The sequence below is a fragment of the Kitasatospora sp. NPDC094028 genome (assembly GCF_049543595.1).
Classification (GTDB): Bacteria; Actinomycetota; Actinomycetes; order Streptomycetales; family Streptomycetaceae; genus Kitasatospora.
Map to the genome: position 1 here is coordinate 1 of NZ_JBMVFA010000031.1, position 109,870 is coordinate 109,870.

Consider the following 109,870-nt stretch of genomic DNA (forward strand, 5'->3'; position numbering starts at 1 on the left):
GAGAGCTACACGGCTGGCCTGCACCTTCGCGGATCGATCATGTGGTTGAAACGCCTGACGTCAACCACATGATCCGAACCTTCAACAGCTCCTAGCTGAGTATCTGGCTCTGGTGCATGACGTCGGGAAAGGCTCCTGCTCCTGGCAGCACGGTCTGCAGGCCGCCGAGGCCGGCGGCCGAAGAGTCGGTGTTCCTCACAAGGAGGCCGGCGCATGGCTGGCCGCGTCGCACGCCGGGCGCCCGTTCGCCGCCATCGTGCAGGGCCACCACGGCGGCCTTCCCGGATACCAAAAACTGCAGACGCTCATCGACTCCGTGAAAGCCGGAAGTCATCAGGACAAAATACTGATCGACGAGGCCATCACCCGTGTCTCCGCAGTCGTTCCGGAGATCACTCCCACCGGCCGGGTGCCGCTGCCGCAATGGCTCACGGGCCCGCCGACTCCGGACGGCACGCTCACACGGGACCTCCTGCTGCGGATGCTGTTCAGCTGCGTGGTGGACGCCGACTTCCTCGACACCAGCGCCCACTTCGCCGACTCACCTGTATCCCTCCGCAAGGAATGCGATATGGCCGCTCTGGCCGGCGTGTTCGAGGAACGCCGCCGACAAGCCCTCTCGGCGCGCCCACCGTCGCCGGTCGACGCCATCCGCAGCCGCATCTACGAGCAGACGCTGGCGTCCGCGGCCAACGAGCCCGGCATGTACGTGCTCCACGTGCCGACCGGCGGCGGGAAGACCCTCGCCTCGGCCGGGTTCGCGCTGCACAACGCGGCCACGCACGGCCTGCGCCGAGTCGTGGTCGCCGTGCCCTACGTGAGCATCACCCAGCAGAACGCCCAGATCTACCGGGAGCTGCTCGACCCGGACGACACCAGCCTTCCCCCGACCGTTCTGGAGCACCACAGCTCCGTGAACCTGGACGACGAGAACGCCCGCCGGCAACGTACGGCCGCCGAGAACTGGGACGCCCCGTTCGTCGTGACCACCACCGTCCAGCTCTTCGAGTCGCTCTTCTCCCACAAGCCCGCCGCCATGCGCAAGCTCCACCGCCTGGCGAAGTCGGTCATCGTCCTCGACGAGGTCCAGGCCCTGCCGGACCACCTCCTGGTGCCAATCCTCAGCGGCCTGCGCGGGCTGGTCGAACGCTTCGGCGTCACCGTCGTCCTCGTCTCCGCAACCCAGCCCGACTTCTGGTCCCTGGCCCAGCTCCACGGCCTGCCCCGCCGCCGGATCATCGACGACCCCGCCGGCCTCTTCACCGAGCTGCGGCGCGTCACCTACGACTGGCGCAGCGGCCCCCACGTCACCTGGGAGTCGATGGCCGAGGAGATCGCCTGCCACAGCGGCCACCAGACGCTGACGGTGGTGAACACCACCAAAGACGCCGCGCACCTGCACCGCCTTCTGGAAAACCAGGCGCCAGGGCCGGTGCTCCACCTGTCCATACGGATGACGGCCGACCACCGCCGTACGACGATCGAGCAGATCCGGGGCATGCTCGACGCCGGCGCCGACGTCCACGTGGTATCGACACAGCTCATCGAGGCAGGCGTCGACCTAGACTTCCCCCGGGTCTTCCGGGCCTGGGCCCCTGCGGAATCCCTCCAGCAGGCCGCCGGACGCTGCAACCGCGACGGCCGCCTACCCGAGGGCACCGTAGTCGTCTTCCAGATCCACGACGCGGGCCAGCCCCGCGACACCATGTACGAAGCTGCGCTCAAGGCCACCGCCGCGCACGTCGGCCCGGACCTCGCGCAACCCGACGACCTCGACGCCCTCCGCCGCTACTACCAGCTCCGGTACAGCCTCCACGGCAGCAGCCCAGCCGCCATGGGCGGCGGGATCGACAACCTGCGGGCACAGATGGAGTTCCCCGCAGTCGACGACGCCTTCCGGATGATCGACGACGAGCTCAACCGTCCTGTCGTCGTCATCCGGCACGAGGCCGACAGAGACGCCGTCGAGGCCGACATCGCTGCACTGCGCTCACCCTACCCCTGCGGTCCCGAGCCGCTACGCCGCCTGCAACCACACACCGCCGCACTCCCCCGCCACGAGGCCAAGGCCGCACTCGACGCCGGGCTCGCCGAACCGGTAATCGGTGACCTCCTCCTCTGGCAAGGCGCCTACCACCTCACTCGCGGACTGGACCCGTCCGAGAAGGAGGACCGCGCAGCATTCGTCCTGTAGCCCGAGACCTGAGGGAGTCGCTGCGAGTGCTTGACGTGCCAAGCCCGCGGCTTCGGCTGTGGCCCAGGCTGCGTCGACGGCCCCTCGTATCTGTGATCTAGCCTGAAACGATGCATCTGAGCCTCGCGTACCAGACCGCCGAATCGCTACTCTCAGGCATCCCCGCACGCTGGGCACATTCCCGCCGGGTCCTCGACCAGGCCCGGCTTCTCCCCCCGGCGCTCGGGGCAGACGGCGAGGTGGTCGCTGTCGCCGCGATCCTGCACGATGTCGGCTACGCCCCCACCGCGATCGACACCGGCCAGCACATGATCGACGGCGCACGCTACCTGAGCCGCCTCGGCGTCGACGCGACGGTCTGCTCGCTCGTCGCCTACCACTCCTCGTCGGAATGGGAGGCGGCCGAACTGGGATTGTCGGCCGAGCTTGCGGCCTTCCGCCGGCCGCCGTCGGAGTTACTGGACGCGATCACCTACTGCGATCTCACCAGCGGTCCCGGCGGTGCCATGGTCGACGCCGTCTCCAGGCTCGACGAGGTCCTCCGGCGATATGGCACGGACCACGTCGTCCATCGTGCCGTGTCAGCGGCCCGGCCGACCTTGCTGGCCATGGTCGACCGCGTGGCGAAGCGGCTCGCCGAGTCCGACCGCTCCTGATCAGCCAAGGAAGGGGGCAGCCTCGTTCCGGAAGCCATGGCCGAGGCGGAGCCTGGTCGTCGGAGCGATGTCCAGTTCAGACAGCTCCTCCCGCGGAACCCACCGGACCTCGAAGGACTCGGAGCTGGCGCTCAGTTCGCCACCGACCGGCTCCGGGACCTGATCACCGAGCACCGCATCGACACCGTCCTGTTCGCCGACGCGCTCTGGGGGCTCGGTCGACTGCGCGGCGACATCCCCGGCCACGTCCGCCGCGCGCTCGCCGCCCACGTCAGGCCGAACACCCTCGATGCCGGACCGGCGCTCGCCCGCGCCACCCGCGTCGTGGTGCCCTCCTCCGTCGTCCGCGACGAACTGGCAGGCTGGGGCCCGCGCAACCTCCGCGTCGTCCCCAACGCGCTCCTGGCCGACGCCTCGGCAACCCCTCCCACGCCGGACCGGCGGGAGGAGCTACGCCGCGGCGGCCCGGTCCGAGTCCTCGCGCGGCTCGGGCCGGAGAAGGGCGTGCTCGACCTGCTGCAGGCCTCCTCCGGCTGGGACCGGCCGGTCGAAGTCGCGCTCGCCGAGGCCGGGTTCGAGGCCAGTGCGGGCTCGCAGTCCGAACTCCTCGACGCCTGCCGCACTGCAGCGGCCCGTGCCCCGGGCGTGCATCTGCGCGGGGCGCTGGCCTGGGACGAAGTGCTGCCCTGGCTCGCCGGAGCCGCCGTGGTGATCGTCCCGAGCCGGAAGGAGACCTTCGGCCTGGTGGCGCTGGAGGCGATGAGCGTCAGCACCCCGGTCGTCGCCTACCGCGTCGGGAACCTGCCCGCCCTGATCAGCCCGAGGGGCGACGGCGATCATCTCCTCATCGGCCACCACGAGGGCCCGGCCGCGCTCCACAAGGCGGCACAGACCCTTCTGGAAGATGACATACTGTACGCCGCGACTACACAGACCGTGTATCGGAGGGCGGCCGAGTTCGAGCCCCGCCGAATCGCTGACTTCTTTCTGGAGGCGGTGTCGTGATGCCCGAAACCCCCGCAGCCCCTGCGCCGTTGCTGCTCGTCGACGGGTTCAACCTTCTGTGGGCCGGCACCTTCGGCTTCCCCGCCCCGATCCACTCCCGCGACAAGACCCGCGAGCTGACCGGCCTGTTCGCCTTCTTCGCCCTGCTGCGCGCCACGGTCCGCGACGACCTCGACGTCGCACCGCCCGAGGTCCTGGTCGTCTTCGACGGCGAGCACGGCACCGCCGAGCGCGTGGCCGCCGACCAGGACTACAAGGCGAACCGGGAGGCGACACCGGAAGCGTTCAAACCCCTTCAGTTCCTCGCCCCCGTCAAGGACGGCCTGGACGCGCACGGCATCCGATGGGTCGAGGTCGACAACGCCGAAGCCGACGACGTCATCGCCACCCTCGCCACCCGGGCCGCGGCATCCCGACCGGTCCTGATCATGTCCCGCGACATGGACTTCTACCAGCTCCTCGACGACCGCGTGCGCATCATCAACCGCTCCCGCAAGTCCTCCCAGCGGATCATCACCACCGACGAGGTCCTCACCCGCTACGGCGTCACCCCCACCCAGTGGCCGGCCTTCCGCGCCCTGACCGGCGACAGGTCCGACAACATCCCCGGCGTCAGGGGCATCGGCCCGAAAGTCGCCGCCACCCTGCTGCACGACCGCCTGCGGCTACGCGACCTGCCCGACTCCGGACGGCTGACCGGCGCCAAGGGCACTGCCATCACCACCGCCTGGGCCGACGTGCTGCACTGGGAGGCGATGATCACCGTTCGTCGCGACCTCGACGTTCCCGTCGTCCTCGACGGCGCGCCGAGCCCCCAGCTGCCGAAGCCCGCCGACGTCGTCGAGAAGCTGGGCCTGTGGTGACCGGTGCCGTGCCGGGCTCGGTCCTGGCCGTCTTCGCGCACCCCGACGACGCCGAGCTGTGGACCGGCGCCACCCTCGCCCTCCACGCCAGGTGCGCCACCGTCACCATCGCCATCTCTCACCGCGACGACCTCCGCGACGCCGAGGCCCGCGAGGGCGCCGCGGCCCTCGGCGCCCGCCTGCACCAAGTCCCCCGGCTCGACCACGCCACCGTGCAGCAACTGCTGCTGGAGACACAGCCGGACATCGTCATCACCCACCCGCTCAGCGACGGCCATCCCGAGCACCGGGCCATCGCCGCCACCGTGCTCTCGGCCGTCCCCGAGCCCCGGATCGCCACCGGCCGTCCGAGCCGCTTCTACACCTGCGACACGTACAACTCCCTCACCCTCGACGGCCCGGTCCGCGCCGACGTGATCGTGGACGCCACCACGACCTTCGACACCAAGATGACCGCGCTGCGCCGGCACACGAGCCAGCCGATCGAACAGCACTTCGGCCCCATGGCCGAAACCCTCGGCAGGCTCTGGGGAGCGCGCATCGGCACCCGGTACGCGGAGGCGTTCACCGCCGTCCCGATCCTCGGCTGCCTGCCCGGCGCCACCCACCTCTGACACCCCGCAATTCGCGGCCCACCCACCGTCAACCCCCTCGACACTCCAGGAACCGAACTTGCCTGTCCACCTCTTCACCCTCACTGTGTATCGGGAGGCGCCTCGCGTGGGACTTTCGCCGTACCGGTTCGGCAGCGGGCGGAACGCACAGCCTCAGTTCAAGGTGTCGGAGGTGCGTGCGTGGGTGAGGCAGCAGCGGTTGTCTGGCAAGTTAGCCCACGACGGTAGTGAGGGGGCTCGTTGACGAGGCGGACGGTGACGGTCGACCCCGGGTCGACCCGGATGGTGGGGGGCGACGAACGAGCCCGTGTAGGAGGCCCCGTAGACCGCGCGTCCGGAGACGTCGAGCCGGCTCCGGGCGGCGCCCAGGGTGACGGTGACGCTTTCACCGTCCGCGGCGGTCGCGTCCACGGTGGCCGGGTCGTCGAAGGGCAGGCCCGCCCGCATGCCCTTCTCCTGCTCGGCGGTCGAGGGCGGCCGCGTGGTGTCGGCGGTCGCCTCGGCGCCGACGGCCGCCGAGAGGAGGACCGCCACCCCGGTCAGCGCGTGGACGGTCCGTCCGGTGCGCCGCGCCCGCCGCCGGTGGCCGCTGCCAGCGGCGGCGGGCCCGCTCACGCACGCCCGGCGGCGCGCTGGGTGCGGCGGGCGAGGGAGTCGACGACGACTGCGGCGAGCAGCACCGCGCCGGTGATCATGAACTGGATGGCGTTGCTCAGGCCTTCGATGTTCATCCCGGACTGGATCGAGCCGATCACCAGCGCGCCGAGCAGCGCCGACCAGGTCTTGCCGCGTCCGCCGAACAGGCTGGTGCCGCCGATGACGGCGGCGGCGATGGAGTTCATCAGCAGGTTGCCGCCGCCGGAGGTCTGGCTGGCGGACTGGATCTGCGCGGCGAGGAAGAGGCCGCCGACGGCGGCCATGGTGGAGCAGATGCTGAAGACGCTGATCCTGATCCAGGCCACGTCGATGCCGGCTCGGCGGGCACCTTCGATGTTGCCGCCGAGCGCGAACACCTTGCGGCCGTAGGTGGTTCGGCGCAGCACGAAGTCCAGGACCACGATGAAGATCAGGAAGATCAGCAGCGCCAGCGGCAGTCCCTTGTACTGGTTGAGGGTGTAGGCGGCGAGGAAGGCGATGACGGCCAGGACGACGGTGCGCACCACGATGTCGGTCATCGGCCGGTAGGGCACGCCGGCCGCCCGGCGCCGGGCGGCGTCGAGGAGCGAGGCGGTCAGGAACAGGGCGATGCCGACGACGGCCGCGCCGTAGGCGGCGATCTGCTGGCCGTAGATGGTGGTGTAGAGCCTGGAGACGATGTCCTTGCCGGAGAGGTTGACGGTGCCGGTGGCGCCGAGGACCTGCAGCATCAGGCCGTTCCAGCCGAGGTTGCCGGCGAGGGTGACGACGAAGGCGGGGACGCCGACCTTGGCGAAGAACACGCCGTGGATCACGCCGACGACGGCGCCGCTCGCGATGGCGACGAGGAGCGCGACCCACTGGTTGACGCCGTTGTTGACGTTCAGGACGGCGAACACGGCGGCGCACAGGCCGCTGACGTAGGCGACCGACAGGTCGATCTCGCCGAGCAGCAGCACGAACACGACGCCGAGCGCGATCATGCCGGTGCCGACGATCTGCTGGGAGAGGTTGGACAGGTTCTGGGCGGACAGGAAGCTGCTGTTGAGGCTGCCGAAGACGACCCAGATGATGATCAGGGCCACCACCACCGGCAGTGAGCCGAGTTCGCCGCTGCTGAGGCGGCGGCGGAACTCGCCCAGGTAGCCCTTGATGCCCTCCTGCTGGACGATCAGTCGGGGGTCGACCGCGGGGGTGGCCTCGGGGGCCACCGGGACGGGGGCGTTGACGCCGCCGGTGGGCATGGAGTCCTCGGGCAGCGGGACGCGCTCGTGCTCGGGTTCGCCGCCGGGGGTGTTCCCCGGGATGTGGTCGCTCACTGGGAACCCTCCTGGCCCCTGGCCCTGCGGCGGGTCACGGCGTTGTCCGTGGCGCCGGTGATGGCCGAGATGATCTCTTCCTGGTTGGTGTGGCGCTTGTCGAAGACCCCGTTGTTGCGGCCGAGGCGCAGCACCGCGACGGTGTCGGCGACGGCCATCACGTCCGCCATGTTGTGGCTGATCAGGATCACGCCGTGGTCCTGTTCGCGCAGCCGCTCGACCAGGTCGAGGACCTGGGCGGTCTGTTCGACGCCGAGGGCGGCGGTCGGTTCGTCGAGCATGACGACCTTGGGCGAGCCGATCAGCGCGCGGGCGATGGCGACGACCTGGCGCTGGCCGCCGGAGAGCGAGGCGACCGGGATGCGCACGCTGGGGATGCGGATGGAGAGGGTGTCCAGCAGGCCGCGGGAGCGCTTCTCCATGGCGACTTCGTCGAGGACGCCGAGGCGGCGGATCTCGCGGCCGAGGAAGAGGTTCCCGACCACGTCGAGGTTGTCGCAGAGCGCGAGGTCCTGGTAGACGGTGGCGATGCCCAACTGCTGGGCGTCCTGGGGGCGGTGGATGGTGACCGGCCTGCCCTCCCATTCGATGACGCCGTCGTCGGGCTGGTGCACTCCGGCGATCGCCTTGACCAGGGTGGACTTTCCGGCACCGTTGTCGCCGACCAGGGCGACCACCTCGCCGGCGTGCACCTCCAGTTCGATGTCGGTGAGCGCCTGGACGGCGCCGAACCGTTTGGAGACCCCGCGCAGGGCCAGTACGGTCTCACCTGCCACAGTGACCAACTCCCTTGCCCCGCCTCCGTCGTGGAGGCGGGGGTGTTCGGCTTCGGAGCTTGTGTCCGCTACTGGAGGCCGGCGGCCTTGCAGGCGGCGGCGTAGTCCGCGGTGCAGATCTGCGCGACGGTGTAGAAACCGTCGGCGACCACGGTGTCCTTGACCTTGTCCTTGGTGACGACGATCGGGGTGAGCAGGTTGGCGGGCACCGTGTTGCCGCTGCCGTTGGTCACCGTGGTCGGCACGAGGGCGGGGTCCAGCGGCTTGCCGGAGGCGAGGCCGACGGCGATCTGGGCGGCCGCCTCGGTCTCGGGCTTGAGCGGCTTGTAGACGGTCATGGTCTGGGTGCCCGCGACGATCCGCTGGATGCCGTCGAGTTGGGCGTCCTGGCCGGTGAGCGGGACGCTGAGGCCGGCCGCCTTGAGGGCGGTCGCGACGCCGGCGGCCATGCCGTCGTTGGCCGAGTAGGCGCCGACCACGTTGGGCGCGCCGATCGCGGTGATCGCGGCGGCGGCTTCCTGGTTGGCCGTGTTCGGGTCCCACTGCGGGGTGTCGAACTCCTTGCCGATCTTCAGCTTGCCGTCGATCGCGCTGTGCGCGCCGGCCTTGAAGTCGGCCGCGTTGGGGTCGGTGGGCGAGCCGTTGATCATGAAGATCTCTCCCGCGCCGGCCTTGTCCCCGACCGCCGCCACCAGGGCCTCGCCCTGCAGCTGGCCGACCTTGTGGTTGTCGAAGGACACGTAGGCGTCCACCGGGCCCTGGGCGAGCCGGTCGTAGGCGAGCACCTTGACGCCGGCGTCGTGGGCCTTCTGGACGGAGGACTGGATCGCCTTGGAGTCGACCGCGTCCAGGATCAGCACCTTGTCGCCCTTGGTGAGCGCGGTGTCGACCTGGGTCTGCTGCAGCGTCGCGTCCTGGTTGGCGTTGTAGTAGTCGATCTGGGCCTGCGGCGCCAGTTCCTTGATCTTCTTCTCGATCAGCGGGCGGTCGAACTGCTCGTAGCGGGTGGTCTTGGTCTCCGGCAGCAGCAGGCCGATCCGGACGGCGCCCACCGCGGCGCCGCCGCTCGCACCGCCGCTCGCGCTCGCACCGCCCGAGGAGCCGCCGCCGGAGGACTGCTTGGCGCTGCCGCAGGACGCGGCGCCCAGGCCGAGGGAAACGACGGCGGTGACCGCGAGGACGCGGCGGAGCCCGATGGTCATGAGAATGCCTCTCCGGTTGAATCCGCCCCCTCGCCTCCGAGTCTGGGAAGCTTCGGCCGCCGCGACGATCCCGGTGCGCCGAACGGGTTGCGGATCCGCCCCGGTGTCACTCGGCAGGAGGGCGGGTCGGGTCGGCGGGGCGGGGTGTCGCTGTCGGGGGTGGGTGGGGGGATGGCCGACCATCGGAAACGTTCGTGACCGACCGGTCCGGAGCCGGTCGGGTTGGCGGGACGGCGGCCGGAGGGAGAGGTGGATGGGCAGGGTGCGGTGGACCGGGGGGTCGCTGCGGGTGTTCCTCGTGGTGGTGCTGGTGGCGGTGGCGCCCCGCCGCCGAGCGACGACGGCCGCGCCGACACCGTCGGCGGGCCGCGCACCGGCCAGTGCGAGAACCTCTGACCCGGACGGCCGGGGGCGGGCACCGACGGGTGCCCGCCCCCAGCGCCTACGCGTCCAGCGCCTACCCGTTCAGCGGGACGGTGGCGATGGTGTCCCAGTCGATCTGCCAGCCCGGCAGGTCCGCGCCGGCCACCGGGACGCGCCGCCAGTACACCTCGTTGAGGATGATCCGGCGGACGGTGAACGGAGCGTGGCCCGGCCGGACCCGGTGGACGGTCTGCGCGAGTTCGTCGGTGTCGGTTTCGGCGGCGGCGTAGGCGGCGGTGGTGTGGAGGACGCCGAGCGGGTACGCGGTGGAGTCCGGGCCGAGGACCTGGTGGACGGCCGTGCGGACGCGCCGCTGCAGGGCGGCGAGTTCGTGGTCCGGGTGGAGGTCGAGCCGGACGCCGGTGCGGTAGGCGATCGGCGAGCCGGCCTGCAGCCGGACGGGCCCGGTCCCGGCGACCACCGCGCGCAGCCGGTCGGCGAGTTCGCGGCGCTCGGCCTCGCCGACCGCGTCGGCCGGGCCGGAGGTGACCATGTCGAGGGTGATGTGCGCGCGGTCGTCGGGTACCGGCACCACGGGGAAGCCGGCCAGCGCCTCGCGCAGGCCGGCGAGCAGCGCGGACAGCGCCGATCCGGCGGGCAGGTCGGGCAGCGCGTACACCTGGAGGACGCGCAGGCCGTCCGGCCAGGGCGTGCGGCCGAAGGTGGGGTGGAAGGGCTTCACGTCGTCTCCTCGCGATCGGGGGTCCCGGCGGCCTGGAGCCGGAGCCGGGCGAGGCCCCGTTCGGAACCCGCCAGCCCCCAGGCCGAGGCCCCGGCCACCAGCGCGAAGAACGCGATGCCGACCCACATGAACTGGTAGGCGCTGTCCGTCCTTTCCAGGTCCCCGGGGTGCGCCGGGTCGACCCGGAGGGTCACCGGGACGGAGCCCCCGTACTGGCCCTTGCTGAGGTACTCCCGGCCGTTCACGACGTAGGAGTAGTAGCAGTTCTGCCCGTGCTCGCCGGCGGATTCGCACCTCGCCGTCAGGGCCGGGACCTTGAGCGTCGCGGTGCCGTCGAGGTCCCGGCCGTGGAACCAGCCGCTGAGGCACAGGGCGAAGAGCGCGCTCCCGATCCACAGCAGGACGGCCAGCAGGTGGGCGACGTCCGTCGACGCACGCGACTTCCGGTCGGTCTCGGGGATTTGGCGGACCCGCCGCCGCCACAGGGCGACTCCGGCGGCCACGCCGACGCCCGTGATCAGCCAGCCCGCTTTCCACTGGGCCGAGCACCACGGCCCCGAGGCGGTGGTGAGGGCTCCTGCCAGCACCACGCCCACTGCGGCCAGGGACGAGCGGCGCAGGAAGGGCCGGTCGACGGACGCCCGGGTCGGATTCTGAATGGTCGTCACCCCGCCAGCATTCAGCGGCGAGCGCCCCGCCGCCAGGAATTCGCCATGATGGCGGGGAAATCCTCCGTCGTCGGCGGACGCACCCGCCTTTCCTGCCGCCCCGGAGCGGGGTGACCGGCCGCCCCCGCTCCGGGGCGGGAGCGGGGGCGGCCGGGCCGGCTCACGCCCCGGGCGCGGGTGCCGGCGCGTAGCCGGCCGGGCGGGCGGTGAAGGTGCCGCGGCCCTGGGTGCGGCTGCGCAGGCGGCTCGCGTAGCCGAACAGTTCGGCCAGCGGGACCGCCGCCGTGACCCGGCCGGGGCCGGTCTCGCGGATCTGGCCGCGGCGGGCCGAGAGGTCGCCGAGCACCGCGCCGAGGGCGTCCTCGGGCACGGTCACCGTCACCTCCGCGACCGGCTCCAGGAGGTGGAGGCGGCTCGCGCGCAGCGCCGCGCGCAGGCCCTGCCGGGCGGCGGTGCGGAAGGCGAGGTCGGAGGAGTCCTTGGGGTGGGTGCTGCCGTCGGTGAGCGTCACCCGCACTCCGGTGACGGGGTGGCCGCCGAGCGGGCCCTCGGCGAGGGCCTCGCGGCAGCCCGCCTCGACGGCCTGGACGTACTCGCGCGGGACGCGGCCGCCGATGACGGTGGAGCCGAACACGAAGTCCTCCGTTTCCTCAGCCGGTTGGACGTCGAGGACCAGGTGGGCGAACTGGCCCGCGCCGCCGTCCTGTTTGACGTGCCGGTGGACGAAGCCGGTCACGCCCTCGACCAGGCGTTCGCGGTGGGCGACCTGCGGGCGGCCGGTCACCGCGTCGACGCCGTGCTCGCGGCGGATCTTCTCCACCGCGACCTCCAGGTGCAGTTCCCCCAGCCCCGACAGCGTCCGCTGCCCGGTCTCGGCGTCCGTGCGCACCCTCAGCGACGGGTCCTCCTCGGCCAGGCGGGCCAGCGCCTGGGCGAGCTTGTCGGTGTCGGCCGTGCGCCGGGCCTCGATGGCGACGGTGACGACCGGCTCGGCGCTGACCGGCGCCTCCAGCAGGATCGGCGCGCCGGGCGCGCACAGGGTGGCGCCGACGCGGGCCCCCTTGAGGCCGATGACGGCGACGATGTCCCCGGCCACGGCGTGGTCGGTCTCGCGGTGGGCGTCGGCCTGCACGCGCAGGATCCGGGCGACGCGTTCCGGGCGCCCGGTGGCGGTGTCCAGCACGGTGTCCCCCTTCTCCAGTCGGCCGGCGTAGACGCGCAGGTAGGTCAGTCGTCCGGTCGCGCCGACGTGCACCTTGAACGCCAGTGCCGTGAACGGCTGCCGGGGATCGGCGGCCCGCTGCTGCGGCGTCTCGTCGGCCGTTCCCGTGACGCCGGCGACCGGGGGGACGTCCAGCGGGGAGGGCAGGTAGGCGACGGCGGCGTCCAGCAGCGGTTCGATGCCGCGGTTGCGGTAGGCCGCCCCGCACAGCACCACGACCGCCTCGCCGGTGCGGGTCAGGTCCCGCAGGGCGGTGGCGAGGGTGGCGGCGCTCAGCGTGCCGTCTGCGCAGAACTCCTCGAGCGCGCCGGGGTGGAGCGAGGCGACAGTCTCCGCCAGGGCGCGCCGGCGGGCGGCGGCCTCGGCGGCCAGGTGGTCGGGGACGGGGCCTTCGCGCATGTCCTCGTCCACCCAGGTGAGCGCGCGCAGGTGCAGCAGGTCGACGACGCCGGTGAACGCGTCCTCGGCGCCGATCGGCAGTTGCACGGCCAGCGGGTGCGGGTGCAGGCGCTCGCGGATGGAGGCCAGCGCGGTGTCGAGGTCGGCGCCGGCGCGGTCCAGCTTGTTCACGAAGGCGATCCTGGGCACGCCGTGCCGCTCGGCCTGCCGCCACACCGATTCGCTCTGCGGCTCGACACCGGCGACGGCGTCGAACACCGCGACGGCGCCGTCCAGGACGCGCAGCGAACGCTCAACCTCGTCGGCGAAGTCCACGTGGCCGGGGGTGTCGATGAGGTTGATCCGGTGCCCGGCCCAGTCGCAGCTGACGGCCGCGGCGAAGATCGTGATGCCCCGGTCGCGCTCCTGCGGGTGGCAGTCGGTGACGGTGGTGCCCTCGTGCACCTCGCCGCGCTTGTGGGTGGCGCCGGTGAGGTAGAGGATCCGCTCGGTGACGGTGGTCTTGCCGGCGTCGACGTGGGCGAGGATGCCGAGGTTGCGGACGGCGGCGATCGTGCTGGTGGTGCTGGTGACGGTGGTGTCGGTACGCATGGCCCGGGTGCCTTTCGGATGAACCGCGGAAGGAGGGGCGCGCGATCGGTGAGCTGACGGCGCGTCGGGTCGGTGTCGCCGACCGGACGGGCCGTGGCCGTACGGGCCACGGGGGCTCAGGAGGCCGTCGGGCTCCAGCGGTGCCGGCCGCGCAGCGGGCACCGCGCGGCCGGGGACACCAGGATCACCTCGAACCGGGACGCGGGGGAGAGTGCGGCGGTGCGCTGCGCGGCCACGGCCACTCCCCCCTCTCTGCTTCCGGTGTCGCTCGGGCGCGCCGCGGGGCCCGGACGAGACCGGGCGGCGGCGCGTGTTCGTGGGAGAGCTTAGGGAGGATGTGCCGCGTGCCGCACCGGGTTATTGCGCGCCCCCGTCGAGCGGCCGACCACCGGTTGACAGGACTCTCGACGACGACGCTACGTTGGGTAGCAGGCCTCTCACGTTTCGTGACTCCCGCGCCTGCCCTCCCACCCACCGCGAGGAACCCCAGCATGACCACGACCCCCACCCGTCCCGGCGCCGTGCCGTCGATCGAGCAGTTGCCCCGGCCGAAGCTGCGCACGAACACCGACATCCAGGGCAACATCCTGGCCGCGTTCAACAAGGACTTCACGGACTTCCGCTACCTGCACTTCCCGGACGCCGAGAAGGGCCGTGGCTGGCTCTCCGCGATCCTCAACACCGTGGCGACGACCGGCGAGACCGAGGACTTCAACGAGCAGTTCTCGCTGGCCCGCCGGGCCTTCGGCCGCGACCCCGTCGCGGCGGTCGTCCGCTGCGGGGTCTCGCTCACCTTCGAGGGCCTGCTGACCGTCGCCACCAAGCCCGACCAGGTCACGAAGGACCTCGCCGCCTTCACGTCGTTCCGCGCCGGCTCGGCCGCCCGGGCCAAGGACCTCGGGGACACCGCCGAGAGCGACCCCCGGCACTGGCTGTTCGGCGCCGGGACGGGCGACAAGGTCGTGCACGCCGTCCTCATCGTCGCCGCGGACACCGAGGAACTGCTGAAGGAGAAGCTCAAGAACCTCGACACGGTCGAGCAGACGCACCGGATCACCCGGGTCCACGTGGACCACGGCCGCACCCTGACCGGCGCGTTGAAGGGGCACGAGCACTTCGGCTACAAGGACGGCATCTCCCAGCCCGGCGTCAAGGACTTCCACCGGGAGGACCCGGAGAACAAGGGCTTCCGCGACAACCGCGCCGGGAGCGAGCTGATCGAGCCCGGCGAGTTCGTCTTCGGCCACCGGAGCGAGACGGGCGACCGGACGGCGCCCGAGTGGATGAAGAACGGCTCGCTCCAGGTGGTGCGCCGGCTGCGCCAGGACGTCGCGGGCTGGAACGCGGCCGTGGTGGACGGCGTCAAGCAGTTCACCGGGACGATGGACGCCGACCGGCTCGGCGCCTGCCTGGTCGGCCGCGAGAAGAACGGCACGCCGCTCGCCCCGCCGGTCAGCGCGGTGACCGGCCTCGGGGGCGACCGCAACGACTTCGACTACGAGAACGACCCGATCGGGCAGCACACCCCCTGGGTCGCCCACATCCGCCGCACCCACCCGCGCGCCTTCGCCGGTGTCGGCGACCACAAGCCGAAGAGCCACCGCGTGATGCGCCGGGGCATCCCGTACGGCCCCGCGTTCCCGGGCGGCACGGACGACGGCAAGGACCGCGGGCTGATGTTCGTCTGCTACGGCACCTCGCTGGAGGAGCAGTTCGAGCTGGTCCAACGGCACTGGTCCAACGACCCCGAGTTCACCCCCGGCGTCGACTCCCCCACGCCGGAGCCGCACAACGGCTTCGACAAGGTCACCGGCCTGGCCGGCCGGGCCTCGATCGCGCTGGCGGACGGCACGCACGGCACCGTCGACATGAAGCGCTTCGTCCGCACGACGGGCTCGCTCTACGCCTTCACCCCCTCGATCAGCACACTGCGCCTGCTCGCCGAGGGCAAGGACCTGCCCAACAAGCCGGTCGGCTCCTGACCGCCCATCGCCCCGGAGGAGACACCATGGAGAACCCCGTCATCGAGGGCACGGCCCAGGACCGCGCCCGCCGGCAGACCTGCCGGCAGCTGGCGCGCGAACTGCTGCTGATCGGCCCGGACGACAAGGACCTGAAGCTGCGCTACCTCGACGTCCTGATCAAGGACGGCATCCCCCAGGCGGAGACGAGCAAGGACGTGCTGATCGTCGGCGCGGGCATCGCCGGCCTCGTCGCCGGGAAGCTGCTGAAGGACGCCGGGCACAACGTCACCATCCTGGAGGCCAACGCCAGCCGGGTGGGCGGGCGGATCAAGACCTTCCGCGCCGCGGACGGCGAGACGGGCGGGCCGTTCCACGACCCGAAGCAGTACGCGGAGGCCGGCGCGATGCGGCTGCCCAGCTTCCACCCGCTGACCCTGGCCCTGGTCGACAGCCTCGGCCTGAACCGGCAGCTGTTCTTCAACGTCGACGTCGATCCGGACACCGGCAACCAGAACGCGCCCGTCCCGCCGGTGGTCTACGAGTCCTTCGAGCCCGGCAAGGTGTGGACGTACGGCGCGGACAGCCCGGACTTCCGCGAACCGGCCAAGCGCTTCAACTCCTGGATCCGCACCAACCGGGTCCAGGCCCGCCGCAGCGAGTACGCCGCCGACCCGAGCTGCGTCAACGAGGGCTTCCACCTCACCGGCGACGAGGTGCGGATCACCGCCGCCGACATGGTCAACCAGGCGCTGGAGCCGGTCCGCGACTACTACTCGGTGGTCGTGGACGGCAAGCGCGAGTACAAGCCGTTCGACGAGTGGCTGGACGGCTGGGCCCGGGTGATCCACGACTTCGACGGCTACTCGATGGGCCGCTTCCTGCGCGAGTACGCGGGCTTCAGCGACGAGGCCATCGAGGCGATCGGCACGATCGAGAACATGAGCTCCCGGCTGCACCTGTCGTTCTTCCACACCTTCCTGGGCCGCAGCGACATCAACCCGAACGCCACCTACTGGGAGATCGAGGGCGGCAGTTGGAACCTGCCCCACGCGCTCGCCGAGGAGCTCCGGGACGAGCTGCGGATGGGCGAGCGGATGATCCGGTTGGAGTACTGGGACACCCGCCGGGACGGCGGCGGCGCCCGGCACGTCGGCCCGAACGGCAAGCAGGTCGCCGTCATGACCGTCCCCGAGGACGACCCGAACGCCGAACCCGAGGTCTGGAAGGGCGACTTCGCGATCGTCACCGTCCCGTTCTCCGCCCTGCGGTTCGTCCAGGTCACTCCCCCGTTCTCGTACAAGAAGCGCCGGGCGATCATCGAGACCCACTACGACCAGGCCACCAAGGTGCTGCTGGAGTTCTCCCGCCGCTGGTGGGAGTTCACCGAGGCGGACTGGAAGAGCGAACTCGACTCCATCGCCCCCGGCCTGTACGAGTACTACCAGCGGGCCGGCGAGGAGGACGCCGAGGCGGCCAGGGCCGTCGCCCACAACGGCCACCGGCCCCCGCGCAACCTGCCGGACATGCTGCTCGGCGCGCACGCGAGCGTGGACGAGCGCCGGATCAGCCCGGGCCAGCGGGAGGTCTACGAGCACACCCCGCTGCTGCGGGCGAGCGTGCGCCCCGCCACCAACTGCTTCGGCGGCGGCTCGACCACCGACAACCCGAACCGCTTCATGTACTACCCCTCGCACCCGGTGCCCGGCGGCGAGGACGGCGGCGTGGTGCTGGCCAGCTACAGCTGGTCCGACGACGCGGTGCGCTGGGACTCGATGGCGGACGACGAGCGGTACGTCTACGCGCTGCGCAACCTCCAGTCGGTGCACGGCCGGCGGATCGAGGTGTTCTACACCGGCTACGGGGCGACCCAGAGCTGGCTGCGCGACCCGTACGCCTTCGGTGAGGCGGCGGTGTACACCCCGCACCAGATGACCAGCTTCCACCTCGACGTGGTCAAGCCGGAGGGCCCGGTGCACTTCGCCGGCGAGCACGTCTCGCTCAAGCACGCCTGGATCGAGGGCGCGGTGGAGACCGCCGTCCGGGCGGCGATCGCCGTGCACGAGGCACCCCCGCCGCCGCCCCCGGTGCAGCCGGAGATCCGGCCCGAGGTGCAGGCCCGCCGCGAGAGCCGACAGGAGGCGATGAGCCGATGAGTGGCGACGAATGGACGGTGGCCCGCTACCTGGCCACCAGGCTGGAGCAGTTGGGGATCCGGTACCTGTTCGGGGTGCCGGGCGACTTCCTCGGCCCGTTCCTGACGATCATGCAGGAGACCACCTCGGTGCGCTGGATCGGCACCCCGACCGAGATGGGCGGCGGCTACGCGGCCGACGCGTACGCCCGGGTCCGGGCCGCCGACACGGACCCGGCCACGGGCGAGCCGGGCGTCGGCGCCGTCGCGGTGACCTACGGGGTGGGCGCGTTCAGCCTGCTCAACGCCATCGGCGGCGCGTACGTCGAGGACGTGCCGCTGATCGCGATCAACGCGGCGCCCTCGTACGAGCAGTGGCTCAACCAGCAGGCCGTCGGCCTGCTCACGTCGCACATGAGCCCGCGCCGGGAGAGCAACATCGCCGTCTACCGGCAGGTCACGGTGGACGCGCAGATGCTCTCCAACCCGGGCCTCGCGCCCTCCCAGATCGACAGCGCGATCACCGCCTGCCTGACCGAGCGCAAGCCCGTCTACCTGGAGGTGATGGAGGACCTCTGGCACGCGCCGTGCGCGCCTCCGCAGGGCGAACTCCGGGCGCACGGGCGGACGTTCACCAGGCGCAACGAGGAGATGCTGGCCAAGGCGGTCACGGCGGCGGTGGAGCTGATCGACAGGTTCGGCACCCCGATCGTCTGGGCCGGCGAGGAGCTGGTCCGCCACCGGCTGGAGGACGAACTGCTGGACTTCGTGGAGAGCACCGAGATGCAGTTCTGCACCACGGTCGGCGCGAAGTCCGTGGTCTCCGAACGGCATCCGCGGTTCGCCGGCGTCTACAACGGCAAGGCGAGCCTGCCGGAGATCCGGAAGACCTTCCAGAACGCCGGGTGCCGGATCGGCCTCGGGACCTGGTCCACCTCCAAGAACCTCGGCGGTGAGCAGTCCATCGGCGACGACTGGATCGTGGCCGCCCGGGACGGCGTCAGCGTCGGCGCCAGGTACTTCCCCGAGGTGCAACTCGGCCGGTTCGTCCGGGCGTTGCGCGACGCGCTGCGGGGCCGGACCTTCCCGGCCGACCACTTCACGCTGGCGCGCGCGGCGGGCCTGGACGTCCCGGCCACCACCGCCGACTTCCTGGAGTCGCTGACCGCCACCGAGTTCCCGGAGGAGCTGACGTACGACAGCTTCTTCGAGCACATGAACCACTTCCTGCAGTACCAGGCCACCGGCGGGGACCCGCAGGCCCCCTCGCCGTTCACGGTGGTCTCGGACGCGGCGTTCGCGCTGCTCGGCTCGATGAACCTGCGGATCACCGAGCGGGCCGGCTTCCTGGCGCAGAACAGCTGGCTGTCCATCGGCTACTCGGTCGGCGCGGCCACCGGTGTGGCGCTGGGCCGGCAGCAACCGGCGAAGCGGCCCATGGTGTTCGTCGGGGACGGCTCGTTCCAGGAGATCTGTCAGGAGCTGTCCACCCAGGTGCGCCACCACCTGCGGCCGGTGGTGTTCGTCCTGGACAACGAGGGCTTCTACGGCATCGAGCAGATGCTGGTCAGCCCCTGCTACTACAAGGAGAAGCCGTCCAACGGCGCCGACTTCTACAACGTGCTGCACCCGTGGCGGTACGAGAAGCTGGCCGAGGTGTTCGGCACCGACAAGGACCGGATGCACGGGCGCGAGGTCTCCACCCACTCCGACCTCGCCGCGCTCCTGGCGGAGATCGCCGACCCGGGCAACGACCTCAACCACGCGCCGATCCTGGCCCGGGTCCGGCTCAGCCGGCACGACTACCCGCGGGCGCTGCAGTACAAGATCGACGAGAAGTGCCCGTAGCCCCCTGACGCGCACGCGTCCACGCCTCCGCGCCTCCACGCCTCCACGCGTCCACGCGGACGGGCTGTCCCCGGACTCCCCGGGGGCGGCCCGTCGAGCCGGTGTCAGGCCGGTGCCGGACCCTGGCCACCCCCGGCCCGGGTACCGGCCAGGGTCCGGCACGGGCTCGACGGGCCCGCGCTCCCGGGATCGTGGTCGGTGGACGCCGACCGGCTTCCGTTGCGGCGAAGGAGCTGACGAGGGTGGAGCCTGGTGGCGAGGGCGGGCCGGTCACGACGGGGAATCCGTCGTCGCCGCCACTGCACGGACGGGCCCGTGAACAGGCGGAGCTCGCGGAGTTCGTGAAGTCCGCCACGGGCCGGGCTCTCGTCCTGCGGGGGGAGACGGGGGTCGGCAAGAGCGCGTTGCTGAGCCACGCCGCGACGCTGGCGGAGCGGGAGGGCCACCTCGTCCTCCGGGCCGCCGGCGTCGAGGCGGAGTCCGAGCTGCCCTATGCCGGGCTGCACCAGTTCGTCCACCCGCTGCTCGCCGACGTCGCGCGGCTGGACGACCGGACCCGGGCGGTGTTCGACGCCGTGTTCGGCGCAGTGCGGGGCGATCCGCCGTCGGTCATGACGCTCGGCATCGCCGTGCTGGGCCTGCTGTCGCTCTCCGCCGCGCAGCGGCCGCTGCTGCTGGTCCTCGACGACGCGCAGTGGCTGGACGACTCCAGCGCCGACGTCTGCGGCTTCGTGGGCCGGCGCCTGGCCGGCGGCCCGGCGAAGATGCTGGTCGCGGTCCGCACCGACCTCGCGTCCCGCTTCGACACCGCCGCACTGCCCGAACTGCCGGTCACCGCCCTCGCCGCCGAGGACGCGGCCCGCCTGCTGGACCACCGGTACCCGGAGCTGGGCCGGCGGGTCCGTCGTATCGTCCTGGAGCAGGCCCGGGGCAACCCGCTGGCCCTGGTGGAGCTGCCCGCCCACCTCGCCGACCGGCCGGACGGCCTCCCGGCCGAGGACCTGATCGGCCCGCACGGCATGCCGCTGCCCCGGCGGCTGCAACGGCTGTTCGGCGCCCGCATCGCGGCTCTCGACGAGCGGGTGCGGACCGAACTGCTGATGGGCGCGCTCGACGGCGCCGGCACCCCGAGCGGCACCGACGCCGTCCCCGGCACCCGCTACGGCATGCGCGACGCCGACCCGGCGGTGGCCGCCGGGCTGCTGGACGTCGACGTGGTCACCGGAGACGTCGTCTTCCGCCACCCGCTCGTACGCTCCGCCGTCGTGCAGATGGCCACTCCCAACCAGCGCCGCGCCGCGCACCTGGCACTGGCGCAGGTCCACCGGGAGAACCTCGAACGCCGGGCCACGCACCTGGCGGCGGCCACGGTCGATCCGGACGAGGACGTCGCCGACGTCCTGGAGGCGGCGGCCGGGTCGGCGACCCGGCGCGGCGGCGCCCTGGCGGCCGTGGCCTGGCTGACCCGGGCCGCCGAACTCAGCGAGCACCACGCCGGCCGGTCCCGGCGACTGACCGACGCCGCCTTCGTCGCCGCGCACGCCGCCCGCCTCGGCCAGGCGCACCGACTGGTCCAGGCGGGCCTCGCGCCCGGCTCGACGGAGTCGCCGGCCACGGTGCTGGCGACCGCCTACCGGGCGCTCTACCAGGACGGGGACGTCCGCTCCACCCACCACCAGGTCGCGGCCGCGATCGAGAAGCTGAGGGAGAGCGGGGCGGCCGCGGCGCCGGCGGCCGGCGGAGGCGCCGCGTCGACTGTCGGCGGAGCCACTGCATCACCTGTCGGCGGAGCCGGACGAAGCGAGCTCCTCACCCGGCTGGTGATCCTCCTCCTGGCGATCAGTCAGTTCAGCGGGGACGCCGCGGTCTGGGAGCGCACCCGCGAACTCCTCGCCTCCCTGGGCGGCCTGGTCACCGACGACGCGCGCCTCTACAGCGACACGTGGAGCGATGTGACCCGGCACGGCGCGGGCTGGGCCGGGCCGGTGCGACAGGCCGCCGCGAACCTGTCGGCCCTGGAGCCCTGGGCCGTCACCCGGTTGGGCGCGGCCGCGTACCACCTCGACGTCCTGAGCCACTACCGCCCCCACCTGCGGCGCGTCGTGGACCGCGAGCTGGAGACCGGGGCCGTGGCCACCGGCATGGTCATGCTGCACCAGATCACGCTCGACCAGATGGCGGTCGGCGAATGGGCCGAGGCCGAGGAGACCGGACAGCACGGCCTGGAGCTGGCGGCCGAGCACGGCCACCACCTGTTCGCCGCCCAGAGCCGCGCGTACCTGGCCCAGCTGGCGGCGCTGCGCGGACAGGTCGGGCGGGCACGGGACCTCCAGGCCGAGGTGGACGCCTGGGCCCGCCCGCGCGGACTCGGGTTCCTGACCCAGCTCGCCGACTCCGCCGGCGCGACCGCCGCGCTGGGCTCCGGCGACTACGAGACCGCGTACCTCTACGCCATCGGCATCACGCAGCCGGGCACGTTCCGGCCCTATGCGTACCAGGCCTCGCGCACTCTGCTCGATCTCGTCGAGGCCGCCCGGCACACCGGACGCGTCGAGCAGGCCCGGGCGCACGCCCTCGCCGCCCGCGACGCCGGTCTGCCGGACCTGTCGCCCCGCCTGGGGCTGATCACGTACGGCGCGCTGGCGATGACCGCCGAGGCCGAGCGGGAGGCCGTCGAGATGTTCACCCGGGCCGAGTCCCACCCGGACGCCGCCCGCTTCCCGTTCGAGCTGGCCAGGATCCGGCTGGCGCACGGCACCCGGGTGCGCCACGTCCGGGGCCCGGCGGCGGCACGGCCGTACCTGGCCCCGGCGGCCGAGGCGTTCGAGCGGCTGGGCGCGGCCGGCTGGACCGAACGCGCCCGGGCCGAACTGCGCGCCACCGGGGCCCCGGCCCGCGTCTCGGCGCCCAATCCGGCGCCGCTGACCTGGCAGGAGCGCCGCATCGCCGAGCTGGCCGCCGGCGGCCTGACGAACAAGGAGATCGGCGAGCGGATGCACCTGTCGCCACGCACCGTCAGTTCACACCTGTACCGCGTCTTCCCCAAGCTGGGCATCACGGCCCGGGCGGCGCTGCGCGACGCGCTGGGCCGCACCGACGCACTGGGCCGGACCGACACGGTGCGGGTCTGATGCGGTGCGGGTCCGACGCGGTGCGGGTCTGATGCGGCGCGGGCCCGACGCTGCGCGGGCCCGGTGCTGCGCGGGCCCGGTGCCCGCGCTCAGCCCCGTGCGGCCACGGCCTCGACGCCGTTGGCGGCCAGCCAGGCGAGGACGTGGTCGGCGACCGGGCGCCAGCCGCTGTCGAACACGAGGGAGTGCCCTCGATCGGCGAACTGCTTCAGATCGGTCACGGCGGAGGAGTCGCCGTAGAGCTTGTAGACCGAGCGGGTCATGGCGTCCGGGACCATCCGGTCCTCCTGGCCGGACACGAGCAGGAGCGGTCCGCGCGCCGCGTTGGCCGTGTCCACGACGGTGTCGGCCGGCCCGGCGGCGGTGCGGTCGCGTCCGAGGTCCGCGAGCAGCCGGAGCGGGGCCGGGACGGCGTACCGGTCGAAGAGCCTCGCGGCCTCCTCCTCGCCGACCGCGTTGGCGACGGCGTGTCGGAACCGGGTGCGCGGCAGCGGCTCGAAGCCCGGGTGCCGGGTCGCGCCGGCCGGCGGCAGCGACCACGGCCGACACCGGCCCTCGTCCGACTGCACACCGCCGGCCGGCACCGGCGCGAGGGCGACGGCGGCGCGGCCGAGGCCGGCTCCCAGGAGGTGCTGGGCGATGAGGCCTCCGGCCGAATGCCCGATGAGGACCGGCGGGTGGTCGAAGGTGCGCACGATCCCCTCGTAGTGGGCGGCGAGCGCGGCGAGCCCGAGGTCGCGCAGCGGGCCGGGGCTGCGGCGGGCCCGGTCGGCGCTGGGAGCTTCACCGGGCCAGCCCGGGACGCACACCGAGTAACCGTGCGCGGTGAACCGCTGGGCCCAGCCCTGCCAGGAGGATCTGTGGAACCACGCACCGTGGATGAGGACGACGGGGGTTTGCTGCACGGTCAGGCCTTCCGGTTGCACGCACGACGGTCCGCCGGCGGCGCGGCGCTCCTTCGAGGATCACCGAGCGCTCGGACGGCGGAAACCGTCGGATGACTGCATGCGGCGGCCCGGCAGGCCCTCCGTGCGCCCGCGTGCGTCTCCGTACGTCCTCGTGCGTCTCGGCGTCATGTGACTGATGCGCGGGCCCGGTGGCCGAAGAACAGTGGAGGCGCCAAGGAGTCTTCAGGAGGGACCGGACATGATCGACAGGCGTACCTTCACCAGGGCGGTCGGGCTCGGCCTGGGCGCGACGGCCGTGTCGGCCGGCGCGGCATCGACCGCGCCCGCCTTCGCGGCCGGCCCCGACCGGGCCGACCGGCCGGCCCGCCCGGCACCGGTGATCCCGACCGTCGCCCCGGGCACGCACACCGGATTCACCGAGCTGAAGCAGGTCCGGGCCGGTCTGCTCGACATCGGCTACGCCGAGGCCGGGCCGAAGCACGGGCCCGTGGTCGTCTGCCTGCACGGCTGGCCCTACGACATCCACAGCTTCGTCGACGTGGCGCCGCTGCTGGCGGACGCCGGCTACCGGGTGATCGTGCCGTACCTGCGGGGCCACGGCAGCACCGCCTTCCTGTCGCCGACGACCGTCCGCAACGCGCAGCAGTCGGCGATCGCCCTCGACATCATCGCCCTGATGGATGCCCTGCGGATCCACCGGGCGGTGCTGGCCGGGTTCGACTGGGGCTCGCGGACCGCCGGCATCGTCGCGGCGCTGTGGCCGGAGCGGGTCAAGGCCCTGGTGGCGGTGAGCGGTTACCTGATCACCGACGTCGCCGCGCAGCGGAACCCGCTGCCGCCGAAGGCCGAGCACACCTGGTGGTACCAGTACTACTTCGCCACCGACCGCGGCCGCGCCGCGATGGAGGACGAGCGGAAGCGGCGCGACCTGTGCCGGCTGGTGTGGGACGAGGTCTCCCCCACCTGGCACTTCGACGACGCCACCTTCGAGCGCACGGCCGCGGCGTTCGAGAATCCCGACTACGCCGCCATCGTGATCCACAACTACCGCTGGCGCCTGGGCCTGGCGGACGGCGAGCGCCACTACGACCGCTACGAGAAGCTGCTCGCGGCCCGGCCCGTCGTCACCGTGCCGACCATCGCCCTGGACCCGGCCCTCGACCCGTTCCTGGCCGCCACCGACGGCGCGGGGTACCGGAGGTTCTTCACCGGCCCGTACCGGCACCGGGTGCTCGACGGCATCGGCCACGACGCGCCGCAGGAGGCGCCGACGGCGTTCGCCCAGGCCGTGGTGGACGCCGACCGGCTGTGAGCACCGCCGCTCGCGGCGGCAGTCGCGCCCGTACGGCCGTGGCCGTCCCACCGGCCCGCCGGGCGACCGCGGTCACCGCTCGGACAGGGCGCCGTCGATCTCGCGCCGGGAGGAGATCCCCAGCTTGGCGAAGACCTTGCGCAGGTGCCACTCGACCGTGCGAGGGCTGAGGAACAGCTGCGCGCCGATCTCCGCGTTCGGGTGCCCGCCGGCCGCGAGGCGGGCGATCCGCGCCTCCTGCGGGGTCAGGACCGGCGCGCCGGGGGTCCGTTTGCGGACGGTCTCGCCGGTGGCGAGCAGCTCGCGCCGGGCCCGTTCGGCGAACGCCTCCATGCCCGTTTCCGCGGCCGCCTCGTACGCGGCCCGCAGCTCGGTGCGGGCCTCCGTACGCCGGTTCCGGCGGCGCAGCCACTCCCCGTACAGCAGCCGGGCCCGGACCTCGAACACGGCGAGCCCGCCGCGGCCGAAGTGGTCGGCGGCCGCGCGGTAGTGGTCCTCGGCCCGCTCGGGTGCTCCGGTCAGGGCCTCGGCGACCGCGTGCGCGCCCAGTGCCCAGGGGGTACCGGCCCGGCTCCAGTCGGCGAGCCGCTCGCGGGCCCCGACCGCCGCGGCCGGTTGGCCGGCCCGGGTCGCGGCCTCGACCAGTTCGCCGCACGTCCACAGGTGCACGACGAGGTCCTGGTGCTCGACGCCCCGCAGCGCGGCTTCCATGGCGAGCGGGTAGTTGCCCAGGCCGTTGTGGAGCACCGCCCGGGCGCAGGCCGCCATCGCGGTGAGCCGGCCCAGGCCGCGCTGCGCGCCGTCCCGTTCCATCGCCTCGATCAGGTCCAGGGCCGGCCGTTCCCGCCCCCGGTAGGCGTGGATCAGGGCGGTCGAGGCCATGCTCGTCGCCACGCCGGCGGCCACCTCGATCGCCGCGGCCTCGGCCAGCAGGCCCTCGGCCTCGGCGAAACGCCCCGCGTAGCCCAGCGAGGCCGCCCGGTAGGGCAGCGCCGTCGAGAGGATCGACAGCGTGCCCGTCGTCCGGGCGGACCGGACCGCCCGGTCGGTGACGTCCAGCCAGGCCCGGAGATCGCCCAGCTCCACGGCGGCGTTCGCGGCCGGCCACAGGACGGCCGGGTCGGCTCCGTCCGCGAGGGAGCGCAGCGCCCGCGCCAGCAGGGGGAACGCGGCGACCGGCCCGTCCAGGGTCCAGGCGACCAGGGCCCGGAGGAAGACGCCCGCCGTCTCGTCGCCGGGCGGCAGGTCGCGAGCGGCCTCGGCGACCCTCCGCAGTCCGTCTTCGTCGTACCGGCCGGCCCAGATGGCCGCGCCGAACGCCGCGAGGCAGGTCTCCCGGGCGGCGGCCGGGTCGAGGTCCCTGAACCGGCCGGCCGCTTCGAGCAGCGGCCGCACCGCGCCGAACCCCGGGTCGGTCATCGACGACGCCTTGGCCCGCAGCCGGCCGGCGTGGGCCTGCTGCAGCCGGTCCAGCGGACCGAGTTCGGCGGCGGCGAGCAGGTCGGGCACCCGGGCCGGCACGCCCGCGGCGACGTGGGCCGCGGCGGCCGCCAGCGCGCGCCGCGCCCGCTCCTTCGGGTCGGGGGTGAGCGCCGCGGCCCGTTCCAGGAAGGAGGCGGCGGCCGCCCGGCCACCGCGCGCCAGGGCGCGGTCGGCGGAGCCCTCCAGTGCGGCGGCGACCTGCTCGTCCGGCCCGACCGCGGCGTGGGCCCGGTGCCAGGCCCGGCGGTCGGGGTCGCGCTCGTCGTCGGTGGCCCCGGCCAGGGCGCGGTGCGCCGCCCGCAGTGCGGTGACGTCCGCGCCGCGCCACACCGCCGAACGCACCAGCGGGTGCCGGAACCGCACCGTGGCGCCCAGCGTGATCAGGTCCGCGGCCTCGGCCGGTGCCGCGGCCTCCGGACCGATGCCCAGCTCGCGCAGGGCGTGCCACAGCAGCGGTCCGTCGCCGATCGGTTCGACCGCCGCGACCAGCAGCAGGGCGCGGGTGTCGGCCGGCAGCGCGTCGACGCGCCGGCGGAAGCCGTCCTCGACCCGGGTCGCCAGCGGGCCGGCGCCGGGCCCACCGAAGCCGAAGGCCAACTCCGCCGGGGACAGGCCCCGGGGCAGCTCCAGCAGGGCGAGCGGATTCCCGCCGGTCTCGGCCACGATCCGGTCCCGTACCCGCGGGTCGACCGGCCCCGGCAGCACGCCGTCCAGCAGGGCCCGGGCGTCGGCATCGGCCAGCCCGCGCAGACGCAGGTCCGGCAGACCGGAGAAGCCCCCGTCCTCCGGCGTCCCGTCGGTGATCCGCTCGGCGAACACCAACGCCACCGACTCCGCGTCCAGCCGGCGACCGACGAACGCCAGGATCCGATGGGACATCAGGTCCAGCCACTGCGCGTCGTCGACCAGGCACAGCAGCGGGGACCGGGCGGCCGCCTCGGCGAACAGGCCGAGGACCGCGATCCCGACCAGCAGCATCTCGGGCGGGTTCCCCGTGCTCAGGCCGAACGCGACCCGCAGCGCGCCCTGCTGCACCTCCGGCAGCCGGTCGAGGTGCGACAACAGCGGGGCGCACAACCGCTGCAGGGCCGAGTACGCGAAGTCCGACTCGGCTTCGACCCCGGCCGCGCGGACGACCTGCCACGGCCCCGTCTGCCCGGACAGCCGGTCGAGCAGCGCCGACTTGCCGACCCCCGCCTCGCCCCGCAGCACCAGCACCCGGCTCCGCCCGTCGTGCACCTCGCGCAGCAGGCGCTCCAACACCGCCAACTCCCGGTCCCGCCCGAGCAGCCGGCGTTTCGAGTGCTGCGACATGGCACCTCCGGCACGAGTTCCTCCCGGAGGAGCTACTCCCCCATCCTACGAACTCGCATGATCGCCTTCGAACGGGTCGTCAGAAGACCGCAGGATCGACGACCCGGCCGACGTCCTCGTCGCCGAGGAGGGCCCCGGCGTCCTCGCCCGGCTCGTCCGCGGCGCTCGCCGCTACGTCAGCGGCGAAGAAGGACTTCACCGGCCCCGGAGCGTCCGTCGCGCCCGTGGCGGGCCCTCCTTCTCCCGCGTCCGCTGTGTGTCGCCGTGCGGTGTGTCGGATTGTGACCGGTCACAAAGCGCCCCGGGAATCTTTGTGGCCCGGCCCGGGGACAGCTTGTCGGGCCGCGGTCATGATGTTCTCCGGGACGCCGCCTACTGGCTGGTAACACGCCTCCCGCGACGGACTGCCAGGTATTCACGAACCTTGGGGGGATCCTTGCGCACGTGCACGTCCAGGCTGCTCGCCGCCGCCGTCACCGCCGCCCTGGCCGCCACCGCGACGGCCGTCACGGCCGGCCCGGCCGCGGCGGCCGGGCGCTCCACGGCGGGCCCCGCCGCCGCCGCGAGCGACCCGTTCTACTCCTACGACGGCGGCACGCCGCTGGCCTCGCTCGCACCGGGCACCGTGCTCAAGACCCGGACCCTGCCGTACCACGTGGTGGGTCTGCCCACCCCGGTGACGGCGATCCAACTGCTCTACCGCACCACCGACGTGCAGGGCCGCCCGGCCGCCAACGTCACCACCGTGGTGCGCAGCCTGACCGGGGACAGCGGCAGGGCCGTCTCCTACCAGTCCTTCTACGACTCGCTCGACCCGGCGGACAGCCCCTCCCGGGCGGTGGCCGGAGACGTCAGCCTCGGCGGGGTGATCCCGAACGCCGAGGCGCTCTTCCTGGTGCCGCTGCTCGCCCAGGGCTACAGCGTGGTGATCCCGGACACCGAGGGCCAGAACGCCGACTTCGCGGCCGGGCCGGAGTACGGGGCCACCACGCTGGACTCGATCCGGGCCGCGACCGCCTCCCCGACGACCGGCCTGGACTCCGGCACCCGCTTCGGGCTGATGGGCTACTCCGGCGGCGCCGTCGCCACCGCCTGGGCAGCCGCGCTCGCGCCGAGCTACGCGCCGGAGGTGAACGCCGCACTGGTCGGCTACACCGAGGGCGGGCTGCTGGTGGACCCGGCGCACAACCTCAGGTACGTGGACGGCTCGCTGGTGTGGAGCGGGATCACCCCGATGGCGCTGATCGGCGTCTCGCGCTCCTTCGGCATCGACCTCACGCCCTACCTGAACGACTACGGCCGCTCGGTCTACCAGCAGCTGGAGCACGCCTCGATCGTCGACGTCCTGGGCCACTACCCCGGACTGACCTGGAAGGCGATGGCCAAGCCCCCGTACGCCGACCCCGACTCGGTGGCGGACTTCGTCACGGCGGTCAACCGGAACAACCTCGGCTCGGCCCCGACCCCGACCGTGCCCGGCCAGATCGCCCAGGGCGGCGGCGGCATCCTGGAGGGCACCTTCAGCAACCCGGCCGGCATCGGCACGGGCGACGGCGTGATGGTCGCCGGAGACGTGCGGGCGCTCGCCCGGCAGTACTGCGCGACCGGCGCCGGCCCGGTCGCGTTCCACCAGTACGACGCCCTCAGCCACTTCGGCGTCCCCGTCGTCTGGGCCCCGCAGGCCCTCGCCTGGCTGAACGATCGCTTCGCCGGCCGCCCCGCCCCCTCCGACTGCGGCCACATCCCGGCCGGCAACTCCCTCGCCCCGGAACAGCCCACGCCGGCCCGCTGACCCGCGCCTGGCCCGACCCCGCCGGCAGACCCGGCGGGGCGGGAGCGCCGCCGCCGAGCACCGCCGCCGACCACTGCCACCGACCTCCGTCGCCGACTCAGCGTCATCTGACTGATGCGCGCGGGATGCACCGCACGTGACAGTGAGGACCGATGGGTCTCACGACAGAGCACAGGGGGCTTGACATGACTCGCACGTGGTTGATCACCGGCGCGTCCCGGGGCTTCGGGCGGCGCCTGACCGAAGCGGTCCTGGAGCGGGGAGACCGGGCCTTGGCGACGGCTCGGCGGCCGGAGCAACTGGCGGACCTGGTCTCCCGCCACGGGGCGCGGGTGCGCACCGCGGCCCTGGACGTGACCGACGCGGTCGCGGCCCGGGCCGCGGTGGACGGCGCGGTCGCGGCCTTCGGGCGGCTGGACGTGGTGGTGAACAACGCCGGGTACGCCAACAGCGGCCCGATCGAGGAGATGGCGGACGAGGACTTCCGCGAGCAGTTCGAGGCGAACTTCTTCGGCGTGGTCAACGTCACCCGGGCCGCGTTGCCGGTGCTGCGGGAGCAGCGGTCGGGGGTGTTCGTGCAGTTCTCGTCCCTGGGCGGCCGGGTCGGAGGCACCCCGGGCATGGGGGCCTACCAGAGCGCGAAGTTCGCCGTCGAGGGCTTCTCCGAGGTGCTGGCCGCCGAGGTCGCGCCGTTCGGGGTGAAGGTGGTCATCGTCGAGCCCGGGGCCTTCCGGACGGACTGGCAGGGATCGTCCATGGAGCTGCACCCGGTGGGGCCCGACTACGAGGAGACCGTCGGCGCCATGAACCGGTACCGGCGGGATCACAACGGCACGCAGCCCGGCGACCCGGCCCGCGCCGCCCGGGTGATCATCGACGTCATCGGCCAGGACGACCCGCCGCGCCGGCTGCTGCTCGGCGCCCAGGCCGTGACCGCCGCCCTGGCCGCCGGTGCGGCGCGCGCGGAGGAGACCCGGACGTGGGCCGGGGCGAGCGCCGCCGCCGACTTCCCGGCGGGGCGGTGAGCGGACGTGCACAGCAGCCGACTCTTCGACGGTGTCGCACACCCCCGGCAGCACACCTCACCCGCCGCCGGCCGCTCGGGCTCACCGCTGCGCGACTACGTCCTGCACGGCCTTCCCACCGCCCTCGGCGACATCTCGGCAGGGTGCCTGACGTATCGTCAACTCGCCGATTACCAGGAGCAGATGCTCCGGAACCTCACTCCACAGTGCCTCGCCGAGGACGACGAGCGGACCGCGCGCCTCCTCCAGCTCGACCTGCTCTTCCTGCTCAGCGGCTACGCGCCCGCGGGCCCGCAGGCCGCACCCCACGCCCTGACCGAGCTGATCTCCGCCCGGTGCGGCAGGTTCCCCGCGCTGGATCCCCATCTGAGCTACGAACTCCTGATCGACGCCAACTGCGAGGAGTACCTGCGCGGCGGGGACATCCGGGTGTTCTCCGCGGGCCGGGACGCCGCTCTCGAACGGGACTTCTACCTCGGCCACCACCTCTCCGAACCGTGGGCCAAGTCGGCCGCCTACGGCCTGCGTTCACTGGTCCTGCCGGCGGCCGCCGCCCGACCGGCCGAGGTCCTGGACGACGTCGTCGAGCACCTCACGGAGTTCACCCGGTACATGGCCAGGTACCGCAGGCTGTCGCAGCAGGCGTTCAACCGGTTCCGCCCGTACCACATGGGCCATCCCGGCGGCGCGCGCGGCGCGAGCGGTGCGTTCATGCCCAGTGTCCACCTCCTCGAACTGGCCCTGCTGCCGCCGTCGAACGGGTACGGCATCTTCCTGGACCAGTCGATGTCCTACTTCCCCTCGTGGTCCCGGCCCGTCATCGCGCGGTGGCGCGGCGACTCGGTCCGCGGGGCGAACGTGTTCCAGCGGCTGCGGGACGGACGGCTGGTGCTCGACCGCGCGGGCCGCGACCGGCTGGTCAGGGTGATCGACAAGTTCGTCGACTTCCGGATGGCACACCTGGGCGTCACCCGGCACGCGCTCCCCGAGGCGTTCCGGGAGCGGACCGGGCTGACCCGTCGCGGCATCCGCGAGCAGGGCGGCGAACACGACATCCTGGACGGCCGGGACCCCGGAACGTCGGGGTTCAGCATCCGGCACGTGCTCACCAACGCGGTGTACCGGCTCCTCGCGCTGCGCGCCGATCTGACCCACCCCGGCTCCGCTCCGGCCGACCAGTAGGCAGGCGAACGATGTCAGCATTCCGTGTCGCGGTCGTCGACGCGTTCGGCACGTCCTCCGGGTTCACCGGCGCCTTCGGCGCGGTGGGCGGCGAGGTGATCCAGGTCCTGAGCACGCCGGCCCCGCCGGTCGGCGTCGATCCGGTGGACGCCCGGGCCTTCAGCCATGTGCTGCTCCACGACGGCGAGTTGGACGTCCTGGCGGCACGGCTCGCCGCGCTGGGGCCGGTCGCGGTGCTGGCCGGCCGCGAGACCGGGGTGGAGCTCGCCGACGCCCTCTCCGAGCGGCTGGGCCTGGCCTCCAACGGCACGGCCCTGAGCAGCGCGCGGCGCGACAAGTACGTGCAGATCGAAGCCGTCAAGGCCCGGGGCGTCCCCGGCATGCGGCAGCTGCGGACCGGCGACGAAGCCGAACTGCTGGCCTGGCACGGCATGGTGGGCGGGACCGTGGTCGTCAAACCGCTGCGCGGCTACTGGGGTGCCGGCGTGTCGTTCTGCGACCGGCCGCAGGACTCGGTGGCCGCGCTGCGCGGGCTGCGCAGCCGCCGTACGGTGCTGGGCGAGCCGATCACCGAAGTCGTCGCCCAGGAGTACCTGGTGGGCGCCGAGTACATCGTGAACACGGTCAGTTGCGCGGGCGTGCACCAGCTGACCGACGCCTGGCGCACCGAGCGGATCGAGGCCAACGGGGTGCGGGACCTGGTGACCGCGCAGGTGCTGCTGCGCTCCGACGAACAGCCGGTCGGCGAACTCTTCGACTACGGCCGCCGGGTGCTGGACGCCCTCGGCATCCGGTACGGCGCGGCGCACCTGGAGATCAAGCTGACCCCGGACGGCCCACGGCTGGTCGAGGTGGGCGCCCGCGTGTCGGGGCTGCCCCCCTACACGACCGAGGTCCTGGGCGAGGGCCAGCTGGAGTGGACCGTCGACGCCTACGTCCGGCCCGAGCGGTTCCACGCCCGGGCGGGCCGGCCCTACCGGCGGCGGCACGCGTTCGCCTGGGCGGCGCTGGTCGCCCCGGCTTCGGGCCGGCTGCGGCGCTACCGCGCACTGGACCGGCTCGACCGGCTGGCGAGCTTCCGCTCCCTCACCGTGCTGGTGCGGCCCGGCGACGCGATCACCGCGACGACCTACGATCGCGAGTACCCGGCCACCCTGACGCTCGGCCACCCGGTGGACGCCGTCCTGCAGCGCGACCTCAACACGCTGCGCTACCTGGACGGCCCCGGGATGTACGAGATCACCCCGGCGGCCGACTGACGGGCTCGCCGGGCGCATCCGTGGATCCGTGCGGGCGGAAAGCGCGAGGGCCGGTCCGGGGGGCCCCCCCCCCCCGGGGGGGGGGGGGGGGCCCCGCCGGGCGGGGGGGGGGGGGCGGCGGGGGGCCCCCCCCCGGGGGGGGGGCGGGGGGGCCGGGGGGGGGCGCGGGGGGGGCGCCGGGGGGGGGGGCGGCCCCCCCCCCCCCCCCGGGGGGGGCCCCCCGCACCGGCCCTCGGCGCGCGGGGCGGCCGATCGGCGCGTGACCGTCAGCGGGCCGCGGTCTTGCGGGTGCGGCGGGAGACGGAGTCCAGGACGACGGCGGCCAGCAGCACGGCGCCGGTGATCATGTACTGGATGGCCTGGCTGACGTGGACCAGGTCGAGGCCGGTGGTGATGCTCTGGATCACCAGGATGCCGAGCAGCGCGGACCAGGTCTTGCCGCGTCCGCCGAACAGGCTGGTGCCGCCGATGACGGCCGCGGCGATGGAGTTCATCAGGACGTTGCCGCCGCCGAGGATCTTGTCGGCGGAGCCCTGCTGGGAGGCGTAGAAGAGACCGCCGAGGGCGGCCATCCCGGCGGAGATCATGAAGACCGAGATCCGGACCCAGGCGACGTTGATGCCCGCGCGCCGGGCCGCTTCCACGCCGCCGCCGACCGCGAAGATCTGCCGGCCGTAGCCGGTGCGGCGCAGCACGAAGTCGGTGACGACGACGACGGTCAGGAAGATCAGCAGGGGCAGCGGCAGGCCGCTGTCCTGGTTGAGCATGTAGGCGGCGGCCAGCGCGATGGCGGCGAGGACGCCGGTGCGCAGCGCGATCTCGCCGATCGGCCGGGCGGTGAGGCCGGCGGCGGTGCGGCGGCGGGCGTCGAGGAGCTGCCCGGCGGCGTAGAGCGCGGTGCCGAGGACGGCGAGGCCCCAGGCGTAGGCGATGTCGCCGTCGCCGAGGAAGTAGGAGCCCAGGTTGGCCAGGACGCCGTCGTGGACGACGTTGACGGTGCCCTTGTCGCCGAGGACGTACTGCTGCAGGCCGCTCCAGGCGAGCAGGCCGGCGAGGGTGACGACGAAGGCGGGGACGCCGATCTTGGCGAAGAAGAAGCCGTGCAGGGCGCCGATGGCGACGGCGGCGGCGAGGGCGATGAGGCAGGAGAGCCACTCGTTGTAGCCGGCGCGCGCGGACAGGTTGGCGGCGATGGCGGCGGAGGCGCCGGCGAGGGAGCCGAGGGAGAGGTCGATCTCGCCGAGGAGGAGCACGAAGACGACGCCGACGGCGATCAGGCCGGGGGCGGCGATCCACTGGGTGATGTGGGTGAGGTTGTCGGCCTTGAGGAAGTCGCCGGTGATGCCCTGGAAGATGCCGCCGATCAGGATCAGGCCGAGGACGACGGGCACCGAGCCGAGGTCGCCGTTCTTCAACTTCCGCTTGAACTCGGCGAGGTAGCCGGAGAGGCCGGACTCGCGGACGAGCAGGCGGGGGTCGACCGCGGCGGCGGCCGGGGCCGGGGCGGAGCTCTCGGTCGTCTGTTCGGTGGTCTGTTCGGTGGTCACTTCGCGTCCTCCGCGAGTCGGGCCTGGCGCCGGGTGACGGCGTTCTCGGTGGCGCCGGTGATGGCGGAGATGATCTCCTCGTGCGAGGTGCTCGCCACCTCGAAGACGCCGTTGTTGCGGCCCAGGCGCAGGACGGCGACGGTGTCGGCGACGGCCTTGACGTCGGCCATGTTGTGGCTGATCAGGATGACGCCGAGGCCGCGGTCGCGCAGCCGCTCGACGAGGTCCAGGACCTGGGCGGTCTGCTCGACGCCGAGGGCGGCGGTGGGCTCGTCCAGGATGACGATCTTGGGGTCGCCGACCAGGGCGCGGGCGATGGCGACCACCTGGCGCTGGCCGCCGGAGAGGGCGGCGATGGGTATCCGCACGCTCGGGATGCGAATGGAGAGGGTGTCGAGCAGTGCGCGGGCGCGCTTCTCCATGCCGACCTCGTCGAGCATGCCGAACTTCCTCAACTCGCGGCCGAGGAACAGGTTGCCGACCACGTCGAGGTTGTCGCAGAGCGCCAGGTCCTGGTAGACGGTGGCGACGCCGAGGGCCTGGGCGTCGTGCGGGCGGCCGATCGAGACCGCCGTGCCCTCCCACTCGATCGTGCCCTCGTCGACGGGGTGGACGCCGGCGATGGTCTTCACCAGCGTGGACTTTCCGGCGCCGTTGTCGCCCACCAGGGCCACCACCTCGCCGGCGTGGACCTCCAGGTGGACGTCGGTCAGCGCCTGGACGGCACCGAAGCGCTTGGAGACCCCGCGCAACGCCAGTACGGGTGCGCCTGTCACGTGAACCATCTCCTTCTTCCCGCGCGCGCCGTGATGGTGGGGTGGCGGCCGGGCTGGCCCGCGCGCCGTGCGGGGCGGGCGGGTGTGCGTGCGTAAGGGGCGTCGGGGCGGGGCTGGGCCCGCCGCTCGGTACGGGCGGTGCTCCCCCTCGGGGAGGTGGGGGGCACCGCCCGGCGGGACTACTTCAGGCCGGCGGTCGCGCAGGCGGCGGCGTAGTCGGCGGTGCAGATGTCGGAGGCCTTGTAGAGGCCGTCTGCGACGACGGTGTCCTTGATGTTCGCCTTGGTGACGATCTTGGGGTCGAGCAGCTTGGCCGGGATGCCCTTGTCGGTGGCGCTGTCGGCGGTGGAGGAGGCGACCGTCTTGACGTCCTTGCCCTGCAGCAGGTCGACCGCCAGCTCGGCGGCGCTGTCGGCGAGCGGCTTGTACGCCTTGTAGATCGTGTAGGCCTGGTCGCCGTTCACGATGCGCTGGACCGCGTCCAGGCCGGCGTCCTGGCCGCCGACCGGGACGGTGATGCCGGCGCCCTTGAGCTGGGTGATGATGGCGCCGGCCATGCCGTCGTTGGCGGAGTAGACGGCCTGGAAGCCGTCCTTGCCGAGCTGGGTGATCGCGGCGCCGATCTTCTGCCCGGCCACGGTGGGCTTCCACTCGCCGGACTGCTCGTAGACGACCTTCTTGACCTTGCCGTCGAGGACCTTGTGCGCGCCCGCCTTGAACTGGCCGGCGTTCGGGTCGGCCTCGTCACCGTTGATCATGACGATGTTCGCGTCCGCGGCCTTGCCGCCCAGGGCGTCCAGCAGGGCCTGGCCCTGGAGCTCGCCGACCTTCTCGTTGTCGAACGACACGTAGGCGGCGACCGGTCCGGTGGCCAGGCGGTCGTACGCGACGACCTTGACGCCCTTGGCGGCCGCCTCCTTGACCCAGGACTCGGTGGAGGTGGCGTCGAAGGCGTCCAGCACGATCACCTTCACGCCCTGGGCGATCAGGGTGTCGAACTGCTGCTTCTGCTTGGCGGCGCTGCCCTCGGCGTTGTTGTAGAGCACCTTGCAGTCCGCGCACAGCTCCTTGACCTTGCCCTCGATGAACGGGCGGTCGAAGGACTCGTAGCGCGCCGAGGACGCGTTCTCGGGCAGCAGCAGGCCGATGGACTTGGTGTCGCCGGAGGCGGCGGCATCCTTCTTGTCGCCGCCGGCCTTGCCGCACGCGGCCATGGACAGGGCCATCGTGACGGCGGCGGTGGCGATGACGGCGCGACGCATCGTTGCGTTCATGTGGGGGTGCCTCCCTGACGGCGCCGCAACGCTGCGGCGGGGTGGAGGGAGTCAATCCGGATCTGCCGGACGTAGTCAAGAAGTAAATCCAATGAGCGGCGAAGTTGGACTCATTCGTTATCTTCCTGAAGGCAACCGCCCGGACGATCATCGTCAGTCGCCAGGGGTGCGTACGACTCCGGGCGGAAACCCCTGGTAACGTCCTCGGGCGCGGGTTTCGGCCCGGTCGGACGGACCGGGCGGGCCGGGCACGGCCCTGCCATGCCCGGAGCCACTGCGTTCACTAGGTGTCGATGGCCAAGACGCTTGCGCCGTACCCCAGTTGCCGCCGGTCCGACTGGGAGACCCGCTCGGCCAGGCCGGCGCGGAGGGCCGAGGATAGGGTGGAAGGAGCCGCCGCGGAGGCTTGCAGGGATCCGACCGGGCGGAGGTGGATCATGGCGGACCACACGCGCTACATCAAGGCGCTCGCTCCAGGTGGCGGACAGCTGCTCGTCGAAGCGATCGACCTGGACGGCAAGGCGGGAACGGGGCCGGGCGGAGTCCGCACCGGCGACCAGCTGGTCGTGGGCGGGCTCCCGGATTTCGGTCCGGTCATGCAGACGGTGACGAGCCTGGCCCAGTCCTTCCAGCACGCACTGGAGCAGGCGAAGCCGAAGAAGGCCTCGGTCGAGTTCGGGGTCAAGGTGGCGGTCAAGAGCGGGGCGATGACCGCGCTGTTCGTCAACGCGGCCGGTGAGGCCGCAGTCAAGATCACCCTGGAGTGGGGCGGCTGACCGTCCGGAGAGCCAGTCGTGGGCGAGTACCGGACCCAGTACGACGTTCACCGCGAAGCCCTTTTGGCCGCCACGGTGCGGATCGTGACGAACCGCCCCGGCGGGAACCTCTACGGCACGGGATTCTTCGTCACCCGGGACTGGGTCCTGACGGCCGCGCACGTCGTCCTGGATACCGTCGCGCCCGCCGTGGTGTACCGGGGCAGGGAGTGGCCCACCGAGGTACTCGTACGGCTCCCGGCCGACGCCACGGAGACGTACGCTCTCCCCGACGTGGCGCTGCTCCGCGTGGGGACGGCCGAGGAGCCGATCCCGGACCACGACTGCATCGGCCTGACCGAGCTGCCGCTGACGGAAGGCGACGAGCTGTTCGCACTCGGCTGGCCGCTCGTCGACCACCGGCCGATGTTGGAGAGCATGAGGCTGGAGTACGCCGGTTTTCGCGAACCGGTCAACAGCCCACGGCTCCTCGTGACGAGGGGCAGCCAGGTCCAGCAGGGCGCGAGCGGAGCCGCGGCGATCCACCTCGACAAGGGGGGCGTGGTGGGCATCGTCAAGCTCAGCCGGGGCGTCGACTGGGACGCAGGCGCGGTCGTGGTGCCGACCGGGGTGATCCTCTCCGCGTTCCCGGCCTCGTTCGGGCTCCTGGAGAAGAACCGGGAGGCCTCGGCGTCGGTGAACAGCCGCGAGGCACTGGAGAAACGGCTCGGACTCGTCCTCGCCCGGATCGAGGACACCCTCAGCGACATGCCACCATCGTCCCGCAAGAGTCTGCTCCGCACGTTGGAAGGCGGATACGGAACGACGATCAGCGCCGAGGACCTGGCGGTGAAGCTCCTCGGACTCCCCCTGGAGCGGCTCCGGGACCTGCTCAAACAGCTGGTGCTGAGAACGAAGGACGCGGCCCCGGCGAAGCGGCTCCATCACGACGCGGCCTGCTGCGCCTGGGTGGGGGACCAGCCGTGGGTCACGCCGGACGGCGCGGCCAGACTCGCCGATGTGCACAAGTCCGCCGAACCGTGGATCGTCCACCTGCCCTGCACCAAGGAACGGACCTGGGAGATGTACGTCCTCCGCGCATCGTCCGAGCGTGACTGGGGCGTCGTGAAACTCGCCGGACTCGACGCCGGGAACGATCCGGGGACCACGTTGCCGGAGCAACTGTTCCACGCCGTCCGGGCGGAGCTGCTCCAGAACCTGTGCTTCATCGACACCAGCGACAAGGAGGCCGTCCGCAAGACGTGGCGGAAACGGCGCGACGAGGCCCTGGCCGAGGCCAGGGGCCTCCTCCTGATCCTCCCGGCAGGTACGGCCGAACTGGACGCGGACCTCCTGCGCGGACTGCGACACGAGTTCCCCGGCTGCACGTTCGCGATCTTCGCGCCAAGCCTGACGCCCGCGCTCGGAAAGCTCAGGGAGCTCGCGATCCTGCCCACCGCGCTGTCGTCCGAGCGCGAGAAACTCGCCGCGCGGCTCTACAAGGAGACGGTGTACCAACTCGAGAATGTGGCGGCACGACCATGACCGGACAGCTGAACTACCGGCGCGTCTTCGACCCCCCGATGCGACCCGCCGCGCCCACCCCCGGCGAGCCGGTCGGCGAACGGGTCGGCGACCGGACCATGGACCGGATCTACGTCTACGACGACGAGATCGTGCTCGCCGTGAACATCGCGCTGGCGACCGGCCGCCCCCTGCTGGTCCGGGGCAACCCGGGTACCGGGAAGACCTCGCTGGCCCCGAACGCGGCCCGGCAGCTGCGACGCCGCTTCTACCGCAAGACCATCTCCTCCCGCACCCAGGCGCGCGACCTGCTGTGGACCATCGATGAAGTCGCCAGGCTCAGCGACGCCACCGGGGGTGGGCAGGCCCGTCCCCGCCCGGAGTACGTGGTGCCGGGAGTCCTCTGGTGGACCTTCGACCCGGACTCGGCCCGCCGCCGCGGGCTCGACGCTGCGGAGTCGACGACGCTGCCGGACCCCAACGAGGGCACGCCGCACGCCGCCGAGGCCGTCGTCCTGCTGGACGAGATCGACAAGGCCGACCCCGACGTGCCCAACGACCTCCTGGAACCCCTCGGCTCCTACTGCTTCCGACGCGAGGACGGGCCGCTCGTCGCTGCCCCGGTGGCGCCGCTCGTCGTGATCACCACCAATGACGAACGCGAGCTGCCCAAAGCATTCCTGCGGCGCTGTGTCGCGCTGGAGCTGCAGCCGCCCGATCCCGATCGGCTACGGGACATCGCCCGCGCGCACTTCCCAGACCAGACCGACAAGCTCTTCGCCGACATCCTGCTGTCCTTCCCCCCGGCGGCCGATGCCACGGACGGCCCGAAGCAGACCGGAGTGAAGGTCCGGGTGAGCATCGCGGAGTACCTCGACGCCATCGCGGCCTCGGTCAACCTCGGGATCCGCCCGGGACACGACCTCTGGAAGGCCGTCCTCCGTGCCACCGTCCACAAGCCGACCGAGCTGGATCAGCCATGACCTTCCAGCCGCCGCACACCCGCGCCGCGATCCACCGACGACACGGGACCGACCGCCGCCCGCCGAACGCGCTCGGCGACCTGGTCCGGGTCGCCGCCGAGCTGCGCCCCGAGACACCGGAGGTCCTATCCCTGGCCGCCGCCATGCTCGGCATCGGCTCCGGCACCCCCGTCCCCCACGCCGCGCGACCAACGCCGACACCGACACCGACCGCACCACCGTCTCCGGCACGAGCCGCCGAAACGCCCCCGCCCGCGCGCGGACGAGGCCCCGGGGAGGACCCCGCCGTACGGCCAGCCGGCGACGATCCCCGACCACCACGCCCGGTGACCGCCGAGCCGCTGCCCGCCGTGCTCCTGCCGCCACGGTCGGCCCCAGCGTCGGTGACCGCGCTGCTGGACGCGGAACGGCCACCAGCGACGGGACCTCCGACTCCGTACGGGTTGGGAGCCGAACTGTTCCGCGCCGACCACCAGCGGGCGATCATCGCGGAGCTCGCCGCCGTCGAACGCCCGGGCACCGAGGTCGACGTCGCCCGCCTGCTCGACCTACTGACCACCCGCCGGCCGATCCGGGACGTCCCCCTGGCGACGACCAGGACCACCCGCGCGGGTCTGCACCTCCTCCTCGACACCGGGCCGTCGATGCGCCCGTTCCTGCGGGACCTGCGCCTGCTCGTGGACCGCGCACGGACGGTCGTCGGGCAGGACGGGGTAACCACGCTGCGCTTCTCCGGCGCGCCGAGCAGCGTGCGGTCGCTGACGCACGGGGGCCCGGCACACACCTATTGCCCCCCGCGGTCCCCGCGCGCCGTCCTGGTCGCGACGGACCTGGGGGTCGCCGCGGCGGCCACGGGCACGGCCTCGGGCTCGCGCCGTGCGTGGTCCGCCTTCGCGCGGACGCTGCACGAGGTGGGCTGTCCGCTGATCCTGCTGGTGCCCTATCCGCCCGACCGCCGACCGGCCTGGAGCGAGCGCCGGTTCGCCTCGGTCACCTGGGACCGGGCCACGGACGTCGGCCGGGCTCGCCGCGCCGCCGACCACGCGGCCGACCTCCTCCGGAGCCCCTGGTGAGCGCGGACCAGCGGATCACTGACCTGCGCGGACTCAACCCCGCGGCGGCCGACCTGGCGCTCGCCTGCGCACTGGCCGTGCGGGTGGAGCCCCCGCTGCTGCGCGGCCTGCGCCTCCTGCTCCCGGGCGCTGGCGCCGCCGCGGAGGCCGACCTGTACTTCAGCGATCTGGTGACCGCCCGGGACGTCACCGCGATCACGCTGGACCCGTCCGTGGCCCGTGTGCTGCGTGCCGAGCTCGCGACACCGGAGCGCGCGAGGCTGCTCGACGAGGCGTGGCAGCTCGTACAAGCCGCGCACCGTGACGCGCACTGGTCGGTCCGGCTCGAAGAGCAGGTGAACTACCTCGATGCCGCCCGCCCGCCCGATGCACAGCGGACGATCGAGGACCTGCTGCTCGCCGGCCTGGCCGAGCTGGCCCAGCTGCCGAACCGGAAGGGCGTGGCCCGCTGGCTGCTGGGCGCGATCGCCCGCTTCCCGGCCGAGGTCGCCGGGGCGGCGGTGACCCGCGCCGCCCACGTCGCCGCCGGGGCGCTGCTAGACGGCCGCGCCGACCGGGTCGGCGAACTGCTGACGCCGGAGGAGGGGGAGGCGTGGCTGCCGTGGCTGCTCGACGCCCTGCCGACCACCACCCTGCACGTCCGACTGCTCGACGGAGCGGTCGTCCTGGGCGCGACCGATCCGGCCGCGCTGCCCCTGAGCGGAGTCCCGCAAACGGACCCCCTGGTGGTCGAGGTGCGCTGGCAGGACGGCGAGCGGGCGAGGAGCGTCCGGGTCGGCGTCGCCCCCGATGAACCCGTCCGGGTCGAGACCGGGACGGACCTGGTGACGCTGGTGTTCCTGTCCGGGCTGGCGTACCAGCTCACCCCGAGCGACCGGACGGCGCGCGTCGACGCCTCGTGGCACGCGGCCGTCAAGGCCGGGCTGCGGCCCTGCCTGGGCCGGGAGGAGGAGCTGGCGGGGCTGCGTCTGATGCTCACGGAACCGCGCTTCGACCGGTCGTGGATCGCCGTGTGGGGACCGCGTGGCAGCGGCAAGTCCGTGCTACTGGTCGCGGTCGCGGACGAGCTGCGCAGGCAGGGGATCGCCGTGATCGAGCACTTCTACGGCTCGGGCCCGCCCGAACGCGATGACCTCGCGATGTTCATCCGCTCGTTCAACTCCCAACTACGAGCGGAGTACTCGGACTTCATCCCGATGGCAATCAAGGGGCCCGAGGAGTCCGGTTTCACCGGCCTGGCCTTCACCATGATGCAGAAGGGCGTGTTCGAGGCCCGTCCGCTGGTGATCGTGATCGACGGTCTGGTGGCTGACGGGGACGGCCCGGACCGCTTTCCGCCATACGACCTCATGCCCGGCAGTTTCGACACCGGCGTCCGCTACCTGGTGGGAGTGCGGACCGCAAGCCGGTCGCTCGCCCCTCCGCGCCCGGATCAGGACGTCGAGGAGGTCCACTTCCGGCCCCTCACCGAGCGGAGCGACCGGTGGGTCTGCCGTGCCGTGCTCGCGCGCGAACGCGACACCGTGGACGGCGCATTCACCTTCCCACCCGACGACGACACGCTCGTCGACCTGGTGGATGCGCTGCCGGGACTGCTCGATCGGCTGATCAGCTGGTTGCGCCGTCAGCCCGCGAGCACGGTGGACATCGACGACATCCCGCCTTCACTGACGACCCAGTGGGAATCCGAACTCCTGACCCTGGATTTCGAGTTGGGCTATGCCCCACGGTCCATGCTGCTGCAGCTCACGGCGGCAGACGGTCTCAACACCTGGGCCGACTGCGAGCAGGCTTCCTCCCTGGTGGCTGGGGAACGGGACTGGCCGCGATTCAAGGAGACGTGCACTCGACACCGCCTGGTCGAGCCCTCGGAGTTCCACGACGTGGTCCGCCTCGCCGACGCCTCAGTCGGAGAACGTCTGCGGGAACTCGACCCCGGGGGCAGCGGGTTGCGGGGCGCCCACCTGGCTCTCAGCAGCGGTGCCGGTCTCGGGCCCCCGCTGTCCGTGGAACGCGCCTCCCGAACGCTCCGGGCGGCCGCCATCCACCACGCACTGCAGGAAGCCGAGCACGTCTCCAACGCCTCCCTGCTCTGCCTCAACCTGAGGTACCTGCGGGCCCGGTACGCCGACGATCCCGCCGGTCTCGTGGCCGACATCGCCAGAGTCACCGAGCGGCCCAGCGATCCCGCCACGGCGGCCGTGGCACACGTCCGCCAAGCCGTCCACGCCCTGGCCGCCGCACATGTCCCGCCGGACGCCTTCGCGGCGCAGCTGTACGACCGGATACACGCTGTCCCGCCGCCGCATCCGGGTCTGCTCGACGAGGTCGTCAAGGAGCCCTTGGCGCGTCCGCCGCTCGCCGTTTCTCGCGTCCTACGCGAGGACGAGCTGCGGCGCGGGTCCGGCACGATCCGTTTCGACGAGGAGCCGTACCTGGCCTGCGCGCTGATTTCGTCCGGATCACTCGTCCTGTCGGGACGGCGGACCGTGCGGGTCCCCGACCTCGGACTGACGACTCCCATTCCCGGCACGCCAATGCGCGGGGCCGTGACGGGCCCGGTCGATCACCTCGTCACCTGGTCCGATCACGAGGTCGTCGCCGTCAGCCTGACTCCTCCCTCGATGCCGAGCCCCGTGCTCGGGCCGCCCATGGTGCAGGTCGACTTCGCCGCGGCCGTCCCGTCCGGCGCGGTCCTCGCCTCCGCGGACGGCACCGTCCAGCACCTCTCCTCCGTCCGGCCGAACCTCAGCCGCCTGCTGCTCGGGCACGGCGCCCGCATCACCGCCGCCGCGGAGCACGGGGCCCTGCTCACCGCCAGTGCGGACGGCACCGTCCGACTCTGGGACGCCGAGCACGACCGGGCTCGGGTGTTCACGGACGGCCGCGGTGCCGTCCGTTGCCTGGAACTGACGCTCACCGGAACCGGGTTCGTCACGGGCGGGGACGACGGATGGGTACGGTGGTGGGACCCGGGCGCCTCGGGGACCGCACCCGTCGCCCGGCGGGCCGGCCACGAAGGGCCGATCCTGGCGCTGAAGGTGCTGAAGGAAGGCCGGGTGGTCACGGCCTCGGCCGATGGCACGCTGCGGATCTGGAGTCCGAGTGCCGTCGAACCGCTGGTCCTCACCGGGCACGAGGACGCCGTGACGGGCTGCGCCGAGACGTCGGCGGGCATCCTCTCGTGGAGCGCGGACGGCACCGTCCGGCGCTGGTCGCTGCTGGGAGGTCCGGCCTTGGAGGTCGCGCGCGGTTTCCCGGGCGGGATCCGATCGGTCGCCGTGGTCGGCGAGGTCTACGCGGTGCTCTGCGGCGACCACTCGGTCGAACGCCGGGTCCTGCGGTCCGGGCCGGAGACGCCCCGCGAAGCACTGGGTGCCTTGGCCGTCCTGGGGGACAGCGCCATCGTGAGCGTGGGCCCGGGCATGGTGACGGTCAGTCGGGACGGCAACGTCGAACCGTACGAGGCGCTTCCCTTCGTCCCGACCGTGGTGTCGGTCGCTCCTGACAGCCGGCAGGCCACCGCCCTGGACGTCGCCGGGCGTGTTCAGCCTCTCGGGCTCTGGAACGCGCCGGGCTCCGAGTCCGCATCCGCAGTGGGGGCCGGCACGGCCCTGCCGGGCATGGAACAGCTCGCCTCCCTCCCGGGAGATGTACTCGCCCTATCCTCGGGCCAGAACGTATGGCTGGCCGGCGCATCCGTCATCACCACCGAGGTTCCGGCTCCCGTCACCTCACTCGCACCCGTGGGCATCGATCTGGCCGCGGGGACGGCCACCGGCAACGTCCATCTGCTCGATCGGGGCACCGGGATCGCCTTCCGCGTCCTCACGAGCGGCCCGGAACCGGTCGAGGCCGTGACCGCGGTCGGTCGCGACCAGGTCGCGACCGGCGGGCCGGACGGCACGGTCCGGCTCCTGCCGCTCGCCGCGGCAGGTTCGACCGAGCAGTTGCTCGGCCATGCAGGCGCCGTCACCGCACTCGTGGGCGTCGGCGAGCGGCTGGTCTCCGGGGGTGCGGACGGCCGCCTGCTGCTCTGGCAACCCGGCATCGCCAAGCCACTGCACACCGTCGAGCTGTACGGCGCCGTCACCGCGCTCGCGGCCGGCGACGGCTGGCTGGCCGCCCGTGACGCCACCGGGAGCCTGTGGCTGCTCGAACTCCAGGAGCCGGGGACGCTGGAGGCCACCTCGGTCGCCGCTCTCCTCCCCTCCTCCCCCGACGATCGGGCACCCGATGGCCTGGTCATCGCGGAGTTCCGGTTCCTCGCCGATACCGACGTCGAACTGTCCGCGGCGACCGCCCGGGCCGGGAACATCGACCTCCCGATCGACCTGTGGTTCGCCCCCACCGTCGATGGAACCCCGCAGCCCGCTGTTCGGGACATCAACGGCGTGCTGCGACTGCCGCTCTGGCTGCGCGCCGGCGAGTCGATCACGCTCTGGGCGGTATCCGCGTCCGCGCCACCCGGCCCGGCCGTGCTCGACTGCCTGATCTCCTCACCTCGGCTCAGCGGTGGACGCGGCTCCCTGACCTACCCGTTGCTGACTTCACGGCCAGATCTCACCGATCCGGACCTTTCCGTCCGGGAAGGTCGTAACGGTGTCGCCGAAGCGTGAGGGCCTCGATGTCCTGATGACGGTCTCGCGTTTCCTTCCGCCGCTGCCGTACTGCGCCACCTGCCCGCACCGGGTCGGCCTTGCGGTCGGCCCGGGTGGCGGGAGTCTTCTGGTCGACTCCACGCGGGTTCGGCGGTTGCGAGTCCGGGTCTCCGGCCGCTCCGGCGCCCGTGGTGCCCGCCGCCGCGCGGGCGGGGAGTCAGCTTGTACGGCGCGTACGTACGTTCGGTGGGCGTGCAGTGCGTCCATGACCTGGGCGGCGGGGATCGTGGAGGTGGTGCGGAAGACGGCGATCTCCCCGAGGTGGGCCAGGGTGTCCGTGAGGGCGGGCGCCCTCGGCGGTACGGTAGACGACCGGATCGCCGCCGAGCACCGGGAGTTGGAGGAAGGTACGGTCGTAGCGGAAGTGGACGGTGCCGCCCCCAGCCGGGACGGGCCTCGGTTCGTCGGGCTCCTCAGGCGGCGGGTGCCTTGAGGACGCGCAGGAGCCGGGTGACCTCCGTGGCCATCGCGGTGCGGCCCGGGCCGAGGTAGCGGCGGGTGTCGACGAGCGACGGGTCGTCGTCGAGGGTGCGCCGCACGGCGCCGGTGAAGACCCGGTTGAGGTGGGTGGCGATGTTCACCTTCGTCATGCCGTGGTCGACCGCGCGGGTGAGGTGCTCGTCGGCGACGCCGGAGGAGCCGTGCAGGACCAGCGGTGCCGGGACGGCCGCGCGCAGTTCGGCGATCAGGGCGAAGTCCGGGACGGCGTCGCGGGTGGCCATGGCGTGGGAGGTGCCGACCGCGACGGCGAGGGCGTCGACGCCGGTGGCGGCGACGAAGGCGGCCGCCTCGCCGGGGTCGGTGCGGGCGCCCGGTGCGTGGACGCCGTCCTTGCCGCCGACCTCGCCGAGTTCGGCCTCCACCCACACACCGGCCGTGTGGCACCGGGCGACGACCTCGGCGGTGGCGCGGACGTTCTCCTCGTACGGCAGCACGGAGGCGTCGAACATCACGGAGGAGAAGCCGAGTCGGACGGCCTCGGCGACGAGGTCGGCGGAGGTGGCGTGGTCGAGGTGGACGGCGACCGGCACGGCGGCGGCGCGGGCGGTGGCGAGCACGGCGGCGGCGATCGGGGCGAGCGCGCCGTGGTAGCGGACGGCGTTCTCGCTCAGCTGCAGCACCACCGGGGCGGCGGCGGCCTCGGCGCCCGCCACGATGGCCTGGGCGTGTTCGAGCTGGACGACGTTGAAGGCGCCCACGCCGCGTGTGGCCTTCGCCGCGGGGGTGACGATGGCGCCGGTTCCGGCCAGGGGCATCAGGAACTCCTCGGAGGGTGGAGGGGTCGGACGTCCACCAACGGCCGCAGGCGCCGGCGGACGTCGGGGTCGAAGTCGCCGGCCAGCGGCGCGGCGACGGCGGCGGCGGACAGGGCCACCGCCTCGGCCAGCCGCTCCGGCCAGGGGGCGGCGTCGACCAGGCCGAGGGTGAGGGCGGCGACGGCGGCATCGCCCGCCCCGGTGGGGTTCCCGGCCAGCTGCTCGGGCGGCCGGGCCTGCCAACTCCCGTGCGCGGTAAAGGCGATGAGTCCGTCCGGGCCGAGCGAGGCGACCACCGCCCCGGCTCCGCCGGAGAGCAGCGCGGCTGCGGCGGCGGCCGGGTCCGCCAGGCCGGTGGCGGCGGCGAGTTCATCGACGTTCGGTTTGACCAGGTCGGGGCCGGCGGCCAGCGCGGCCCGCAGGGCGGCGCCGTCCGCGTCGACCACCGCCGGGACGCGGTGGTCGTGGGCCAGCCGGACCAGTCGGGCGTAGGCGTCCTCGGGGACGCCCGGCGGCAGGCTGCCCGAGAGCACGACGGCCGCGGCCCCGGGCAGCAGCCGGCGGAGCCGGTCTAGCAGCCGGTCCCAGTCCTCGGCCGGGACGGCCGGGCCCGGTTCGAGCAGGATGGTGGCGTCCCCGGCGCTCTCGTCCACCACCGCCACCGTGCGGCGGGTCTCCCCCGCGATCGGCAGCAGGCTCTCGGGCAGGCCGGCCTCGGCGAGTTCGCGCCGCAGCGCCGCCCCCGCCGTTCCTCCCGCGAAGCCGGTGACCACGCTCGCGCGGCCGAGGGCGTGCAGCACCCGGGCGACGTTGACGCCCTTGCCGCCGGCCCGTTCGGCCTTCGCCCGCACCCGGTTGCTGCCGTGCGGGCGCAGCCGGTCGACCCGGTAGGTGACGTCGAGGGCGGTGTTGAGGGTGACGGTGAGGATCATCGGGCGTCCGCCTGTCGGAGCCGGTCGCGGGCGAGCAGGGCGGCGCCCTGGCAGCCGGCCCGGTGGCCGAGCGCGGCGGGGAGGATCGGCGGCAGGGTCTGGAAGCTGAGCCGCCGGGCGACCGCCGCGCGCAGGGGTGCGAGGTAGGCGTCGCCGGCGCGGGCGAGGCCGCCGCCGATGACGATGCGCTCGGGGTCGAGCAGGGTGATCGCGCTGGTCAGGGCGTCGGCGAGCGCCTGGATCGCCTCGGTCCAGACGGTGGCGGCGGCCCCGTCCCCGGCGGCGGCGCGCTCGCCGACGTCCTCGGCGGTGGCGCCGCGCTCCCCGGTGGCGGCGGCGTAGCGGCGGGCGATGGCGGCGGCGGAGGCGACGGTCTCCAGGCAGCCCCGGCCGCCGCAGGGGCAGGCGTCGCCGCCGGGCCGGACGACCAGGTGGCCGAGTTCGCCGGCCCGGGCGTGGCTGCCCGGCACGGCCTGCCCGTCGGACATGACGGCGGCGGCGATGCCGGTGCCGACCGGGACGAAGAGGAAGTCCCGGCTGCCGCGCCCGGCGCCGAGGCGGGCTTCGGCCAGGCCGCCGGCCCGGACGTCGTGGCCGAGCGCCACCGGCAGGCCCAGGTCGGCGGCGAGCCGGTCCCGGACCGGCAGCCGGTGCCAGCCGAGGTTGGCGGCGAGGACGGCCGTCCCGGACGGCTCGTCGACGATGCCGGGCACCGCGATGCCCACGGCGGCCGGGCGGTGCCGGTCGGCGAGTTCGCGGGCCGCCGCCAGCACCGTCCCCAGGACGGCGTCCGGGCCGCGCTCGGCGCCGGTGGGCCAGCTGTCGGCGCACCGCAGGACGCCGTCCTCGTCGGCGGCGCCGCCCTTGATGCGGGTGCCGCCGACGTCGAGGGCGATGACGGTCGTCACGGCTGGTTCAGCACGATGGAGCGGGTGAGGTTGAGCGGCTGGTCGGGGTCGAGGCCGCCGGCCCTGGCCAGGTCGACGGCCAGGCGCTGGGCACGCACCAGGTCGGCCAGCGGGTCGAGGGCGGTCACCGAGGTGGCGGCGCCGATGGCGCGGACCTGCTCCAGCAGCCCGGCCGGCGGCTCGCCGAAGAACCACACCAGGCGGCCGGGGGCGGCGATGCTGATCGGGCCGTGCCGGTACTCCATCGCCGGGTAGGACTCCGTCCAGGCGCGGGCGGCTTCGCGGAGCTTGAGCGCCGCCTCGTTGGCCAGGCCGGCCGTCCAGCCGGTGCCGACGAAGGTGAACTGGCCCGCGGTGACGGCGCCTTCGGGCAGCGGCTCGGCCAGGGCCCGCTCGGCCTGCTCGGGCAGGTCGGCCGGGGCGAGGCCGAGGTGGCCGCGCAGCAGGGTGAGCGCGGTGGTGGCGAACCGGGTCTGCACCACGGACTTCTCGTCCGCGAACTCCAGGTCGACGACGGTGGTCGCGGCGGTGCGGACCGGGGTGTCGAGGTCGCCGGTGAGCGCGGTGCTCGGGAGGTGCCGGGCCCGGGCGAGGGCGGCGAGCACTTCGGTCGTGGTGCCGGAGCGGCTGATGGCGAGCAGCCGGTCGTAGCGGCGGGCGGCCGGGAACTCGGAGGCGGCGAACGCGTCGGTCTCGCCCAGGCCCGCGGACTCGCGCAGCGCGGCGTAGGCCTGCGCGATGTAGAGGGACGTGCCGCAGCCGATGACGGCCACCCGCTCGCCGGTCCCCGGCAGTCCGGCGGACTGGAGGTCCAGGGCCCGGCGCCAGCACTCCGGCTGGCTGGCGATCTCCTGCTCGACGTGGCTCATGACGACTCCCCCTCCTGCGCATTTCTGCGCAATGCCTGCTTGGTTTTGAGCAGTAGCGCCTATTTCTTACTACGCGCACTCAGCTGTGAGCAATGCCGCCCGCAGCGCGGGACCGCTCCGGCGCCGCCCCGGGCCCGCCGTCAGCGCCGGTCGAGGAGCAGCCGGCCGCGGTGCGGCAGATCCCGGTCGACCCCGAGGGCGCGGCCGCAGGCGGTGGCGGCCACGGGCTCGGGCTCGGACTCGTGCTCAACTCGGACTCGTGCTCGGGCTTGGGCTCGGCCTCGTACTCGGACTCGGACTCGGACTCGGACTCGGACTCGGACTCGGACTCGGCCAGCGCTCCCCGCTCCGGCCGCCCCGCGCGATTTGGTCGAACCGATCCTTGTCGGGCGAGAATGCGTGCGCCGCGATTCGAGTCGAAGGGAAGCAGATGAGCACGATCCCGGTGGAGATCGACACCCCGGACATCCTGGTCGATCCGGACGTCCTCGCCCGCAACATCGAGCGCATGGCCGACGCGCTCCGGGCCAAGGGCCTCGGGCTGCGCCCGCACGCCAAGACCCACAAGATGCCGGAGATCGCCGCGCGGCAGCTCGCCGCGGGGGCCGTCGGGCTGACGGTGGCGACCATCGGGGAGGCCGAGGTCTTCGCCGAGCACGGCGCCACCGACCTCTTCATCGCCTACCCGCTCTGGATCGGGCCCCGGCAGGCGGAGCGCCTGCGCGTGCTCGGCGGCAAGGCGCGGATCGCGATCGGCACGGACTCCGCCGAAGCCGCCGAGGCGGCGGGCCGTCACCTCGGGGCCGCGGCCGGCGACATCGAGGTCCTGGTGGAGATCGACAGCGGCCACCACCGCAGCGGCGTCGGCCCGGAGCAGGCCGTGACGGTGGCCCGGGCGGCGGCCGGGGCCGGGCTGCGCGTCGCCGGGGTGTTCACCTTCCCAGGCCACGGCTACGCCCCGGGCATGCCCGCGAAGGCGGCCGACCAGGAGCAGCAGGCCCTCGGACGGGCCGCCGAACTGCTCGCCGCCGCGGGCTTCGAGGTCACCCGGGTGAGCGGCGGCTCCACCCCGACCGCGGAGCTGACCGGGACCTCGGCGGTCACCGAGGCGCGGCCGGGCGTCTACGTGTTCGGCGACGCCCAGCAGCTCGAACTCGGGCGGTGCACCCTGGCGGACATCGCCCTGACGGTCGCGGCGACCGTCGTCAGCCGGCACGAGGGGGACGACACCACGCCCCGGCGGCTCGTCCTGGACGCGGGCAGCAAGGTCCTCGGCGGCGACCGTCCCGCGTGGACGTCGGGCTTCGGCCGGCTCATGGACCACCCCGAGGCCCGCATCACGGCACTGTCCGAGCACCACGCCACCGTGGTCTGGCCCGCCGGCACCGAGCTTCCCGCCCTCGGCGAGCGGCTGCGCGTGATCCCCAACCACGTCTGCGTGGCGGTCAACCTCGTCGACGACGTCGCCGTGGTCCGCGGCGGCGAGCTGGTGGACCGCTGGCGGGTGGCCGCCCGCGGCCGGAACGCCTGACCGGGGCACCCCGGGACCCCTCCCCGCGGCCGCCGACCGGCCGGTGCACCGAGGCGGGCGACCTGCTCCGTTCCAGCCGATCACCATGATGCGAACATTGAAAGTTGCTAATATTGGCAACTGCGAGAGGGGAATCAGGGCGCGCTTGTCACCGCACCGGTGTGCGCGGTTTCGCTCGCTCCGTTCGTGGTGCCGGACGCCTCAAGGCGTCCGGCAGCAAGAGGGCGGGGCCGGGGCACGCCGGTCGGGCGTCCTGAACCTCCCAGCCACCGGTGGTCGTCGGGGTCTCGCTCCGGCTCACCGCCGCCCCGGGCGTGCTGCGAAGGGGCGGCGGTGAGCATCCACGGAGCATCGGAGCAGGTCGACGGCCTCGGACCAGCCCGGCTCGGGCATGATCATCACACGGCCGGGATTGCTAGAGTCGCCCGTGTGATGTCCTACCCGGGCCCGCCCCCGAGGAAGAACGTGAGCCCGGTGAGCGCCGACACCCCACGACAGCCGCCGGTCGTCGCCGTGCCGCTGTACCAGCACAAGGCCGAGTTCTTCAAGACGCTCGGCCACCCCGTCCGCATCCGGGTCCTGGAACTGCTCAGCGAGCGCGAACACGCCGTCGCGGAGCTGCTCGTCGAGGTCGGCGTCGAGCCCGCCCACCTGTCCCAGCAGCTCGCGATCCTCCGCCGCGCCGGGCTGGTCCTCTCCCGCCGGGAGGGCGCCACCGTCCTCTACCAGCTCACCACCCCCGAGGTCGCCGACCTCCTGGCCGTCGCCCGCTCCCTCCTCGGCACCCTCCTCACCGACCGGGCCGAACTCCTCGACGAGCTCCGCACCGACACCGGCCCCCACTGACGGCCACCGGGATTCCCCGCGGGGAAACCACCGCCCCGACCGCCCCCGACCGGCCTCGCCGCCGAGCGGCGCGCCCGGCTACGCTGGACGGCGCCGACGAGGGAGCGCGAGGCGGGGGGCCGATGAACCAGCGCGACGGAACGGACACGGAACGGCAGTTGACGCGGGCTCGCCTGGACGTCGAGCTCTTCGCGGAGCGGCTGCGGCTGGACGACGACGCGCCGCGGGCGACCAGGCTGCGCTACCAGCTGGAGCTCGCGGAGGGCCTGGACCGGCTGAGCGAACTCCTCAGCGGCTCCGCGAACATGCCGGCCCGGCTGGACGAGTTGGAGGCGGTGCTCGCCGAGCGCGTCCGGCTCGGGCGGCTGGTCCTCGTGGACCAGGACTGCCGGCCCTGGCTCGCGCAGGCGCTGGTCGAGCAGGCCAGGTGCATCGGCCTGCGCCAACGCCGCACGGAGGCGGTGGCACCTGCCCGCGAGGGCGTCGCACTCTTCCGGGCGCTGACCGCCGAGGAGCCGGACGAGTACCGCCGGCTGCTCGCCGCCGCACTGGAGAACCTCGCCAACCAGCTCTCCCCGCAGGCCACCCGCGCCGAGGCGGTCGGGACCGTCCGGGAGGCGGTGGAACTGCGCCGGGTCGAGGCCCGGGTGCGGCCCGGGCCGCGGAGCGAGAACGGACTCGCCTCCGCGCTGGCGGATCTCGGCATGCTGCTCGGGGAGACCGGCGCGTTCGCCGCCGCCGTCGACGTCCTGCGCGAGTCGGTGGGCCGCTACCGGGCGCTCGACGGGGCCCGGCAGGCGGACGACGAGGGGTACTGGGCCGCGCTGTCGACCTTCGCGCAGGTACTGCGGCACACCGGCGCGGGCGAGGGGGCCGAGGCGCGGGAGTGCCGGGCCCTGATGGCGGCGGTCCACCGCCGCGTCGCGGTCGAGAGCCCCGAAGGGCTGGCCGCCGTCAACGCCCTGCTCGGCGACCACGGTTTCGCGATGGCGGAGACCGGCCTTCGCGACCTGCCCGCGCCCCGCCCCGAGGACGCGCCGCCGGCCCCCTGGGCGCGGATCGAGGAACTGGCCGCCCTCGCAAGCGAACAGAGCGCCCGCGGGGACCACGCCGGGGCGCTCGCCACCCGCCGCGATGCGGTGGCCCACTGCCGGAGCCTGCGCCAGGACGACCCCCGGGCCGTCCTCGGGCTCGCCGCCACGCTCCACGACCTGGGCCTCCTCCTCGGGACGATCGGCCGCCCGGCAGAGGCGATCGCGCCCCTGACGGAGGCGATCGGCCTGCACCGCCGCCTGCTGCGGTCGTACCCCGGGCCGATCCGCCCGCTGCTCGCGGGATCCCTCGACGCCCTCGGCTCCCGCCTCGCCTCCTGCGGGCGCCACCGCGAGGCGCTCGCCGCGACGACGGAGGCCGTCGAGCTGATGCGCCTCGCCGTCGACGCGCCCTCGGACGCACCGCTCCCCGGCGGCGGCCCGGCGCCGGGGAGCGGGGCCGATCCCGCCACCCGGACCCGCGAACTGGCCAGGATCCTGAACCGGTTGAGCATCCGCTACGCCGATCTGGAGCGCCACCAGGACGCCCGCACCGCGTCCCGGGCGGCGGTGTCCCGCTACCGGAGCGCCCCGCCGCCGGAGGACGAACTCTCCGGGCTGGTCCACGCCCTCGCCAACCTGGCACTGCGCGAGGCCCGCCTGGAGCACACCGATCCCGTCCCGGCACTGGTCGACGAAGTCCTGACCCTCCTCGGCGGCCCGCTGCGCTCCGCCCCCGGCGCCCGCCTCGACGGACTCGCGGACTCCCTGAACTGGCTCGCCTGGTACCTCCGCACCCACCACCACCGCCGCCGGGCCCGCGCCACCTCCCGCGCCGCAGCCGCCCTACGCCGCCGGCGCTGAGCCGCCCGGGTCCGGAGCCTGCCGTCGCATCCGCGCGCTCTGCCGGCCGCCCGACGCGGACCGTGAAGCTGTCACCGGTCGGCCTGTCGGCCGATCGGGTCGTTCCCGGGCCGGATTCGTGTGCGATCCGGTGGGTGGCGGGCCGTCAGGGCCGTGTCCGCCCTACCGTCGCGTGGTGCCGGGCCCGGGACGGCTCGTCGGGCCCGCGCGTCCCACAGAGAGGTGGAAGCCATGTCATCGGTCCACAACGGCGGAACCGCGCCCTCGGGACGTCTCCGACGGCTGCGCCGCCGAGCGCTCGCCGCGCTGGCGGTCACCGTGCTCGGCACCGCCGGCGCGGTCCTGCCGGTGGCGGCGGCGCACGCGGCGCACGCGCAGCGGCTGCTCTACATCGCGAACCTGCGCGGGAACTCGGTCTCGGCCTACGACCCGTCGACCGACACGGTGGTCGCGACCATCCCGGTCGGCCGCAACCCCGAGGGAGTGGCCGTCTCGCCGGACGGCACGCAGGCGTACGTCACCAACGACAGCGACAACTCGGTGTCGGTGATCGACACCGCCACCAACACGGTCACGGCGACCTTCCCGGTCGGCCGGCTCCCGGGCCCGGTCGCGTTCTCCACGGACGGCGCCCACGCGTACGTCGGACGCTTCGTCAGCCCGGGCGTCGGCGGCGTCGACGTCATCGACACCGCCACCCGGACGGTCACCACGACCGTCACGGTCGGCAACCAGCCGTTCGGCATCGCGATGACCCCGAACGGCCGGAGCGCCTACGTGGCCAACTTCGTCGGCAGCTCGGTGTCGGTGATCGACACCGCCAGCAACACCGTCACCGCCACCATCAGCAGCGGCACCGCCCGGACCCCCGCCGCCGTGGCGATCACCCCGGACGGCACCCACGCCTACACGGCCAACTTCAACAGCAACAACGTCTCCGTCATCGACACGGCGACCAACACGATCACCTCGACCATCCCGGTCGGCTCCGGTCCCGGCGGCGTGACGATCACCCCGGACGGCACCCACGCCTACGTGGCGAACGAGAACGCCGACAACCTGTCGGTCATCGACACCGCGACCAACACCGTCACCGGCACCGTCCCGGTCGGCCGCATCCCGGTCGCCGTGCTCGCCGACCAGGCCGGCGGGGCCGCCTACGTCACCAACGGCGGCGCGAACACCATCTCGGTGGTCGGCACCGGCACCAACACCGTCACCGCCACCACCCCGGTCGGCAACACCCCGTTCGCCCTGGGCATGGCCACCGTCGCGCCGGTCGTCACCGGCGTCAGCCCCACCCACGGCCCGGCGGCCGGCGGCGGCACCGTCACCATCACCGGCTCGCACCTGGCCGGCACCAGCGCGGTCATGTTCGGCGGCACTCCCGCCACCGGCGTCACCGTGGTGAACGACCTCACCGTCACGGCGACCGTCCCGGCGCACGCCGCCGGCACCGTCGACGTCGCGGTCACCACCCCGGCCGGGACGAGCGCCACCGGGACCGCCGACCAGTACACCTACGACGCGCCCGCGCCCACCGTCACCGGGCTCAGCCCCGCGCAGGGCCCGCTGGCCGGCGGAACCACGGTGACCATCACCGGCACCGACTTCACCGGCGCCACCGCCGTCGACTTCGGCTCCACCCCGGCCACGTCCTTCACGGTCGACAGCAACACCCGGATCACCGCCACCGCCCCGGCGGCCTCCGGCGTCGGCCCGGTCGACGTCACGGTGACCACCCCGGCCGGGACGAGCACGACCGGCGCCGCCGACCGCTACAGCTACGTCTATCCGTTCAGCGGCTTCCAGTCCCCGGTCGCCAACCCGCCCACGGTCAACCAGGAGCACGCCGGACGGACCGTCCCGATGAAGTTCTCCCTCGGCGGTGTCCAGGGCCTCGGCATCATCGCCCCCGGCTACCCGACCGCCCAGAAGGTCGACTGCACCACCGGCGCGCCGATCGGCAGCCCGACCCCCGCCGGCACCCCGGGCGGCAGCGCCCTGCAGTACGACCCGTCCACCGGCACCTACACCTACCCCTGGAAGACCGAGCGCGCCTACGCCGGCACCTGCCAGGCGTTCACCCTGGGCCTGAACGACGGCACCACCCACACCGCCCTCTTCCAGTTCAGCTGACCCGAGCGCTCGACCCACCCGCTCGACCCGGATGCCCGGCCCCCCGGCCGGGCATCCGCACGCGTGGTTCGAGGCACCGGCGCGGAGCTGCCCCGCTCGCCGCCGCCCACCGACAACGGAGGCCCGTGAACGAGCCCTTCGCCCTCGCCGTTCGTTCCCGTACCCACGGCCCGGGAGGGCCCGGGACGGACGCACCGCCGTCGTTCGTCCTGGACGGCGTGACCGTCCGCCGAGCCGGGCGACTGCTGCTGGACGGCCTCTCGGCACGGATCCCGGCGGCCACGGCCACGGCGCTGGTCGGGCCATCGGGGGCGGGGAAGTCGACGCTGTTGCGGTTGCTGAACCGGCTGGCGGAGCCGACGTCGGGCGTCGTCCGCTTCCGGGGCAGACCACTGCCGGAGCTCGACGTGCTGGAGCTGCGCCGCCGGGTCGGGCTGGTCGGCCAGCATCCGGTCCTGCTCACCGACCGGGTCGTCGACGACCTGCGGGTGGGCCGGCCGGACCTCGCGGAGGACCGGGCCGCCGGATTGCTGGAACGGGTCGGCCTGCCGGCCGGGACACTGGCCCGGGCCACCGCCGAGCTGTCCGGTGGCGAGGCCCAACGGGTGTGCCTGGCCCGGGCGTTGGCCGTCGGCCCGGAGGCGCTGCTGCTGGACGAGCCGACCTCGGCCCTGGACGCGGCGAGTGCGCGGGCGGTGGAGCGGACGATCGAGGACCTGGTCGCGGACGGACTCACGGTGGTGCTGGTCAGCCACGACGCGCCGCAGGCGCGCCGGGTCGCCGACCACGCCCTGGTGCTGCGCGGCGGACGCCTGGTCGCCTCGGGGCCGGCGGACCGCATCGACTACCTCCGGGAGGGGGCGTGAAGACGGCCGTGCCGACCTGGGCGGGGGTCGCCGCCTCCGGCGTCCTGGTGCTGCCGGCGATCGCGGTGGCGTGGCGCGGGCGGCTGGACCTCGCCCGGGACATCGCCGTCGCCGCCGCCCGGGCCGGCGTCCAACTCGCCGCTGTCGGCGCGGTTCTGCTCTTCGCCGTCCAGCACGCGGGCCTGGCCGGAGCCGTCTGCTGGCTCGCGCTCATGGTGATCGCGGCCGGGCGCGTCTGCGCGGGGCGCGCCGCGGGGATGCCGCGCGCGCTGCCGATCGCCACCGCGGCTGCCGCGGTCGGTTCCGCCTCGACCCTCGGGGTGCTGGTCGCCCTCGGAGTCGTCGCCCCGCAGGCCCGGGTGGTGATCCCGGTCGGAGGCATGGTGGTCTCCGGTGCGATGCAGGCCACCACCCTCGTCCTGGTGCGCCTTCGCGACGAGGCCCGCACCGCGCGCCCCGCCATCGAGGCCCGCCTCGCCCTGGGCCTCGGCTCCGTCGACGCCTTCGCGCCCCATCTGCGCGCGACCCTGCGCACCGCCCTGATCCCCGCCGTCGACTCCACCAGGACCGTCGGGCTGATCAGCCTGCCCGGTGCGATGACCGGCCTGATCCTGGCGGGCGTCGACCCGCTCACCGCGATCCGCTACCAGATCGTCGTGATGTACATGATGCTCTCCGCCGCCACCCTGGCCGCCCTCACGGCCGCCCACCTGGCCCAGCGCGCCTTGTTCGAGGACGTCCACCGGCTACGGCCGCTCGGCACCGGGTCCGGCACCGGGACCGCGACCGGACGCTGACCACCCGTTCGTCCCCGCCCGGGCCGTCCGCCGCCCGCCGCCCGCCGCGCCCGGGGCGGGGGCCGGGGCCGGGTCTCACCCGCGTTCCGGCCCGTCGACGGTGAGGGGCACGGACGGTTCGCCGTCCACACCGACCGGCACCTCTCCGGCGATCATCACCCGGTGCATGATCCGCGGGAAGCCGAGGTGCGCGGTGTCGCGGGGGGCCATGTGGACGGTCGCCCGGTTGTCCCAGAAGGCCACGCTGCCCGGCTCCCAACGGAACCGGACGGTGTACTCGGGCCGGACGGCCTGCTCCATCAGCATGTCCAGCACCGCCCGGCTCTCCGGGCGGGAGAGGCCGAGGATCTGCTCCACGTAGAAGCCGTTGACGAACAGGACACGTTCGCCGGTCTCCGGAAGGACGCGTACCAGGGGGTGCGCCGTGGCCGTCTGGTGGCCGAGCAGGTGCTCGACGTACGCGTCGTGGCCGGGCCGCGGCTGGTAGCCGACGCCGAGCCGGTGCTCGGCCCGCAGCCCGTCCACGAAGTCCCGCACGGGCGCGGACAGTCCCGCGTAGGCCTGCGCGAGGTTGGCCCAGGTGGTGTCACCGCCGTGGGGCGGCACGGTCTCGGCCCGCAGGATGGTCGCGGCCGGCGGGTCGAGGTGGTTGCTCCAGTCCGAGTGCCAGGGGTGCAGCAGGGACTCGTTACGACGGTGCAGCCACTCGGCCCGGTCCATGCCGTACCGCCCGGACAGTTCCAGCCGGTCGGCCGTCGTCTCGATCTCGGGGACGTCCCGCGGGGACGCGCTGCCGCGTCGCGGCCAGCGGACCGGGCGGCCGAAGCTCCGGGCGAGTGCCACGTGCCGGGCATGGTCCAGTCGCTGCCCCCGGAAGAAGACGACCTTCCAGCGGAGCAGTGCCGCCCTGATCGCCGCGATCACGGCGTCGTCGAGGTCCTCGGCCAGGTCGATGCCGGTGATCTCCGCTCCGATGTGTCCGGCGACCGGGTTCACCTCGATCCCGGCAGCACGATCAGCTTGTTCCCCCACCGCGGCCTCACCGTCCTCGTCCGTTGGTCCCGGGCCTGCCCGCGCCGCCCCGGCAGGCAAGGTTCCCGGCCCGGGGCCCCTCGAACCCCCTGCCAATCGGGCCGGACGCGGAACGGGCGTCCGCTACGGGCGACTTCGGGCGGTGACCAGGGGGTTGGGCACCGGCACGAACCGGGGCGCGGTGCCGTCCGCACCGACCCAGCGGGACAGCAGGTTGGCCTTGCCCGGCACCGCGGCCGCGGCCAGGAGCTCGGTGGTCTCCGGAAGGCCGAGTTCCTTGTCGCAACCCTCGAACGCCTGTCGCGCGGCCGGCCACAGCGCACCCGCCGCCCGGGGGAAGCGGTGCGCGAGCGTGTCGGCGACCTCGCCGAGGTTGTTGACGACCAGGCAGTACGCCAGGCGCCGCCAGGCGGCCTCGCGCGGCGTCCCGGGGACAATCTTGGCCCCCTCGGCGTCCCGGAAGACCGCCTGGACGGGATGACCCTCCGCGTCCACGGCGAGCACGGTGTTCTGCAGATGGCACTCGACCGCGACGCCGTGCCGCGCGTACGCCTCCAGTACCGGCGGGACGACCTGGCGCAGGTAGGCCTCCCACCAGCGCAGCGGGTCGGCGACGCGGTCGAGCGGATTGCCGTCGAAGGCCTCGGTGAGCGCGGCGGCCAGTACGGCGGTGGCCCCCGGCACCAGGTGCTGCTCCAGGCCGTCGCGGACCAGGACCGGGAGGATCTCCTCCAGACCGCGGACCGTCCGGTAGCCCGGCTCGCCGAGCCAGGCCGCCGGGCCGTCCATCGCCGCGAAGGCGGCCGCCACCGGCGGGTCCGTCCGGCGCCCGTCGCGCAGTTCGTGCCACCGCATCCGCCGGATGTCGTTGGTGATCTGCACGTCCAGGCTGAACTTCAGGAACAGGTCGGCCGATCCGGGCCGCTCGGGGCTCCCGGGCACGTGCACGGTGCGGACCGAGGACGTCGCCCGGGCCCGCCAGGGGGTGCTGCCGAGCCGGATCAGCCGCCCCTCGGCGAAGGCCGCGCGGACGGCCGGCCTGCGGCGGGTGAGGGCGACCTGCCAGGGGTGGGCGGGCAGCAGGCGGTAGCCGGGCGGCGCCTGTCCCAGGGCGTCGAGGGCGCGGGTGTCGCCCTCCTCGCTCACCGCGTCCGCGCGCACGCCGAGCAGGAGGAGCGGGAAGCGCGCGTACGCCTCCGGGGCGTAGCGCAGCCAGGCGGCGGGCGGGCCACCGCCGCTGCGGGCCTTGGGGGCCGGATGGCACGGATGCCCCGTGACGAGCGCCTGCTCGGAGCGCAGCCACAGGTCGTCGGGCGGGACGGCGCGGGCGCGGGCTGCGAGGATCGCCGCCACGGCGGCGCGACTGGCCGTCGCCTCGGCGACCAGGGCGGGGTTGGAGCGCCCGGTGACGGCACGCATCTCCTGCGCGGCCAGCTCGACCAGGCCGGCGTGGTGCAGGGGGCGCCAGGCCGTACCCGTCCACAGCGCCGGCGCGGAGCGCCGCCGGCCGTCCCGCACCCGGATCAGACGGCCGCTGGCCCTCAGCCGGTGCACGGTGTGGCCGGGGGACGAGGTCTGCGCCTGCTCGACGGCCTCACGCAGGAGGCAGTTGAGCAGTGGAGTGACGGACAGTGCGTCGGCTGCCCGGGCGAAGCGGTCCATCGGCCACCCATATCATCCACCGGCCCTCATGATGGTCGGAACGGCCGTCCCGCCGGTGAGGGGAGAGCGCATGACCGACGGTGCCGCTGAACGGAGGCTGGCGACCGAGCTGGGCGGGATCCGTCCGGATCTGGTCGACGCCTACCTCGGCGCGCTTCCCGGGGCGCGGGCCGCGGTGCTGGCCCGGCTGTGGCGGGGGCTCGTCCACGAGCCCCTGCCGTGGATCGACGGACGCGTCGCCACGGCGGAGGGGGTCGGCCTGCTGCTGGCGGACGGGCGGGTGCTGCACGGCCCGCGGTCGGACCCGTGGGCCACCGGGACGGCGGTCGCCCGGCTGGAACTGGACGGCCGCCCGTTCGAGCACCCGGCCCGGCTGCTGGAGGCGCTGGCCGTGCCCGGCGGCCGGCGCTTCGCCGAGGAGCTCGACCACAGCGTCGCGTCGATGGCGCTCTCCCGTGCCGCTCCCCGCGCCGCCGGCCCGCCCGGGGCGCCGTGGGAGTGGGAGCAGCGGTCACCGGACGGGCACCCCTACCACCCCACCTGCCGGTCCCGTCCGGGCTTCTCGGCCGCCGAGCAGCTGGCGTACGCGCCGGAGCACCGGCCGGTGGTGGGCCTGCGGCTCGCGGCCGTGGCCGACGCCACGGTGCGCGGCCGGTGGCCGGAGGACCTGCGCGAGGGCCGGTCCACCCTGGTCCCGGTGCACCCCTGGCAGGCCGAGCACGCCCTGACCGGACGGCTCCTGCGGCCCGGCCCGCGGGCGCATCCGCTGCTGTCCCTGCGCACGCTCGACCTCGGCGCGAACCTCGGCGGGGACCTCCACGTCAAGACCGCGCTGAACGTCCGGCTCACCTCCGCGGTGCGCGACATCTCGGCCTACTCGGTGGAACACGCGCTGGCCACCTCCGAGATCGTCGAACGGGCCGCGGAACACCTCGGCGGCCGACTGCACGTCGCCCGGACCCTGGCCGCGGCGGGGGACGGCACGCCGGAGCTGGCCGCGATGCTGCGGGAGTCGCCGTACGTGTACGCGGGGCCGGGAGAACAGGTCGTGCCGGTGGCGCAGCTGCCCGCCTGCTTCGCGCCGCTGGCGGCCGACGAACGCCGGGACCGGATCGCCGAGTTCGCGCTGCTGGCCGTCGGGGTCTGCCTGGATCTGCTCGACCTGGGCGTGGCCCTGGAAGCACACGGGCAGAACCTGCTCGCCGTCCTCGACCGGCGGGGCCGGGCCCGACGCCTGGTCTACCGCGACCTCGCCGACATCCGGCTCAGCCCTGCCCGCCTGGCGCGCCACGGCCTCCGACCGGCGATGACCGGCCGGCTCCTGGACGACGATCCCGCCCGCCTGCGCCGCAAGGTCCTCGGCTGCCTGCTCACCGGAGCGCTGGGCCCGCTGGCCGGCGACGCGCAGGCCCTCGGCGCGATCCTGGCGGGCGTCGCCCGGGGCCTTCCGGCAGGCCCCGACCTGCACGCCCTCGTGGCGGACCCGCTGCCGGTCAAGGCACTCACCTCGATGCGGCTCGCTCCGGCGGGCGAGCACTGGGCGCGGCTGCCCAACCCGGCCCTGCTGCTCCGCTGAGATCCGCGCGGTGCGAGCCGCGGTCCTTCACCGCGCGGCCCCTCGTTCCGGTGCGGCTTGCGGGTAGCGGTGGAGGAAGGTCTCGATGAGGAAGCGGGCGAGGTCGGTGAGCCGCTGCGGGGGGTAGGCGACGGGGTCGCGCAGGAGGAGTCGGCCGCCGTCTTCGAGGGTGGTGAGCAGAACGTGGGCGAGGAGGTCGACGTCGACGGTCTCGGTGCCGGGCCGGTCCCGGAGGAACCGGCGGGCGGTCTCGGCGATGCGGGTGCGGAGGTCGGCCTCGGTGGCTTCCTTGTACTTGCGCACCGGTGCCGGCGAGGTGTCGACGGGCAGCAGGATGGCGCGCCAGCGGGCGGGGTGGGCGAGGACGGCGTCGAAGAAGCCGCGGGCGACGGCGGTGAAGGTGTCGGCGGGGTCGGCGCCGGTCAGGTCGGCGGGGACGACCTCGGCGAGCTGGGCGAGGGCGCGTCGGCCCTCGCGTTCGAGCAGGTCGCGGAGGATGTGGTCGGAGTCGGTGAACTGGCCGTAGACCACCGGGCGGGTGACACCGGCGAGCCGGGCGACGGCGTCGACCGACACCGCGGCCACACCGTCTGCGTTGATGATCTCCAGTGCGGTGTCGAGCAGTTGCTCACGGCGCTCCCCGGGCGGCAGCCGCGGAGCGTAGGGCCGCTTGGGGGTGCTCTGCGCTCTGGCCATGTGCCGGATCGTACCTTGCAAAGCTACACGGCTGAAGCTACGGTCCTGAAGCTACAGGACCGTAGCAATTCGGCGGGGACGGGGTCCGCGGCAGATCACCGCGCCCCGACGACCCTCCGCAGCACCCGACGGTCCCACCCTCAGCGCAGAAGCCCGGAGCCCGAAGCACATGTCCGACACGAGCACCACCACCTTCCCGCAGGACGTCCTGAACGCCTGGGACGCCGCGGGGATCGACCTGTCGACCCTCTTCTCCGCCGGCCCGCTCTGCGACCGCATGGGCATCCGCGTCCTGGAGGCCTCCGGCGACCGGGTCGTCGGCACGATGCCCGTCGAGGGCAACACCCAGCCGTACGGCCTCCTGCACGGCGGCGCCTCCGCCGTCCTCGCCGAGAGCCTCGGCTCGACGGCGGCGGCGCTGCACGGCGGCCCGACCAAGTACCCGGTCGGAGTCGACCTGAACTGCACCCACCACCGCAGCGTCCGCACCGGCCTGGTGACCGGGGTCGCCACCGCCGTCCACCTCGGCCGCACCACGGCGACCTACGAGATCGTCATCACCGACGCCACCGGCCGGCGGGTTTGCACCGCCCGCCTCACCTGCCTTCTGCGGTCCATGAGCTGACCGGACGCCCGAGCCCCGCCCCGGCCGTCACCCGGCGGCAGCGACGCCGGCCCGGAGCAGCGCCTTGGTGGAGCCGGACGTGGCGATGACGCAGCCGTTGTCGGCCGTTCAGCGCCGGAGCGCCCGGACACCGAGGTCGTAGCCCATCGCCCCGAGGGCGAGCACGACGAGCGGCCACACCAGCCGGGAGTCCGGCGGCACCGTGCCGTGCAGCAGCGCGCCGCCGACCGTGCCCGTGCCGAGCACGGCGGTGCACGTCGTGGCGGCGGGCACCCGGACCAGCAGCCCGCGCTCCGGCTCCACGGGAGCCGTTCGGCGGCTCACCGGGCCACCGCCGCCGCGGCCAGGGCGCGCTCGGTGGACCGGCCGCCGAGGCGCTTGAGCTTGCGCCGCACCCGCTCCCCGAAGGCCGCCGGGGACGGGTGGTCGGCCGCGGCGGCGGCCCGGGTCCAGTTCGCCCCCGGGTCCGCGGCCCACGCCGCCGCGACCTCGGCCTCCGCCGGCTCCAGGCCGCGCAGGACCCCGAGGAGTCGGCTGTCCGCGAGCTCCGACCACAGGGCCTCGGCCTCCGGGGAGCGGTGGTCGACCAGCAGGTCCGCGACGACTCGGTCGACGCCGACCGGCTCGCTGAGCAAGGCCGTCCGCCGCCCTCGGACCTTGCGTTCCCACAGCGGCTGCAGGCGCCGGTGCTCGACGTCGGCGTGACGCTTCAGCAGGCCGGTGATGTGGTCGTCCGTGGCCCGGCCGGAACCGAGTGCCTGGACCCAGTCCCCGAGCAGGGCCATCTCCACGGCCTCGCGCCACCGCTCCGGCCGGGACAGGCCCAGCCAGACCCGGCTGAACCCGTCCACGCCCTCCGCATCCCCCAGGATGGCCGCGTTCCGGGCCGCGAGCGCCGCCAGGAGCGCCACGCGCCCGGGCCCGAAGGCCGGATCGGCGGCGGCGCCGAGCACCTCCGCGATGCGCAGCAGGACGAACCCGACCACTTCGTCCCCCGGCACCCGGCTTCCCAGCTCCGCGGACCGCCGAAGGAGGCCCTTCACCAGGAACGTCCCGAAGACGAGGGGATCACCCAGGTCGACTTCCCTGGAGCCGACCGTGATGCTCATCCTCCCCCGGAGCCGCCGCCCTGCGCTGCCGAACCGGCTGCGGCAGCGCAGCGCCCGCCCCGGCAGCCACCAGCCGCCGGTCGTCTCGCCGAGGCCCCCCGGCCGCCGCGCGGTTCCCTCGGCGTCGGGCAGCGCGATCCCAGCGAACGTCATCAGGGTCTCTCCTCACTCCGTGCAGTCAAAGCGTCTTCACCTACCGGCCCGGGAGGGGCCGGTGTCGGCAAAGAATCCTGGACGCCCCGGAGTGATCTGCATCACACGCGGTTCGACGCGCGGCGGCGGCGACTGATCGTCGGGGGCCACGGCCGGCCCTGCCGACTCCCGACCATTCCGTCGTCCCGAGGTCAGGAAGGCGGGTTGGGGCGGGTGAGGCCGTGGTCGTAGGCGAAGATCACGGCTTGGACGCGGTCGCGGGCGCCGACCTTGGCCATGACGCGGCCGACGTGGGTCTTGACGGTCGACTCCGCCAGGACCAGGCGCTCGGCGATCTCGCTGTTGGTCCACCCCTGGGCGATGGCGACCAGGATCTGCCGCTCGCGGTCGGTCAGGGCGTTCAGGCGGGGGTCGTCGGTGGCCGCCGCGCCGGGTGGGCGGGCGGGCAGGTGGTGGGCGTAGGCGTCGAGGAGGCGGCGGGTGACGGCGGGGGCGACGACGGCGTCGCCGCCGGCGACCGCGTGGATCCCGGCGAGCAGTTCCTCCGGGCGGGCGTCCTTGAGCAGGAAGCCGCTGGCGCCGGCCCGCAGCGCGGCGTGGGTGTACTCGTCGAGGTCGAAGGTGGTGAGCACCAGGATGCGCGAGCGTCCGCCGGAGGCGACGATCTGCCGGGTGGCCTCGATGCCGTCCATGCCGGGCATGCGGATGTCCATGAGGACGACGTCGGGTCGCAGGTCGGCGGTCAGGCGGACGGCCTCGGAGCCGTGGGCCGCCTCCCCGACGACCTCGGTGTCGGGCTGGCTCTCCAGCAGCATCCGGAAGCCGTAGCGCTGCAGTGGCTGGTCGTCCACGATGAGGACGGTGGTCACGTCAAGCCGCCTGTCGGGTCGGGGGTGAGGTCGCGCAGGGTCTCGGGGGTGAGGTGGAGTACGGCCTCCACGGTCCAGCCCGCACCGGGGGCCGGGCCCGCGGTGACGGTGCCGCCGTACAGGGCCGCGCGTTCGCGCATGCCGGCCAGGCCGTGCCCTTCGCCGGTGGGCAGGTCCGGCCGGGGGCCGCCGCCGGGCGGGCCGCTGTCCCGGACGCGTACCCGCAGTCGGGCGGTGTCGGCGGTCAGGCTGACGTGGGCCCGGGTGTCGGGGCCAGCGTGCTTGAGGGCGTTGGTGAGGGCCTCCTGCACGATGCGGTAGGCCATCAGCTGGACGCCGCGGTCCAGTTGCTCCAGGTCACCACCGACGGTGTACGCCACCTGCGGGCCGGCGGCGCGGATGCGGGCGCACAGCCCGTCGAGGTCGGCGACGCCCGGCTGGGGGTTGAACTCGGCGGCCTGGTCGGTCCGGTCGCGCAGCACGCCGAGCATCCGGCGCAGCTCGCCCAGTGCCTGCCGGCTGGTCTCGCCGATCAGCTGGAGCGCCTCGCGGCCCCGCTCCGGGGAGGCCTGGGCGGCGTAGGCGCCGCCGTCCGCCAGGGTGACGATGACGGACAGGTTGTGGCCGATGATGTCGTGCATCTCCCGCGCGACGCGGGCCCGCTCGGTGGCGGTGGCCAGCCGGCTGCGCTGGTCCCGCTCGACTTCCAGGCGGGCCGCCCGTTCGCGCAGCCCGGCGAGCTGGGCGCGGCGGACGCGCACGGCGATGCCCAGGGCGGCGGCCGCCGTCTGGGCGCTGACCAGGAAGAACAGCGCGTCCCCGAGGGCCATCCCGCTGGAGACCCGGACGGCGACCAGGGCCATGGCGCCGGCCGTGACCGCGCAGGACCAGGCCAGGTGCCGCAGCCGGCCGTGCAGGGCGAGGCTGTACAGGGCCACCAGCAGGGCGACGTCGGCGCGCAGGGCGACGCCGAGCGACCACTGGAGCACGAACACGGCCATGATCACCGCGAACGCGGCGGTCGGCCGCCTGCGGCGCCACAGCAGGGGCAGCATCAGGCCCGCCTGCAGGGCCAGCGTCGCCGCGAGCGGCAGGTGGGTGAAGGCGATCCGGTGTTCGTGCGGGCCTTCGGCGCGCCCCGGGACGAGGTCGGGGACGCAGAACAGCAGGACGCCGAGCGCGACGACGGAGACGTCCAGGACCCAGGGGTGGTCGTGGTCGGCCTGCCGCACGCGCTGGCCGGTCCGGACCAGGCGCGCGAGCAGCGGATGGCCCGCCCACTGGTCCGAGCCGGCGTCGGCGGCGGCGTACGTGCCGAAGCCCGGGCCGGGCGGGACGGCCGGGCCCGGGACGGTCGCATCGGTGGCATCGCGGTCGCGCACGGGTGGCACCTCCCTGGTGGCCGGGGTCGTGGTGCGGCGCCGGTCGGTACCGGCGCCGCACTGGAAGTGTCTCAGGCGTCGGTGCGCACCAGCCGCACCGCGGCACCGCCGAGGGCGAGCACCGTCCAGCCGAGGAAGACGACCAGCCCGGTCGTCGGCGACAGGGTGGCCGTGTCGTGGTGGAGGGCGAACATCGCCTCGCCGGCGTGGCTGGGCAGGTACGGGCTGATGTGGCTCTGCCAGGAGCTGGGGAGCAGCGAGGTCAGGCCGGGGATCAGCATCAGCGAGGCCACCAGGACGGCGATGCCGCCGGCCACCGAGCGCAGCAGCGCGCCGAGGGCCACGCCGATCACGCCGACGAGCCCGAGGTAGAGCCCGGCGCCCAGCAGGCCGCGGACGGCCCCGGTATCGGACAGCGTCATGGCGGCGCGGGTGCCGGAGAGGATGCCGCTGTCGGCCAGGAAGGTGGCGAACACACCGGCGGTGCCGAGGACCAGCGCGATCACGCCGAACACCGCGCCCTTGGACCACAGCACGGGCAGGCGGCGCGGCACGGCGGCCAGGGTGGAGCGGATCATGCCGGTCGAGTACTCGCCGGCGGCGACCAGCACGCCGAGGACGCCGAGCGCCAGCTGGGCGAAGTTGGTGCCGAACAGCGACAGGCTCAGGGCGGTGGAGTCGGCGAAGTCCCGGTCCATCGGGCGGCCCGAGGTGATCCTCGACTTGAACTGGAACGCGGCGATCAGGCCGAACGCGACCAGGAACAGCAGGGCCAGGCCGAGGGTGATCCAGGTGGAGCGCAGGGTCCACAGCTTCGACCACTCCGAGCGCAGCACGCGCACCGCCGTCACCTTGTAGGCGGGGCGCGCGGGCCGCGGGTCGGCGGGCGTGGACGTGGGGCTCGGTGCGAGGGTACTCATGCGGCCACCTCGCTACGCTCGGCAGGCGCTTCGCACAATGCGCACCTTTCGATGATTCGCTCGCTTCGCTCGCTCATGCCGCGCTCCTCGGGGTCTCGGTGCCGATGGTCGAGCCGTGGTACTCCACGGCGTCCCTGGTCAGGTCCATGAACGCCTCCTCCAGGGAGACCGTCCGCGGGGTGAGCTCGTACACGGCGATGCCGTGCTCGGCGGCGGTGATGCCGATCTCGCGGGCCGTGCGGCCGGTGACCAGGAGCTCCTCCGAGCCGGCCCGGCCGGTGATCTCCACCCCGGCTCCGGCCAGCGCCGTGCGCAGCCGGGCCGGGTCGGCGCTGGCCACCTTGACGGCGTCGCCGCCGGCCTGGCGGACCAGGTCCTGCACGGTGGTGTCGGCCAGCAGCCGGCCCCGGCCGACGATGATCAGGTGGTCGGCGACGAGGGCGACCTCGCTCATCAGGTGCGAGGAGACGAAGACGGTGCGGCCCTCGGCGGCGAGCCCGGTGAGGAGGTTGCGGATCCACAGGACACCCTCCGGGTCGAGCCCGTTCACCGGCTCGTCCAGCATCACCGTGGCCGGGTCGCCGAGCAGGGCCGAGGCGATGCCGAGCCGCTGGCCCATGCCCAGGGAGAACGCCCCGGCGCGCTTGCGGGCCACCGACTGCAGCCCGGTCAGCTCGATGGCCTCGTCGACCCGGCTGCGGGGGATGCCGTGGGTGTGGGCCTGGGCCATCAGGTGGTTGAACGCCGACCGGCCGGGGTGGATCGACTTGGCCTCCAGCAGCGCGCCGACCTCCTGGAGGGGCGCCGCGTGCTCCGCGTAGCGGCGGCCGTTGACGCGCACCGACCCGCTGGTGGGCGCGTCCAGCCCGACGATCATCCGCATAGTGGTCGACTTGCCGGCCCCGTTGGGGCCCAGGAAGCCGGTCACCGCGCCGGGCCGGACCGTGAAGTCCAGTCGGTCCACGGCGGTCTTCTCCCCGTACCGCTTCGTCAGCTGTTGCGCCTCGATCATCGCTCACCCCTACGCTCCGGGGCCGGGCCGACCCGGCCGCCCTCGGGTTCCACGCTAGGGGCGGCGGCGGCCCGGACCGCGGCACCACGGTCCGATCATCGGGACGCCCGTAGTACCGCGGTACCACGGCGGAACCCCACTGCGGCACCGGGTGCGGCCGCCCGGCGACGTGAACGGACGAACGGCGGTTCCGGCCATCCGGCGTGGATGGCGGGAACCGCCGTTCAGGTCCTGGCCCGGTGGTCCGGCGGGCCTGCCGGGCGGGCGCTCAGGTGGTCGAGCGGGCTTTCGAGCGGGCGGTGCGGTCAGCGCTCACGGCGGCACCTGCGGGCGATGAGCAGGGTCCCGCCGCCTGCCGCCACCAGGGTCGCGGCTGCGGCCGGTCCGCCGCACTCGGAGCGGTGGAACGGAGGACGTCCAGCGCCTCCTCGGCGGGGCTTCCGGGCGGGGCCGTGTAGACCACCAGCAGGTGGTGCGGGGCGCCGGGGGCCTGGAAGGTCTCGTACTCCAGCGTCAGCTCTCCGACCGCGGGGTGGCCGAAACGCTTGAGCCCGAAGGTCTTCTCGTGCACGTGGTGGCCGGCCCACAGGGTGCGGAAAATCGCGCTGCCGAGGGAGAGTTCGCCGATCAGGCGGACGAGTCCAGCCCGGGCCGGTCCCCGGGCCGGTCCGCGTTCCGGTCGGCCCGGCCCTGCTGGGTGCCCAGGCCCTGGCGGACCGAGTCCAGGATCGTCAGGCCCTGGCTGACCAGGCCCGCGGCGATCTCGCCCAGGCCGTCGGTGCCGTTGAGCACGTTGACGTTGGCGCCCGCGAGGCCGCCCGCCGCCTCCTTGACGATCTGCGGCAGCTGGTCGATCAGCATCCGGTCCAGCGCGACCCGGTCGTGCGAGGCCGCCGCCTCGGCCTGGATCTTCATCCGCTCCGCCTCGGCCAGCGCGACGACCCGGATCCGCTCGGCCTCCGCCTCGGCCGGCTTCACGATCTCGGCCACCAGCTGCTGCTGGCGCAGTTCGGCCGCGCGCTGGGCCAGTTCGGTCTGCGCCGCCAGCACCTCCTGCTGCGCGTGTGCCTGTGCCAGGGGGCCGGCCTGGGCGGCCTGCGCCTGGGCCTGGTCCACCTCGGCGTTGTACTGCGCCTTCACCACCGCCGTCTGCCGGGCGTACTCGGCCTGTTGCCGGGCGGACTCCTGCTCGGCCTCCGCCGCGGCCTGGGCGGCCTGCGCCTGGGCGATCTGGGCCTGGCGCTGGATGGCGGCCCGGTGCGGGGCCGACATCGCGGCGATGTAGCCGGTGTCCCCGTCGTCGATCGACTGGATCTGCAGCGAGTCCACGCTCAGTCCGATCTTCGCCATCTCGGCCTTCGAGGTGTCCAGCACCTCGGTGGCGAGCTTCTGCCGTTCGGTGACGATCTCCTCGACCGTCATCGAGCCGATGATGGCGCGCAGGTGCCCGGCGAAGATCCGGCCGGTCAGCACGGACATCTGCTCCTGGTCGGACAGAAAGCGCTGGCCCGCGTTGACGATGCTCTCGGTGTCGTTGCCGACCTTGAAGGCGATCACCGCCCGTACCGTCAGCGCGATCCCCTGCCTGGTCACGCAGGTCTCGGCGACCTCCGCCTCGCACATCGCCAGGGTCAGGAAGCGGACCTTGCGGAAGACCGGAAGCACGAACGTGCCGTGCCCGGTCACCACCCGGAACGGCGCTCCGGACAGCCCCCGCTTCCCACCCGAGATCAGCATCGCCTGGTCGGGGGCGGGAACCCGATAACCGAACATCCTGGTCGTCTCCTCAGCGCACGCCGTCCGGCCGGTCGGCCAACGGGTCGTCGGTCGGGTCGGCCCATTCGATGACGTCGACCTGGCGCGCACCACGCGATTCGACCACCAGGACGGAGGTCCCCTGCGGCAGGGGCTCGTCCGACCAGGCGAGGAAGGCCTCCGAACCGCCCCTGACCCGCACCAGGACCTCACCGGGGCCGGCGGTTCCCCGGGTGCCGATCAGCAGCACCCCCGGGCAGCCGATCACGGCCTCGTCGGACACCATCGACGGCCCCTCTCCCGTTGAACGTCGCGCGGCCGTCCCGGCACCGGCTCGTGCCGGCGGCGCACGGGCGCGCAACCGGCTCACCGTACCGGAGCACCGCCGGTTCCAGAGTGTCACGCGCCACTCGCACTGTCGAAGGAATGGACGCGAATGCCTTCGAGGAATGCCGTGGGCGGTCGTCGGCCCGGCGGGGGGCGCCGGGGAAGGTCCGCGGCGCCCGCGCCGGGCGGGCGTCAGCCGGCGACGGCGACGGTGGTGGTCCGGCCCGGGGCGACGGTGACGGTGGCGTAGGTGTAGGTGAGGCCGTCGACCGTCGTGGTGCGGGCGCTCCGGGCGGTGCCGTCGACGGTGACGGTCGGGTGGCTGCCGGGGAAGCGGGCCTGCCAGGTGCGGGGCGCGGTACCGGTGTTGGTGAGGGTGCTGCTGGTCCGGCCGTCGTGGCGCAGGGTCACGGTGCCGGTGCCGATCGGGATGTCCGTGAGCTGGACCCAGCCGATGTCGGAGGGGAGTTGGGAGGTGGTGGTCAGGGAGCCGGTGGCGGCGTCGGGTTCGACGCCGAGCAGGCCCTGGACGGTCTGGGCGAGCAGGGTGAAGGGGAGTTCGGGGTAGTCGCCGTTGAGCATCCGGCCGCTGGCGTGGGGCTGGTCGACGCCCTGGTGGATGTGCCGCATCCACTTCCAGGCGGTGTCACCGTCGTGGCCGGCGAAGAAGGCGTCGGGCAGGTAGCTGAGGCCCTCGGCGTTGGCGGAGGCCTGCGGGCCCGAGTCCTGGGCGTCGATGAACGCCAGGTAGGAGTCGAGGCGCGGGCCCGGGTCGAGGAGCCGCTTCGCGGGCATCAGCACGCTGGTCTCGTAGCCCCAGCCGCCGACCGGGCGGCCCTGGGTGTCGTAGCCGTGGACGAGGTCGCCGGGGTGCGCCGGGTCGTCGGGGTGCGCGGGGTCGTCGGGGTGCGCGGGGTCGACGCTCCAGGTGGTGTTGACGTAGTGCTTCAGGGTGGTGGCGGCCTGCCGGTAGCCGTCGGCGCCGGTGGTGTCGCCGCGGGCGTCGGCCAGGGTCGCGGCGGCCAGGTAGGCCTGGTACTGGGCGGCGAGGGCGTCGCCGGCCTCGGCGTAGGTGCTGGCGGCGTTCTCGGCGTAACTGGCGGTGCCGGCGAAGATGTTGTCGCTGGTCGCCTGCGGGATCGGGATGCCGTGGTCGTCGATCGGCCCGGGGTGGCGGTCGATGAGGGTGCTCAGGGTGCCGCGGACGTAGTCGGTCAGCACGGGGTCGTCGGCGTAGTCGCGGTCGCCGGTCCAGCGGTAGGCCTCGCCGGCCTTCTCCACCAGTTCGAAGGGGGCGGGCAGTTCCCGGACGAAGCTGGTCGGGCTGTGGTAGTCGATGCTGCCGTAGGTCGTCGCGTCGAAGTTGAGGGCCCAGACCGGGAATCGGCCGTTGGCCTCGGTGGCGGAGCCGGCGAAGCCGCGCAGCATGGTCTTGTTCTGGGCGTCGAGGCCGAGCAGGTGGGCGCCGACCAGCTGGTGGGCGAAGTCGCGGATGTAGAAGTCGGAGCGGAACGGGTAGCCGGCCCAGTAGGTGGTGTCGTAGGTGCCGGTGTGGGTGCCGCCGCGGTTGTTCTCGTCCATGTTCAGCACGCCGGTGGTGCCGGCCTGCTGGACCCAGCTGTTGGCCTTGGTCTTGGCCCAGTCGAAGAGGCCGACCAGTTCGGCGTTGGAGGAGCTGATCCGCGGGTCGTTCGGGGCGGAGGGGGCCACCGCGGCGTCGTCCACGTTGACCCAGCCCGAGGGTGCGGAGCCGATGGTCAGGGTGACCTGGTCGCCCGCCGCGACCTTGACCCGGGGAAGGGTGTACTTGGCGTAGGTGCCCTGCTCGGGCAGGGTCAGTGACCGCACCACGGTGCCGTTGACGCCGACCGAGAGGGTGCCTCCGGCCGCGCCGGTCGCGATCCAGGCCGACAGGTCGTACGAGCCCGCGCTCAGGGCGGTGACCTGCTGGCTCACCCGGTAGCCGGGGCCGGCGTCGAGGTAGGCGAGGCGGCTGCCGGAGTGCGGGTTGTTGGTGGCCGTGCCGGTGTGCTCGGTGAACGTCCAGCCCTGGGGGCCGTCCTCGAAGCCGGGGTTGGCGAGGACCAGCGGCTCGGTGCGGGTCAGCGTCCAGCGCTGGCCCGGCGAGGAGTCGCAGCGGCGGGCCCGCACGGGCGCGCCGCCGGACGTGTCGTCCGCGCCGCCGGGTGCGGTGAGGCACTGGCCGTTGTCGAGCACGGCGAGGCGGTAACCGCCGCCGGCCGCCCGGGAGACGGTGAACCGCGCGGCGGCGGGGGCGGCGCCGCAGTCCTCGGTGACGGCCGCCCGCTCCCGCTGGTGCCCGGAGCCGGGGACGGTCAGGCAGCGCCGGGTCGCGGAGTTGATCAGGAGGTAGGCGGCCGGCTCGGTGGTGTTGACCCGCAGCAGGCGCCAGCGCTGGCTCAACAGCCCCTGGCAGGCCGCCCGGACGGCGGGCGTGCCGGGGGCGGACTGCGCGAACCTCGTCCCCAGGCAGCCGCCGTCCGCCGCGGATCCGAGGACGAAGGCACCGCCGTTCACGGGGGCGTCGCTCACCACGGCGCCGTCCGCCGCCCGGGCCGGGCCGGCGACGGACACCTGGGCGGTGAGGACGGTCAGGGCCGCGAGGACGGCGAGGGCTGACGGCAGGGCACGGATGGGGGGCACGGGGACTCCTTGGCGGTCCGGTGCGGCGGGGACGTGGCGGCAGGGGTCACCGGGTTTTTGAACGAGGGTTTGAACGTTCAAAGTCGCGGCCGGACGGTGCGGGCGCGAACCTCGACCCCGGGGTCTTGACCCATGTGACCGGTGACATGTGTCATTTCACATGCCGCACCGCATGCCCGTCAACGGCGCCTGCGGCAGCGGCCGTTGCCTCCCCCGTCTCCCGACAGAGAGTCAGGACCGACCCGTGCCCACAGCACGCTCACGCCCCGGCGGAACCCTCCGGAAGCTCCTGCTCGGCGCCCTCGCGCTCGGCCTCGCCGCGGCCGGAACCGCCGGCAGCACCGGAACCGCCTCCGCCCAGGACCGGCCGGACACCACCGCCCAGCCGCCCGCCTCGTCGACGGCCCCGAAGGACCCGCACCCCGCGGCCGAAGGCTGGCGGCAGATCGACGGCACCTGGGTGCAGGTCGGTGCCGTCCGGCCGCACGTGATGCCCAACGCCGACACCTTCGCCCAGCGGCAGGCGGCCAGGGCCCGCGACGCCGCCGTATCGCCCCGCAACAACTACGACCTGCAGATGACCTACCGCGGCGGCCAGGACTCCATCGGCGTCACCACCGGCCAGCCCAAGGTGTACCTGATCTACTGGGGCAGCCAGTGGGGCACCCCGGGCACCGACCCGGCCACCGGCGACGTCACGCTGTCCGGCGACCCGGACGGCGCCGCGCCCTACCAGCAGGACTTCTTCAAGGGCCTGGGCAGCAGCACCGACACCTGGTCGAAGGTGATGACCCAGTACTGCGAGGGCATCACCCCCGGCTCCTCGTCCTGCCCGCCCGAGGCCAACCACGTCGCCATGCCGGCGGCCGGCCAGACCCTCGCCGGCGTCTGGGTGGACAATGCCAAGCCCGCGCCGAAGGCCGCCACCGAGCCGGAGATCGCGGCCGAAGTCGCCGCCGCGGCACAGCACTTCGGCAACACGGACCCGAACCGGAACCGGGACGTGCAGTACATCGTCAACACCGGCCAGGGCCTGGACTCCGACAAGTGGAAGGAACTCGGCTACTGCGCCTGGCACACCTTCATGCGCAGCTCGTCCGGCACCCTCGCCTACACCCTGATGCCGTACCTGACCGACGTGCCCGCCTGCGGCACCAACTGGATCCACCCCGGCGCGCGCGGCCGCCTGGACGGCTACGGCATCATCGGCGGCCACGAGTACGCCGAGACCATCACCGACCAGACCCCCTCCGGCGCCTGGACGGACGCCACCGGCCAGGAGAACGGCGACAAGTGCTCCTGGATCCCGGTCGGTTCCAACGGCGGGATGTTCGACCTGAAGCTCGACACGGGCACGTTCCCGGTGCAGACCACCTGGTCCAACTACGACCACCTGTGCACCGGTGACGACCCGGTCTTCGGGAACCCGCCGCTGCTCGTCACCCGGCCGTGCGAGCAGACCGTCGAGAGCGGAAAGCCCGTCGACATCCCCGTGCTCGCCTCCGACCGGGCCGGGCGCCCGGTCACGTACGGCGCCAAGGGCCTGCCCGCCGGCCTGCGGATCGACCCGGCGACCGGCCGCATCACCGGCACCACGCACGCGACCGGCTGGAGGACGATCACCGTGACCGGCCGCGACGACCGGGGCGACAGCCAGAGCCAGACCTTCCGGGCCGGTTTCTTCCACGGCCCGCAGGTCGGCTGCACGCCGATCGAGCAGCTCAACGACCCCGGCTTCGAGAACCACACCGCCGACCACGGCGTCTGGAACCCGTCCGGGTACAACGTCGTCACCCCGTCCACCGCGCACCAGCCGCACAGCGGCTCGACGTACGCCTGGCTCGGCCAGAACACCGCGACCGACGACTCGATCACCCAGTGGGTGGAGACCACCCCCGGGTACACCACGGAGCACTTCTCCTTCTGGCTGGACGTCACCGGCAGCGCCCCGGGGGCCTCCCCGCCCGGCGGGCCGGCGGCGGACACGCTCGCACTGGAGCTGTACGACCAGTGGAGCGGCAACTACCTGGCCACCGTGAAGACGTGGAGCAACCGGGACGCGACGAACGGCTACCGGCTGCAGTCCTTCGACCTGACGCCGTACGTGGCGGCCGAGTTCGGCTCGACGGTGGGCATCAAGCTGGTCGCGCACTCGACGACCGGGAAGACCGCCTTCCTGGTCGACGACGCGTCGGTGAAGCTGACCTGACCTGACCTGACCTGACCTGACCGGCCAGGGCCGGCCCTGGCCGGCCTGCGCCTGCGGGCCCCGTCCGTGCGGACGGGGCCCGCAGGCACGTACGGACTTCCGTCCGGGGCCGCTCACCCGGCGTGTACACGCGCCGTCTACGCGGTGTGTATCCGGCTGCCGGAGCGTGTCCGGGAGGTCGGGACCAGCCCGGCCCCCCGGAAGGAGAACCGGTACGACATGACACGAGCACACCGCCTCGGCTCCACCGCCCTGCTGGCGGCCGGCGCCCTCCTCCTCGCGGCCGGCACGGCGTTCGCCGCGCCCGCCCTCGACGAGCACACCACCGGCGCCCGCATCACGACGCAGGGGGCTCCCGCCCCCGCCGCACCGCTGCACCTCCCGCCGCCCCGCCTGGCCTCCGGGGACCAGGAGGTCCCGCTCCAGCCGCCGGCGCCGCTGAGCTCGGACCTGAAGCCGAACTCCAAGGCGGGCCCGGCCCCGAAGGCCGTCCAACCACGGGCCGGCAACCCGGTGACCGACATCATCTCGTCCCTCATCGACATCTTCGAGAAGCTCATCGACATCATCCAGAAGGCGCTGGAGAAGCCGGACCGGGGATCCTTCGTGCAGGCGGTCGTCAACGACACCGCGGCACGCACCGGCGGCCACTACAACATCATGCTGGTCGCCGACGACGCCCGCTTCGACGCCTCCTTCGCGCACACCGTCTGGGACGGCCACATCAGGTACAAGGACGGCCAGCTCTTCCGCCTCTTCATCTTCGACTCGGGACACTTCACCCTGCACAGCGACGGCGGGTGGAGCAACTGGGGCTTCTACGGCCGCTTCAGCAGCAACTCGGGCGAAGTCACGTTCTACAAGTCCCCCGGCGACAGCATGAGGAGCGCCGCCAACGACGCCAAGTGCGTCGACGACCAGCAGGGCGGCCTGGGCAACGGCAACCCCATCCAGATCTACGACTGCAACACCACCGACCCGCAGTGGTGGTACCGCGACGGGCAGGCGCTCAAGGTCAGCATCAGCGGCGTCACCAAGTGCCTCGACGCGGGCGGCGGCGGCTGGACCGACAAGGTCCAGCTCTGGGACTGCAACGGCACCCCGCCGCAGCAGTGGTCCTACGACAACGGCGCGCTGCGCAACGCCAAGTGGCAGTACTGCCTCGACATCCCCAACAGCGACCTGGGCAACGGCAACCGGCTGCAGATGTACCCCTGCAACGGCACCGGCACGCAGCACTTCACCCTCCCCTGACGAGGGCCCGCACCGGCCCGGCCGCACCGGTCGGGCCCACCACCACCGACCTCGAACCTAGGTGCACCCCCATGAAGAAAACCCTCCTGGGCTCGGCCCTGCTGCTCGCCGCGGGAACCGTCCTCGCCCTCGGACCCGCCGCGGCCGCGCAGTCACCGGACCGGGCGCCGCTGCCCGCGATCGCCGCCGCGAGCGACCAGGGCGGCATCCCGCTCGCCGCACCCACCGCTCACCCGTCCAAGTCCCCGTCCCCGTCCGCCCCCGCGCACGCGGCGCCGCGCGCGCAGCTCGCCTCGTCCGGCGTCCAGATCACCAAGGACGACATCTCGGTGGGCGGCGCCATCCAGTCCCTGTTCGACCAGTACCCGTCCTACGTCTTTCCGCCGGACGAACTCGTCAAGGGCTTCGTGGCACACGGCGCCGACCTGACCGGCGGTCACTACAACCTGCTCCTGGTCCGCTCCGACGCCCAGTTCTCCATGGACTTCAGCACGGTCCGGGCCTCCGCGATCCTCACCTACAGCAGCGGCATCCGCTACAACCTCTGGATCTTCGACCAGGGCACGTTCACGCTGCGCAGCGACGGCGGATGGACGAACTGGGGCTTCTACGGCCGCTTCAACAGCTCGGGAGGCAACGTCAACTTCTACCGCCTGCCCGGCGGGCCGGTCGTCGGCAAGGACGGCAAGTGCCTGGACGTCCGCGGGTCCGGCACGGGCAACGGGACGCCCGTCCAGATCTACCACTGCAACAACACCAACGCCCAGTGGTGGAACCGGGACGGGCTCGCCGTGAAGGCCCTCGGCAAGTGCCTCGACGCCAACGGCGCCTCGACCGGCGCCCTGGTGTGGCTGTGGGACTGCAACGGCAGCGCCCCGCAGCAGTGGTACTACGAGAACGGTCAGCTGCGGAACGCGCAGTGGTCGTACTGCCTGGACATCCCGAACGGTGACACCACCGACCAGCGGCAGCTGCAGATGTACGCGTGCAACGGCGGCGACACGCAGCGCTTCAGCGTCCCCGGCGACTGAGCACCGCCGCGACACCGCCCGACGAGCCGCCGGCCGTACCCCCTCGGGTACGGCCGGCGGTGCGCGTCCGGGGCCGGGTGGCGGCGGCGCGCCGTCGCCGCGTACCCGCCGTACGCCGAATGGGCCGGCGGGGACGTCAGCGCGTGGCGGCACCCGCCTGGGCGAGCTCCCCGGACACCGGCCGGCCCGGGTCCCCGGCCGGGGCGGCGGCCCGCAGCGCCGCCTCGACCCTGCGGTCGGTGGTCATGGTCGCCGTGACGGCGGTCATGGTGAGCAGGAGGCCGGCCGCGGTGTAGAGCGGGGTCCGGACGTCGTGGGTGTCGGCCAGCCAGCCGCCGAGGAAGGCGCCGAACGGGGCGGCGCACATGGCGAGCATGCGGGAGGTGGAGGCGACCCGGCCGATCAGGTGGGCGGGGACGATCGCCTGCCGGAGGGAGGGGCCGATCACCATCGTGGCGCCCATGCCCACTCCGCACACGGCGAGCGCGAGGCCGGCGACGTACGGGTTCGGGGCGGCGGCCAGGCCCAGGATGGCGAGCCCCTCGACGGCGGCCGTGCAGGTGAGTGCGGTGCCGGTGCCGAGCCGCCGGCCGAGGAAGGAGGCGACGCCCGCGCCGAGCAGGCCGCCGGTGGCCTCCACCGTGAGGAGCAGGCCGAAGCCGAAGGTGCCGACGCCGAGCCGGTCGTGCGCGAAGAGGGCGAGCACCGTCTCCACGGCGAGGAAGGCGACGTTCCCGACCGCCGGGCGCAGCGCGAGCCCGAGCAGCAGCCGGTCCCGGAAGACGTACGAGGCGCCGGCCCGGGCCTGCCGCAGCAGCGACTCGCGGGCCTGCGGCACGGGCCGGGGCGCGGCGGGGAGCGAGCGGACGAGCAGGGCGGAGACCGCGAAGGACACCGCGTCGGCGATCAGCGGGAGCGACCGCCCGAGCGCGAGCAGGGCGCTGCCCGCGGGCGGCCCCGCGAAGCCGGACGCGGCGGTCTTGGTGCCGCGCAGGCGGGAGTTGGCGCGCTCCAGGAGCGCGGGGTCGCGGCCGAGCAGGTCCGGCAGGTAGGCCGTGGCGGCCGTGTCGCAGAAGAGTCCGCCGAGGCCGAGCAGGAAGGCGACGGCCGCGAGCAGTGGGATGCTCAGGGCGTCGAGCGCGGCCGCCGCGGCCGGTACGGCGAGCAGCAGCGCCCGCGCCGCGTCCGTGATCCACATCGTGCGGCGCCGGTCCCAGCGGTCCACCAGCGCGCCGCCGAGCACCCCGAAGAGCAGCCACGGCAGCGTGCCGGCGGCCGTGACGACGGCGAGCGCCATCGGATCCCGCGTCAGGGTCAGGGCGAGCAGCGGCAGGGCGGCGTGCGACACGCCGTCACCGAGCGAGGAGATCGTCTGCGCGGTCCACAGCCGTCCGAATCCGGCCGGCAGGGTGCGGGGGTCGGTGGTCATTCGGCGTCTCCCTCGGCCCGCTCGCCCTGGGCCGGGTGGAAGAGGGCGAAGACGAGCGACGCGTCCGGCAGCGCCGGGTCGGACAGCTCCCGGTACTCGTCCGCGAGGGCGTGCAGCCGCGCGGCCAGCTCCGCGAACTGCTCGTCGGTGAGCCGCAGATGGGCCATCCGCACGTGCCGCTCGCTCGCCACCGGCGCGGCTTCCAGGTCGGCCACCGCGTGCCGCATCAGCACGTCCGGCCCGCCCTCCCCCGGGTCGGGCAGCTCGATCGACCGCGCGGCCATCGCGTAGTACCGCTCGTTGACGCCGCGCACCTTCCGGATCCGCACCACCTTCACCAGGCCGGCCCGTTCGAGCAGTCGCACGTGGTAGCTGGAGCTCCCCTTCGCGAGGCCGACGCGCTCGGCGATCTGGGTGATCGTCGCGGGCTCGAAGCGGAGCACCGCCATGATCCGGTGGCGGGTGAGGTTGGAGACGGCGCGCAGTTGCTCGTCAGTGGTGACCCGGAACGTCTCGGGAAGATCATCGGTCGGCATGCCCTCAATGGTCAACACTTCTTGACCATTGCGCAAGGGGTTTCCGCCCGACCGCCCGGGCCGCCCTCGGACCGCCCGCGGACCGCTTGACCGGATCGTTCCGCATCCGGGCCCGATGGTGCCTACGCCCGGGCCGGTGCCAGGGGCCATGATCGAGGCATGAAGAACGCACTCCTCGTCATCGACGTCCAGGAATCCTTCCGGCAGCGCGAGAACTGGGCCGCCGTCTCCAACCCCGCGATCGTCGACCGGGTGAACGAACTCGTCGAGCACGCCCGGGGCCGCGGCGACCTCGTCGTCTGGGTCCTGCACTCCGAGCCCGGCACCGGCACGCTCTTCGACCCGGCCCGCGGCTTCGTCCACCTGATCGACGGCCTGGTGCCGGCCGAGGGCGAGCCCGTCGTGACCAAGACCTCGCACAACGCGTTCACCACCACCAACCTCCAGCAGCTGCTCACCCAGCAGGGCGTCGGCGGCGTCGTGGTCAGCGGCATCCGCACCGAGCAGTGCTGCGAGACCACCACCCGGGTCGCCAGCGACCTCGGCTACGAGGTCACCTTCGTCACCGACGCCACCGCCACCCACCCGATCGAGCACCGGGACGCCCCCGCCGGGCGCAGCCTCGCGGAGGTCCTCGCCGATCCGCGCACCCTCTCCACCGACGACATCATCGCCCGCACCGAGTACGCTCTGGCCGGCCGCTTCGCCACCGTCACCACCGTGAAGGAGCTGACCGGATCGTGACCCGTGTCGTCTTCCTGCTCGTCCCGCACGTGCACCTGCTGGACCTCGCCGGGCCCGCCCAGGTGTTCTCCACCGCGGCCGACCACGGCCTCGGCTACGAGAGCGCGTACGTGGCCGAGCAGGAGGACGTCCCCACCGCGCAGGGCGTCACCCTGCGCGCCGCCACCGCATGGCCGCGCCTCGCGCCCGGCGACCTCGTCGTGGTGCCCGGCTGGCGGGCGCCGCACCTGCGGTCGACCGGGGCGCTGGCCGCGGCCACGCTGGACCAGCTCGCCGCGCACCACGCCGCCGGCGGCACGGTCGCGAGCGTGTGCGCCGGCGCCGACGCGCTCGGCCGCGCCGGGCTGCTGGACGGCCGGCGCTGCACCACCCACCACGACCTCCAGGACGAACTCACCCACCGCTACCCGCGGGCGAGCGTCGTGCGCGACGTGCTCTACGTCGTCGACGACCGGGTCGTCACCTCGGCGGGCATCGCCAGCGGGATCGACCTCGCGCTGCACCTCGTCGCCGTCCGGCACGGCCCGGCGGCGGCCGCCCGGATCGCCCGCGAGATGGTCGTCTACGCCCGCCGCAACGGCGACGAGCGGCAGACCAGCGCGATGCTCCGGCACCGCGGACACCTCGTCGACGCCGTCCACCGCGTCCAGGACCTCATCGACGCCCACTACGCCACCCGGCTCGGCCTCGCCGACCTCGCGGCCTCCTCCGGCGTCAGCGAACGCACCCTCACCCGCCACTTCACCGAGGCCACCGGGCTCACCCCGCTGCGCTACCAGCAGGAACTGCGGGTCGAACGCGCCGAGCACCTCATCGCCCACGGCGCGACCACCGAGACGGCCGCCCGCGCGGTCGGCTTCCAGGACGCCCGCATGCTGCGCCGCCTCCGCGCCCGTACGGCGAGCGAGGGCGGGCGCGGGGCGGGGAGTGGGACGGGAGCCGGCGCCAGCGCCTAAAGGGCGCCCGGCTCCCGGTCCTTTTGTTCGGATCGGCACTGTCCGGCGCGTCGGCCACCGGGAATACTGGGCCCGTCACAGCGCAGGTGATCAACTCCCGGAGCCGGCACGGGGGGTGACGTCCCAGCGCGCGAACTCCGCCACCAGCAAGGGGAAAACACGTGGTCACCATCGGCAAGCTCACCCCGTCCGACCGCGAGGAGTGGGAGGTCCTCTTCCGCGCCTACATCGAGTTCTACGAGCGCGAGCTGCCGGACCACATGTACGAGCGCGCCTGGACGGCCTTCCAGGACGACACCCGGATGCACGCCTTCGGCGCCAAGGTGGACGGCCGGCTGGTCGGGATCGCCCACTTCCTCGTCCACGCCAGCACCTCGGCGCCGGACGCGTGCTACCTGCAGGACCTGTTCACCGCGCCGGACACCCGCGGCCAGGGCGTGGGCCGCGCGCTGATCGGGGCCATCGCCGACTGGGCGCGCGACCGGGAGTGCTCCCGCCTGTACTGGCTCACCCACGAGACCAACGCGACGGCGCGACGGCTCTACGACAAGGTGGCCACGAACCACGGGTTCATCAACTACCGGATCGACCTGCCGTAGCCGCCCGGCTGGGTCCTCCGCCTTCCGGGTCCTCCGCCCTTCCTCACAGCCTTCCGCAACCGATCGGTTGAATACCGCGCCAGAGCGGCGTAGCGTTGTCGACAACCGATCGGCTGAGGAAGCGCAGGTGCACGGTGGCCGTCGACCAGTTGTCCCGGGCGTTCGTCGCCCTGGCCGATCCGACCCGACGCGACATCGTCGCCCGCCTCGCGGTCCGCGACGCGACCGTGGGCGAGCTGGCGGAGTCGTACGCGATCTCGATGCAGGCCGTCTCCAAGCACCTCAAGGTACTGGAGGAAGCCGGCCTGGTCAGCCGCAGCCGGGATGCGCAGCGGCGGCCGTGCCACCTCGAACCGCAGGTGCTCGACGTGATGACGGACTGGATCGAGCGCTACCGCCGGCAGGCGGAGCAGCGCTTCGGCCGCCTGGACGCCGTCCTCGCGGCCATGGACGCACCCGGGCTCGACCGGCCCTCGCCCGAAGGGGCCGAGGCCGAGCGGAACGAAGAAGGAGAATCGCCATGACCTCCACCACCGGCCACGAGACCCGCATCGAGGCGGACCCGGCACTGCCGACCATCCGGATCGTCCGCGAGTTCGACGCCCCGCCCGCCCGGGTCTTCCGGGCCTGGATCGAGCCGGACCTGGTCGCCCGGTGGCTCGGCCCCGAGGACCTCGATCTGAAGATCGACACCTGGGACGGCCGCACCGGCGGCCACTACCGCTACACCATGCACCGCGACGGCCGGGAGGTCGCCGCCTTCTACGGCTCGTTCCACGAGGTACGGCCGAGCACCCGGCTCGTCCAGACCTTCACCTTCGAGGGCGTGCCGGACGGCGTCTCCCTGGACACCGCCCGGTTCGAGCCCGTCGGCGAGGGCCGCACCCGCGTCACGGTGCTCTCGGTGGTCGACAGCCTGGTGGCGCGCGACGCGATCCTGGCCAGCGGCATGGAGACGGGCGTCACCGAGGGCTACCGGAAGCTGGACGCCCTCCTCGCCTCGGCCTGACGCCCGCCCGGTCCCCGCCTCGGGCGGCCCGGCCCCGCCCCGGGAGCGGGGCCGGGCCGCCCGAGGGTCGGCGAAGCCGGCCGGCGGATCAGCCGTGGAACACCTGCAGTTCGCGGACGGCGTCGTTGAAACCGTCCCCCAGCCAGCCGATCGGCAGGTCCACGGTCTTCACCGCCCCGAGCGTCGTCATGGCCGGGGTGGCCCGTCCTGGGCTCGGGCCCGTGGACGCTCGGCGTGGGCCCGGGTGGTCAGGTGCGGAGCCCGGCCTGCTCGACGAGGGCGGCGAGGTACTCCCGGGCCGGGCGCGGCCGGGCGAGCGGGGCGGCCTGCCCGGCCCAGAGGTTGAGGTAGTCGGGGAGCCCGCGCTCGACGGCCGCGCGGCGGATGGGCGCGGTGAGCGTGCCCTGGACGGGGTACGGCGCGAACCGGTTCTCCTGGCCGGCCATGTCCCGCACGAACCGGTTGGCGATGGTCCGGGCCTGGCGGCCGGAGAAGGCGCTGGTCAGCACCGTCACCCGGGCGTCCGGGCCCCTCAGGGCCTGCTTGTGGGCGGGGCTCGCGCCGGATTCGTCGGTGGCGAGGAAGCCGGTGCCGATCTGGACGGCGTCCGCGCCGAGCGCGAGTGCGGCGGCGATCCCCCGGCCGTCGACGATCCCGCCCGCGGCGACCACCGGCGCCGAGACGGCGTCGACGACCTGCGGGACCAGGGAGAACGTCCCGACCAGCGACTCCTCCACCGGCCGCAGGAACGCCCCGCGGTGGCCCCCGGCGTCCGACCCGGACGCGACGATCGCGTCGACGCCCGCCTCGTCGAGCGCGACCGCCTCGTCGACGGTCGTCGCCGTCCCGAGGGTGACGATGCCGCGGCGCCGGGCCTCGGCGAGCACGCTCGCGGGCGGGATGCCCATGACGAAGCTGAACACCGGCGGCCGGGCCTGCAGCAGCGCCTCCACCTGCTGCTCGAAGTCCTGGCCGAACGTCTTGGGGAACTCCGGATCGGGCAGCCCGAGCCGGTCGAGGCACGGGCGCAGCGGCCCGAGGTGGGCGGTGAACTCCGCCTCGGTCAGCGTGAGTTCACGCTCGCCCGGCTGCGGGACCCAGAGGTTGACCGCGAACGGGCGGGCCGTCCGGGCCTTGATGTCCGCGACGGTGGCCGCGATCTCCGCGGGGCCGAGGACGTGGGCGCCGTACGAGCCCAGCCCGCCGCCCTCCGACACGGCCGCGGCCAGGTCGACGGTGGAGTAGCCGCCCCCGAACGGGCCCTGCACGACGGGATGGTCGATTCCCAGGAGCTCGGTGATGCGAGTACGGGCCGACGACGTGCGATCGACGGACATGCCCCCTCCTTCGTCCAGGCTCCCGCGACGGCGGGCACGCCACCCGGGGCCACCCCCGATCACACCACCATCTCCCGTGCCGGGTCTACGTGTTGGCCCTCACAGCGCCCCGCCGTACGCCCCGCCGGACGCTCCGCCCGCCCGGCCGCCGTCGCGGAGTGCTCGGGCTACTTCGCGTCGGCGGCGATCACGGTCCACGCGTCGGTGGACGTGTCGTCCAGCCGGAGGTCGAACGCGAAGGTGATCGGCCTGCGCTCGCGCGCGTCGCCGCGGAGCACCTGCTCGGTGCGCCGGTCGACCTCGTAGTAGACGCCCTCCGCGTCGACCGCGACACGGAAGACGATCGGCTCGCGCGAGACCAGCGAGCGCACCGTGACCGACCTGACGACGGCGTCACGCATGACGGTCCGATCGGCCGTGCGCACGGACGTGAAGTCCAGGCTGCCGTCGTTCATGACCCACTCTTCGAGGAACCGCTCGACGGCCACCTCCAGGACCGCCTTGTCGAACCGGCCGTCGAGCACGCTCAGATCGCCGGCGGCGGTGTCGGCGTCCGTGCTCCACGAGATGTTGGTGAGCGACAGGATGTCGCCCGCCCCCTTGACCGCGGTCTTCCCGGCCACTTCGAGCACCGCCTCGCGGGCGACCTCCTTCTGGTCCCAGCCGTCCGTCTCGATGGCGTTGGTCAGGTGGTGCGCCCCCTCGGCCGCCTGCTCCACCGAGGACACGATCCACTCTCCGGCCCGGTTCTTGCGCAGCGTCCAGTACTCGACCGGGCGGGTCGAGTCGTCCTTGCGCACGGCGTCCGGGCCGGAGCCGCGGCGTACGTAGTCCCTGAGCGTCGCGGTGACCCGGAAGGTGACGGTGTCGTTCGCCTCGCCCGCGCGGTTGGCGACGTCGACCAGCTCGACCTCCGGGCCGGAGACGATCTCCACGACGTTGACCTCGCCGCGGGACTCGTAGTCGCGCAGCTGGTCGGCCCACTTGCCGTAGAGCACCGGGGAGAGGATCTGCTCCAACGTGGCGTGGTCGTGCCTGGTCCAGGCGTCCTGGGCGGTCCTGTACAGCTCGACGGCCCGGCGCTCCAGCGCGGCGCGGTCGAAGGTCGCGTCGGTGTCGGCGATGGCGTCGACCCGGGCCGCGACGTGGGCGGCGCGCTCGCGCGCCTGCGCGTCCGCGCGGTGCGCCGTACGGTCGGACACCGTGTTCAGACCGGCTGCCTGCGCCGTCTTCCGGTGCCGGTGCACGAGCCACAGGACCAGGAGGAGGACGGCCACGATCACCAGCAGGGTGAGGAACCCGCCGCCGCCGGCTCCGAAGCCGAAACCGTAGCCGAAGCCGCCGCCGGTCGACCCGTGGATGCCGCCGCCGTGGCTGCCTCCGCCGCCCCCGTGACCGCCCCCGCCGCCGCTGAACCCGTGGCTGCCACCCCCGCCGCGGGCATAGGCGACCGTCGGGCCGCTCAGCGCGACGACTCCAGCGACCACAGTTGTCCAGCGACGGGCGCGCACCGGGCTCCCCCTTCAGGAATCAGAGCTGTTCCTTACGAGTCTACGAGCCGGGCCGCCGGTCGCCCCAGGGCGGGGACGCCATGGCTGGATTCTCGGGTGACCGGTGGATCCCTGGTCGACGGCAGGGCCACGCCCGGGGCGCCCGGCACTACTCGGACGCCCTGGGCGCTACGGGAGGATGTCGGCGACGGCCACCGTGGTCGTGCGGTCGTCGGCCTCCGCCAGGAGGGTGCCGCCCGGGGCCCACAGTGCGGCGCCGCCGCAGCCGGTCCACGGGCCGGACGGGCCGACGTGGTTGGCGAGGACGACGTACATGTCCGAGTCCTTGGCGATGCCCGGGTAGAGCGTCGCCCGCTCGTGAACGCCGTTGCCGGTGCCGTAGAGCGAGCTGGCGAGGTGCACCTGGCAGCCGTCCGCGGCGCCGCGGGCGGTGAGATCCGGGAAGTGGTTGTCGAAACAGGTGGCGAGCGCGAAGCGGACGCCACCGAGTTCGAAGCGGCCGTCCCGATCGCCCGCGGTGAAGATGCCCTGCTCGTGCTCGTAGAGGTGCTGCTTCAGGTAGGTGGTGATCAGCTCGCCGTCACTGCCGTACACCAGCGTGCCGATGGCGGGCCGAGGTCCGTCGGTGGGAACGGCGCAGTTGACGACGGTGGCGATCCCGGTGGACCGCAGGGCGTCCAGGCGGGCGTCGTCCGCCGTCACCCACAGGCCGGGATCGTCGGCCATCATCCGGAGTTCGTACCCGGTCGGCGCGAACTCGGGGAACACGATCAGCTCGGCGCCCTGCTCGCGCGCGTGTCCGGCCAGAGCGGCGAGTTGCCGGATATTCGCGGGTATGTCTCCGGGAACGCAGGTCAGTTGGGCTGCAGCGATCTTCATGGGGGCGAGCATGACACAGCCCGGGAGCAGGATGCTCGGTCGTCGCGGCCCGCCCGGCCGCCGGCGGGCTCAGCGGCGCCAGCGGTGCAGGGCTTCCCACTCCTCGGTGATCCAGGTGCCGTCGCCGACCGGCATTACGACGTCGACCTCGCGCATCGGGTATTCGAGGCGGCCGTGCAGGGTGCCGGTGGCGGGGTCGGCGAGCCAGTGGCTGTACTCCCGCCACTCGTCCTCGCCGAACATGAGGACGGCGGCCTCGTCGTACGTGTTGTGGAGGGTCACGATCACCGTGTCGTCGTCCACGTAGCCGCCGGTGGAGATCGACGGCCGGTTGTGCACCGAGCAGTCGCCGGTGCCGGGGGCCGGGAAGTCGCCCAGGGCGAGGGTGGCGGTGACCTGGTAGCCGGGAAGGCGGTGCCAGGCGAGGTCCCGGCCGCGCCGGTCGACGGTCATGCAGCGGGTGGACGTCGAGTCGACGTCCAGGTAGCAGCGGTCGACCGGGAGCCGGTCGCCGTGGTCCTGCGGGACTTCCCGGCCGAGCTTGATGGCCCCCGACTCCCAGCGCGCCTCGTAGTGGGTGCGCGGCACGCCCTCGCCGGCGACTCTGACGCCGGCGACCTGCTCGTTCTCGTCCCAGAGCAGGTGGACGTGCCGCTCGTAGCCGCCGCACGGGAGCAGGCTCTCGGCCAGCACCGTCCCGGCGGCGTCCAGGGTGAGGATCCGGGTGGCGTCCGGCAGGCCGGAGGGCACCCGCAGCCAGATCCGCAGGCCCCGGTCGGCGCCGCCCGCCGGGGAGCCGCCGGTGAAGTCGAGGTCGCCCCAGCGCCACACGTCCCAGGTGCCGTACGGCTGTTGCCACAGCCGGGTGCCGTCCTGCGCGATCGCGACGTACGCCTCCGCGGCGCCGAAGACGGTGAACGACAGGTCGGGGGCCGTCCACTGCCTCCCGTACGGGTTCGGGGTCGGGGCCGGGAACTCGGCCAGCAGCTCCGCCTCCTCCTTCAGTTCGTAGACGCGCAGTGACCGGGCGCTGCGGATCTGCAGGCGGGGGACGGGGCCGGTGGGGTCGAGGGCGGTCTGGGCGCCGTGCCGGTCCGGGATCGGATAGGTGGCCACCAGTTGCGGAGTGATCGTCATACCCCCATCCTCTCGCGCTCCCGTCTCCTCATCTGATGCTCAGACTGGATGTGTTCCGTTCAAGCTCCGCTTACCCCATCATGGGACGGTGTCCAGCGCGCCTACGCGCGTAGCACCGCCCCCTGTACCTTCCCCACGGCACAAGGAGCTTGACCCATGCTCAGACACATCGGCGCCGTCCGCCCGCTCGCCCTGGGCGCCGTCGTCCTCACCGTGCTCGCCGGCGCGACCGCCGCCCCCCACCGGGCCGCCGCCGCGAGCGCCACGACCGCCGCACCGGCCGCCGCGGCCACGCAGCACCGCGTCCTGTTCGACAACAGCAAGGCGGAGACCGCCGGCAACGCGGACTGGATCATCAGCACCAGCCAGCCGGACCCGCTCGCCCAGAACGCCAACCCCCAGTCCGAGACCGACTGGACGGGCGCCATCTCCGCCTGGGGCGTCGCCCTCCAGAAGACCGGCCAGTACAGCCTCAAGACGCTGCCGAGCGGCTCCACCATCACCTACGGCACCGGCGGCGCGCTGGACCTCGCCAACTTCGACGAGTTCGTCCTGCCCGAGCCGAACATCCGGCTCAGCGACGCCGAGAAGACCGCGGTCATGACGTTCGTGCAGAACGGCGGCGGGCTGTTCCTGGTCTCCGACCACACCCAGAGCGACCGCAACAACGACGGCTGGGACTCCCCCGCCATCATCAACGACCTGATGACCACCAACTCGGTCAACAGCAACGACCCGTTCGGTCTCTCGGTCGACCTGCTCAACATCCAGACCGACAACCCGCGGGCGATCACCGACGCCACCGACCCCGTGCTGAACGGCCCGTTCGGCACCGTCACCGGCAGCATCATCCGCAACGGCACCACCTTCACCCTCAAGCCCGCCGACAACCCCTCCGTCAAGGGCATCGTCTACCGCACGGGCTACTCCGGCACCACCGGCGCCTTCTTCGTCACCAGCAGCTTCGGCAAGGGGCGGGTCGCCCTCTGGGGCGACAGCTCGGCGATCGACGACGGCACCGGCGAGCCCGGCAAGACCGTCTACAACGGCTGGGACGACCCGGCCGGCACCGATGCCGCCCTCGCCCTCAACGCGACCTCCTGGCTCGCCGGCAGCGGCGGCGGCACTACCACCGGCAGCGTCAGCCTCACCAACCCCGGTGCCCGGACGGCCACCGCCGGCACCGCCACCAGCCTGCAGCTCTCCGCCACCGACACGGCCGGCGGCAGCCTGAGCTACGCCGCGACCGGCCTGCCCGCCGGCCTGAGCCTCAACGCCGCCACCGGCCTGATCAGCGGCACCCCGAGCACCGCCGGGACGTACTCGGTGACGGCCACCGCGACCGACTCCACCGGTCCGTCCTCCTCCGTCACCTTCGCCTGGACCGTCCAGCCCGCCGGCGGCACCGGCTGCACCGCCGCCCAGCTGCTCGCCAACCCCGGCTTCGAGGCCGGCACCACCGCCGGCTGGACCGAGACCAACACCAGCGGCACCAGCACCATCAACAGCAGCTCCAGCGAGCCGCCGCACTCCGGCACGTACGACGCCTGGCTGGACGGCTACGGCAGCACCAACACCGACACGCTCGCCCAGACGGTGACCCTGCCGGCCGGCTGCAGCAGCTACACCTTCAGCTTCTGGCTGCACATCGACACCGCCGCGAGCAACACCACCGCCTTCGACACCCTGAAGGTGACCGCGAACGGCACCACCCTGGCGACCTACTCCAACGTCAACGCGGCCGCCGGCTACCAGCAGCACAGCTTCAACCTGTCCGGCTACGCCGGGCAGACCGTGACGCTCAAGTTCACCGGCTCCGAGGACTACACCAAGCAGACCTCCTTCGTCCTGGACGACACCGCCGTCAACGTGGCGTGAGCCGAGGGCCCGTCCTCGAACCTCCGCAGGCGGGGGTTCGACGACGGGCCCCATGACCGGTGGCCCCGCTCCCCGCCCGGGGAGCGGGGCCACCGGCGTCTCACCAGACGACCGGGACGGCAGCGGCCATGATGGCCATCCGGTGCGGGTGCCAGGGGACTTCGGCCGCCGGCACGGCCAGCCGCAGGCCGGGGAAGCGCTGCAGCAGCACCCGGAAGGCGATGTCGGACTGCCGGCGCACCAGGTGCGCGCCCGGGCAGTGGTGCCGGCCGTGCCCGAACCGCAGGTGCGGGTTGGGCGAGCGCTCCGGCTCGTACCGCGCGGCGTCGGGGAACGCGTCCGGGTCGAAGTTCGCCGCGTCCAGCGAGAGCAGCACCAGCTCGCCGGCCCTGACCCGCGTGCCGCCGAGCGAGGTGTCCCGGGTGACGAAGCGCGGGATCGCGTTGCCCAGCACGACGCTGCACCGCAGCAGTTCTTCGACGTGCCGGGGCGTCGCCTCGGGGCTCTCCCGCAGGGCGGCCATCGCCTCGGGCCGCTGCAGCAGGTTGAAGGCGGCGACGCCCAGGAAGCTCGCGAAGTCCTCGTAGCCGCTGACGAACAGCACGGCGACGATGTTGGACAGCTGCTTCTCGTCCAGCCCCCGCCGCTCGGCGTTCAGGTCGGCGAGCCGGTCGGCGAGGCCGCGCGGGCTCCCCGGGGTGCGGGCGGCCAGGTGCGCCGCCAGGTAGGCGCGGATCTCCTCCCAGTTGACGGCCAGTTCCTCGTCGGAGTACGTCGACATGGTGAGGTCCCGGTCGGCGCGTTCGGCGAGCCACTGCCGGTCCTCGAAGGGCAGGCCGAGCAGCCGGCACAGGCACTGCGCGGCCACCCACTCGGCGAAGTGCCGCTGCAGGTCGCCCGGTGCGCCCTCGGCGGCCATCCGCTCAAGGCCCTCCAGGGTGACCTCGGCGACCCAGTCGGCGGGCAGCTCGGGCTGGTTGCGGCCGAGCGCGGCGAGCACCTCGTCGCGCAGCCCGGCCTGGTGCAGGTAGGCCATGGCCCCCATCAGTTCGGGCGCCAGGATCGGGGCGTCCTGGGTGGGGCTGTCGGCCTCGCCGAGCACCGAGCGGGCGAAATCGCGGTCCCGCAGGACGTCGCGGGCCAGGTCGTAGCCGGTGACCAGCCACGCCTCGCCGCCGGAGTTGGTCCGGACCCGGGTGACGGGGCAGCGACCGCGCAGCTCGTCCAGTTCGGGGGCGAGGCGGTCGCCGTCGGTGCTGAACGGGTAGCGGGGCAGCGCCGTGTCCTCGGGGGTGGCGGGTGCCTGGGGTGCGCTCACGTGGCGCGGTCCTTTCTCTCGGACGGGGAGGGAGCGACCGGTCACCAGCGCACCGGCAGTCGGGCGGGGGCGCGCAGCGGGGTGGTCTCGTCCCAGGGCAGCGACTCGGCGGGCTCGGCGAGTTCGATGCCGGGCAGGTTCTCCAGCAGCACCTGGATGACGGTGGCCAGCTGCATCCGGGTCAGGTGCGCGCCGGTGCAGGCGTGCGGGCCGTGGCCGAAGGCGATGTGCGGGTTGGGCGTGCGGGTGAGGTCGAGGCGCTCGGGGTCGGTGAACGCCGCGGCGTCGTGGTTGGCCGAGGCGGGCACCGGGACGACGGCGTCGCCGGCCCGGATGCGCTGCCCGTGGAGGGTGAGGTCCTGCTCGGCGACGAGGATGTTGATGGCGTTCATGAGCGGGACGTAGCGCAGCAGTTCGTCGACGGCGGTGCCGATGCCCGCGGGTTCGTCGCGCAACCGGCGGAGCTGCTCGGGGTGGGTGAGGAGGGCGAGCAGGGCGTTGCCGGTGTGCTGGACGTTGGTCTGGTAGCCGGCCATCAGCATGGTGACGATGAAGCTGACGACGTCGTCCCGGACCAGTTCGCCGCCGGGGCGGCGGGTCTCGGCGAGCAGCAGGCGGATGTAGTCCTCGCCCCCGGCCGGGCCTCCGCGGCCGGCCTCGTCCTCCTTGCGGGCGATGAGCTGCGAGGCGTAGTCCTGCAGGGCGTACAGGGCGGTGAGGATCTCGTCCGTCGTCAGCCCGGCGGCGCTGAGCAGGGTGAGGGTGTGCGGGAGGTAGCGGTCGCGGTCCTCGTGCGGGAGGCCGACGGTCTCGCACAGCACGCGCAGCGGCAGCGGTTCGACGTAGCCGGCCACCAGGTCGGCCGTGCGGTCGGGCGCGGCGGCGGTCATCGCGTCGAGGAGCTCCTGCGCGATGGCGCGGATCCGGGGCCGCATGAACTCCAGGCGGCCGCGGCCGAACAGCGGCAGGACGGTGCGGCGCACGCGCTCGTGGTGCTCCCCCGTCATCTCCAGGAAGGTCGGCAGGCAGGGCGGCGGCGCGTCGGCGCCCTCGGCGGGGGGCCAGGCGGACAGCAGCGGCCGGACGAGCCGCGGGTCGGCGAAGGCGGCCCGGGCGTCCTCGTAGCGGCTGAGCAGCCAGGCGGTCTCGCCGTTGGGCAACTGGGCCCGGACGACGGGCTGTTCGGCGCGCAGCCGGGCGTAGCCGCAGGGCGGGCCGGCGGTGCCGGGCGTCACCTCGGGCACCGGGATCGGGGCGGGGACGGCGAGGTCGGCGATGTCGGTGGTGGCGGCGGTGGCGGCGGTGTCGGTCATCGGGTGCCCTCCTGGGCGGCGGTGACGGGCCTCGTCAGGTAGCCGGAGGCGAAGAAGTACTCCAGGTACCGGTCCAGCAGGGCGGCGTCGACCGGCGGGCAGCGCAGTCCGCTGTCGGCCAGCGCGGCGACGGCGTTGCGACGGCCGAGCACCGGGAAGGTGCCCTCGAAGTACAGCTCCTTGACGGACATGTCGGCGGTGCGGCTGCGGTCCACGCACAGCGACACGAAGGGCGCGGTGGCGCTGGTGGGGTTGGCGGCGACGTGCCGGACCAGTTCGTCGACCCACTGCGGGTAGGGCAGGGTGCGGACGGCGCAGCCGGCCGCGCGCATCCGCTCGATGACGTCGGAGAGCATCGCGGGGCGCGGGTTGGTGAGGTGGTAGGTGCGGCCGTCCGCCTCCCGGCGGGTGGCGATGTGGACGACGGCCTCGGCGAGGCGGTCGACCGGCACGAAGTCCATCGGCAGGGCGATGTCGGGGGCCAGCCCGGTCTCCGCGATCGTCTTGAAGAGGGAGCAGATGGCGGTCTCGGTGTTGCTCACACCGCGGGTCTGGTCGCCCGTCACCTCGTACGGGCGGTGGACGGCCACCGGCAGTCCCTGCTCCGCGGCCTGGCGCAGCACCCCTTCGGCGACCCACTTGCTCTCGGCGTAGCCCATGGTGAGCCCGTCCGGGTGGGCGAGCGGGGCGTCCTCGGCCACCTCCCGGACCCCGGCGGCGCCGGAGCCGGCGACGACGGCGACGGTGGACAGGAAGTGGACCGGCACCCGGCGGGGCGCGGCCAGCCGGACGATCTCGCGGGTGCCGTCCACGTTGGGCGCGCGCAGCTGCTCGTACGGGTAGAGGAAGTTGACCTGGGCGCCGTTGTGGACGATCAGGTCGAGGCGGGCGGCGAGGTCGGCGCGCCGCTCGGCCGTCAGCCCGAGGCCGGGCCGGGCGAGGTCGGCGGGGAAGCAGGCGACGCGCTGCCGGTCGGCCTCGTCGAGCTCCAGGCCGTAGCGGGCGAGGGCGGTGCGCACGCGCTGCTCGGCGTGCGCGGGGCTCGCGGCGCGGACGGGGCAGTGGACGCGGGCGGCGGTGCGGCGCAGCAGGGTGTGCAGGAGGAACGCGCCGACGAAGCCGGAGGCGCCGGTGAGCAGGACGTCCTTCGGGTCCGCGGGGCTGGGTGCGGGGCCCTGGGCGGGCGGGAGCCGGAAGCCGAGGTCGGTCTCGCGGGTGAAGTCGACGGTGCTCGCCCCGGCGGCCGGGGAGCCGTCGCGGGCGGCGCGGACGGCGTCGGTGTAGTGCGCGAGGGTCGGCGCGGTGAGCAGGGCCCGGATGAGGGCGGAGCCGAGCGCGGCGTCGAGGCCGAGGGCGGCGAGGGTGCGGGTGACGGTCTCGGAGGCGAGCAGGGAGTCGCCGCCGAGGTGGAAGAAGTCGTCCTCGGGGGCGGGGCCGGTGCGCAGCACCTGCTGCCAGATCCCGGCGAGGAGGGCGGTCAGGCCCTCGGCCGGCTCGGCGGTGTCCCCGGCTGGCCGGGCGGCGGGAGGGCCGGTGGGGAGGGCTGCGGGGAGCGCGGCGGCGCGCAGACGGGTGCGGTCGACCTTGCCGCCGCTGGTCACCGGGAAGTGGTCGAGCTCCACCAGCGCGGGGACGGCCTGCGGGGGCAACCACCGGGCGCAGTAGCCGCGCAGTTCGGACAGCGGCAGGTCGGCTCCGGGGGCGGCGGCGGTGACGTAGGCGGTGAGCGCGCCGTCCGTGGCCTCGACGACGGCTTCGGCGACGGCCGGGTGGGCGCGCAACCGGGCCTCCACCTCGTCGAGTTCGATCCGCACGCCGCGCAGCTTGACCTGGCGGTCCGCCCGGCCGCGGTACTCCAGCAGGCCGTCGGCGCTCCGGCGGGCCCGGTCGCCGGTGCGGTAGAGGCGCCCGCCGGGTTCGACCTGCGGCAGGTGGACGAACCGCGCCGCGGTCAGTTCCGCGTCGCCCGGGTAGCCGAGGGCCAGTCCGTCGCCGCCGACGTACAGTTCGCCCTCCTCGCCCGGGGCCGTGGGGGTGCCGTCGGCGCGCAGCACGTGGCAGGTGGTGGCGCCGAACGGGCGGCCGATGGGCACGTGCGCGGCGTCCTCGGGCAGCGGGCGCACGCGATGGGCGGTGGAGACCACCGAATTCTCGGTCGGGCCGTAGAAGTTGACCACCGTGGTGGCGGGGCAGGCGGCGAGGACGGCGTTCGCCAGGCGCGGGTCCATGGCCTCGCCGCCGGCCGAGACGAACCGCAGGCCGGCCATCGCCTGCGGGCGGGTCCGGGCGAGCAGGTGGAAGACGCTCGTGGTCAGGTAGGCGACGGTGACGCCGTGGGTGCGGAACAGGTCTTCCAGGGCGGTCGGCGCGAGGAGTTCGGCCCGGTCGGCGATCACCAGGCAGGCGCCGGTGAGCAGGGCTCCCCAGATCTCGATCGTCGAGGCGTCCGAGGACAGGCCGTAGCCGTGCAGGATCCGGTCGCCGGGCCCGGGCGGGGGCAGTTCGCGGTCGGACAGGACGAGCCGGACGACGCCCCGGTGCGGGATCGCCACGGGCTTGGGGCGGCCGGTCGAGCCGGAGGTGAAGGCGACGTAGGCGCAGTCGGTGGGCGCGGCCGGGGCTTTCGTACCCCGGCCGGGCCGGGGGGCCTCGGCGGCCCGAACGTCCACGGCGGCCGGTGTGTCCGCGACGGCCGGTGTGTCCGCGACGGCCGGGATGCAGACGCGCAGCCCGCGTACCCGGCGGACGGTGCCGGGCAGGGTGACGGCGGCGCGCAGTCCGGCGTCCTCGGCCATGGCCCGCAGGCGGGCCGGCGGCAGGTCGTCGTCGAGCGGCACGTACGCGCCGCCGGCCTTGAGGATGCCCAACAGCGCGATCAGCGCCTCCGGGGAGCGGCTGCCGCACACGCCCACCGGTTCGCCCGGTGTGACGCCCGCGGCGCGCAGGCGGCCGGCCAGGGCGGTCGATCCGGCGTGGAGTTCGCCGTAGCTGAGGGTGCGTTCGTGGTGCCGGACGGCGGGTGCGTGCGGGCGCGCGGCGGCCTGCCGGGCGAAGAGTTCGGGGAGGGTGAGGTCCTGCGGGTAGTCGGGCGCGGGAGCGCCTGCCGCGGGGCGGGCCGCCGGGGCGGGGAGGCGGCGCGGCGAAACATCGATATCGGTCATCGGTCCTTCTCACGAGGGCGGCTTCGTCGGCGGCTTCGGCTGCGCCGCGCTGCTGGCGGTGGTGCCGCTGCCGGCGCCGACGACGGGCCGTTCTAGTCCGCGCTGGCGGCGGGCGGTTCGGCGGGCTCGGTGAAGTCGGCCGCGAAGGCCGCGAAGTCGGCGGTCCGCCAGCGCTGCGGGCGCAGGCGGAACAGCACGTCGTCCTTGAGCTGGTCGGCGGTGGCGTCGAGGTAGCCGCGGGCCTCGTCCGGGTCCAGGTAGCGGTGGGCCAGGGCGTCGCGGACGGCCGGCGGCACCGGGTCCTCGACCGCGACGACCGGCCCCTCGACGCTCACGTACCGGTAGGGCCGCCGCTCGTCGTGCACGCAGAGGCTGAACCGGCGGGCGGCGCGCAGCAGTTGGCCCTTGACCGTCTCGCGCCCGGTCTCCACGAGGACCTCTCCCCCGGGCTCGTAGCCGTACCAGACCGGCACGCTCAGGGGCGCGCGGTCGCCTTCTCTGGGGTCCGCGACGCTCAGCACGCCGACCCGGCGCTCGGCGAGGAAGGTCTCCCGGTCGTTCTGCGACATGGCAGGCAGCATCAGCCAATCCCCTTTGATGGTCGGTGAGTTGAGGCCCGCAGCGGCTCCTCGTCCGCCTTGATCATGGCGGATCGTGCGCCGCTTGCCCGCGGGACGGAACGACAACCACCCGATCGGGTGGCTGCGACACCGGTGCGGCGGGAGGCCGCTGGCGGGCCCCCCGTTGCCGGATCGTTTCCGTGGGAACAGCATGGCGGCATTGGTGCGTACAGTGACGGAGAGATCACGCTACTGTCGCGAACATGTCATTCACTGGCCTGAACCAGACCCGGAGCGGAGCGCCCTCGGGGGGGCGTGCGAACACGTGAACGCGCCCTCACCTTGGGGCGAGGGCGCGTTCAGGGACACTCGGGGGCCTCGGCGGCCCCTCGACACGGTCAGTCGAGGCAGAACTCGTTGCCCTCGACGTCCTGCATCACCTGGCACGATTCGTTGACGCCATCGGCGAGCAGGAGCTCCCCGCGCGTCGCGCCGAGCGCGACCAGCCGCGCGCTCTCCGCCTCCAGGACGGCCAGACGCTCCGCGCCCACGAGCCCGGTGACGGCCCGCACGTCGAGGTGCACCCGGTTCTTGACGACCTTGCCCTCGGGAACGCGTTGGAAGTACATCCGCGGCCCCTCACCAGTCGGGTCCATGCACACGAACCACGCGCCCCGGTCCTCGGGCGGCAGCGTCAGCTGGTACTCGTCCCAGGTCTCGAACCCCTCCGGCGGCGGCGGAACGACGTAGCCGAGCACCTCGCACCAGAAGCGGGCGACACGCTCGGGATCCGCACAGTCGAAGGTGATCTGAACCTTCTTGATCGACGTCATCGGGCCACCGTAGTGCTGGCCCTCCACCAGGGCCAATGGGTTTTCCCGCCCGCCCACGGCCGCCGTCCGCCACCGCCCGGTTCCGGCACGCTCCCATAACGGTTGATCGCAGCCCGACATATCCGGGGACATCGTGGTCGGTATCCAGTACTCTACCAAGCGATCACACTGAGTGATCATAATCGTCGCCCTACCGCTACGGGGGGAGCTGACCGGCGATGCACGTCCGCCCTGCCGAAAACCCGGGCATCCCCGGGGAATCCGTACGACCCTCCTGGCTGACCAGGGACCATCTCCTGGACCTGCTCGACCGCTCCGCGCCCGGCTCCCTGACGCTGCTCGTGGCGCCCGCCGGCTACGGGAAGACGACGCTGCTGGCGCAGCACCTGGAACGGTTCCGGGGCGAGGTGGTGCGCTGGCGCCCCTCGCGCGGCACGACCGGAGCCGCGGCACTGCTGTCCGCCGTCCACCGCGAGCTCGGCGGGGCCGGCGAGCCCGCCACCGTCGCGCGCCTGCTCCAGCGGGTGGAACGGCGGCCGGAGCAGGTGCTGCTGGTGGTCGACGACCTGCACCTGATCCACGGCGCCGAGGCGGAGTCGGTGCTGGAGGAGATCGCGCTGCTCGCACCGCCCAACCTCCGCCTGCTGCTGGCCGGTCAGCGGCTGCCGCTGTTCAACCTCACCCGCTGGGAGCTGGCCGCGAGCACCGTCCTGGGGCCGGCCGACCTGCGGCTGCGGGCCGACGAGGTCGGTCGCCTGCTCCACGAGGTGTACGGCAGCCGGCTCTCCGGCCGCCGGGTGGCCGAGGTGGAGGCGCTCACCCAGGGCTGGCCCGCGGCGCTGCGGCTGCTGCACCCGGCGCTGCTGCACCCCACCGCCACGGGCGCGGCCCCGCCGCTCGCCACCGTGGTCGGCTCGCTCACCCGCACCTACCTGGAGCGTGAGGTGCTCCGGCCGCTGCCGGAGCGGCTGGTGCGGTTCCTGGAACAGGTCAGCCCGCTGCCCCGGTTGGACGCCGCGCGGTGCGACGCGCTGGTCGGCGGCTCGGACAGCGCCTGGACGCTCGACGTGCTCGCGGACGAGCGCGGGCTGCTCCGGCGCGAGCACTCCGACTGCAGCTTCCACTGGGGCCCGCTGCTCCGCGACCACCTGCTGCACCGTCGATCCGCACGGACCGGCGGCGACGGGCGGGAGCGCGCCCGGCTCCGCCCCGAGACGCCGGCGACGGCACCCGCACCCGTGCGCGCGCTCCCGGCCGCCCCGGAGCCGTGGTCGCTGCGCTGCTTCGGCTGCTTCGAACTCACCCTGGGCGAGCGCGAGTTGGACTGGACGACGATCCGCCCGCGGGCCCGGGCGCTGTTACGGATGCTGGCGATCCACCCCGGCCAGCCGGTCCACCGGGAGTTGCTGACCGAGGCGCTCTGGCCCGAGCGCCCGCCGGAGACCGCGGCCCGCTGCCTGCACGTCGCGGTCTCCGCGCTGCGCAGGTTCCTGGAGCCCGGCATCACGCGCGGCGGCTCGCAGTTGCTGGTGCGCTCCGGCGAGGCGTACCTGCTGCGCCTGCCCCCGGACGGCAGCTGTGACCTGCGCCGGTTCGAGACCGCGCTGGCCGAGGGGCTGCGGGCCGAGACGGCGGGCCGCCCGGACGCGGCGGCGCGGGCCCTGCGCTCCGCCCTGGAGGCGTACACCGGGGAACTGCTGCCCGAGGACGGCCCGGCGGAGTGGGTCGTGGATCGCAGGGAGCACTACCAGCGGGCGGCGGCCGAGGCGGCGCTGGTCCTCGCCAGACTCGAACTCGCCCGCGACCGGCCGCTCGGCGGCGCGCAGGCGGCGGCGCGCAGCGTCCAGATCGACCCGTTCCGGGACGACGCCTGGCAGACCCTGATCGCCGCCCACGAGCGGAGCGGTGACACCGCGGCCGCCGAGCGGAGCCGCAAGGGCCACGCGCGGATGCTGCTCTCGCTCGGCCTTCCGGCCGCCGACGCCGACGCCGCGGCGGTTCCGGCGGCGCGGGGTCACGGCCGCTCGAAGAACTCCACCTCCGCGATGGCGACGCGCCGGTCCGGACCGGCTCCGTAGGCACCGTCGATCGTCAGCCTGATCCGCACCACGCCGCTGACGGCGAGATGGAAGCGCTGCTCCCCCGGGGAGTCGGCCGGACTGACGGTCCGGGTGGTGACCTTGCCGTCCGAGCCGGTCAGGGTGACGGTGAGCCGCTGCGGGCGGGCCTGGGTGAGGAACTGTTCGGCGCTGGGCGAGATCCCGGGGTGGACGACGAGGTCGAGCAGGCGGAACGGGCCCGGGAAGTCCATCTCCAGGAACTCGCCGATCCCGTTCCCCGGCCGGGCGGGCGCCCAGTACCGGTCCGTCGTCCCGTCGACGGCGAGCGCCGCCGGGTGCGCCGGGTCCTCGCTGGACGCCCGGACGGCGGTCGGGTGGATCTGCTGCGGCTTGGCGAACCGGTCCCGGACCACCTCCACTCCGGACGCCAGCTCGTCGCGGAAGGTGTAGCCCCCGGCACCGAGCAGGACCAGCAGCACCAGCGGCACGACGAACCGCGGACGGCGCGGACGGCGGACGCGGGGGCGGTCGCCGACGACCGGCCCGGCCTTGGGGCGGCGGATGAACGGCCGCCGCCACCACGGCGGCTTCGGCGCGACCCGGGCGTCCGCCAGCAGGCCCCCGCACCGGCGGCAGTAGCGGCGGCTCGGCACGTTGCCCGTGCCGCACCGGCCGCAGATCAGGTCGCCCGGGGCGATCGGCTCGCGCTCCTCCGGCTCGGCCGGGCGCGGCGGGGGCGGCGGGGCCTCCTCGCCCGGCCGGACGGTCTTCGGCTGAACGGGCTTCGGCGGATCGGCCCGGGGCGTGACGGCCTCCGGCGGGTCCGTCCGGGACGCTACGGCCTCCGGCGGATCGGCCCGCCCCGAATCGGCCCGCCGCGGACCGGCCTTCGGCGGACCGGTCGGCCGCGGGGGGATGACCGGCGGCGTCACCGAGGGCGTCGCCACGGCCGTCACCGCGGGCGCCGGCGGGCCGGACGACGAGGGCGGCGTAGGCGCCGCGGGCGGCTTCTCCTCGGCGGCGGGCTCCTCCTCCCACGACAGGTAGGCCCCGCAGCTGCCGCAGAAGTCCTCGCCCCGCGCGCACGGGTGCCCGCAGTTCTCACACGTCGTCATCGTGCCCCTCCCCTGAAGCCTCCCCGGCCGTCCCGGGCCCCGCCGCCCGGACGACCTCGACCGTGAACGGCAGGTGCGCCGGCCGGTTGGCGGCCACCAGCTCGCGCAGCGCCCGCAGGTCCACCGCCGCCGGGTCCGCCACCCGCAGCCGCACCAGCAGCCGTGGCTCCGGCACCCCCGGCAGCGGCGCCTGCGGCCGCACCGACCACCGCGCGCCGCCGCTCTCCTCGATCTCCGGCTCCGCCCCGAACGCCAGCCGCACCTGTGCGGCCAGCCCGGCACGGGTGCCCCGTACGGCGTGCAGCGGGGCCGCGTGGGCGACGGCGGCCCGCAGCCGGTCCAGCGGCAGCTCCGGCCCGGTCGACGCCCCCACCCACTGGGCCAGGTACGCCAGGAAGTCCGGCGGTGCGAGCCGCGGGTCGAAGTAGGCGGCCAGGTTGTCCAGGGCGCAGAGGATCGGGGCGAGCACCTCGTCCAGCGCACCGGTGAACTGCTGGAGGAACGCGTTGTCCTGCCGGTCGTCGCCGTCCGCCGCGTAGACGCCCGGCAGCTGGGCCCCGAGCGGGTGGCGGGAGGGCAGGCCGGGGACGAGCCCCCGTCCGTGCGGCTGTGCGGCCATCGGCCCTCACTCCGCCACGACCCGCACCTGGTGTTCGTACGAGAACACCAGGGCGTGCGGGGCGAGCCGGATCCGGTCGGTGGCCTCGCCGCGGTGGCCGCGCTCCGGGTCGGCGGGGAAGAGCCGGACGCTCTCGACCAGTTCGACGTCGGGCAGTCGCTGCAGCACGGCGAACACCTCGCCGGAGTGCAGCGGACGGCCGAACGGCCAGCCCGTGCCGTCCGGTCCGCCGGTGAGCGGGTTGAGGTACCGGTGCAGCGCGGCCAGGGCGGCGCGCTGGAGCCGGCCGGGCGAGCTGCGCGGTCTGGCCCGCAGGGACGCGACGACCGTGACGCCCTGGTAGTGCGGCGGCTCGACGAGCAGGCGCGCGCCGAGCAGTCTGCGTTCGTCCAGGTAGCCGGTGACCTGCTCCAACAGCTCCGGAGAGCAGGCGAGTTGACCGAACGAGAGCCGGCCCTCGCCGTCGTCGGCGGCGGCCGGCACGAGCAGCACCCGGACCCCGCCCGCGTCCGGCCCCTCCTCGTCGGCCACGCAGCGCACCCGGCCGACGGCGGGTGCGGCCTCGCGGGCCAGCTCCTCGTAGTCCTCGGCGGTCACCGCCCGGCCCCGCGTGCGCAGCACGATCGGACCGCGCAGCCGGGCGCCCTCGACGTCCTCGCCGTCCACGCCGCCCTCCGCCGGACGCGGGTTCTCCACCCGGGCCACGTACGGGACGGAGCTGCGCAGGACGGCGAGCGCGCCCCGGGCCAGGTTGCCCCGGCGGCCGCCGCCCGTGCGGTACGAGCGGATCCGGATCGGCGCGCCCTCGGGCGGCACCGCGCCGTACTGCCGGAGCGTCCCGTCCGGTTCGCGCAGCGCCGGGCCGAAGGTGAGTTCGCCGGTGCTGCGGTCGAGCCGGACGTGGCGGTCCTCGGGGGTCGAGCGGCCGAAGTGCTCCACCTCCCGCCACTCCTCCACCCCGGTCGGGGTGGTGACCTCGACCGTGACCGGCTCGCCGCCGGCGACCACGGGAGGCCGGGCGACGGTGAAGCTCTGCCCCGGCAGCCCCTCCGAGCGGCCGAGGGCCTCGTCCCGGACGTGCTCGGCGTGGACGGCGACCGTGGTCGCACCGACCGTGAACGCCTCGGCCGAGATCAGTACCGGCGCGGTGGAGTACGACGGCCGGCCGGGGACGGGGGCGGTGATCCGGCAGCGCAGCCAGCCGGCCCGGTGCCGGGCCTCCACCGAGGCGGTGTGGTCGGGCGGCAGTTGGAGGATCACGTCGCCGGGCCGGTTGAAGCCGCCGGTGGTGTCGCGGTGGACGCCGCAGCCGGTCCAGCCGTCCCCGGTCCAGGCCTCCCAGGCCAGCGGCGGGTGGTCGGGGTTGATGCCGTGCCCGCTGACCGGGAACTCCAGGCGCAGGGCCACCAGGCAGTGCGGCACCGCCCCGGAGAGCCCGAAGAGCAGCGCGTCGCCGGGGAGCGGGGTGGCGGCGAAGCAGGGGGTGCCGCGGCCGGCGGCGAGTTCGGCGTCCCGGTCGGCCGGGGCCGCGCCCTGCGAGGAGGTCGCCAGGTGCGCCAACGCGCAGGGCTCGATGGAGAGTTCGCGTTCGGTGGAGAAGACCACCGCCTCCTCGGTGGCGGTCCGCACGGTGGCCACCTCCGTCCCGGCGTGGACCGCGACGGCCCGCGGCTGCGGGGCGGAGAGCCAGAAGGTGACGTCGGTGCGGGCGGCGGCGGGCGGCAGCAGCCGGACCCCGATCAGGTCGAGGAAGGCGAGGTGGTTCTTGTCCGGGACCCGGTTGAGCCGGTAGATCAGCTGGTCGACCATCTGGGCGAAGGCCTCGATGAGGGTCACGCCCGGGTCGGAGACGTTGTGGTCGCTCCACTCCGGGCAGCGTTGCTGGACCAGCCGCTTGGCCTCGTCCACCAGGTCCTGGAAGCGGCGGTCGTCCAGGTTGGGCTGGGGCAGCGGCATCAGGATCCCCCCGGCTCGTCGGGGGTGTGGGCGGGGATGACGTAGAACGGGAAGACCAGGTTGCGCGGGTCGTTGGTGCCGCGCAGGGCGTAGCGGATGTCGATGTAGAGGGTGCCCGAGTCGACGGCGTCGAAGCCGACGGTCACGTCCTCCAGGTCGATCCGCGGCTCCCAGCGTTCCAGGGAGAGCCGCACCTCGTAGGCGAGCAGGCCGGCGGTGGCGCTGTCGGCCGGGGCGAAGACGTGGTCGTGGATCGCGCAGCCGAAGAGCGGGCGCATCGGCCGCTCGCCCGGCGCGGTGGAGAGGATCAGGCGGATGCTCTCCTCGATCTCCCGCTCCTGGGTGACCAGGGCGATCGATCCGGTCGGGTCGGTGCGGACGGGGAAGGCCCAGCCGGCGCCGATGAACTGCTGTCCCATCGCGGCGCTCACCCGCCGATCAGGACGGTCGGGCAGCCGGCGGTGATCGGCGCGCCGCAGGCGCAGAGGTCGCCGAGGCGGGCCGCGGGCAGGCCGCCGATCAGCACGGTCGGGCAGCCGGGCGGGGCGACCGCGTTCGGCGGGTGGACGGCGGGCGGCGGGAAGGAGCAGACGTGCGGGGTGCCGACCACGGCCGCCGGCTGCCCGCCGATCAGGACGGTCGGGACACCGGGCGGGGCGAGCACGCCCGGGTGCCCGGTCGGGTCGCCTACCCTGGCGGCAGGTGGCATCGGTGACACTCCATTCCTTCGGCGGGCGGTCGTTCGGCGGGCGGTCGTTCGGCGGGCGTTGCTTGGGCGGGCGGTCGTTCGGCGGGTGTTGCTTCGGCGGGCTAGTTGATCTTGACGAGGGCGGCGCTGATCGAGCAGGTCGCCCCGCCCTTGATCTCGGTACTGGCGGACCCGGACACCCCGACCGTCGTGCCCCTGACGTCCACCTGCCCCTGCGTCCGGAGCTTCACCGCGCCCGCGCCGCCGTCCAGCTGGACACCGCTGCGGGCCGTCACCCGCACCGCGTCGCCGGCGAGTTCGAGCGTCCCCTGCCCGGCGTCCACGCTGACGCCCTGGGCGGCCTTGACGGTCACCTGCCGCCCGGCGTCGATCTCCACCGAGCCGTCGCTGTGCACCACGATCGTGGTGCCCTTCGCGTCCAGGTGCAGGGTGAGCTTGCCGTCACCGGTGGCCACCCGGACGCCCTTGGGCCCGGCGGACGCGTCCAGCAGCTCCAGCCGGTGGCCGCCGCGGGACACCAGCGAGCGGCGGTTGACCGCGCCGCTCGTCCCGTCCACCAGCTCGACGTCGTGCCGGGACGGCCGGTCCTCGCCGTTGTAGAGGCCACCGACGACGTACGGGCGGTCGATCAGCCCCTGCTCGAAGCCGACCAGCACCTCGTCCCCCACCTCAGGGCCGAACACCCCGCCGCCGCCCTTGCCGCCGAGCTGCGCGGTCCGGACCCAGTCGCTGACGTAGTCGTCCGAGAGCCACGGGAAGGCGAGCCTGACCCGGCCCTGGTGCTCCGGGTCCCGGGTGTCCGTCACGGTGGCGTTGGCCAGCCCGGCCACCCGGTCGCGCGACGGCTGCCCGCCGGCGGTGAGGCCGAGCAGCGAGCGGTCGGTGCGGCCGCTGACGGTGATCCAGGTCTGGTAGCCGACCGCCGGGTCGAAGACGTGCCGGGCGGCGGTGACGGTGTACTTGCCCTCGAACGGCGCCCCGATGTTGGCCAGGGCCACCGCGCTGCCGGCCCGCAGCTTCGGGATGCCCATCGCCACCGCCGACAGCTCCGCGAACGAGGCGGCGAGATCGGCGGCCAGCGACCGGGCGGCGTGGTCGGCCTCCGGCTGCGCCGCGTACGGGACGTCCGTGGCCAGGAAGGCGGCCTCGCCGAAGGGTTCGGCCACCTTGCGCGGGGTCAGCCCGAGGGAGAGCAGGTCACTGCCGCCGGCCGGCGCGTGGGCGACCACCGCCCGCTTGGCCTGGACGTCCCAGCCGCGCACCTCGACCTCCCGCACCTGGTCGGCCGAGGTGACGACGGCGTTGCAGCGCAGCAGGTTGCGGCCGAGCTCCAGGACGAACGGGCTGGACCGCACGGGCGTGGCCGGGTCCGGCGCGCCGGCGGCCGGGGTCGGGCGGCGGAAGTGGAACCTGCCGTCGACCACGGCCACCTCGGATCCCGTCCGCACGGCCAGCCGGTTCAGGAACTCCCAGTCGGTGAGCCCGGGTTGGGCGACGTGCTGGTAGACCGTGGTGGTGGCGTCCACCGTGCCCACCGGCAGACCGGCCCGGCGGGCGACGGCGGTGACGATGTCCGAGACCGTCATCTGCCGGTAGCCGGCCACCCGGCGCCCGCGCAGCAGCCGGTGGGCGTGGTCGAAACCGCGGACGACCGTGAAGGTCCCGGTGGCGTCCGCGTCCACCTCCAGCGCGGTGACCTCGCCGGAGAGCAGCAGCTCGCGCACCGGGTCGTCCCCGGAGCGGGCGAAGAGTTTGACGGGGGTGCCGATGGTCAGGCCCGTCTTGCCGAGCACCAGGTGGTGCGGGTCGCGAAAGCGCAGCACGAACAGGCCGGGCAGCCGGCGGCTCTCGTCCACGTGGGCGGAGACCAGGAGTTCGGCGACCGGCGGCGCGAGCGGCCGGCCGTCGACCTCGACGGTGAGCGTGTTGGCGAAGCCCTCGCCGGCCATGGTCAGTGCCCTCCTCGGTGTGCGAGCTCTTCCGGCCCGGGCAGCAGCAGCTCGGTGCCCGGCCGCAGCCGCATCGGGTCGTCGATGCCGTTGGCCTCGGCGATCTCGCGCCAGCCGGCCGGATCCCCGTACTCGCGCCAGGCCAGCAGCGCGAGGGTGTCCCCGGCGACCACCCGGTGCACCCGCCGCGCGGCGAGGGCGCCCGAGGACGGGTTCTGGCCGGGGAGTTCGCCGCTGATCTCCTCCAGGGTCACCTGGCAGACGGCGCGGATCGGCAGGCCGCCGGCGGTGAACAGGGTGTATTTCGCCTGGACCTGACTGATGTAGGAGAGGAAGCCGGTCAGCCCGCCCCAGTGGAAGATCACCCAGGGCGGCACCGGCTGGTGCTTGCCGTGGCTCTGCGCCGTCGGCACGCAGCAGGAGAACAGCTGCTCCACGGCCCTGACCACCCGGTCGTCCTGGTGGGCGGTGGCGTCGAAGAACATCTCCAGCGTCAGCTTGCTGGGCTCGGCACCGGTGAACTCGACCGGCCCCGCCTTCCGCGCGCCCTTGGAGGTCTTGCGCTCCCACTTCGCGGACTTGGCGAGGGCGAGCTCCTTGGGGTTGAACTGGAAGTCGATCTTGTCGAGCCGGGGCCCGGGCGTCGTCGTGCCACCGTCCGCGGGCGGGTGACGCAGTTCGAGGTAGGCGTGCTCCAGCTTCGGCCGGGCGCCGGCCGGTCCGCCGTGGGCCGCCCCGGCGGAGAAGGCGATGGGCGAGGAGGACACCGTCGACTCCCCTCAGGCCCGGTCCGGATCGAGGAACCCGTGGTGCGCGATCTCCAGCGTCTCGATCGCGACCTTGGCGGTCTCCGGGTTCAGCGACGGGCCCTGCCAGCGGACCGGCACCACGTCCAGCAGGCTCCACCGGGCCACCACCCGGCCGTCCGCGGTCATCGCGCTGATGTGACCGGTCTTGCGCGTCACCCCGGACACCATGCCGGCGATCCACCGGGTGACCTTCTCGGTGTCCTTGGTGACCGGGCGGCTGAGCTTGATGTTCGAGTACTTGATGCGGGACGGGAGCTGCCAGACGTAGCCGTTGTTCCCGCCCTCCTCGCGCTGCTCCATCACCACCTCGCAGCCCAGGCCCTCGCAGCTGTTGAAGGTGCCGAGCTTGAAGTCGTCGATCTCGACGATGAAGCAGACGCTCACCGCCGGGTCTTCGTCGGCCATCGCGTGCCCTCCCTTCAGTAGTGGGTGTCGAAGCGCCGGCCGGCGCGCTCGCGGTCCAGGCGGAGCTCGGCCCGCAGCAGGCGGCCGAGCGGGTCGATGAGGCGGCGGACGAGTTCGTCGGTGCTCTCGGACGGGGCGGCGGGCGGGAGTGGGGGCGCGGGTGACGGGGGTGACTCCGCGCGCTGGACGGGTGGCCCGGCCGATGGCCCCGCCGGCGGATCGGCCTGAGGCGGGGAGTGCGGCCCGGCGTACGGTTCGGACGTCGGGGGCGACGCCGTGCGCTGGACCGGCAGCTCCGTCCCAGCCCCTACGGGCAACGGTGTCGGCGGAGCGAAGAGCACCGATCCGTCCGGTATCCGCTGCGCGATGCCCGCCGCCACGGCGACCGTTCCGGCGTCGGCCGGGGCGCCTCCGGGCCGGGCCACGGGGGCCGACCGCTGAACGGCCGAGTCCCGCACGGGTACCGCACGGGAGGCCTGGTACGGCGCACTCAGGCCTTGCAGGGGCAGCACCGGCTGGTGCCGCCCGGTGAGCGGCCGAGGCGCGAGCCGTCCGCCGGAGGAGGCCGGGGCCGCCCGGCCCCCGGCGGTGGACCGCTGGACGGAGGCCGACCCGGCCTGCCGACGCACCTCCCCGGTGGGTGCGACGTCCACCTGGGGCGCCCAGACCACCGGCACCACGCTCGGTTCGGAGGCGGGTTCGGCGGTCCGCGCCTGCTCGCCCGGCCCGGCCGCCCTCGGGGTCGGCGCGGACCGGAGTTCCAGCCCGTGGTCGCCCAGCAGGCCGGTGTGGCCGGCCCCGGGCGGCGCGGCGCTCACGCCCGGGTCGACGACACCGACGAACTCGGGCTCCATCGGTTCCACGCGTTGCACAGGCAGGGGCGGAGCAGGGGCCCGCTCGACCGGACGGCTCGCCACGGCAGCCGGCGGCGGAAGCGGAGTGCTCACGGAGGCGCCGGTCTCCTGCGCCGGGACGTCCCCGCTGCGCGACGCCTGCGTGACGAGCGGCGCGTCGCCCAGCAGCGGCGCCACAGTCTCCGGGGGCGGGGAGACCGAACGCTGCACGGGCGTGACCGTCTCCCCGGCCCGGGACTCGCTGGGCTCCGGTGTCGGCCCCGGCGACCCTGCCGGCGGGCCGACCGGACCAGCCTGCTCGGCCCGCTGCCCGGTGGGTGGGAGAGCATCGAGCGGCGCGCCGACCCTGGCGGCCCGCCGGGGGGCGGGCGGCGGCGACGGCAGCGGTCCCGTCGACCGCTGCACGCCCGGCGGCGATGACAGCGGTGCGCCCAGCCCCAACCGGGGCCGGGACGGTGGCTCGGCCCCGACCGGGCCCTCAACTCGCTGAAGCGGCGCGGAAGAGGACGGGACCACCGGGCGATCGCCGAGGAGCGGCCGTTCCCCCACCGCCGGCGGAGCAGGCGCCTCGGCCGTCTCCGCGGCCTCCGCGGCGGGCGACGCGCTCGGATCCTCCGCCGTCCGGTCGGGGGCTTCGGGCGCCGGCCGGCTCGCACGCTGGACGACCGGGCGCAGCGGGGCCGCCGGAAGGGTTCTGACCGGCGGCTCGACGGTCCGGGCGACCACGGTCATGCCGGAGCGCGGCGCCGCCGGCACGACCGCCTCGGGAGTACCCCCCGGGACCGGCGTCACCGCGGCCGACCGATCAGCCACCGCCGTTGAACCCCCGGGAACGGGCCGGGCGCCGGCCAACGGCACGACGACCTCCGGCGCACCGGCCGACTCGCGCTGCACCGAAGGCGACGGGCTCGCGGGAGTCCCCTCTCCACCGGCCGGACGCACGACCGTGCCGGGCGTACCGGTCGGCGACGGCGACGGCGCGGGCCCCGCCGCCGAGCCGCCCTCCGGCGCGGCGGCCGCCCAGGGCGCCGCCCCCACCGGCTCCGCCAGCCCGTACCCCGTCCCGCCCGGCGCCGACGCGTGCACGAGGTGTCCGAGCGGCCCGAGGAACGACGGGTCCTGCCAGCTCACCAGCCCGCCCCGGAAGCCCGTCGGATCCGTGATCAGCGACGGCGCGCCGAAGGTGAGCCGTTGCACCGGCACCTCCCGCCAGCCGTGCCGCGGCTCCCGCCCGACCGGTGAGGCGACCGGTGGCGCGACGGGCGGCACGGCGGACGGCGCGGCGGGTTCCGGGCCCCGCGCAGCCGCCTTCCACCCCTTCAGCCACCCCCACACCCGCCGCTCACCGCCCCTCGGCCAGCGCGTTCAGCCGGCCGATCTGGGCGAGGTAGCGGAGGCGTTCGGGGTGTTCCAGGTCGAGGATGGAGTCCAGCGGCCAGTGGAAGTGGTAGGCGACGTACGCGACCTCCTCGTACAACCGCTCGGTCGCGTACGTCACGATTCCCCCAGGCGGCCGCCGGAGAGGTCGACCGCGAAGTCGCAGGCGCAGGACGGGCAGGTGACCTGGGCCCGGGTGTGGCCCTCGGCGTTGATCCGGCGGTAGAAGTCCTGGAGGAACGCGAGGTCGGAGGCGAACAGGTCCTCGATGACGCCCGCGTGCACGTCGGTGACGTCCCCGATCCGGGTGACCACCCGTCCGAGCAGCACCACCGAGAGGTAGGCGGGGTTGTCCCGCACCCGGTCGTCCCGCAGCGGCACCAGTTCGTCCCGCGCGGTGGCCAGCCGCATCACGCCCGCGCGGTGCACCTGGCCGGACTCGTCCAGGTACCCGCGGGGCAGCTCGAAGGCGAACTCGGTGCGCATGGGTTCCCGCCGCCGGCCTTCCGCGGGCGGACCCGCGGCCCCCGCGGAAGCCCCCGGGGCCGCGTCCGGCGGGACGGCGGCCGGGGCCATCTGCCGTCGCATCAGGGCCTCACCCGACTTCCATCTGTTCGTACGTGATGACGATCTTCTCGGTCAGCACGCTGGTGTCGCCGGCCTTGAGGGAGCCGATCTCCAGGCTCTTCGGCCAGGCGTTGACCAGGTTGTAGCGCTTGATCGCGTTGCCCTCGTAGTCGAAGACGATGATCGCGCCGCCCTTGCGGACCTGCGACATCTTGCCGAAGCGGGAGTCCTTGATCCACTTCTCGAAGCTGTTGTCGGCGGTCAGACCGCGGGTCAGCGTCACCTCGCCCGCCTTCGGGCGGCCCGGGAGCTTCTTGATCAGGTACTTGCCGTCCGCCGTGTTCTGCTTGAGCTCGATGACGTCCTGTTCCATCTTCAGGCCGGTCACCTCGCTGATCTGCCGGATCACCACGCCGTCGAACTCCAGGCCGAAGGAGTGGCCGACCGAGCTGTCATGGTCGGGAAGTGCCATGGCGCGCTAACCGCCTTTCTTCACCTGATTCTGCCGAGGAAGCCCGGGGCTTCAGCCCTGGGAGGAATCGGCTCCTTGGATCGGAGCCGCGAAGCGGCGGAGTTCTCTTCCACGTGCTCTGACCTCCCGATTTGATCGTTCGATTTTGCGTGAACTACGTTCCTTCGCGTGAAGATCGTTGTCCGGGTGAAGCTGGAGCCGTCGCCGTTCCAGGCGGACGCGCTCGCTGCGACGCTGCGCGCGTGCAACAGGGCTGCGAACCACATCTCTCG

88 protein-coding genes and 2 pseudogenes are annotated in these 109,870 nt (G+C 73.9%); 38 read left to right on the forward strand and 52 right to left on the reverse strand.

Translation table 11 applies throughout. The features are described from left to right. Nucleotides 1-97: 97 nt before the first annotated feature. The 6 genes and pseudogenes from ACPC54_RS32575 to ACPC54_RS32600 all read left to right on the forward strand — a co-directional run. Nucleotides 98-514: pseudogene (locus tag ACPC54_RS32575) on the forward strand (CRISPR-associated endonuclease Cas3''); the annotation flags it as partial. Between the two features lie 57 nt (nt 515-571). Continuing rightward, a complete protein-coding gene (gene cas3, locus ACPC54_RS32580) occupies nt 572-2,194 on the forward strand; it encodes a CRISPR-associated helicase Cas3' (RefSeq protein ID WP_498970120.1) in 1,623 nt (540 codons plus the stop codon). A 110-nt stretch (nt 2,195-2,304) separates the two neighbouring features. Next, nucleotides 2,305-2,850, forward strand: coding sequence for an HD domain-containing protein (locus ACPC54_RS32585; protein WP_498970011.1), 546 nt, complete (start codon nt 2,305-2,307; stop codon nt 2,848-2,850). Between the two features lie 36 nt (nt 2,851-2,886). Next, nucleotides 2,887-3,855 (forward strand): glycosyltransferase family 4 protein, encoded by a 969-nt coding sequence (locus ACPC54_RS32590; protein ID WP_498970013.1) that lies wholly within the window; start codon nt 2,887-2,889, stop codon nt 3,853-3,855. Beyond that, nucleotides 3,855-4,718 carry a 5'-3' exonuclease gene (locus ACPC54_RS32595; RefSeq protein ID WP_498970014.1) on the forward strand — a complete coding sequence of 288 codons (864 nt, stop codon included), beginning with the start codon at nt 3,855-3,857 and terminating at the stop codon, nt 4,716-4,718. The genes ACPC54_RS32590 and ACPC54_RS32595 overlap by 1 nt, the downstream gene beginning before the upstream one ends. Next, the gene (locus ACPC54_RS32600; protein ID WP_498970016.1) at nt 4,715-5,332 is read left to right on the forward strand and encodes a PIG-L deacetylase family protein; all 618 of its coding nucleotides are present in this window, start codon (nt 4,715-4,717) and stop codon (nt 5,330-5,332) included. The genes ACPC54_RS32595 and ACPC54_RS32600 overlap by 4 nt, the downstream gene beginning before the upstream one ends. A 153-nt stretch (nt 5,333-5,485) precedes the next feature. Here ACPC54_RS32600 and ACPC54_RS32605 read toward each other — a convergent pair whose 3' ends face one another. The 7 genes from ACPC54_RS32605 to fusA form a co-directional block, all read right to left on the reverse strand. Continuing rightward, on the reverse strand, nt 5,486-5,947 hold the full coding sequence (locus tag ACPC54_RS32605) for a hypothetical protein (RefSeq protein WP_498970018.1): 462 nt from the start codon (nt 5,945-5,947) through the stop codon (nt 5,486-5,488). After that, complete coding sequence (locus tag ACPC54_RS32610; RefSeq protein ID WP_498970121.1) at nt 5,944-7,212, reverse strand: sugar ABC transporter permease; 1,269 nt, start codon at nt 7,210-7,212, stop codon at nt 5,944-5,946. Before ACPC54_RS32610 ends, ACPC54_RS32605 begins: the two co-directional genes overlap by 4 nt. A gap of 71 nt (nt 7,213-7,283) precedes the next feature. Then, nucleotides 7,284-8,063, reverse strand: coding sequence for an ATP-binding cassette domain-containing protein (locus ACPC54_RS32615; protein ID WP_498970020.1), 780 nt, complete (start codon nt 8,061-8,063; stop codon nt 7,284-7,286). A gap of 68 nt (nt 8,064-8,131) precedes the next feature. Beyond that, entirely contained in the window at nt 8,132-9,265 is a 1,134-nt protein-coding gene (locus ACPC54_RS32620) for a sugar ABC transporter substrate-binding protein (RefSeq protein WP_498970022.1), read from the reverse strand. Nucleotides 9,266-9,722: 457 nt separating this feature from the next. Next, nucleotides 9,723-10,370, reverse strand: coding sequence for a 2'-5' RNA ligase family protein (locus ACPC54_RS32625; protein ID WP_498970023.1), 648 nt, complete (start codon nt 10,368-10,370; stop codon nt 9,723-9,725). Next, on the reverse strand, nt 10,367-11,038 hold the full coding sequence (locus ACPC54_RS32630; protein WP_498970025.1) for a hypothetical protein: 672 nt from the start codon (nt 11,036-11,038) through the stop codon (nt 10,367-10,369). The genes ACPC54_RS32625 and ACPC54_RS32630 overlap by 4 nt, the downstream gene beginning before the upstream one ends. Before the next feature lie 160 nt (nt 11,039-11,198). Next, nucleotides 11,199-13,250, reverse strand: a complete 2,052-nt coding sequence (gene fusA, locus ACPC54_RS32635; RefSeq protein WP_498970027.1) for an elongation factor G — start codon at nt 13,248-13,250, stop codon at nt 11,199-11,201. Nucleotides 13,251-13,741: 491 nt separating this feature from the next. On the opposite strand from fusA, the gene ACPC54_RS32640 reads away from it, so the two are divergent. The 4 genes from ACPC54_RS32640 (at nt 13,742) to ACPC54_RS32655 (ending at nt 22,324) form a co-directional block, all read left to right on the forward strand. Then, nucleotides 13,742-15,232, forward strand: a complete 1,491-nt coding sequence (locus ACPC54_RS32640; RefSeq protein WP_498970028.1) for a Dyp-type peroxidase — start codon at nt 13,742-13,744, stop codon at nt 15,230-15,232. Between the two features lie 26 nt (nt 15,233-15,258). Continuing rightward, nucleotides 15,259-17,367, forward strand: coding sequence for a flavin monoamine oxidase family protein (locus ACPC54_RS32645; RefSeq protein ID WP_498970030.1), 2,109 nt, complete (start codon nt 15,259-15,261; stop codon nt 17,365-17,367). Further along, nucleotides 17,364-19,193 carry an alpha-keto acid decarboxylase family protein gene (locus tag ACPC54_RS32650; protein ID WP_498970032.1) on the forward strand — a complete coding sequence of 610 codons (1,830 nt, stop codon included), beginning with the start codon at nt 17,364-17,366 and terminating at the stop codon, nt 19,191-19,193. The genes ACPC54_RS32645 and ACPC54_RS32650 overlap by 4 nt, the downstream gene beginning before the upstream one ends. Before the next feature lie 299 nt (nt 19,194-19,492). Beyond that, complete coding sequence (locus ACPC54_RS32655) at nt 19,493-22,324, forward strand: helix-turn-helix transcriptional regulator (RefSeq protein WP_498970122.1); 2,832 nt, start codon at nt 19,493-19,495, stop codon at nt 22,322-22,324. An 89-nt stretch (nt 22,325-22,413) separates the two neighbouring features. Here the strand turns inward: ACPC54_RS32655 and ACPC54_RS32660 are convergent, their stop codons facing one another. Beyond that, nucleotides 22,414-23,229 carry an alpha/beta hydrolase gene (locus ACPC54_RS32660; protein WP_498970034.1) on the reverse strand — a complete coding sequence of 272 codons (816 nt, stop codon included), beginning with the start codon at nt 23,227-23,229 and terminating at the stop codon, nt 22,414-22,416. Between the two features lie 241 nt (nt 23,230-23,470). On the opposite strand from ACPC54_RS32660, the gene ACPC54_RS32665 reads away from it, so the two are divergent. Further along, the gene (locus tag ACPC54_RS32665) at nt 23,471-24,544 is read left to right on the forward strand and encodes an alpha/beta fold hydrolase (RefSeq protein ID WP_498970036.1); all 1,074 of its coding nucleotides are present in this window, start codon (nt 23,471-23,473) and stop codon (nt 24,542-24,544) included. 72 nt (nt 24,545-24,616) lie between these two features. Here the strand turns inward: ACPC54_RS32665 and ACPC54_RS32670 are convergent, their stop codons facing one another. Beyond that, on the reverse strand, nt 24,617-27,340 hold the full coding sequence (locus tag ACPC54_RS32670) for an AAA family ATPase (protein WP_498970038.1): 2,724 nt from the start codon (nt 27,338-27,340) through the stop codon (nt 24,617-24,619). Nucleotides 27,341-27,776: 436 nt separating this feature from the next. Between ACPC54_RS32670 and ACPC54_RS32675 the strand changes: the two genes are divergently transcribed. The 4 genes from ACPC54_RS32675 (at nt 27,777) to ACPC54_RS32690 (ending at nt 32,598) form a co-directional block, all read left to right on the forward strand. Further along, complete coding sequence (locus tag ACPC54_RS32675; protein WP_498970040.1) at nt 27,777-29,132, forward strand: lipase family protein; 1,356 nt, start codon at nt 27,777-27,779, stop codon at nt 29,130-29,132. 185 nt (nt 29,133-29,317) lie between these two features. Beyond that, nucleotides 29,318-30,157 carry an oxidoreductase gene (locus ACPC54_RS32680; RefSeq protein WP_498970042.1) on the forward strand — a complete coding sequence of 280 codons (840 nt, stop codon included), beginning with the start codon at nt 29,318-29,320 and terminating at the stop codon, nt 30,155-30,157. 6 nt (nt 30,158-30,163) lie between these two features. Next, entirely contained in the window at nt 30,164-31,339 is a 1,176-nt protein-coding gene (locus ACPC54_RS32685; protein WP_498970043.1) for a hypothetical protein, read from the forward strand. A gap of 11 nt (nt 31,340-31,350) precedes the next feature. Next, nucleotides 31,351-32,598: an ATP-grasp domain-containing protein gene (locus tag ACPC54_RS32690; RefSeq protein ID WP_498970045.1), complete on the forward strand. Its 1,248-nt coding sequence runs from the start codon at nt 31,351-31,353 to the stop codon at nt 32,596-32,598. Nucleotides 32,599-32,864: 266 nt separating this feature from the next. Here ACPC54_RS32690 and ACPC54_RS32695 read toward each other — a convergent pair whose 3' ends face one another. From ACPC54_RS32695 to ACPC54_RS32705, 3 genes are all read right to left on the reverse strand, one after another. Next, on the reverse strand, nt 32,865-34,145 hold the full coding sequence (locus ACPC54_RS32695; RefSeq protein WP_498970047.1) for a sugar ABC transporter permease: 1,281 nt from the start codon (nt 34,143-34,145) through the stop codon (nt 32,865-32,867). Beyond that, on the reverse strand, nt 34,142-34,930 hold the full coding sequence (locus ACPC54_RS32700) for an ATP-binding cassette domain-containing protein (RefSeq protein WP_498970048.1): 789 nt from the start codon (nt 34,928-34,930) through the stop codon (nt 34,142-34,144). The genes ACPC54_RS32695 and ACPC54_RS32700 overlap by 4 nt, the downstream gene beginning before the upstream one ends. Nucleotides 34,931-35,100: 170 nt before the next feature. After that, complete coding sequence (locus ACPC54_RS32705) at nt 35,101-36,195, reverse strand: sugar ABC transporter substrate-binding protein (RefSeq protein ID WP_498970050.1); 1,095 nt, start codon at nt 36,193-36,195, stop codon at nt 35,101-35,103. Between the two features lie 437 nt (nt 36,196-36,632). Between ACPC54_RS32705 and ACPC54_RS32710 the strand changes: the two genes are divergently transcribed. The 5 genes from ACPC54_RS32710 (at nt 36,633) to ACPC54_RS32730 (ending at nt 45,149) form a co-directional block, all read left to right on the forward strand. After that, nucleotides 36,633-36,971, forward strand: a complete 339-nt coding sequence (locus tag ACPC54_RS32710; RefSeq protein ID WP_498970052.1) for a CU044_2847 family protein — start codon at nt 36,633-36,635, stop codon at nt 36,969-36,971. A gap of 84 nt (nt 36,972-37,055) precedes the next feature. Continuing rightward, complete coding sequence (locus ACPC54_RS32715; protein WP_498970054.1) at nt 37,056-38,495, forward strand: S1 family peptidase; 1,440 nt, start codon at nt 37,056-37,058, stop codon at nt 38,493-38,495. Further along, nucleotides 38,492-39,457: an AAA family ATPase gene (locus tag ACPC54_RS32720; protein WP_498970056.1), complete on the forward strand. Its 966-nt coding sequence runs from the start codon at nt 38,492-38,494 to the stop codon at nt 39,455-39,457. Before ACPC54_RS32715 ends, ACPC54_RS32720 begins: the two co-directional genes overlap by 4 nt. Then, nucleotides 39,454-40,530 (forward strand): hypothetical protein, encoded by a 1,077-nt coding sequence (locus ACPC54_RS32725; protein WP_498970057.1) that lies wholly within the window; start codon nt 39,454-39,456, stop codon nt 40,528-40,530. The genes ACPC54_RS32720 and ACPC54_RS32725 overlap by 4 nt, the downstream gene beginning before the upstream one ends. Next, the gene (locus ACPC54_RS32730; RefSeq protein WP_498970059.1) at nt 40,527-45,149 is read left to right on the forward strand and encodes a WD40 repeat domain-containing protein; all 4,623 of its coding nucleotides are present in this window, start codon (nt 40,527-40,529) and stop codon (nt 45,147-45,149) included. Before ACPC54_RS32725 ends, ACPC54_RS32730 begins: the two co-directional genes overlap by 4 nt. Nucleotides 45,150-45,604: 455 nt before the next feature. On the opposite strand, the gene ACPC54_RS32735 is transcribed toward ACPC54_RS32730, so the two are convergent. From ACPC54_RS32735 to ACPC54_RS32750, 4 genes are read right to left on the reverse strand one after another with little or no spacing between them, the layout of a single operon-like run. After that, on the reverse strand, nt 45,605-46,447 hold the full coding sequence (locus ACPC54_RS32735; RefSeq protein ID WP_498970061.1) for a class II fructose-bisphosphate aldolase: 843 nt from the start codon (nt 46,445-46,447) through the stop codon (nt 45,605-45,607). Next, the gene (locus ACPC54_RS32740) at nt 46,447-47,379 is read right to left on the reverse strand and encodes a 1-phosphofructokinase family hexose kinase (RefSeq protein ID WP_498970062.1); all 933 of its coding nucleotides are present in this window, start codon (nt 47,377-47,379) and stop codon (nt 46,447-46,449) included. The genes ACPC54_RS32735 and ACPC54_RS32740 overlap by 1 nt, the downstream gene beginning before the upstream one ends. Further along, nucleotides 47,376-48,287, reverse strand: a complete 912-nt coding sequence (locus ACPC54_RS32745; protein ID WP_498970064.1) for an ROK family protein — start codon at nt 48,285-48,287, stop codon at nt 47,376-47,378. Before ACPC54_RS32745 ends, ACPC54_RS32740 begins: the two co-directional genes overlap by 4 nt. Then, nucleotides 48,284-49,156 carry an SIS domain-containing protein gene (locus tag ACPC54_RS32750; protein WP_498970066.1) on the reverse strand — a complete coding sequence of 291 codons (873 nt, stop codon included), beginning with the start codon at nt 49,154-49,156 and terminating at the stop codon, nt 48,284-48,286. Before ACPC54_RS32750 ends, ACPC54_RS32745 begins: the two co-directional genes overlap by 4 nt. A gap of 430 nt (nt 49,157-49,586) precedes the next feature. On the opposite strand from ACPC54_RS32750, the gene ACPC54_RS32755 reads away from it, so the two are divergent. From ACPC54_RS32755 to ACPC54_RS32780, 6 genes and pseudogenes are all read left to right on the forward strand, one after another. Then, complete coding sequence (locus ACPC54_RS32755; protein ID WP_498970068.1) at nt 49,587-50,687, forward strand: D-TA family PLP-dependent enzyme; 1,101 nt, start codon at nt 49,587-49,589, stop codon at nt 50,685-50,687. 474 nt (nt 50,688-51,161) lie between these two features. Further along, nucleotides 51,162-51,533: an ArsR/SmtB family transcription factor gene (locus tag ACPC54_RS32760; protein ID WP_498970070.1), complete on the forward strand. Its 372-nt coding sequence runs from the start codon at nt 51,162-51,164 to the stop codon at nt 51,531-51,533. 122 nt (nt 51,534-51,655) lie between these two features. Next, nucleotides 51,656-53,428 (forward strand): hypothetical protein, encoded by a 1,773-nt coding sequence (locus tag ACPC54_RS32765; RefSeq protein WP_498970072.1) that lies wholly within the window; start codon nt 51,656-51,658, stop codon nt 53,426-53,428. 231 nt (nt 53,429-53,659) lie between these two features. Next, a complete protein-coding gene (locus ACPC54_RS32770; RefSeq protein ID WP_498970073.1) occupies nt 53,660-55,567 on the forward strand; it encodes a PxKF domain-containing protein in 1,908 nt (635 codons plus the stop codon). Nucleotides 55,568-55,805: 238 nt separating this feature from the next. Then, a pseudogene (locus tag ACPC54_RS32775) lies at nt 55,806-56,433 on the forward strand (ABC transporter ATP-binding protein); the annotation flags it as partial. Next, nucleotides 56,430-57,230, forward strand: coding sequence for an ABC transporter permease (locus tag ACPC54_RS32780; RefSeq protein WP_498970074.1), 801 nt, complete (start codon nt 56,430-56,432; stop codon nt 57,228-57,230). The pseudogene ACPC54_RS32775 and the gene ACPC54_RS32780, both read left to right, overlap by 4 nt. Nucleotides 57,231-57,305: 75 nt before the next feature. Here the strand turns inward: ACPC54_RS32780 and ACPC54_RS32785 are convergent, their stop codons facing one another. Beyond that, nucleotides 57,306-58,232 carry a TauD/TfdA dioxygenase family protein gene (locus ACPC54_RS32785; protein WP_498970123.1) on the reverse strand — a complete coding sequence of 309 codons (927 nt, stop codon included), beginning with the start codon at nt 58,230-58,232 and terminating at the stop codon, nt 57,306-57,308. Between the two features lie 153 nt (nt 58,233-58,385). Then, nucleotides 58,386-59,924, reverse strand: a complete 1,539-nt coding sequence (locus ACPC54_RS32790) for an IucA/IucC family protein (protein WP_498970075.1) — start codon at nt 59,922-59,924, stop codon at nt 58,386-58,388. 70 nt (nt 59,925-59,994) lie between these two features. On the opposite strand from ACPC54_RS32790, the gene ACPC54_RS32795 reads away from it, so the two are divergent. Continuing rightward, nucleotides 59,995-61,500, forward strand: a complete 1,506-nt coding sequence (locus ACPC54_RS32795; protein ID WP_498970076.1) for an IucA/IucC family protein — start codon at nt 59,995-59,997, stop codon at nt 61,498-61,500. 27 nt (nt 61,501-61,527) lie between these two features. Here the strand turns inward: ACPC54_RS32795 and ACPC54_RS32800 are convergent, their stop codons facing one another. After that, entirely contained in the window at nt 61,528-62,196 is a 669-nt protein-coding gene (locus ACPC54_RS32800; protein WP_498970077.1) for a TetR/AcrR family transcriptional regulator, read from the reverse strand. A 169-nt stretch (nt 62,197-62,365) separates the two neighbouring features. Here ACPC54_RS32800 and ACPC54_RS32805 point away from each other — a divergent pair, with 169 nt between their 5' ends. Further along, nucleotides 62,366-62,821: a PaaI family thioesterase gene (locus ACPC54_RS32805; RefSeq protein WP_498970078.1), complete on the forward strand. Its 456-nt coding sequence runs from the start codon at nt 62,366-62,368 to the stop codon at nt 62,819-62,821. A gap of 108 nt (nt 62,822-62,929) precedes the next feature. Here the strand turns inward: ACPC54_RS32805 and ACPC54_RS32810 are convergent, their stop codons facing one another. The 10 genes from ACPC54_RS32810 to ACPC54_RS32855 form a co-directional block, all read right to left on the reverse strand. Next, nucleotides 62,930-63,145: a hypothetical protein gene (locus tag ACPC54_RS32810; protein WP_498970079.1), complete on the reverse strand. Its 216-nt coding sequence runs from the start codon at nt 63,143-63,145 to the stop codon at nt 62,930-62,932. After that, entirely contained in the window at nt 63,142-64,083 is a 942-nt protein-coding gene (locus ACPC54_RS32815) for a hypothetical protein (protein WP_498970080.1), read from the reverse strand. The genes ACPC54_RS32810 and ACPC54_RS32815 overlap by 4 nt, the downstream gene beginning before the upstream one ends. A 191-nt stretch (nt 64,084-64,274) precedes the next feature. After that, entirely contained in the window at nt 64,275-64,952 is a 678-nt protein-coding gene (locus ACPC54_RS32820) for a response regulator (protein ID WP_498970081.1), read from the reverse strand. Next, entirely contained in the window at nt 64,949-66,334 is a 1,386-nt protein-coding gene (locus ACPC54_RS32825; RefSeq protein WP_498970082.1) for a sensor histidine kinase, read from the reverse strand. Before ACPC54_RS32825 ends, ACPC54_RS32820 begins: the two co-directional genes overlap by 4 nt. A gap of 71 nt (nt 66,335-66,405) precedes the next feature. Beyond that, a complete protein-coding gene (locus ACPC54_RS32830) occupies nt 66,406-67,254 on the reverse strand; it encodes an ABC transporter permease (RefSeq protein ID WP_498970083.1) in 849 nt (282 codons plus the stop codon). A gap of 73 nt (nt 67,255-67,327) precedes the next feature. Then, nucleotides 67,328-68,266 (reverse strand): ABC transporter ATP-binding protein, encoded by a 939-nt coding sequence (locus ACPC54_RS32835; RefSeq protein ID WP_498970084.1) that lies wholly within the window; start codon nt 68,264-68,266, stop codon nt 67,328-67,330. 268 nt (nt 68,267-68,534) lie between these two features. Continuing rightward, on the reverse strand, nt 68,535-68,897 hold the full coding sequence (locus ACPC54_RS32840; protein ID WP_498970124.1) for an MmyB family transcriptional regulator: 363 nt from the start codon (nt 68,895-68,897) through the stop codon (nt 68,535-68,537). Further along, the gene (locus ACPC54_RS32845) at nt 68,894-70,039 is read right to left on the reverse strand and encodes an SPFH domain-containing protein (protein ID WP_498970085.1); all 1,146 of its coding nucleotides are present in this window, start codon (nt 70,037-70,039) and stop codon (nt 68,894-68,896) included. Before ACPC54_RS32845 ends, ACPC54_RS32840 begins: the two co-directional genes overlap by 4 nt. A 13-nt stretch (nt 70,040-70,052) precedes the next feature. Continuing rightward, nucleotides 70,053-70,307: an NfeD C-terminal domain-containing protein gene (locus ACPC54_RS32850; RefSeq protein WP_498970086.1), complete on the reverse strand. Its 255-nt coding sequence runs from the start codon at nt 70,305-70,307 to the stop codon at nt 70,053-70,055. 233 nt (nt 70,308-70,540) lie between these two features. Then, a complete protein-coding gene (locus ACPC54_RS32855) occupies nt 70,541-73,012 on the reverse strand; it encodes an RICIN domain-containing protein (protein WP_498970087.1) in 2,472 nt (823 codons plus the stop codon). 244 nt (nt 73,013-73,256) lie between these two features. Between ACPC54_RS32855 and ACPC54_RS32860 the strand changes: the two genes are divergently transcribed. From ACPC54_RS32860 to ACPC54_RS32870, 3 genes are all read left to right on the forward strand, one after another. Beyond that, a complete protein-coding gene (locus ACPC54_RS32860) occupies nt 73,257-75,221 on the forward strand; it encodes an Ig domain-containing protein (protein ID WP_498970088.1) in 1,965 nt (654 codons plus the stop codon). A gap of 219 nt (nt 75,222-75,440) precedes the next feature. Then, the gene (locus ACPC54_RS32865; RefSeq protein WP_498970089.1) at nt 75,441-76,475 is read left to right on the forward strand and encodes a ricin-type beta-trefoil lectin domain protein; all 1,035 of its coding nucleotides are present in this window, start codon (nt 75,441-75,443) and stop codon (nt 76,473-76,475) included. 71 nt (nt 76,476-76,546) lie between these two features. Continuing rightward, nucleotides 76,547-77,506, forward strand: a complete 960-nt coding sequence (locus ACPC54_RS32870; protein WP_498970090.1) for a ricin-type beta-trefoil lectin domain protein — start codon at nt 76,547-76,549, stop codon at nt 77,504-77,506. A gap of 136 nt (nt 77,507-77,642) precedes the next feature. On the opposite strand, the gene ACPC54_RS32875 is transcribed toward ACPC54_RS32870, so the two are convergent. Next, nucleotides 77,643-78,935: an MFS transporter gene (locus tag ACPC54_RS32875; protein WP_498970091.1), complete on the reverse strand. Its 1,293-nt coding sequence runs from the start codon at nt 78,933-78,935 to the stop codon at nt 77,643-77,645. After that, nucleotides 78,932-79,471, reverse strand: coding sequence for an ArsR/SmtB family transcription factor (locus tag ACPC54_RS32880; protein ID WP_498970092.1), 540 nt, complete (start codon nt 79,469-79,471; stop codon nt 78,932-78,934). Before ACPC54_RS32880 ends, ACPC54_RS32875 begins: the two co-directional genes overlap by 4 nt. A gap of 159 nt (nt 79,472-79,630) precedes the next feature. Between ACPC54_RS32880 and ACPC54_RS32885 the strand changes: the two genes are divergently transcribed. The 5 genes from ACPC54_RS32885 (at nt 79,631) to ACPC54_RS32905 (ending at nt 82,779) form a co-directional block, all read left to right on the forward strand. After that, a complete protein-coding gene (locus ACPC54_RS32885; protein WP_498970093.1) occupies nt 79,631-80,215 on the forward strand; it encodes a cysteine hydrolase family protein in 585 nt (194 codons plus the stop codon). Continuing rightward, nucleotides 80,212-81,171, forward strand: coding sequence for a GlxA family transcriptional regulator (locus ACPC54_RS32890; protein ID WP_498970094.1), 960 nt, complete (start codon nt 80,212-80,214; stop codon nt 81,169-81,171). Before ACPC54_RS32885 ends, ACPC54_RS32890 begins: the two co-directional genes overlap by 4 nt. Nucleotides 81,172-81,332: 161 nt before the next feature. Continuing rightward, nucleotides 81,333-81,770, forward strand: a complete 438-nt coding sequence (locus ACPC54_RS32895) for a GNAT family N-acetyltransferase (RefSeq protein ID WP_498970095.1) — start codon at nt 81,333-81,335, stop codon at nt 81,768-81,770. A gap of 134 nt (nt 81,771-81,904) precedes the next feature. Then, on the forward strand, nt 81,905-82,294 hold the full coding sequence (locus ACPC54_RS32900) for an ArsR/SmtB family transcription factor (RefSeq protein ID WP_498970096.1): 390 nt from the start codon (nt 81,905-81,907) through the stop codon (nt 82,292-82,294). Continuing rightward, entirely contained in the window at nt 82,291-82,779 is a 489-nt protein-coding gene (locus tag ACPC54_RS32905) for an SRPBCC family protein (protein ID WP_498970097.1), read from the forward strand. The genes ACPC54_RS32900 and ACPC54_RS32905 overlap by 4 nt, the downstream gene beginning before the upstream one ends. A gap of 248 nt (nt 82,780-83,027) precedes the next feature. On the opposite strand, the gene ACPC54_RS32910 is transcribed toward ACPC54_RS32905, so the two are convergent. The 4 genes from ACPC54_RS32910 to ACPC54_RS32925 form a co-directional block, all read right to left on the reverse strand. Then, nucleotides 83,028-84,116: an NAD(P)H-dependent flavin oxidoreductase gene (locus ACPC54_RS32910; RefSeq protein WP_498970098.1), complete on the reverse strand. Its 1,089-nt coding sequence runs from the start codon at nt 84,114-84,116 to the stop codon at nt 83,028-83,030. 167 nt (nt 84,117-84,283) lie between these two features. Next, complete coding sequence (locus ACPC54_RS32915; protein WP_498970099.1) at nt 84,284-85,627, reverse strand: TIM44-like domain-containing protein; 1,344 nt, start codon at nt 85,625-85,627, stop codon at nt 84,284-84,286. Between the two features lie 168 nt (nt 85,628-85,795). Then, nucleotides 85,796-86,506, reverse strand: a complete 711-nt coding sequence (locus ACPC54_RS32920) for a carbon-nitrogen hydrolase family protein (protein WP_498970100.1) — start codon at nt 86,504-86,506, stop codon at nt 85,796-85,798. Between the two features lie 69 nt (nt 86,507-86,575). Further along, entirely contained in the window at nt 86,576-87,643 is a 1,068-nt protein-coding gene (locus ACPC54_RS32925; RefSeq protein WP_498970101.1) for a hypothetical protein, read from the reverse strand. A 156-nt stretch (nt 87,644-87,799) separates the two neighbouring features. Between ACPC54_RS32925 and ACPC54_RS32930 the strand changes: the two genes are divergently transcribed. Next, nucleotides 87,800-89,521 carry a putative Ig domain-containing protein gene (locus ACPC54_RS32930; protein ID WP_498970102.1) on the forward strand — a complete coding sequence of 574 codons (1,722 nt, stop codon included), beginning with the start codon at nt 87,800-87,802 and terminating at the stop codon, nt 89,519-89,521. A gap of 100 nt (nt 89,522-89,621) precedes the next feature. On the opposite strand, the gene ACPC54_RS32935 is transcribed toward ACPC54_RS32930, so the two are convergent. The 5 genes from ACPC54_RS32935 to ACPC54_RS32955 all read right to left on the reverse strand — a co-directional run bounded on the left by ACPC54_RS32935 (nt 89,622) and on the right by ACPC54_RS32955 (nt 96,706). Further along, on the reverse strand, nt 89,622-90,839 hold the full coding sequence (locus ACPC54_RS32935) for a cytochrome P450 (RefSeq protein WP_498970103.1): 1,218 nt from the start codon (nt 90,837-90,839) through the stop codon (nt 89,622-89,624). 41 nt (nt 90,840-90,880) lie between these two features. After that, entirely contained in the window at nt 90,881-92,152 is a 1,272-nt protein-coding gene (locus tag ACPC54_RS32940) for a cytochrome P450 family protein (protein WP_498970104.1), read from the reverse strand. After that, the gene (locus ACPC54_RS32945; protein WP_498970105.1) at nt 92,149-95,313 is read right to left on the reverse strand and encodes an amino acid adenylation domain-containing protein; all 3,165 of its coding nucleotides are present in this window, start codon (nt 95,311-95,313) and stop codon (nt 92,149-92,151) included. Before ACPC54_RS32945 ends, ACPC54_RS32940 begins: the two co-directional genes overlap by 4 nt. A gap of 92 nt (nt 95,314-95,405) precedes the next feature. Then, complete coding sequence (locus ACPC54_RS32950) at nt 95,406-95,882, reverse strand: pyridoxamine 5'-phosphate oxidase family protein (RefSeq protein ID WP_498970106.1); 477 nt, start codon at nt 95,880-95,882, stop codon at nt 95,406-95,408. A 389-nt stretch (nt 95,883-96,271) separates the two neighbouring features. After that, on the reverse strand, nt 96,272-96,706 hold the full coding sequence (locus ACPC54_RS32955) for a VOC family protein (RefSeq protein WP_498970107.1): 435 nt from the start codon (nt 96,704-96,706) through the stop codon (nt 96,272-96,274). Nucleotides 96,707-96,924: 218 nt separating this feature from the next. On the opposite strand from ACPC54_RS32955, the gene ACPC54_RS32960 reads away from it, so the two are divergent. Beyond that, a complete protein-coding gene (locus ACPC54_RS32960; RefSeq protein ID WP_498970108.1) occupies nt 96,925-98,784 on the forward strand; it encodes an AfsR/SARP family transcriptional regulator in 1,860 nt (619 codons plus the stop codon). Here the strand turns inward: ACPC54_RS32960 and ACPC54_RS32965 are convergent. From ACPC54_RS32965 to ACPC54_RS33020, 12 genes are all read right to left on the reverse strand, one after another. After that, complete coding sequence (locus ACPC54_RS32965; protein WP_498970109.1) at nt 98,721-99,881, reverse strand: discoidin domain-containing protein; 1,161 nt, start codon at nt 99,879-99,881, stop codon at nt 98,721-98,723. The genes ACPC54_RS32960 and ACPC54_RS32965 overlap by 64 nt on opposite strands. Further along, nucleotides 99,868-100,500, reverse strand: a complete 633-nt coding sequence (locus tag ACPC54_RS32970) for a phage tail protein (protein WP_498970110.1) — start codon at nt 100,498-100,500, stop codon at nt 99,868-99,870. The genes ACPC54_RS32965 and ACPC54_RS32970 overlap by 14 nt, the downstream gene beginning before the upstream one ends. A gap of 6 nt (nt 100,501-100,506) precedes the next feature. Beyond that, nucleotides 100,507-102,456, reverse strand: coding sequence for a putative baseplate assembly protein (locus ACPC54_RS32975; RefSeq protein ID WP_498970111.1), 1,950 nt, complete (start codon nt 102,454-102,456; stop codon nt 100,507-100,509). After that, entirely contained in the window at nt 102,456-102,875 is a 420-nt protein-coding gene (locus ACPC54_RS32980) for a GPW/gp25 family protein (protein ID WP_498970112.1), read from the reverse strand. The genes ACPC54_RS32975 and ACPC54_RS32980 overlap by 1 nt, the downstream gene beginning before the upstream one ends. 8 nt (nt 102,876-102,883) lie before the next feature. After that, the gene (locus tag ACPC54_RS32985) at nt 102,884-103,165 is read right to left on the reverse strand and encodes a PAAR domain-containing protein (RefSeq protein ID WP_498970113.1); all 282 of its coding nucleotides are present in this window, start codon (nt 103,163-103,165) and stop codon (nt 102,884-102,886) included. A 101-nt stretch (nt 103,166-103,266) separates the two neighbouring features. Further along, nucleotides 103,267-105,114, reverse strand: a complete 1,848-nt coding sequence (locus ACPC54_RS32990; RefSeq protein WP_498970114.1) for a VgrG-related protein — start codon at nt 105,112-105,114, stop codon at nt 103,267-103,269. Nucleotides 105,115-105,116: 2 nt separating this feature from the next. Next, nucleotides 105,117-105,881 carry a CIS tube protein gene (locus tag ACPC54_RS32995; protein ID WP_498970115.1) on the reverse strand — a complete coding sequence of 255 codons (765 nt, stop codon included), beginning with the start codon at nt 105,879-105,881 and terminating at the stop codon, nt 105,117-105,119. A gap of 12 nt (nt 105,882-105,893) precedes the next feature. Further along, nucleotides 105,894-106,328, reverse strand: a complete 435-nt coding sequence (locus ACPC54_RS33000; RefSeq protein WP_498970116.1) for a phage tail protein — start codon at nt 106,326-106,328, stop codon at nt 105,894-105,896. Between the two features lie 14 nt (nt 106,329-106,342). Then, nucleotides 106,343-107,182, reverse strand: coding sequence for a hypothetical protein (locus ACPC54_RS33005; RefSeq protein WP_498970117.1), 840 nt, complete (start codon nt 107,180-107,182; stop codon nt 106,343-106,345). Nucleotides 107,183-108,524: 1,342 nt separating this feature from the next. After that, a complete protein-coding gene (locus ACPC54_RS33010) occupies nt 108,525-108,680 on the reverse strand; it encodes a DUF6760 family protein (protein ID WP_167352912.1) in 156 nt (51 codons plus the stop codon). After that, entirely contained in the window at nt 108,677-109,147 is a 471-nt protein-coding gene (locus ACPC54_RS33015) for a hypothetical protein (protein ID WP_498970118.1), read from the reverse strand. Before ACPC54_RS33015 ends, ACPC54_RS33010 begins: the two co-directional genes overlap by 4 nt. A gap of 7 nt (nt 109,148-109,154) precedes the next feature. Beyond that, on the reverse strand, nt 109,155-109,598 hold the full coding sequence (locus tag ACPC54_RS33020; RefSeq protein ID WP_498970119.1) for a phage tail protein: 444 nt from the start codon (nt 109,596-109,598) through the stop codon (nt 109,155-109,157). Nucleotides 109,599-109,870: the final 272 nt, after the last annotated feature.

What these genes read in the sequence shown, in the direction of transcription:
- cas3 (WP_498970120.1), top strand. Translation starts at nt 572, where the DNA reads ATGGCCGCTCTGGCCGGCGTGTTCGAGGAACGCCGCCGACAAGCCCTC.
- ACPC54_RS32585 (WP_498970011.1), top strand. Translation starts at nt 2,305, where the DNA reads ATGCATCTGAGCCTCGCGTACCAGACCGCCGAATCGCTACTCTCAGGC.
- ACPC54_RS32590 (WP_498970013.1), top strand. Translation starts at nt 2,887, where the DNA reads ATGGCCGAGGCGGAGCCTGGTCGTCGGAGCGATGTCCAGTTCAGACAG.
- ACPC54_RS32595 (WP_498970014.1), top strand. Translation starts at nt 3,855, where the DNA reads ATGCCCGAAACCCCCGCAGCCCCTGCGCCGTTGCTGCTCGTCGACGGG.
- ACPC54_RS32610 (WP_498970121.1), bottom strand. Translation starts at nt 7,212, where the DNA reads ATGCCCACCGGCGGCGTCAACGCCCCCGTCCCGGTGGCCCCCGAGGCC.
- ACPC54_RS32620 (WP_498970022.1), bottom strand. Translation starts at nt 9,265, where the DNA reads ATGACCATCGGGCTCCGCCGCGTCCTCGCGGTCACCGCCGTCGTTTCC.
- fusA (WP_498970027.1), bottom strand. Translation starts at nt 13,250, where the DNA reads ATGCGTACCGACACCACCGTCACCAGCACCACCAGCACGATCGCCGCC.
- ACPC54_RS32640 (WP_498970028.1), top strand. Translation starts at nt 13,742, where the DNA reads ATGACCACGACCCCCACCCGTCCCGGCGCCGTGCCGTCGATCGAGCAG.
- ACPC54_RS32645 (WP_498970030.1), top strand. Translation starts at nt 15,259, where the DNA reads ATGGAGAACCCCGTCATCGAGGGCACGGCCCAGGACCGCGCCCGCCGG.
- ACPC54_RS32650 (WP_498970032.1), top strand. Translation starts at nt 17,364, where the DNA reads ATGAGTGGCGACGAATGGACGGTGGCCCGCTACCTGGCCACCAGGCTG.
- ACPC54_RS32665 (WP_498970036.1), top strand. Translation starts at nt 23,471, where the DNA reads ATGATCGACAGGCGTACCTTCACCAGGGCGGTCGGGCTCGGCCTGGGC.
- ACPC54_RS32670 (WP_498970038.1), bottom strand. Translation starts at nt 27,340, where the DNA reads ATGTCGCAGCACTCGAAACGCCGGCTGCTCGGGCGGGACCGGGAGTTG.
- ACPC54_RS32680 (WP_498970042.1), top strand. Translation starts at nt 29,318, where the DNA reads ATGACTCGCACGTGGTTGATCACCGGCGCGTCCCGGGGCTTCGGGCGG.
- ACPC54_RS32690 (WP_498970045.1), top strand. Translation starts at nt 31,351, where the DNA reads ATGTCAGCATTCCGTGTCGCGGTCGTCGACGCGTTCGGCACGTCCTCC.
- ACPC54_RS32700 (WP_498970048.1), bottom strand. Translation starts at nt 34,930, where the DNA reads ATGGTTCACGTGACAGGCGCACCCGTACTGGCGTTGCGCGGGGTCTCC.
- ACPC54_RS32705 (WP_498970050.1), bottom strand. Translation starts at nt 36,195, where the DNA reads ATGAACGCAACGATGCGTCGCGCCGTCATCGCCACCGCCGCCGTCACG.
- ACPC54_RS32710 (WP_498970052.1), top strand. Translation starts at nt 36,633, where the DNA reads ATGGCGGACCACACGCGCTACATCAAGGCGCTCGCTCCAGGTGGCGGA.
- ACPC54_RS32720 (WP_498970056.1), top strand. Translation starts at nt 38,492, where the DNA reads ATGACCGGACAGCTGAACTACCGGCGCGTCTTCGACCCCCCGATGCGA.
- ACPC54_RS32725 (WP_498970057.1), top strand. Translation starts at nt 39,454, where the DNA reads ATGACCTTCCAGCCGCCGCACACCCGCGCCGCGATCCACCGACGACAC.
- ACPC54_RS32735 (WP_498970061.1), bottom strand. Translation starts at nt 46,447, where the DNA reads ATGCCCCTGGCCGGAACCGGCGCCATCGTCACCCCCGCGGCGAAGGCC.
- ACPC54_RS32740 (WP_498970062.1), bottom strand. Translation starts at nt 47,379, where the DNA reads ATGATCCTCACCGTCACCCTCAACACCGCCCTCGACGTCACCTACCGG.
- ACPC54_RS32750 (WP_498970066.1), bottom strand. Translation starts at nt 49,156, where the DNA reads ATGAGCCACGTCGAGCAGGAGATCGCCAGCCAGCCGGAGTGCTGGCGC.
- ACPC54_RS32755 (WP_498970068.1), top strand. Translation starts at nt 49,587, where the DNA reads ATGAGCACGATCCCGGTGGAGATCGACACCCCGGACATCCTGGTCGAT.
- ACPC54_RS32765 (WP_498970072.1), top strand. Translation starts at nt 51,656, where the DNA reads ATGAACCAGCGCGACGGAACGGACACGGAACGGCAGTTGACGCGGGCT.
- ACPC54_RS32770 (WP_498970073.1), top strand. Translation starts at nt 53,660, where the DNA reads ATGTCATCGGTCCACAACGGCGGAACCGCGCCCTCGGGACGTCTCCGA.
- ACPC54_RS32790 (WP_498970075.1), bottom strand. Translation starts at nt 59,924, where the DNA reads ATGGACCGCTTCGCCCGGGCAGCCGACGCACTGTCCGTCACTCCACTG.
- ACPC54_RS32795 (WP_498970076.1), top strand. Translation starts at nt 59,995, where the DNA reads ATGACCGACGGTGCCGCTGAACGGAGGCTGGCGACCGAGCTGGGCGGG.
- ACPC54_RS32800 (WP_498970077.1), bottom strand. Translation starts at nt 62,196, where the DNA reads ATGGCCAGAGCGCAGAGCACCCCCAAGCGGCCCTACGCTCCGCGGCTG.
- ACPC54_RS32805 (WP_498970078.1), top strand. Translation starts at nt 62,366, where the DNA reads ATGTCCGACACGAGCACCACCACCTTCCCGCAGGACGTCCTGAACGCC.
- ACPC54_RS32815 (WP_498970080.1), bottom strand. Translation starts at nt 64,083, where the DNA reads ATGACGTTCGCTGGGATCGCGCTGCCCGACGCCGAGGGAACCGCGCGG.
- ACPC54_RS32830 (WP_498970083.1), bottom strand. Translation starts at nt 67,254, where the DNA reads ATGAGTACCCTCGCACCGAGCCCCACGTCCACGCCCGCCGACCCGCGG.
- ACPC54_RS32835 (WP_498970084.1), bottom strand. Translation starts at nt 68,266, where the DNA reads ATGATCGAGGCGCAACAGCTGACGAAGCGGTACGGGGAGAAGACCGCC.
- ACPC54_RS32845 (WP_498970085.1), bottom strand. Translation starts at nt 70,039, where the DNA reads ATGTTCGGTTATCGGGTTCCCGCCCCCGACCAGGCGATGCTGATCTCG.
- ACPC54_RS32850 (WP_498970086.1), bottom strand. Translation starts at nt 70,307, where the DNA reads ATGGTGTCCGACGAGGCCGTGATCGGCTGCCCGGGGGTGCTGCTGATC.
- ACPC54_RS32865 (WP_498970089.1), top strand. Translation starts at nt 75,441, where the DNA reads ATGACACGAGCACACCGCCTCGGCTCCACCGCCCTGCTGGCGGCCGGC.
- ACPC54_RS32870 (WP_498970090.1), top strand. Translation starts at nt 76,547, where the DNA reads ATGAAGAAAACCCTCCTGGGCTCGGCCCTGCTGCTCGCCGCGGGAACC.
- ACPC54_RS32875 (WP_498970091.1), bottom strand. Translation starts at nt 78,935, where the DNA reads ATGACCACCGACCCCCGCACCCTGCCGGCCGGATTCGGACGGCTGTGG.
- ACPC54_RS32880 (WP_498970092.1), bottom strand. Translation starts at nt 79,471, where the DNA reads ATGCCGACCGATGATCTTCCCGAGACGTTCCGGGTCACCACTGACGAG.
- ACPC54_RS32885 (WP_498970093.1), top strand. Translation starts at nt 79,631, where the DNA reads ATGAAGAACGCACTCCTCGTCATCGACGTCCAGGAATCCTTCCGGCAG.
- ACPC54_RS32905 (WP_498970097.1), top strand. Translation starts at nt 82,291, where the DNA reads ATGACCTCCACCACCGGCCACGAGACCCGCATCGAGGCGGACCCGGCA.
- ACPC54_RS32910 (WP_498970098.1), bottom strand. Translation starts at nt 84,116, where the DNA reads ATGTCCGTCGATCGCACGTCGTCGGCCCGTACTCGCATCACCGAGCTC.
- ACPC54_RS32920 (WP_498970100.1), bottom strand. Translation starts at nt 86,506, where the DNA reads ATGAAGATCGCTGCAGCCCAACTGACCTGCGTTCCCGGAGACATACCC.
- ACPC54_RS32925 (WP_498970101.1), bottom strand. Translation starts at nt 87,643, where the DNA reads ATGACGATCACTCCGCAACTGGTGGCCACCTATCCGATCCCGGACCGG.
- ACPC54_RS32930 (WP_498970102.1), top strand. Translation starts at nt 87,800, where the DNA reads ATGCTCAGACACATCGGCGCCGTCCGCCCGCTCGCCCTGGGCGCCGTC.
- ACPC54_RS32940 (WP_498970104.1), bottom strand. Translation starts at nt 92,152, where the DNA reads ATGACCGACACCGCCGCCACCGCCGCCACCACCGACATCGCCGACCTC.
- ACPC54_RS32945 (WP_498970105.1), bottom strand. Translation starts at nt 95,313, where the DNA reads ATGACCGATATCGATGTTTCGCCGCGCCGCCTCCCCGCCCCGGCGGCC.
- ACPC54_RS32950 (WP_498970106.1), bottom strand. Translation starts at nt 95,882, where the DNA reads ATGTCGCAGAACGACCGGGAGACCTTCCTCGCCGAGCGCCGGGTCGGC.
- ACPC54_RS32955 (WP_498970107.1), bottom strand. Translation starts at nt 96,706, where the DNA reads ATGACGTCGATCAAGAAGGTTCAGATCACCTTCGACTGTGCGGATCCC.
- ACPC54_RS32960 (WP_498970108.1), top strand. Translation starts at nt 96,925, where the DNA reads ATGCACGTCCGCCCTGCCGAAAACCCGGGCATCCCCGGGGAATCCGTA.
- ACPC54_RS32965 (WP_498970109.1), bottom strand. Translation starts at nt 99,881, where the DNA reads ATGACGACGTGTGAGAACTGCGGGCACCCGTGCGCGCGGGGCGAGGAC.
- ACPC54_RS32970 (WP_498970110.1), bottom strand. Translation starts at nt 100,500, where the DNA reads ATGGCCGCACAGCCGCACGGACGGGGGCTCGTCCCCGGCCTGCCCTCC.
- ACPC54_RS32975 (WP_498970111.1), bottom strand. Translation starts at nt 102,456, where the DNA reads ATGCCGCTGCCCCAGCCCAACCTGGACGACCGCCGCTTCCAGGACCTG.
- ACPC54_RS32980 (WP_498970112.1), bottom strand. Translation starts at nt 102,875, where the DNA reads ATGGGACAGCAGTTCATCGGCGCCGGCTGGGCCTTCCCCGTCCGCACC.
- ACPC54_RS32985 (WP_498970113.1), bottom strand. Translation starts at nt 103,165, where the DNA reads ATGCCACCTGCCGCCAGGGTAGGCGACCCGACCGGGCACCCGGGCGTG.
- ACPC54_RS32990 (WP_498970114.1), bottom strand. Translation starts at nt 105,114, where the DNA reads ATGGCCGGCGAGGGCTTCGCCAACACGCTCACCGTCGAGGTCGACGGC.
- ACPC54_RS33000 (WP_498970116.1), bottom strand. Translation starts at nt 106,328, where the DNA reads ATGGCCGACGAAGACCCGGCGGTGAGCGTCTGCTTCATCGTCGAGATC.
- ACPC54_RS33005 (WP_498970117.1), bottom strand. Translation starts at nt 107,182, where the DNA reads ATGGAGCCCGAGTTCGTCGGTGTCGTCGACCCGGGCGTGAGCGCCGCG.
- ACPC54_RS33015 (WP_498970118.1), bottom strand. Translation starts at nt 109,147, where the DNA reads ATGCGACGGCAGATGGCCCCGGCCGCCGTCCCGCCGGACGCGGCCCCG.
- ACPC54_RS33020 (WP_498970119.1), bottom strand. Translation starts at nt 109,598, where the DNA reads ATGGCACTTCCCGACCATGACAGCTCGGTCGGCCACTCCTTCGGCCTG.